General features: G+C 63.9%; 123 protein-coding genes and 3 tRNA genes (2 of these 126 cut by a window edge). 70 read left to right on the top strand and 56 right to left on the bottom strand.

From position 1 onward, the window contains the following. Window positions 1-227, top strand: partial view of a metallophosphoesterase gene (locus AV929_RS11150; RefSeq protein ID WP_064288398.1) — the 3' end only. The gene continues 454 nt to the left of window position 1, outside the view; only the last 227 of its 681 coding nucleotides appear in the window; its start codon lies off the left edge, out of view; its stop codon occupies window positions 225-227. 37 nt (window positions 228-264) lie between these two features. Continuing rightward, window positions 265-420, top strand: coding sequence for a hypothetical protein (locus AV929_RS22345; RefSeq protein ID WP_008310556.1), 156 nt, complete (start codon window positions 265-267; stop codon window positions 418-420). A 38-nt stretch (window positions 421-458) separates the two neighbouring features. On the opposite strand, the gene AV929_RS11155 is transcribed toward AV929_RS22345, so the two are convergent. Beyond that, window positions 459-1,712 (bottom strand): NAD(P)/FAD-dependent oxidoreductase, encoded by a 1,254-nt coding sequence (locus AV929_RS11155; RefSeq protein WP_044952161.1) that lies wholly within the window; start codon window positions 1,710-1,712, stop codon window positions 459-461. A gap of 83 nt (window positions 1,713-1,795) precedes the next feature. Between AV929_RS11155 and AV929_RS11160 the strand changes: the two genes are divergently transcribed. Next, complete coding sequence (locus AV929_RS11160) at window positions 1,796-2,968, top strand: pyridoxal-phosphate dependent enzyme (RefSeq protein WP_064288276.1); 1,173 nt, start codon at window positions 1,796-1,798, stop codon at window positions 2,966-2,968. An 88-nt stretch (window positions 2,969-3,056) separates the two neighbouring features. Continuing rightward, complete coding sequence (locus AV929_RS11165) at window positions 3,057-4,070, top strand: alcohol dehydrogenase catalytic domain-containing protein (RefSeq protein ID WP_064288277.1); 1,014 nt, start codon at window positions 3,057-3,059, stop codon at window positions 4,068-4,070. A gap of 95 nt (window positions 4,071-4,165) precedes the next feature. Here the strand turns inward: AV929_RS11165 and AV929_RS11170 are convergent, their stop codons facing one another. Further along, window positions 4,166-4,585, bottom strand: coding sequence for a universal stress protein (locus tag AV929_RS11170; protein WP_014039673.1), 420 nt, complete (start codon window positions 4,583-4,585; stop codon window positions 4,166-4,168). A gap of 321 nt (window positions 4,586-4,906) precedes the next feature. Between AV929_RS11170 and AV929_RS11175 the strand changes: the two genes are divergently transcribed. Beyond that, window positions 4,907-5,797, top strand: coding sequence for a universal stress protein (locus AV929_RS11175; protein WP_014039674.1), 891 nt, complete (start codon window positions 4,907-4,909; stop codon window positions 5,795-5,797). 18 nt (window positions 5,798-5,815) lie between these two features. Here AV929_RS11175 and AV929_RS11180 read toward each other — a convergent pair whose 3' ends face one another. The 7 genes from AV929_RS11180 to AV929_RS11210 form a co-directional block, all read right to left on the bottom strand. Continuing rightward, entirely contained in the window at window positions 5,816-6,439 is a 624-nt protein-coding gene (locus AV929_RS11180; protein ID WP_014039675.1) for a J domain-containing protein, read from the bottom strand. A 97-nt stretch (window positions 6,440-6,536) separates the two neighbouring features. Next, complete coding sequence (locus AV929_RS11185) at window positions 6,537-7,295, bottom strand: proteasome assembly chaperone family protein (protein WP_064288278.1); 759 nt, start codon at window positions 7,293-7,295, stop codon at window positions 6,537-6,539. Between the two features lie 5 nt (window positions 7,296-7,300). Continuing rightward, a complete protein-coding gene (locus tag AV929_RS11190) occupies window positions 7,301-7,483 on the bottom strand; it encodes an RNA-protein complex protein Nop10 (protein WP_064288279.1) in 183 nt (60 codons plus the stop codon). A 29-nt stretch (window positions 7,484-7,512) separates the two neighbouring features. Continuing rightward, window positions 7,513-8,313 (bottom strand): translation initiation factor IF-2 subunit alpha, encoded by an 801-nt coding sequence (locus AV929_RS11195; protein WP_064288280.1) that lies wholly within the window; start codon window positions 8,311-8,313, stop codon window positions 7,513-7,515. A gap of 1 nt (window position 8,314) precedes the next feature. After that, window positions 8,315-8,488, bottom strand: a complete 174-nt coding sequence (locus tag AV929_RS11200) for a 30S ribosomal protein S27e (RefSeq protein ID WP_004518703.1) — start codon at window positions 8,486-8,488, stop codon at window positions 8,315-8,317. Window positions 8,489-8,490: 2 nt separating this feature from the next. Further along, window positions 8,491-8,769, bottom strand: a complete 279-nt coding sequence (locus tag AV929_RS11205; protein WP_004593654.1) for a 50S ribosomal protein L44e — start codon at window positions 8,767-8,769, stop codon at window positions 8,491-8,493. Between the two features lie 111 nt (window positions 8,770-8,880). Then, the gene (locus AV929_RS11210) at window positions 8,881-9,147 is read right to left on the bottom strand and encodes a hypothetical protein (RefSeq protein WP_064288281.1); all 267 of its coding nucleotides are present in this window, start codon (window positions 9,145-9,147) and stop codon (window positions 8,881-8,883) included. Window positions 9,148-9,333: 186 nt separating this feature from the next. On the opposite strand from AV929_RS11210, the gene AV929_RS11215 reads away from it, so the two are divergent. Further along, window positions 9,334-9,606 (top strand): HAH_0734 family protein, encoded by a 273-nt coding sequence (locus tag AV929_RS11215; protein WP_064288282.1) that lies wholly within the window; start codon window positions 9,334-9,336, stop codon window positions 9,604-9,606. A 60-nt stretch (window positions 9,607-9,666) separates the two neighbouring features. Here AV929_RS11215 and AV929_RS11220 read toward each other — a convergent pair whose 3' ends face one another. Continuing rightward, complete coding sequence (locus AV929_RS11220) at window positions 9,667-11,985, bottom strand: DUF2298 domain-containing protein (protein WP_064288283.1); 2,319 nt, start codon at window positions 11,983-11,985, stop codon at window positions 9,667-9,669. A 117-nt stretch (window positions 11,986-12,102) separates the two neighbouring features. Between AV929_RS11220 and AV929_RS11225 the strand changes: the two genes are divergently transcribed. The 3 genes from AV929_RS11225 (at window position 12,103) to AV929_RS11235 (ending at window position 13,501) form a co-directional block, all read left to right on the top strand. Further along, the gene (locus AV929_RS11225; RefSeq protein ID WP_064288284.1) at window positions 12,103-12,870 is read left to right on the top strand and encodes a glycosyltransferase; all 768 of its coding nucleotides are present in this window, start codon (window positions 12,103-12,105) and stop codon (window positions 12,868-12,870) included. Beyond that, on the top strand, window positions 12,870-13,352 hold the full coding sequence (locus AV929_RS11230) for a GtrA family protein (protein ID WP_014039682.1): 483 nt from the start codon (window positions 12,870-12,872) through the stop codon (window positions 13,350-13,352). The genes AV929_RS11225 and AV929_RS11230 overlap by 1 nt, the downstream gene beginning before the upstream one ends. A gap of 74 nt (window positions 13,353-13,426) precedes the next feature. Next, window positions 13,427-13,501 (top strand) — tRNA-Met (locus AV929_RS11235). Window positions 13,502-13,647: 146 nt separating this feature from the next. Here the strand turns inward: AV929_RS11235 and AV929_RS11240 are convergent. The 21 genes from AV929_RS11240 to AV929_RS11340 form a co-directional block, all read right to left on the bottom strand. Further along, a complete protein-coding gene (locus AV929_RS11240) occupies window positions 13,648-14,112 on the bottom strand; it encodes a hypothetical protein (RefSeq protein WP_050007425.1) in 465 nt (154 codons plus the stop codon). A 93-nt stretch (window positions 14,113-14,205) separates the two neighbouring features. After that, the gene (gene hpt, locus AV929_RS11245; protein ID WP_004518711.1) at window positions 14,206-14,775 is read right to left on the bottom strand and encodes a hypoxanthine/guanine phosphoribosyltransferase; all 570 of its coding nucleotides are present in this window, start codon (window positions 14,773-14,775) and stop codon (window positions 14,206-14,208) included. Window positions 14,776-14,819: 44 nt separating this feature from the next. Next, entirely contained in the window at window positions 14,820-16,715 is a 1,896-nt protein-coding gene (locus tag AV929_RS11250) for a hypothetical protein (protein WP_064288285.1), read from the bottom strand. Next, window positions 16,712-17,200, bottom strand: coding sequence for a hypothetical protein (locus tag AV929_RS11255; RefSeq protein WP_064288286.1), 489 nt, complete (start codon window positions 17,198-17,200; stop codon window positions 16,712-16,714). The genes AV929_RS11250 and AV929_RS11255 overlap by 4 nt, the downstream gene beginning before the upstream one ends. 90 nt (window positions 17,201-17,290) lie before the next feature. Continuing rightward, a complete protein-coding gene (locus AV929_RS11260) occupies window positions 17,291-17,800 on the bottom strand; it encodes a type IV pilin (RefSeq protein ID WP_064288399.1) in 510 nt (169 codons plus the stop codon). 261 nt (window positions 17,801-18,061) lie between these two features. Beyond that, window positions 18,062-18,640, bottom strand: coding sequence for a hypothetical protein (locus tag AV929_RS11265; protein ID WP_064288287.1), 579 nt, complete (start codon window positions 18,638-18,640; stop codon window positions 18,062-18,064). Window positions 18,641-18,753: 113 nt separating this feature from the next. Further along, entirely contained in the window at window positions 18,754-19,218 is a 465-nt protein-coding gene (locus AV929_RS11270; protein ID WP_064288288.1) for a type IV pilin, read from the bottom strand. A gap of 194 nt (window positions 19,219-19,412) precedes the next feature. After that, complete coding sequence (locus AV929_RS11275; RefSeq protein ID WP_064288289.1) at window positions 19,413-21,197, bottom strand: Na(+)/H(+) antiporter subunit D; 1,785 nt, start codon at window positions 21,195-21,197, stop codon at window positions 19,413-19,415. Next, the gene (locus AV929_RS11280; protein ID WP_064288290.1) at window positions 21,197-22,888 is read right to left on the bottom strand and encodes a proton-conducting transporter membrane subunit; all 1,692 of its coding nucleotides are present in this window, start codon (window positions 22,886-22,888) and stop codon (window positions 21,197-21,199) included. The genes AV929_RS11275 and AV929_RS11280 overlap by 1 nt, the downstream gene beginning before the upstream one ends. After that, on the bottom strand, window positions 22,885-24,384 hold the full coding sequence (locus AV929_RS11285; RefSeq protein WP_058990880.1) for a monovalent cation/H+ antiporter subunit D family protein: 1,500 nt from the start codon (window positions 24,382-24,384) through the stop codon (window positions 22,885-22,887). The genes AV929_RS11280 and AV929_RS11285 overlap by 4 nt, the downstream gene beginning before the upstream one ends. Beyond that, a complete protein-coding gene (locus AV929_RS11290) occupies window positions 24,377-24,733 on the bottom strand; it encodes a cation:proton antiporter subunit C (RefSeq protein WP_014039689.1) in 357 nt (118 codons plus the stop codon). The genes AV929_RS11285 and AV929_RS11290 overlap by 8 nt, the downstream gene beginning before the upstream one ends. Beyond that, window positions 24,733-25,206 carry a Na(+)/H(+) antiporter subunit B gene (locus AV929_RS11295; RefSeq protein ID WP_008310507.1) on the bottom strand — a complete coding sequence of 158 codons (474 nt, stop codon included), beginning with the start codon at window positions 25,204-25,206 and terminating at the stop codon, window positions 24,733-24,735. Before AV929_RS11295 ends, AV929_RS11290 begins: the two co-directional genes overlap by 1 nt. Beyond that, window positions 25,203-25,748 carry a DUF4040 domain-containing protein gene (locus tag AV929_RS11300; RefSeq protein ID WP_014039691.1) on the bottom strand — a complete coding sequence of 182 codons (546 nt, stop codon included), beginning with the start codon at window positions 25,746-25,748 and terminating at the stop codon, window positions 25,203-25,205. The genes AV929_RS11295 and AV929_RS11300 overlap by 4 nt, the downstream gene beginning before the upstream one ends. Then, window positions 25,745-26,065, bottom strand: coding sequence for a monovalent cation/H(+) antiporter subunit G (gene mnhG / locus AV929_RS11305; protein WP_008310505.1), 321 nt, complete (start codon window positions 26,063-26,065; stop codon window positions 25,745-25,747). Before mnhG ends, AV929_RS11300 begins: the two co-directional genes overlap by 4 nt. Continuing rightward, the gene (locus AV929_RS11310; RefSeq protein WP_005535719.1) at window positions 26,062-26,337 is read right to left on the bottom strand and encodes a cation:proton antiporter; all 276 of its coding nucleotides are present in this window, start codon (window positions 26,335-26,337) and stop codon (window positions 26,062-26,064) included. The genes mnhG and AV929_RS11310 overlap by 4 nt, the downstream gene beginning before the upstream one ends. Further along, window positions 26,330-27,373: a monovalent cation/H+ antiporter subunit E gene (locus tag AV929_RS11315; protein WP_064288400.1), complete on the bottom strand. Its 1,044-nt coding sequence runs from the start codon at window positions 27,371-27,373 to the stop codon at window positions 26,330-26,332. Before AV929_RS11315 ends, AV929_RS11310 begins: the two co-directional genes overlap by 8 nt. 151 nt (window positions 27,374-27,524) lie before the next feature. Then, window positions 27,525-28,691 carry a bifunctional phosphopantothenoylcysteine decarboxylase/phosphopantothenate--cysteine ligase CoaBC gene (gene coaBC / locus AV929_RS11320; protein ID WP_064288291.1) on the bottom strand — a complete coding sequence of 389 codons (1,167 nt, stop codon included), beginning with the start codon at window positions 28,689-28,691 and terminating at the stop codon, window positions 27,525-27,527. A gap of 50 nt (window positions 28,692-28,741) precedes the next feature. Continuing rightward, window positions 28,742-30,307, bottom strand: a complete 1,566-nt coding sequence (locus AV929_RS11325; protein ID WP_064288292.1) for a hypothetical protein — start codon at window positions 30,305-30,307, stop codon at window positions 28,742-28,744. Further along, window positions 30,304-31,629, bottom strand: a complete 1,326-nt coding sequence (locus tag AV929_RS11330; RefSeq protein WP_064288293.1) for a DUF58 domain-containing protein — start codon at window positions 31,627-31,629, stop codon at window positions 30,304-30,306. Before AV929_RS11330 ends, AV929_RS11325 begins: the two co-directional genes overlap by 4 nt. Continuing rightward, entirely contained in the window at window positions 31,626-32,369 is a 744-nt protein-coding gene (locus tag AV929_RS11335) for a hypothetical protein (RefSeq protein WP_014039697.1), read from the bottom strand. The genes AV929_RS11330 and AV929_RS11335 overlap by 4 nt, the downstream gene beginning before the upstream one ends. Further along, entirely contained in the window at window positions 32,369-33,478 is a 1,110-nt protein-coding gene (locus tag AV929_RS11340; RefSeq protein ID WP_064288294.1) for a DUF4129 domain-containing protein, read from the bottom strand. Before AV929_RS11340 ends, AV929_RS11335 begins: the two co-directional genes overlap by 1 nt. Before the next feature lie 101 nt (window positions 33,479-33,579). Here AV929_RS11340 and AV929_RS11345 point away from each other — a divergent pair, with 101 nt between their 5' ends. Beyond that, complete coding sequence (locus AV929_RS11345; protein ID WP_050007422.1) at window positions 33,580-34,647, top strand: M48 family metalloprotease; 1,068 nt, start codon at window positions 33,580-33,582, stop codon at window positions 34,645-34,647. Here AV929_RS11345 and AV929_RS11350 read toward each other — a convergent pair. Then, on the bottom strand, window positions 34,639-35,379 hold the full coding sequence (locus AV929_RS11350; protein ID WP_064288295.1) for an NAD(P)/FAD-dependent oxidoreductase: 741 nt from the start codon (window positions 35,377-35,379) through the stop codon (window positions 34,639-34,641). The two genes, AV929_RS11345 and AV929_RS11350, sit on opposite strands and share 9 nt — an antisense overlap. Before the next feature lie 155 nt (window positions 35,380-35,534). Here AV929_RS11350 and AV929_RS11355 point away from each other — a divergent pair, with 155 nt between their 5' ends. The 6 genes from AV929_RS11355 (at window position 35,535) to AV929_RS11380 (ending at window position 40,839) form a co-directional block, all read left to right on the top strand. Then, window positions 35,535-36,749 (top strand): proteasome-activating nucleotidase, encoded by a 1,215-nt coding sequence (locus tag AV929_RS11355; RefSeq protein ID WP_014039701.1) that lies wholly within the window; start codon window positions 35,535-35,537, stop codon window positions 36,747-36,749. Window positions 36,750-36,877: 128 nt separating this feature from the next. Then, entirely contained in the window at window positions 36,878-37,459 is a 582-nt protein-coding gene (locus AV929_RS11360; protein ID WP_064288296.1) for a DUF420 domain-containing protein, read from the top strand. A gap of 65 nt (window positions 37,460-37,524) precedes the next feature. Continuing rightward, window positions 37,525-38,748 (top strand): HD domain-containing protein, encoded by a 1,224-nt coding sequence (locus AV929_RS11365; RefSeq protein ID WP_064288297.1) that lies wholly within the window; start codon window positions 37,525-37,527, stop codon window positions 38,746-38,748. A 21-nt stretch (window positions 38,749-38,769) separates the two neighbouring features. Then, window positions 38,770-39,795 carry an amidohydrolase family protein gene (locus tag AV929_RS11370; protein ID WP_064288298.1) on the top strand — a complete coding sequence of 342 codons (1,026 nt, stop codon included), beginning with the start codon at window positions 38,770-38,772 and terminating at the stop codon, window positions 39,793-39,795. Window positions 39,796-39,828: 33 nt separating this feature from the next. Next, window positions 39,829-40,287 (top strand): SHOCT domain-containing protein, encoded by a 459-nt coding sequence (locus tag AV929_RS11375; RefSeq protein ID WP_014039705.1) that lies wholly within the window; start codon window positions 39,829-39,831, stop codon window positions 40,285-40,287. A gap of 72 nt (window positions 40,288-40,359) precedes the next feature. Further along, window positions 40,360-40,839 carry a universal stress protein gene (locus AV929_RS11380; RefSeq protein ID WP_064288299.1) on the top strand — a complete coding sequence of 160 codons (480 nt, stop codon included), beginning with the start codon at window positions 40,360-40,362 and terminating at the stop codon, window positions 40,837-40,839. Window positions 40,840-40,859: 20 nt separating this feature from the next. Here AV929_RS11380 and AV929_RS11385 read toward each other — a convergent pair whose 3' ends face one another. From AV929_RS11385 to AV929_RS11400, 4 genes are all read right to left on the bottom strand, one after another. Beyond that, window positions 40,860-41,807, bottom strand: coding sequence for a biotin--[acetyl-CoA-carboxylase] ligase (locus tag AV929_RS11385; RefSeq protein ID WP_064288300.1), 948 nt, complete (start codon window positions 41,805-41,807; stop codon window positions 40,860-40,862). 63 nt (window positions 41,808-41,870) lie between these two features. After that, a complete protein-coding gene (locus tag AV929_RS11390; protein ID WP_064288301.1) occupies window positions 41,871-43,721 on the bottom strand; it encodes an acetyl-CoA carboxylase biotin carboxylase subunit in 1,851 nt (616 codons plus the stop codon). 219 nt (window positions 43,722-43,940) lie between these two features. Next, the gene (locus AV929_RS11395; protein ID WP_064288302.1) at window positions 43,941-44,246 is read right to left on the bottom strand and encodes a hypothetical protein; all 306 of its coding nucleotides are present in this window, start codon (window positions 44,244-44,246) and stop codon (window positions 43,941-43,943) included. A 2-nt stretch (window positions 44,247-44,248) separates the two neighbouring features. After that, window positions 44,249-45,799, bottom strand: a complete 1,551-nt coding sequence (locus AV929_RS11400) for an acyl-CoA carboxylase subunit beta (RefSeq protein ID WP_014039710.1) — start codon at window positions 45,797-45,799, stop codon at window positions 44,249-44,251. A gap of 141 nt (window positions 45,800-45,940) precedes the next feature. Between AV929_RS11400 and AV929_RS11405 the strand changes: the two genes are divergently transcribed. Further along, on the top strand, window positions 45,941-46,564 hold the full coding sequence (locus tag AV929_RS11405) for a uracil-DNA glycosylase family protein (RefSeq protein WP_064288303.1): 624 nt from the start codon (window positions 45,941-45,943) through the stop codon (window positions 46,562-46,564). A 46-nt stretch (window positions 46,565-46,610) separates the two neighbouring features. Here the strand turns inward: AV929_RS11405 and AV929_RS11410 are convergent, their stop codons facing one another. Further along, entirely contained in the window at window positions 46,611-47,402 is a 792-nt protein-coding gene (locus AV929_RS11410) for a winged helix-turn-helix domain-containing protein (protein WP_064288304.1), read from the bottom strand. A 224-nt stretch (window positions 47,403-47,626) separates the two neighbouring features. Between AV929_RS11410 and AV929_RS11415 the strand changes: the two genes are divergently transcribed. Then, complete coding sequence (locus AV929_RS11415; RefSeq protein WP_064288305.1) at window positions 47,627-48,607, top strand: DMT family transporter; 981 nt, start codon at window positions 47,627-47,629, stop codon at window positions 48,605-48,607. A gap of 515 nt (window positions 48,608-49,122) precedes the next feature. Here the strand turns inward: AV929_RS11415 and AV929_RS11420 are convergent. Continuing rightward, entirely contained in the window at window positions 49,123-50,460 is a 1,338-nt protein-coding gene (locus AV929_RS11420; protein ID WP_014039714.1) for a sodium-dependent transporter, read from the bottom strand. A gap of 315 nt (window positions 50,461-50,775) precedes the next feature. On the opposite strand from AV929_RS11420, the gene AV929_RS11425 reads away from it, so the two are divergent. Continuing rightward, a complete protein-coding gene (locus AV929_RS11425) occupies window positions 50,776-51,072 on the top strand; it encodes a hypothetical protein (RefSeq protein WP_064288306.1) in 297 nt (98 codons plus the stop codon). A gap of 155 nt (window positions 51,073-51,227) precedes the next feature. On the opposite strand, the gene AV929_RS11430 is transcribed toward AV929_RS11425, so the two are convergent. Next, the gene (locus AV929_RS11430; RefSeq protein WP_014039715.1) at window positions 51,228-51,938 is read right to left on the bottom strand and encodes an SDR family oxidoreductase; all 711 of its coding nucleotides are present in this window, start codon (window positions 51,936-51,938) and stop codon (window positions 51,228-51,230) included. A 94-nt stretch (window positions 51,939-52,032) separates the two neighbouring features. Further along, window positions 52,033-52,989, bottom strand: a complete 957-nt coding sequence (locus AV929_RS11435; protein ID WP_064288307.1) for an NADPH:quinone reductase — start codon at window positions 52,987-52,989, stop codon at window positions 52,033-52,035. A gap of 399 nt (window positions 52,990-53,388) precedes the next feature. On the opposite strand from AV929_RS11435, the gene AV929_RS11440 reads away from it, so the two are divergent. Together AV929_RS11440 and sop2 are read left to right on the top strand one after the other, a co-directional pair. Next, complete coding sequence (locus AV929_RS11440) at window positions 53,389-55,590, top strand: methyl-accepting chemotaxis protein (protein WP_064288308.1); 2,202 nt, start codon at window positions 53,389-53,391, stop codon at window positions 55,588-55,590. A 2-nt stretch (window positions 55,591-55,592) separates the two neighbouring features. Then, window positions 55,593-56,303, top strand: a complete 711-nt coding sequence (gene sop2 / locus AV929_RS11445) for a sensory rhodopsin II (RefSeq protein WP_014039718.1) — start codon at window positions 55,593-55,595, stop codon at window positions 56,301-56,303. 301 nt (window positions 56,304-56,604) lie between these two features. Here the strand turns inward: sop2 and AV929_RS11450 are convergent, their stop codons facing one another. Further along, window positions 56,605-56,937: a hypothetical protein gene (locus AV929_RS11450; protein WP_014039719.1), complete on the bottom strand. Its 333-nt coding sequence runs from the start codon at window positions 56,935-56,937 to the stop codon at window positions 56,605-56,607. Window positions 56,938-57,080: 143 nt separating this feature from the next. Further along, a complete protein-coding gene (locus AV929_RS11455; RefSeq protein WP_008310442.1) occupies window positions 57,081-58,040 on the bottom strand; it encodes a transcription initiation factor IIB family protein in 960 nt (319 codons plus the stop codon). Between the two features lie 265 nt (window positions 58,041-58,305). Between AV929_RS11455 and AV929_RS11460 the strand changes: the two genes are divergently transcribed. Together AV929_RS11460 and AV929_RS11465 are read left to right on the top strand one after the other, a co-directional pair. Continuing rightward, window positions 58,306-58,830 (top strand): hypothetical protein, encoded by a 525-nt coding sequence (locus tag AV929_RS11460; protein ID WP_014039720.1) that lies wholly within the window; start codon window positions 58,306-58,308, stop codon window positions 58,828-58,830. After that, window positions 58,827-59,552, top strand: a complete 726-nt coding sequence (locus AV929_RS11465; protein ID WP_064288309.1) for an RNA methyltransferase — start codon at window positions 58,827-58,829, stop codon at window positions 59,550-59,552. Before AV929_RS11460 ends, AV929_RS11465 begins: the two co-directional genes overlap by 4 nt. 3 nt (window positions 59,553-59,555) lie before the next feature. Here AV929_RS11465 and AV929_RS11470 read toward each other — a convergent pair whose 3' ends face one another. Then, the gene (locus AV929_RS11470; RefSeq protein ID WP_064288310.1) at window positions 59,556-62,030 is read right to left on the bottom strand and encodes a bacterio-opsin activator domain-containing protein; all 2,475 of its coding nucleotides are present in this window, start codon (window positions 62,028-62,030) and stop codon (window positions 59,556-59,558) included. Window positions 62,031-62,330: 300 nt separating this feature from the next. Between AV929_RS11470 and AV929_RS11475 the strand changes: the two genes are divergently transcribed. Continuing rightward, window positions 62,331-62,819, top strand: a complete 489-nt coding sequence (locus AV929_RS11475; RefSeq protein WP_050006915.1) for an HTH domain-containing protein — start codon at window positions 62,331-62,333, stop codon at window positions 62,817-62,819. A 61-nt stretch (window positions 62,820-62,880) separates the two neighbouring features. Further along, complete coding sequence (locus AV929_RS11480) at window positions 62,881-63,300, top strand: hypothetical protein (protein ID WP_014039724.1); 420 nt, start codon at window positions 62,881-62,883, stop codon at window positions 63,298-63,300. Here the strand turns inward: AV929_RS11480 and gatE are convergent. Beyond that, window positions 63,297-65,168, bottom strand: coding sequence for a Glu-tRNA(Gln) amidotransferase subunit GatE (gene gatE, locus AV929_RS11485; RefSeq protein WP_050037660.1), 1,872 nt, complete (start codon window positions 65,166-65,168; stop codon window positions 63,297-63,299). The two genes, AV929_RS11480 and gatE, sit on opposite strands and share 4 nt — an antisense overlap. An 88-nt stretch (window positions 65,169-65,256) precedes the next feature. Between gatE and AV929_RS11490 the strand changes: the two genes are divergently transcribed. Further along, window positions 65,257-66,051, top strand: coding sequence for a hypothetical protein (locus AV929_RS11490; protein ID WP_064288311.1), 795 nt, complete (start codon window positions 65,257-65,259; stop codon window positions 66,049-66,051). Between the two features lie 34 nt (window positions 66,052-66,085). Here the strand turns inward: AV929_RS11490 and AV929_RS11495 are convergent, their stop codons facing one another. Beyond that, window positions 66,086-66,382 (bottom strand): hypothetical protein, encoded by a 297-nt coding sequence (locus tag AV929_RS11495; protein ID WP_044951716.1) that lies wholly within the window; start codon window positions 66,380-66,382, stop codon window positions 66,086-66,088. 157 nt (window positions 66,383-66,539) lie between these two features. On the opposite strand from AV929_RS11495, the gene AV929_RS11500 reads away from it, so the two are divergent. Further along, complete coding sequence (locus AV929_RS11500; RefSeq protein ID WP_064288312.1) at window positions 66,540-67,040, top strand: GNAT family N-acetyltransferase; 501 nt, start codon at window positions 66,540-66,542, stop codon at window positions 67,038-67,040. Between the two features lie 343 nt (window positions 67,041-67,383). On the opposite strand, the gene AV929_RS11505 is transcribed toward AV929_RS11500, so the two are convergent. Further along, on the bottom strand, window positions 67,384-68,790 hold the full coding sequence (locus tag AV929_RS11505; protein WP_014039729.1) for a class II fumarate hydratase: 1,407 nt from the start codon (window positions 68,788-68,790) through the stop codon (window positions 67,384-67,386). Window positions 68,791-69,356: 566 nt separating this feature from the next. Between AV929_RS11505 and AV929_RS11510 the strand changes: the two genes are divergently transcribed. From AV929_RS11510 to AV929_RS11520, 3 genes are read left to right on the top strand one after another with little or no spacing between them, the layout of a single operon-like run. After that, complete coding sequence (locus AV929_RS11510) at window positions 69,357-70,421, top strand: carbohydrate ABC transporter permease (protein ID WP_014039730.1); 1,065 nt, start codon at window positions 69,357-69,359, stop codon at window positions 70,419-70,421. Next, complete coding sequence (locus AV929_RS11515; protein WP_014039731.1) at window positions 70,418-71,347, top strand: carbohydrate ABC transporter permease; 930 nt, start codon at window positions 70,418-70,420, stop codon at window positions 71,345-71,347. Before AV929_RS11510 ends, AV929_RS11515 begins: the two co-directional genes overlap by 4 nt. Before the next feature lie 17 nt (window positions 71,348-71,364). Continuing rightward, entirely contained in the window at window positions 71,365-72,504 is a 1,140-nt protein-coding gene (locus AV929_RS11520) for an ABC transporter ATP-binding protein (RefSeq protein WP_050006913.1), read from the top strand. 58 nt (window positions 72,505-72,562) lie between these two features. Here AV929_RS11520 and fen read toward each other — a convergent pair whose 3' ends face one another. Continuing rightward, window positions 72,563-73,543 carry a flap endonuclease-1 gene (gene fen, locus AV929_RS11525; RefSeq protein WP_014039733.1) on the bottom strand — a complete coding sequence of 327 codons (981 nt, stop codon included), beginning with the start codon at window positions 73,541-73,543 and terminating at the stop codon, window positions 72,563-72,565. 80 nt (window positions 73,544-73,623) lie between these two features. Then, window positions 73,624-74,181, bottom strand: coding sequence for a GNAT family N-acetyltransferase (locus tag AV929_RS11530; protein ID WP_064288313.1), 558 nt, complete (start codon window positions 74,179-74,181; stop codon window positions 73,624-73,626). 110 nt (window positions 74,182-74,291) lie between these two features. Here AV929_RS11530 and AV929_RS11535 point away from each other — a divergent pair, with 110 nt between their 5' ends. After that, window positions 74,292-74,705: a DUF3054 domain-containing protein gene (locus AV929_RS11535; RefSeq protein WP_064288314.1), complete on the top strand. Its 414-nt coding sequence runs from the start codon at window positions 74,292-74,294 to the stop codon at window positions 74,703-74,705. A gap of 35 nt (window positions 74,706-74,740) precedes the next feature. On the opposite strand, the gene AV929_RS22350 is transcribed toward AV929_RS11535, so the two are convergent. Then, complete coding sequence (locus AV929_RS22350; protein ID WP_014039736.1) at window positions 74,741-74,908, bottom strand: hypothetical protein; 168 nt, start codon at window positions 74,906-74,908, stop codon at window positions 74,741-74,743. A gap of 478 nt (window positions 74,909-75,386) precedes the next feature. Here AV929_RS22350 and AV929_RS11540 point away from each other — a divergent pair, with 478 nt between their 5' ends. Both AV929_RS11540 and AV929_RS11545 read left to right on the top strand, forming a co-directional pair. Then, a complete protein-coding gene (locus tag AV929_RS11540) occupies window positions 75,387-75,620 on the top strand; it encodes a hypothetical protein (protein ID WP_014039737.1) in 234 nt (77 codons plus the stop codon). Window positions 75,621-75,727: 107 nt separating this feature from the next. Next, entirely contained in the window at window positions 75,728-76,735 is a 1,008-nt protein-coding gene (locus AV929_RS11545; RefSeq protein WP_014039738.1) for an ornithine cyclodeaminase family protein, read from the top strand. Between the two features lie 14 nt (window positions 76,736-76,749). Here the strand turns inward: AV929_RS11545 and AV929_RS11550 are convergent, their stop codons facing one another. The 3 genes from AV929_RS11550 to srp19 form a co-directional block, all read right to left on the bottom strand. After that, window positions 76,750-77,862 carry a presenilin family intramembrane aspartyl protease PSH gene (locus AV929_RS11550; protein WP_064288315.1) on the bottom strand — a complete coding sequence of 371 codons (1,113 nt, stop codon included), beginning with the start codon at window positions 77,860-77,862 and terminating at the stop codon, window positions 76,750-76,752. 75 nt (window positions 77,863-77,937) lie between these two features. Beyond that, window positions 77,938-78,165, bottom strand: coding sequence for an H/ACA ribonucleoprotein complex subunit GAR1 (locus AV929_RS11555; RefSeq protein ID WP_050037665.1), 228 nt, complete (start codon window positions 78,163-78,165; stop codon window positions 77,938-77,940). Continuing rightward, a complete protein-coding gene (gene srp19 / locus AV929_RS11560; protein ID WP_004593581.1) occupies window positions 78,162-78,440 on the bottom strand; it encodes a signal recognition particle subunit SRP19 in 279 nt (92 codons plus the stop codon). The genes AV929_RS11555 and srp19 overlap by 4 nt, the downstream gene beginning before the upstream one ends. 122 nt (window positions 78,441-78,562) lie before the next feature. Between srp19 and AV929_RS11565 the strand changes: the two genes are divergently transcribed. Together AV929_RS11565 and AV929_RS22355 are read left to right on the top strand one after the other, a co-directional pair. Then, window positions 78,563-79,333: a CAP domain-containing protein gene (locus AV929_RS11565; RefSeq protein WP_014039742.1), complete on the top strand. Its 771-nt coding sequence runs from the start codon at window positions 78,563-78,565 to the stop codon at window positions 79,331-79,333. 288 nt (window positions 79,334-79,621) lie between these two features. Continuing rightward, on the top strand, window positions 79,622-80,080 hold the full coding sequence (locus tag AV929_RS22355; protein WP_196219989.1) for a hypothetical protein: 459 nt from the start codon (window positions 79,622-79,624) through the stop codon (window positions 80,078-80,080). Window positions 80,081-80,222: 142 nt separating this feature from the next. On the opposite strand, the gene coxB is transcribed toward AV929_RS22355, so the two are convergent. Beyond that, entirely contained in the window at window positions 80,223-80,987 is a 765-nt protein-coding gene (gene coxB, locus AV929_RS11570) for a cytochrome c oxidase subunit II (RefSeq protein WP_064288316.1), read from the bottom strand. 142 nt (window positions 80,988-81,129) lie between these two features. Between coxB and AV929_RS11575 the strand changes: the two genes are divergently transcribed. From AV929_RS11575 to AV929_RS11595, 5 genes are all read left to right on the top strand, one after another. After that, on the top strand, window positions 81,130-82,518 hold the full coding sequence (locus tag AV929_RS11575) for a heme o synthase (protein WP_050037667.1): 1,389 nt from the start codon (window positions 81,130-81,132) through the stop codon (window positions 82,516-82,518). Then, window positions 82,515-83,216: a hypothetical protein gene (locus AV929_RS11580; protein ID WP_064288317.1), complete on the top strand. Its 702-nt coding sequence runs from the start codon at window positions 82,515-82,517 to the stop codon at window positions 83,214-83,216. Before AV929_RS11575 ends, AV929_RS11580 begins: the two co-directional genes overlap by 4 nt. Window positions 83,217-83,247: 31 nt before the next feature. Beyond that, window positions 83,248-83,487 (top strand): SelT/SelW/SelH family protein, encoded by a 240-nt coding sequence (locus tag AV929_RS11585; RefSeq protein ID WP_050006922.1) that lies wholly within the window; start codon window positions 83,248-83,250, stop codon window positions 83,485-83,487. A 269-nt stretch (window positions 83,488-83,756) separates the two neighbouring features. After that, complete coding sequence (locus AV929_RS11590) at window positions 83,757-84,698, top strand: ABC transporter ATP-binding protein (protein WP_050006910.1); 942 nt, start codon at window positions 83,757-83,759, stop codon at window positions 84,696-84,698. Continuing rightward, complete coding sequence (locus AV929_RS11595) at window positions 84,695-85,435, top strand: ABC transporter permease (RefSeq protein ID WP_050037671.1); 741 nt, start codon at window positions 84,695-84,697, stop codon at window positions 85,433-85,435. The genes AV929_RS11590 and AV929_RS11595 overlap by 4 nt, the downstream gene beginning before the upstream one ends. A 16-nt stretch (window positions 85,436-85,451) precedes the next feature. On the opposite strand, the gene AV929_RS11600 is transcribed toward AV929_RS11595, so the two are convergent. Beyond that, window positions 85,452-85,991 carry a dual specificity protein phosphatase family protein gene (locus AV929_RS11600; protein ID WP_023843156.1) on the bottom strand — a complete coding sequence of 180 codons (540 nt, stop codon included), beginning with the start codon at window positions 85,989-85,991 and terminating at the stop codon, window positions 85,452-85,454. Window positions 85,992-86,152: 161 nt separating this feature from the next. Between AV929_RS11600 and cofD the strand changes: the two genes are divergently transcribed. The 5 genes from cofD to AV929_RS11625 all read left to right on the top strand — a co-directional run bounded on the left by cofD (window position 86,153) and on the right by AV929_RS11625 (window position 89,732). Continuing rightward, the gene (gene cofD, locus AV929_RS11605) at window positions 86,153-87,145 is read left to right on the top strand and encodes a 2-phospho-L-lactate transferase (RefSeq protein ID WP_064288318.1); all 993 of its coding nucleotides are present in this window, start codon (window positions 86,153-86,155) and stop codon (window positions 87,143-87,145) included. Then, a complete protein-coding gene (locus AV929_RS11610; protein WP_050006909.1) occupies window positions 87,145-87,891 on the top strand; it encodes a tRNA-dihydrouridine synthase in 747 nt (248 codons plus the stop codon). Before cofD ends, AV929_RS11610 begins: the two co-directional genes overlap by 1 nt. Further along, on the top strand, window positions 87,864-88,727 hold the full coding sequence (locus AV929_RS11615; protein WP_050006908.1) for a triphosphoribosyl-dephospho-CoA synthase: 864 nt from the start codon (window positions 87,864-87,866) through the stop codon (window positions 88,725-88,727). The genes AV929_RS11610 and AV929_RS11615 overlap by 28 nt, the downstream gene beginning before the upstream one ends. After that, on the top strand, window positions 88,724-89,350 hold the full coding sequence (locus AV929_RS11620; RefSeq protein WP_064288319.1) for a DUF447 domain-containing protein: 627 nt from the start codon (window positions 88,724-88,726) through the stop codon (window positions 89,348-89,350). Before AV929_RS11615 ends, AV929_RS11620 begins: the two co-directional genes overlap by 4 nt. A gap of 190 nt (window positions 89,351-89,540) precedes the next feature. Further along, window positions 89,541-89,732: a 30S ribosomal protein S17e gene (locus AV929_RS11625; RefSeq protein WP_004516807.1), complete on the top strand. Its 192-nt coding sequence runs from the start codon at window positions 89,541-89,543 to the stop codon at window positions 89,730-89,732. A gap of 62 nt (window positions 89,733-89,794) precedes the next feature. On the opposite strand, the gene AV929_RS11630 is transcribed toward AV929_RS11625, so the two are convergent. After that, a complete protein-coding gene (locus AV929_RS11630) occupies window positions 89,795-90,856 on the bottom strand; it encodes an Mrp/NBP35 family ATP-binding protein (protein WP_064288320.1) in 1,062 nt (353 codons plus the stop codon). A 131-nt stretch (window positions 90,857-90,987) separates the two neighbouring features. After that, entirely contained in the window at window positions 90,988-91,287 is a 300-nt protein-coding gene (locus AV929_RS11635) for a hypothetical protein (RefSeq protein WP_008310373.1), read from the bottom strand. A 218-nt stretch (window positions 91,288-91,505) separates the two neighbouring features. Here AV929_RS11635 and AV929_RS11640 point away from each other — a divergent pair. The 25 genes from AV929_RS11640 to AV929_RS11760 all read left to right on the top strand — a co-directional run. Next, window positions 91,506-91,590: transfer RNA gene (locus tag AV929_RS11640), tRNA-Ser, on the top strand. Between the two features lie 21 nt (window positions 91,591-91,611). Further along, the gene (locus AV929_RS11645) at window positions 91,612-92,145 is read left to right on the top strand and encodes a 30S ribosomal protein S13 (RefSeq protein WP_008310371.1); all 534 of its coding nucleotides are present in this window, start codon (window positions 91,612-91,614) and stop codon (window positions 92,143-92,145) included. Continuing rightward, window positions 92,145-92,660, top strand: a complete 516-nt coding sequence (locus AV929_RS11650; RefSeq protein WP_004593562.1) for a 30S ribosomal protein S4 — start codon at window positions 92,145-92,147, stop codon at window positions 92,658-92,660. Before AV929_RS11645 ends, AV929_RS11650 begins: the two co-directional genes overlap by 1 nt. Then, window positions 92,657-93,046: a 30S ribosomal protein S11 gene (locus AV929_RS11655; protein ID WP_004516802.1), complete on the top strand. Its 390-nt coding sequence runs from the start codon at window positions 92,657-92,659 to the stop codon at window positions 93,044-93,046. Before AV929_RS11650 ends, AV929_RS11655 begins: the two co-directional genes overlap by 4 nt. Before the next feature lie 3 nt (window positions 93,047-93,049). Beyond that, window positions 93,050-93,829: a DNA-directed RNA polymerase subunit D gene (locus tag AV929_RS11660; protein WP_064288321.1), complete on the top strand. Its 780-nt coding sequence runs from the start codon at window positions 93,050-93,052 to the stop codon at window positions 93,827-93,829. A 104-nt stretch (window positions 93,830-93,933) separates the two neighbouring features. Next, window positions 93,934-94,018: transfer RNA gene (locus tag AV929_RS11665), tRNA-Leu, on the top strand. Window positions 94,019-94,042: 24 nt separating this feature from the next. Further along, the gene (locus AV929_RS11670) at window positions 94,043-94,393 is read left to right on the top strand and encodes a 50S ribosomal protein L18e (RefSeq protein ID WP_004516800.1); all 351 of its coding nucleotides are present in this window, start codon (window positions 94,043-94,045) and stop codon (window positions 94,391-94,393) included. Next, entirely contained in the window at window positions 94,390-94,827 is a 438-nt protein-coding gene (locus tag AV929_RS11675) for a 50S ribosomal protein L13 (RefSeq protein WP_008310363.1), read from the top strand. The genes AV929_RS11670 and AV929_RS11675 overlap by 4 nt, the downstream gene beginning before the upstream one ends. Further along, entirely contained in the window at window positions 94,821-95,219 is a 399-nt protein-coding gene (locus AV929_RS11680) for a 30S ribosomal protein S9 (RefSeq protein WP_004516798.1), read from the top strand. Before AV929_RS11675 ends, AV929_RS11680 begins: the two co-directional genes overlap by 7 nt. 12 nt (window positions 95,220-95,231) lie before the next feature. Further along, complete coding sequence (locus AV929_RS11685) at window positions 95,232-95,432, top strand: DNA-directed RNA polymerase subunit N (protein ID WP_023843157.1); 201 nt, start codon at window positions 95,232-95,234, stop codon at window positions 95,430-95,432. Beyond that, a complete protein-coding gene (locus tag AV929_RS11690; RefSeq protein WP_004516796.1) occupies window positions 95,429-95,602 on the top strand; it encodes a DNA-directed RNA polymerase subunit K in 174 nt (57 codons plus the stop codon). Before AV929_RS11685 ends, AV929_RS11690 begins: the two co-directional genes overlap by 4 nt. A gap of 2 nt (window positions 95,603-95,604) precedes the next feature. Then, the gene (gene eno / locus AV929_RS11695; protein WP_050006905.1) at window positions 95,605-96,810 is read left to right on the top strand and encodes a phosphopyruvate hydratase; all 1,206 of its coding nucleotides are present in this window, start codon (window positions 95,605-95,607) and stop codon (window positions 96,808-96,810) included. Beyond that, window positions 96,807-97,628 carry a 30S ribosomal protein S2 gene (rpsB, locus tag AV929_RS11700; RefSeq protein WP_050037677.1) on the top strand — a complete coding sequence of 274 codons (822 nt, stop codon included), beginning with the start codon at window positions 96,807-96,809 and terminating at the stop codon, window positions 97,626-97,628. The genes eno and rpsB overlap by 4 nt, the downstream gene beginning before the upstream one ends. 100 nt (window positions 97,629-97,728) lie before the next feature. Then, entirely contained in the window at window positions 97,729-98,112 is a 384-nt protein-coding gene (locus AV929_RS11705; protein ID WP_050006903.1) for a DUF5518 domain-containing protein, read from the top strand. Between the two features lie 58 nt (window positions 98,113-98,170). Continuing rightward, complete coding sequence (locus AV929_RS11710; RefSeq protein ID WP_064288322.1) at window positions 98,171-98,551, top strand: DUF5518 domain-containing protein; 381 nt, start codon at window positions 98,171-98,173, stop codon at window positions 98,549-98,551. A 70-nt stretch (window positions 98,552-98,621) separates the two neighbouring features. Continuing rightward, a complete protein-coding gene (locus AV929_RS11715) occupies window positions 98,622-99,959 on the top strand; it encodes a cytochrome P450 (protein ID WP_064288323.1) in 1,338 nt (445 codons plus the stop codon). A 204-nt stretch (window positions 99,960-100,163) separates the two neighbouring features. Beyond that, a complete protein-coding gene (locus tag AV929_RS11720; protein ID WP_011222802.1) occupies window positions 100,164-100,337 on the top strand; it encodes a hypothetical protein in 174 nt (57 codons plus the stop codon). Then, window positions 100,334-102,514, top strand: coding sequence for a PAS domain S-box protein (locus AV929_RS11725; protein ID WP_064288325.1), 2,181 nt, complete (start codon window positions 100,334-100,336; stop codon window positions 102,512-102,514). The genes AV929_RS11720 and AV929_RS11725 overlap by 4 nt, the downstream gene beginning before the upstream one ends. Window positions 102,515-102,581: 67 nt before the next feature. Continuing rightward, window positions 102,582-103,565: a mevalonate kinase gene (gene mvk / locus AV929_RS11730; protein WP_064288326.1), complete on the top strand. Its 984-nt coding sequence runs from the start codon at window positions 102,582-102,584 to the stop codon at window positions 103,563-103,565. Next, window positions 103,562-104,317, top strand: a complete 756-nt coding sequence (locus AV929_RS11735) for an isopentenyl phosphate kinase (protein WP_064288327.1) — start codon at window positions 103,562-103,564, stop codon at window positions 104,315-104,317. The genes mvk and AV929_RS11735 overlap by 4 nt, the downstream gene beginning before the upstream one ends. Window positions 104,318-104,487: 170 nt before the next feature. Continuing rightward, entirely contained in the window at window positions 104,488-105,972 is a 1,485-nt protein-coding gene (locus AV929_RS11740) for a hypothetical protein (protein WP_064288328.1), read from the top strand. A gap of 264 nt (window positions 105,973-106,236) precedes the next feature. Further along, complete coding sequence (locus AV929_RS11745; RefSeq protein WP_064288329.1) at window positions 106,237-107,583, top strand: ribonuclease J; 1,347 nt, start codon at window positions 106,237-106,239, stop codon at window positions 107,581-107,583. 4 nt (window positions 107,584-107,587) lie between these two features. Beyond that, a complete protein-coding gene (gene idsA3, locus AV929_RS11750; RefSeq protein ID WP_064288330.1) occupies window positions 107,588-108,628 on the top strand; it encodes a geranylfarnesyl diphosphate synthase in 1,041 nt (346 codons plus the stop codon). An 89-nt stretch (window positions 108,629-108,717) separates the two neighbouring features. Continuing rightward, the gene (locus AV929_RS11755) at window positions 108,718-109,653 is read left to right on the top strand and encodes an ArsA family ATPase (protein WP_064288331.1); all 936 of its coding nucleotides are present in this window, start codon (window positions 108,718-108,720) and stop codon (window positions 109,651-109,653) included. A gap of 775 nt (window positions 109,654-110,428) precedes the next feature. After that, window positions 110,429-110,501 carry the start of a glutamate--tRNA ligase gene (locus AV929_RS11760; protein ID WP_064288332.1) on the top strand. 1,667 nt of this gene lie beyond the right edge of the window, so 73 of the gene's 1,740 nt are visible here — the first part of the coding sequence; its start codon is at window positions 110,429-110,431; its stop codon lies beyond the right edge, outside the window.

Raw genomic sequence — 110,501 nt, forward strand, 5'->3', positions numbered from 1 at the left:
GGCCCTGCTATCTCGTCGGGAGCGGCCAGTTCCGCGGTAGCGACGTGGTGATGCTCCCGTCGTTCAACAGGCTGAACGCTGGCGTGGAGGTCAACGAGATGCGGGCCAGCGACTTTCAGTCCCCGCTCGTTACTGATGCCGACCGATTAGAGCCGGTAGTCTGGGACGAGAGCGGGCGGGAGACCCTGTCGTTCCCGCCGCTGGGTGAGTTCCGTCGAATGTTATAACGGTAAATATTTGAGCTACGACGGTGGACGCTGGAACATGGTTCAGACAGAAATCGCGCTGGGTCTCATCGCGATTACGCTGCTTTCGCTACTGCTGCTGTACTTCGCGACGATAAAGTACGTCTCGGAAGTCCTCGAAGGGGAGGGACACGACCACGAGGGAAACACGAATAGCGGCGGTCCGGCCGCATAGGCCGCCGTTTCCTTCCTGAAGTCGTATCGGCGTTTTCCTTATCGAAGCAGATCAGCGGCGACCTTGCCGCTTTCCAGCGCGCCCTGTATCGACGACCAGCGGGTGTAGTCGCCGGCCAGCACCGCGTTTCCGTCCGGCGCTGTCGGGTCCGGGAGCGACTCCCGGTACCCCGGCGGCTGGGCGAACTGTGCGAACGGGACGCGGTCGGTCCGGAGCAGTTCCAGCGCCTCGAAGGTCGCGTTCGGGTACCACGACTGAAGCGCGTCACGGACCTCGGCGGCCAGCTGCTCGTCGCCCGCTTCGGGCGTCCCGAGGAACGTGGCGCTGTACAACTCCATCCCAGCGGGCGCGTACTCGCTGGCGACGGCCGACAGCGGCGCGACGGTGTTCGGTCGGTCGTCCGCCGCGTTGAGGATGATGCGCTGTCCGGTCGTCGGCGCGCGGTTTGTCGGGAGCGCGAAGTACTGGGTGACACAGCCGACGGGCTCGGTCGGGATGGCGTCGATGTCCGTCAACTCCGCCGCGGTCTGCGGGTCCGTCGCGACGACGGCGCTCTCGGCTGACACCGTCTCGTTGCCCACTTCGGCAGTGACCTCGCCTTCGTGGGTTTCCAGGTCCGTCACGGCCGCGTCGGTTTCGATGGTCGCGCCCGCCGAGCGAGCGCGGTCGGCGAGCTGTCGCGGCATCGCCTGCATCCCGTCGGCGGGGACGAATATCTCGCCCTCGCTCAGCATCTTGTAGGTGTACTCGAAGATGCTGCTGTCGGTTCCGAGCGAGCGGTCGAGCGTGATGCCACCGTAGAACGGCGCGGCGAACCGCTCGACGAACCGCTGTGAGAAGCCGTAGTCGGCGAGGTACTCCCGGATGGTCCGCCCGTCACGGGAGAGCAGTTCGACGGGCTCGACGTTGGCCAGCTCGCGCTGGAGCCGGAACAGCCGGAGCTTGTCGGCCGTGCGAACGTCGGTGTTGAGTAGCGTCTGTGGCGCAGCCGAGGGGTTCCGCAGGGGGTCCGACAGCACCGAACGGTGGTTCGGGCTGGCGATTGTCGCCCCCGGCGTGAACGTCCGCGGCGACAGCGCCTCGATGTCGAGTTCGCGCTTCGCCGCGGGGTAGGCGGTGAACATGACCTGAAACCCGCGGTCGAACGTGTAGCCGTCTTCGTGGGCCGTCCGGACGCGACCGCCCACGTCCGAGCGCTGCTCGAAGACTGTCACGTCTCGGCCCGACTCGGCCAGGTGCCGGGCGGCGACCAGTCCGGCGAGCCCGCCCCCAGCGACGACGACATCTGTCATACCTCCCAGTTCGGCCGCCCGGGACAAGAGCGTGCTGAAGCGGGACCGGACCACACTTGGTTGTCCCGTCCACAGAGAGAACCATGGAGACGACTGCGGCGTTTCGCGGCCTTATCTGCACGGCGTGTGGCGAGGAAACCGACAGCACGAGCGACCGCTGTCCCGACTGCGGCGGCGTTCTCGTCGGCGACTACGGCGTTCCGGACCTGACGCCTGCGGACCTGCCAGACACGACCGGACCCGGCCGCTACGAGCCGCTGCGGCCGTTCCCGCAAGACGCGACCGTGACGCTCGGCGAGGGGGCGACGCCGCTGGTCCCGGTTCCGGATCTGGCAGAGGAACTCGGCGTCGACTCGGTGTACGTCAAAGACGAGGGGCGCAATCCGACGGCCTCATTGGGCGACCGCAAGCTCTCGCTCTCAGTCACTGCCGCAGCGCAGCGCGGGGCCGAGCGCGTCGTGACGCCGTCGACCGGCAACGGCGCGCAGGCCAACGCCGCCTACGCGGCCCGCGCGGGAATCGAATCGAAGGGGTTTGTCCCCTCGCGGTGTCCGTTCCTCAACAAGGCGATGGTGAACGTTCACGGCGGCGACATGCGCGTCGTCGAGGGCCGGTACGACGACGCCGTCTCGGCCTTCGAAGAGGAACGAGCCGAGGCGTCTGACGGCTGGGTTACGGTCGCGCCCGGCCACCCCTTCCGAATCGAGGGAGCCAAATCCGTCGCGTTCGAGGTGATCGACGACCTCGAATGGACGGCCCCAGACGCGGTTGTCCACCCCACCGGCCACGGTGAGACCCTCGTCGGTCTCGAACGCGGCTTCCGGGCAGCGACCGACAGCGGGCTCACGGACTCAGTGCCACGAACCTACGCCGCACAGCCGGACTCGACGGCCGCCATCGCCGACGCCGCACGCGAGGGGGCGAGCGAACCGGCCACCATCGAGCACCCCGACACTATCGTCGGCCCGCTGGAGGTGCCCGACCCCGCCGCCGGCGCAGCGGCGCTGGACTCGCTCGACCGCTCGGGCGGCGACGGCGTCGCCGTCTCGGACAAGGACATCCTGGCCGGTGCCGTCGATGGCTGCGAGATGGGACCGGAGACCGGCGCGACCGGGGGGACGGCAATCGCCGGCGCGAGAGCGTTGGCTGACGAGGGAGCTTTCGACGATGACGACGTCGTCGTCCTCGTGAACCCCGTCGCCGGAAGCAAGGAGGCGGACCTGCTGCGCAGTCACCTCATGAGCCAGGGTATCTGAGGGCGCGGTCGGCCGGAACGCTGGCCGTCGTGGCACACCACTGCATACTTCGGTGTTGTTTAGCCCGTCGTGGCACTACCCAGACCCGATGCGCGTCGCAGCGTTCAGCGAACTCACTGGCCCGGACGGCGTCTCGATTGTGAACCAACCGACTCCCGAACCCGACCGTGGCGAGGCGGTGGTCTCCGTCGAAGCGTGTGCCATCAACCGCCACGACCTCTGGGTTCTGGAAGGGGATTCTGCGATGGTCGACACCGACGACTTGCCGTTCGTCAGCGGACTCGACGTTGCCGGAACCGTCGACGCCGTGGGCGAGGGCGTTACCGCTCTCGAACCCGGTGACCGAGTGGTACTCTGTCCGAACGAGACCTGCGGGACGTGTCGCTACTGCCGCGAGGGGCCGGAGAACCTCTGTGAGAACTTCTCGCTGTACCACGGTGGCCTCGCCGAGGCGGCCCGCGTCCAGGCCGACCGCCTCGTCAGGCTCCCCGACAGTGTGGAGACGGTCGACGCGGCTGCCCTCCCGACAGCCTACATGACAGCCTTCCATATGCTCCGCCGAGTTGACGCCGGACCGGGCGACCTAGTGTTCATCCCGGGCGTAACTGGCGGTGTCGGCGTCGCAGGCGTGCAACTCGCGTCCGTTCTCGGTGCTCACAGCGTCGGGACCTCGTCCTCACAGGCGAAACTGAACCGGGTCGAATCGCTCGGCCTGGACTACGCCATCGAGAGCACCGACCCGGACGAGATTCGAGCGTCGGTTACCGACATCGGAACCGTCGACGGCGTGCTCAATCACCTCGGTGGCGAGTACACGCAGCTCGGCCTGGACGTTCTCCGACGCGGCGGCCGGATGGCGGTCTGTGGACGGACGGCCGGTGGCACATCCGAGATCGATATTCCCGACCTGTTCCTCGGCCACAAACGTATCATCGGGAGTACGATGGGGACCCAGGGCGACCTGGAGCGACTCGTCGGCCTCGTCGCCGACGGCGAGCTCACCCCGGAAATTGATGCAACGTACCCGCTCGAAGAGACCGGTGCGGCGTTTGCGGCGATGCAGGACCGCGATGGCGTCGGGAAGCTCGTCGTGACGCCGTAGTCACCCCAGCGACCCGGGACGGTGTTTCTCCGGACCGATTCCGGTGGAAACGGGGCAAATGTGTGGCCGTCAGTTCATTTCTCAGTCTCCGCCGATCACCGAGCGACGATGACTGGAACGGGTGAGTTACGGAACACTTTCTGGGCGACGTTCCCGACGACCAGTCGATCGGCCAACGCGCCGCCGTGACTTCCGAGTACGACCGCATCGAAATCGTCGGCTCTATTCAGAATCGCCCGAGCCGGATGTCCCAGTTGTACCTCGGTGGTGATTTCGACATCGTACTCGGCAGCGATCTCCCGAGCGTCGTCGAATACCGCCTCCGAACGCTCCTCCGCGGCCGCTTCGATGTCGTCCGAAAGAGCCAGTGCCGTGGCCGCTCCCCCCAACGGTGACGGTCCGCCCACGACGTGTAAGACAGTAATCTCCGCCCCAGGGTGGTTCTCAAGGGCGTACTCGAGCGCCCGCTGGGCCATCTCCGAGTCGTCCATCGGAACGAGAATCTGTGAGATCATATCCCGACTACGATCAGGTGGCTGATAAAACGGTGGTGCGCTTGTCTCATACTGTTGGCTGTAACTATTTCAAGATATTCGCCACCCTGAGGTGGCGAAATTCTTCACAGATGTACAGCCGACAGTATCAGGATAAGCGACGTATTACTACTGTGGTGATCTTCTATCTCGCTACGGCTTTTGTCGGGTACTGTGTCGGTTGAACGAGGCGTGCGAGATGCAGCACGCGTACGCGGCATAAGATGATTCTCGAATGGACGACGCTACTTCGTGGTGAGAATCGAACGTAGTGTTAAATCAATAGCCTGTCAAACTGTGTCCATGAGCCGAACGATCGACTCGATTCTCGTGCCGACCGACGGCAGTGACGGCGCACGGATCGGTGCCCGGCGAGGTATCGATCTCGCTGCCACAATCGGTGCCGACCTCCACGTACTGTCAGCGGTTGACTCCCGTGACATCGAACCGGATCTGAATTCTGACGGGCAGACTGACCGGGAGCGTCTCCTCGAAGCGGAGGCAGAACGAGCGGTGGATTCCATCGCCAGACTCGCCCGGGCACATCTCTCTGGGCACATCACGACCGCTGTCGAGTCGGGCATCCCGTTTCAAGTGATCAACGACTACGTCGATACCCACGATATTGATCTCATCGTTATGGGGACACAGGGGCGGACAGGGTTCGAACGGGTTGTCCTCGGGAGTGTCGCAGAAAAGACGCTCCGGACCGCAGATGTCCCGATTGTCACGGTAACGCCGGACGGGGACATCGTCGAAATCGGCGACCAGCGGTACGACAACGTTCTGCTCCCGACTGACGGCAGCGAGGGCGCAGAACTCGCGATCGAGTGGGGAATCACGCTAGCTGAGGTGTTTGACGCAACGATACACACGATGTATTCCGTCGATACGAGTCGCTTCGGCGGCGTTGAGGGGGCAGCCGAGATTCACGACGCGCTTGAGCAGACCGGCCAGGAGGCACTCGAGACGGTCCATGAGCGTGCCAGAGATGCAGGCGTCAGTGTCGCGGGTAATATCGCAAGCGGCCCGGCTGCACGCGCTATCCTCTCCTACAGCGAGGAACACGATATCGACCTCATCGCGATGGGAACACACGGTCGATCCGGCCTCACGCGATATCTGACCGGAAGCGTCACTGAGACGGTTGTCCGTAATGCGGCTGTACCGGTCTGTTGTGTCCCGATGCAGTGACAGGTGTTCAGTCTCTCCCTACGATGCGCGCTGTCTCGACGCACCAGACGCGTGCTGTTTTGCAGTGGTGTACGCTTCCCGGACACGCTTGAACTCGTCCTCGTTGCCACCGTGGTCCGGGTGGACCTCCTTGACGCGCTCGCGGTAGGCCGATTTCACGTCGTCCAGCGACGCGCTCTGGGTCAGGCCCAGTTCGCTGAACGCCTGCACTGTCGGGTGTGGTTCCTCCTCAGGGTCCGGACCGAGGTTGACTTCGGGCGTCTCGAAGGGCAGGCGCGCGCCGAGGTAGACGCCGGGCATCTCGTGTTCGACCAGTACGGGAACAGTCGGCGACCGTTCGATGCGGTAGTACGCCCGGGCGTCGAACGTGATCGCCACGTCCCGTTTCGGCAGGTAGAAGGCGACGTGTTGCCCCTCGACGAAGTGGTTCTCGGCGAACTGCTCGTCGATGGCGGTGAGGTACTCCCGCAGCTCCGCCCGGCGTCGCATCTCTCCGCCGTCGGTCGCCTGCCGGTTCGGCCGCTCGGCCGGAAACACGCGGTTGGCGAGGACGAACAGCCCGGCGACGACGAGGGTTCCGGCGACACCGAGGACGAGCCCGAGGAGCAGCCACTCCGGTAGGACGCCCGGTTCTGTCTGCACGCCCCTCCGTTAGGCTCCAGTGGTAAAGAAATTCCCGCTCTCCGGTAGCAACGACTCCGAGGTCACCAATACCGAGCCACGGGAACGGCAATCTGGCTCAGCCGATATACCTGAGGTCCTCGTCGGCGGGCGACGGGGAGTTCTGCTGTTCCATCTCCTGAATTTTCCGGACGACCTCCTCCATCTCGTCGGCGCGGTCCTCAAGCGAACTGTAGTCGACCTCGAACCCGATGACGTCCTGAAGGATTTCGAGGACGGCCTGCGCGCTCTTGGGATCGACCAGGTAGCCCGACGTTTCGCCCATGAGACAACTGGCCGGCACGTCGCGGCGCTTGCTCAGGCCCAGCAGCAGGCCGGAGACGCCGACGATACCGCCCGCTGGTTCGTCCTCGCGGAAGGCCACGCCAGCGTCCTCCAGCGTTTCCTTGAAGTCTTCGGTCGTCGTCGCGCCGAGTACGTCGTACTCCTCGATGAGTTCACCGGTCGGGACGCCGCCGAGGGCGAACACCCGCTGGACGCCGAACTCGTCGGCGATGTCGAGGAACGTGTCGGTCAGGCCGTAGTGGCCCTGGTTGTCCTGCGCCTGGTGGTCCCCGGAGAGCACGAGCAGGTCCTGGCCCTCCTCTGGCGTGACAGCGTGGAACTCGGCGCAGGCGAGTTGTGCCTGGCCGTCGTCAATGCTGACCTGTGGCGGGAAATGTGTTGAGTAGACACGCCGAACGAGCTCGCTTTCGAGTTCCTCCAGTAGGTGTTCGGCGGCGAGTTTGCCGACGTGGCCGACGCCGGGCAGCCCCTCGACCAGTACCGGGTCGTCGAGGTCGGGGTCCGCTACAGTCTCGATGTCGAATTCGTCCATACGGCTTATTCGCGGCTGCGGCGCTTAAGAGAACGTCGATACTCGCCGTAGCTGTCTTCAGGCGAGAACGGCGCGGGTGCGCTGTTGACCGCTTCGGCCCCGCAGTCCGGACAGGTGTCGTCCAGCGTGTACACCGGCCGGGCGTGCTCGGACTTCCAGGCAGTGCAGACGCGGATATCCGATTTCATCGGTAGTGACTCACTGAACGACAACCGGCTTACTCGTCGTCTTCGCTGCGCTCACGGTGGAATTGTCCCGTTCCACCGTGTTGCTGGACGACCGCCGCGGCGCGGTCCGCGCTCTCTTCGAGCGCGTCCTCGGCGGTCTTGTAGTCGGGCGCTTGCACCTGGATGCGGTACTCAGGTGAGCCGACGTAGGTCACTTCGAGTTCGATTTCGTCGGGGACCTCGCCGTTGCCCTCGGCGGCCTGCAGTGCTTCCTTGATGATGTCGACGCCGTCGCTTTCGGGACAGGACAGGTCGACATAGCCGGTGACCTGAACGTACGGCACAGAGACGTTGTTCCGAGCCGTCTGCACGATGGCGTCGATTTCCTCCTCGGAGAGGTCGACCTCTTCGAGGGCGTCGTTGCCGTGGATTGCCGCTGATTCGAACCCGTCGTACATCGAGCCGAACTCAGCCAGCAGTTCGTTTGCGATGGCGGCGTAGGTCTCGTCGTCTAAGTCCTCGCCGAAGGCCAGTTCCATCCAGTTGTCGGCCTTCTGCTCGTTTTTCCACTCCTGAATCTTCTCCTTTCGCTGGTGGTCGTTGACGTCCTTGATCGAGAGGTCGATCTGCTGGGCGCTCTCGTCGACGTCAAGCACCTTGGCAACGACTGTCTGCCCTTCGTTGACGTGGTCGCGGACGTTCTTGATCCATCCGCTGGCGACCTCGGAGATGTGACAGAGGCCGCGCTTGCCCTCGTACTCGTCGAGGTCGACGAACACGCCGAAGTCCTCGATCTCGTCGATCTTGCCGACGACGAGTTCGCCCGGTTCGGGCCAGCCGCTGTATTTCATCCTATCGGGCCTCGACGACGGCGGTCACTTCGCCTTCGATGTCGGCCTTGCCGCCCGTCGGGCGGGCGATTGTGTGGCCACAGACGGCACACGAAACTTCGCTCGCGGCCTTCTCGAAGAGAGTCTGTTCGTTCTCGCAGTCGGGGCATTCGACGGTAATGAAGCTTCCTGCCATCGTTACTCCTGGAACTCCAGTCGGCCGGCGCGCCATCCCTCGCGGAGGTGGGCCTTCCCACACTCGCCACAGCGGTACTTGAGGTCCGTCTTCTTGGTGGGCTTGTCGCCACCCGGGACCTTCGAGAACTTCCCGTCGTTCCCGATGCCGGAGTTGCGTTCGCGCTGGCGGTCGATCCACTTCATGCCGGTCTGGCGGCCGCTCCGGACTTTCTCGACCTCGTGTTCCTGGTGCTCGTTACAGTGCGGACAGTACGTATTGAATCGTCGTGGCATCTGCATAGATATCGGCCTTACCGAGCGATTTGACGTGACCGCTTAAAACCCGTTTGGTTCGCACCTGCCGTTTGCCCCACTTCCCGCGTCTGTCCGCCCGACCCACCCCATGACAGCCTACTGGAACCGCGCGGCGGGACCGGTCGCTTTGATGCGGACCGCGCCGAACACGTCAGCGGCGTCCGTTCCACCCATGAGTTCGAGATTCACCGCTTCGCCAGCGGAGAGTGACCTCAGTTTCTTTGCCAGTTCGTCGTCGATGTAGTCCACGACCTCGTAGGTCTCGTCGGCTTCGACATCTCGGAGTTCCATCCGTCCGTCGTCGTCCATCGGGCTGACGACGACTGAGGCCCGCTCGCACGACCGCTGCTGTTGTTTCAACATACACGACTGTCATCTACTCGGATATATAAATCTCCGCTATCATGGTGTTAAGCATCCAACCACAATCGGCAAGAATATAAGGACATTCTAGTTACAGGCCGGTTCACGGTCGCTCTCTGTCGGTTGGTGCGCTGTGTCGCAATCGGCTTCGAAGTCACTAAGTACGCTGTTGGCAAAGGAACGCGCATGAAGAAGCTCATTATCCACGGCGACCCGGGGCTGCGCAAGGGCGGCCGCATCGAGTACGACGACGAGGAGTACGAGGTGTTCTCGGTCTCACGGCAGGGCGACTGGCACGGCCCGGACCGGCCACAGCTCTGGTGTACTATCGGCTCGGAGGACGAGGAAGAGACGTTCAAAACCCAGGAGTACATCCCGATGCACCTAGATACAGACGACATTGAGGCAGAAGCCGTCACCGTCCTCCGCGAGCGCGCACCGCCGAACGCCGAGTCCTGATCGGCCCGACACTGCGCGCTGAGTAACTGCCGTTCGCCCGCAGCAATCCGCTCTCCGTTTTCAGAAGTACTCCGGTCGCACCTGATAGATAGTGACGCCGTCGGCCTGTTCCGCCACGGTCACGCCCTGTAGCTGGTCGACAGTTACGTCGCCGTAGCGGGCCCGCTCTGCGGGGCCGACGTAGACATAGCGCACGTCGTAGGCTTCGAGGAGGCGGCGCTGCTCGGCCGGCTCGCCCGTGTAAATCGTCGCCACGTCGTCGACGCGGCGGTCATACACCGTGTCGTTGCGGTACTGGGCCTCGTGAGTCCAGCCCGCGACGGTCGGCAGCCCGGTCAGGCTCGACGGCGCGCTTGCGCCCTCACCGTCGTCAGCATCCCACTGGTAGCTCGCCGGTGCGGCCGTGACGATGGTCGGTCGGCCCTGAGTGTTGTCGTCAAGCCACCGAATCGCCTCGGCTTCCTCGGGATGGTCGTCGTCGAGATAGGCCAGCCCGTCCAGTGTCGGATCGCCCGCGGCCTCGACGTGGTTCGAGAGGGCGAACATGCCGTACAGCGACGCCGAACAGACCAGCAGGGCGACGAACGTACGGACGCCGATGCTGGTCCATGCTCGCGCGCGGTCGTCGGTCGGCCGCCAGCGGGTGAGCAGCCACGCTAGCACGGGGCCGGCGGCGACGCCCCAGAGCACCCACACCTGCATGTACGTCTTGAAGACGGTGTTCATCCGGCCGATGTTCTCCCTGACGAAGACGAACTCGACGAGGAGAACGAGGCCCGCACCGGCGAGAATCAGCACGGCTTCGAAGCCAACGGGCCGGTCGCCGCCGTCAGCGAGCGCCGGAACCGCGTCGACGGTACGGTCAAGTGTCGGCGAGCGCGCGAACAGCCACGCGCCGAGCAGTAGCGGGACGAGCAGCCCGACCGCTGCGATGTCAAGTGTGGCCGCAAGCGCCGCCGTTCCGACGGTGACGAGACCGACGATACGGGCCGTGCTCCGGCCAACGGCACGGCCGGTCTGGGCGTACAGGTACAGCCAGAACGGGGCGACGAACAGGCCGTGAACGGCCAGGAGCTCCAGCAGTGAGGTTCGGTCGGGCAGGACGGCAATCTCGCGTCCGCTCGCCGGGCCGAGCCAGAACGGGAGCGACCAGAGCAGTCCCAACGCGATCACGACAGCAGCGACGGCCAACCCCAGTCCGATTCGGACGCCTTCCTGGCTCGCTCCGTTCAGCCGGAGCCGCTGTCCGACATGCTTCGGGAGGAGCGCCGTCGGGTCGGCCGGCGCGACGGTGACCGTCAGCAGGGCCAGCCCGCCCATCGACGGGAACGACCAGGTGTTCGTCACGGCCATGATGCCGGCGACGGCCGGGAGCGCGCCGAAAAGCAACGCGAGCCGGCGTCGGCGTTCCGCGGCCGGCGTCTGGTAGTAGCTGAAACAGAGCGCGGCGGCTAGCAACAGGAAGCCCGTGCTCATCATGTGGGCGTGCATGTCGCCGTTGAGCCAGGCGAACAGCGGGAACTCGTCGATGACCAGCGCAGCGCCGGGCTCGTACGTTCCGAAATCGGCCGCGCTGTCCTCGATGACGCGGCTCGCATCCCAGTAGCTGAACGAGTCCGGCCCCGCCGCGAGCCCCTCCAGTTCGTAGCCGGCCCGCTCGGCGACGGTCTGACTCAGCTCACCGGGCAGAAGCCAGATGACGAACTTGGCGGGTGTCGACAGATTGCTTGCGATGCCGACACAGAACGCTGTGAGGCCGGCGGCCAGTCGTCGCGGGAGGCCACGTTCGCTCGCGACAGCGCCAGCCAGTCCGTACGCTACCGTGACCAACGTGGCGTAAAAGCCAGCCAGGGCGAGATTGTACGCGAACTGTCCCGCGGTTCCCGTTATTCTGGTGAGAATCGCCGCGACGAGGTGGCCGCCGTAGTAGTACGCGACCGGTTCGCCGGCGAACCACATGTCCTCTAGCGGGAGGCTGTCGGCCCGCACGAGCGACTGCAACAGGCCGAAATCGAGGAACTTCTCGCCGCCGATGGGGACGATTGCCGGGTCGAGCGCCCGGATGCCGACGAGAAACAGGAACGCGACTGTGAACACGCCGGCCGTCTCGGCGTACGAACGGGCGCTCGGTCCGCCGTCGGCCCGCCAGACAGCCAGCGTACTCACGGCGAGAACGGCGATGCCGAGCCAGACGCCCAGCGTCAACGAGAGGCGACCGACAAAATAGGTGATTATCCATAGTATCGAGACGGCGACCGGGACGCCGAATGCGAGTCCGCGGTCGGCGAAGCGAGGGAACAGCAGTCCAGCGACGGTCCCGCCAGCGTACAGTAACAGGAGGTAGAGGGCGAGCCAGGTGGCGAGGAGCCCGTATTCCATCAGTGAAGGGACCGGTTCGCTGGCCTATACGCTTTTTCGTTGCTCCCGGACTTATGACCTGATTAGGGACCGGTAGCTTCGAACTGTTTTTACTTCCGCCTGTCCGATTACTCGGCAATGTCGCCGACCGTTGGGGTTGTCCTCCCAGCCTACCGTCCCGACATGGACCAGCTCGGGACCTATATCGCCGCTATCAACGATGCCCTCAATCCGCGGACTATTGTCGTCGAACTCGATGCGCCACGAGACGGCGTCCCTGCACAGCTCCGTTCGCTCCCGGCAGCGGTCCACACTGTGCCCTACCGTCGCGGGAAGGGCGCAGCGATCACCGCCGGGTTCGAGCGACTGGAGACCGACGTGTTGGCCTTCGTCGACGCCGATGGGTCGACACCGGTCCGCTCGCTCGAACGGATACTGGACCCGGTCACCGACGGCCGAACGGACCTCGCTGTTGGCTCCCGCCGTCACCCAGACGCGACGGTCGCTACCCATCAAACGTTCGCCCGGCGGTTCCTCGGCGACGGCTTTGCGTGGCTCGCCGGCCGGTTGCTCGACGCGCGGCTGTACGACTATCAGTGCGGTGCGAAAGCCATCGACGCAGCCGCCTGGGAGCGCGTCCGTGACCATCTGTACGAGCCCGGCTTCGCGTGGGATGTCGAACTGATAGCTATCACCGCGGCGCTGGACCTGTCTATCGAAGAGGTCCCAATCGAGTGGGAGGACAAGCCCGGCTCGACGGTGTCTCCGATACGGACGTCGATAGACCTGCTTGAGGCACTGTTGACAGCCCGCCACCGGTCGAAGCAACTGCGCGATGATCGCTTCCACACGGCTCTGGCCGATCACCTCGACGAACCAACTGCCCTTGTCGAGAAAGACCGATGATGGACATCGAACAGCAGGTTCGCCGCGTCGTTCCCGACCGGTTCGAGTCACTCGTGTCGGGCGTCCGGTTCGGCCAGTTCGTCTCCGTCGGTGTCGTCGGCGCGATCAGCGACAACACGGTCCTCGCCGTACTTGGCCTGGCGTTCGGCGTCAGCGATATGTGGGCCAAAGCCGCCGGCGTCGAGACGGCCATTCTGGTGATGTTTCTCGTTAATGAACACTGGACGTTCGCCGGCCAGGGTGACACCGGCCGCCGTTCGTTCGCCAAACGGCTCGGGAAATCCCATCTGGTCCGGTCCGGCGGCGTCGCGGTACAGCTCGCCGTCTACTGGCTGCTTACGCAGTGGCTGACGGTTGAACTCGTCGTCGCCGGAACTGACCTGTGGTTTATCGCTGCGAGCCCGCTCGCGATTGGAGTCGCGATGCTGGTCAACTACGTCGCCGAGAGCATCTTCACCTGGCAGGTCCACGCGGACGAGTGAGAATAGCGCGTTACTAACTCACGGACGGCACTCGAATCACAACCCTTAATGAGGGGACCGGACTACGAGAAGGTAGCGGGATGGGATAGCCAGGAGATTCCGGCGGGCTCATAACCCGCAGATCGGTAGTTCAAATCTACCTCCCGCTATATTCTGTCGCTCACAAATCCGTGAGCGACTGGAGAAGTCCAGTAGATTTGACCGAGAGAACACCGAGCGATAGCGAGGTGGTCGCGTTGTTCAAATCTACCGTCCAATGTTCTCGCGCTGCAGACTGCTTTCAGCCTGTTCACCGCTATTGCTCCCTGCTGTACCCTTCTCCGGCCGCTGTGAGTGTTCGGTACAGCGTGGCGACCAACGCCGCGACGAGCAGCACGCCAAGGACCTGTGCAGCCGTGTTCTGCGTCTCGAATGCCCACGGGAGCGACAGCGCTACAAACCCGACAGAGACGATAAGTCCGGCGAGTGTCGTGACGGTGACTAACAGATACCGGGCAGCACGTTGAAGTGAACCGCCGCGGTCCAGCGTAGCGAGCCCGTGTCGCTGTACCATCGCCCCCTCCAGCGCCAGCCAGAGTGCCAGCAGTGCGGCCACGCTGAAGCCGATGGTTCCAATCGGGTCCGGAACCACGACTCCTGTTAGATGGGTGGTGATTCTGCTCGCGCCGACGAGCAATGCGAGCGCCAGTGGCCCAAGCAACACAAGCGAACTGAACAGGGCGGCGAAATCCCCTGCAAGGGATCGAATGGAGGGAGACACAACAGCTAGTGTCGGTCCAGCATTTTGTAAGGCTACTGGTAACTACTGGCGGCCCGCTTCCAAATCGCTACAGGAACCGTATTAACAGCCGCCCTAGTCGTCGCCGTGCTCGTCGACGATGGTGACCTCGCCGTCGATGACCTGAACGTTGATCAGCGTCTTGGCGTCGTACCCCGCCTCGTCGAGCTTGTTCGTCCCGTCGGCTTTCTTGATGACACAGACGATGTCGCGGATGTCCGCGCCGATGTCTTCGAGCGCGCCCGTGAGTCCGGCCAGCGTCCCACCGGTCGAGAGCACGTCGTCGAGGACGAGCACTTGGTCGCCCTCGTACACGTCGTTGACGTACATCTCGCTCTCGGAGTAGCCGGTCACCTGAGACAGCGATACCTCGCCGTCGAGTCCGTACTGGCGCTTGCGGACGACGACGAGTGGGATGTCGGTCATCAGCGAGACGGCTGTGGAGATGTGGATACCCATCGCCGCCGGTGTGACGATCTTGTCGACGTCGTCGAGTTCTGCCTTCCGAATGATCTTGATGACGATTTCGCGCAGAAGTTCCGGTCGAAGCATCGGGACCCCGTCGCTGATGGGGTGGACGAAGTAGTGATAGCCTTCCTTCTCGATAATTGGCGCTTCGAGTAGGGACTTCTTGAGTCGGTCCATGCCGTCGGTACTACAAGCCCGTACTAAAATTCTCCGTCACCGACTCAGTAGAGTGCCAGCAACTCACCGAGCGCTCGCATCATCGGCAGGAGGTGCGAATCACCCAGTGCGTAGTACTCGACGGTGGTCAGGAGTAGAAACACCGTCGCAACGCCCGTTGCGGCACCGAGAAGCACTGCTCCGGTCTGCCCGGCTCGGTCTTCGGAGCGACCACACAGTGCCCAGATACCGAGTGGAATAGCGATTCCAAGCGCGAGCAGCGCGTGCAACTGGAACGCTTCGCCGATGCCGTTCACCGTCAGCGCGACGAACACCACGGTCACCTGCCCGCCGATCAACACTGTCCCCGCAACTGTCCAGAGGAACACGTCCCAGTGATCCGCGAGGCTCTTGCGGACCGCTGGGAGCCGCACGAACAGATACACACCGAGTGGATAGAGCGGGAACAGATACCGGGCAGTCACCTGCGCGTGCAGCGGCAAGCGGCTGTTGTACAGCAGGACGACGCCGACGAACGCCGTTATGGCGAACGCGTCCACGACACGGTCGGCGCTGAGCGTTCGGTCGGCCATCGACGAGGGCAAACGCAGCCGTCGGAGGACTGGAAGCGCGCCGAGCATAGCAACGAGGACCGGTGCGGATTCGAGCAATGAGAGATTGACGGATTCCTCACCGGTGTTGTCGAGCGCACTGCCCGCGCTTCCCGACCGCACGAACGCGTGATACACGTCATCTGGTTGCTGCTGGAGTGTTTTGAATCCCGACACGAGTTCGCCGCCAAGCAGCAGCAGTGGCCGCACCCCGCTTTCCACAGTCCCGAGCAAGGGTGCCAGCGGCGTGAGCAATCCACCGGACCCGCTGTTGCTGCCACCGCCGCTCGTGCCGCCTGTTCCGTCTCCCCCGAGGGAGCCGCCACCGGAGATCAACCTCGGGGGTTTGATCGGCGACCCGGAGATGGCGATATTAGTGAGGATGAACGGCAGCAGGGAGAGGGCGAAGACGATGCCGATACGAGCAAGCGTTCGTGGGCTGTTGTCCGGGGCTGTCGGGATATCGACCAGTGCCAGGGCGACACAGAGCAGGAGCGCTTCCGGAGCGTGGACCCACGCGTACAGTCCCACAAGTGCGTAGGCCAGCGAACGGAACGTCTGTCGCTGCGTGATAACTGCCCCGTCTGCTGGCTCGCGGCTCCGATAGAGGCAGTACGCGATGCAGACGACCACCGTCCCGGTGACAGCGTGGCGCTTTGGCACCGTCGCCCAGAAGGCCAGCGGTGTCCCGGCTGTGAGCACCACGGCGCTCAGGAGCCCCAGCCGGCGTGTGTGCATCCGACTGAGAAGCCGATAGAAAACCACCGGCGTAAACGCCGCGATGAGGAGATGCGTCAGTTGCAGCGCGTACAGATGGGTTCGGCCGGCGTCGAGTGGCTGTGCCAGCGCGACGTTCAGTCCGAACAGTCCCAGCACGGCAACGGTACCGCTGTAGAGGACCCAGTCGCCGTCGGTGTAGTGACTGCACTGGACCACCAGTGCCAGCAGCGCGAGCGACCAGAGTGCGACCAGCGCAATGCGGAGTTCGACGACGGCGGCAAGCAGGTCAAGGACAAATACCAGCGGGAGCGAGAGGACAATGACGCCGTAGTTGCGCGCGTACCACTGACCGCCGTATCTGCTCGCCCCCGGCGTTTCTAGTCCGGGGCCGTAGGCCGCTTCAGTCATCGCTAGCTGTCCGTTCGAGAGGCTGTACAGCCCATTCGCCAGCGTGTATGAATCGTTTATCAGGAACGCTGTCCGCCACAGTAGCCCGAACAGCACGACCGTCGCGAGAAACACGCTCAGGCCGAGTCGGTCGCCAAACAGCACCGAATACGCCGTCTCGCGGGTGTTCGACAGCGCGGGTGTTCGCTGTCGGAGACGCCCGACGAACTCCGCCGCCGTCATTCGACCACCGATATCGTGACGTTGCGCGTCGCCACCACGCCGTGGCCCGCTCCGTCGCGCTTGCTCACAGTCACTGTTCCGTTGTACTGTTCGCGCTCTATCTCCCCGTCAGTGAACGTGTCCGACGCCAGCGTCAGGTCGTAGGTATCACCGGCTGAGTCGTCCAAGAAGTGATTCGTCGTCCGCGTGTACCCCAGTTCCTCGATTGTGAGTTCGTAGACGAGTGTCGGCCGCCCGGTCCGATTCGCGAACTGTATGCGGACCGGCGGTGCATCGAGGTAGTAGCTTGCCGCGCCGTAGGACCCTTTCTCAATCGTTACTTCGTCCGGCATTTCAACTGTGGAAACCGTGACATTGCCAGATTCGAGTGCGACCGACTCTGGCTCGGATGCCAGCGTGACGCCGGGGACCAGCGGGCCGGAAAGGAGTGTGACACCGAGTATAATGGCTATCACACTGGTGACAACAGCCCGCGTTCTTTCCATTGTTACCAGTCACTAGATATCTGGCAATAAAAGTATCGTGGAGAGAGTGCTGTTGCTCGTCGATTATAAAAATCAAAAAGTCGGAATAAATTACGCCTGCGGACCAGAGTCTTGTGCGAGTGTTGCAGAGGAGTCGCCTTCTGCAGTCTCGTAGACCACTCTTAGGTCATAAGCGTCCGTCACAGCGACATTCATTGAAGTTCCCGCTGAAACTTCGGTTGCACCTATGGTATTGCTGTTCCCGAAGGTTGGGTCGTTAGGAGTGTCCGCGTCAAGATCATATTTATCAGAGTCGGAGATGTCTGCTCCTGGTGAAGAGGCATCTGTGATTCCTTCTCCACGTACATAGAGTTCATCTCCATTGATCGTATCTCCTCCGTCATGAGTTATTGTCACAACACCGTAGCCATCGGCTCCTGTACTCTCATCAAAGTCCCACGAGAAGCTAGCCTGCGGCGTTGCCTGCTGTGCCTGGTCACCGAGACCAAGCACAAAGGAGGCGATTACTGCGGCCAGAATGACCGTGATTGCGACCATCAGGATGACCCCGATGACCGGCGACACTGCGTCGTCGTCGTGGATGAGTTGTTTGATATCCATGGTTTGTTCGACGCACACCGCGAGTGTGACCCGAGTAGGAACCCCCTATACATCGAAGGATTTCCTTACCGGCTCGCGGGGTGTGCTGACTCAATCACATGAGATGTGCCCACTTATACTCACAACACGTTTTAGCCGTTCAACGTCGCCTTGAAAGCCTTCAAGGCTGGCTGTACCGCCGAAATCGATATGGCGGTGCGCGGATAGTTCAGCGGTAACTGAGACAAACGAAACAGCGCAAGCCGTGAAACAAACAGGAGTTTAGTTGTCGGACTCGGCTTCCTGGGCCACATACTCGGTCAGTGTCATCTCACGACCGGCGTAGGTGTGATAGCCCGCGGAGACGCTGAGTACGACCGCGATCAGCGTGGCCCAGACCAGCGGCGGAATTGCCGTGAATGGATAGACGCCGACCCAGAGGATCGTCACGACTGCCAGACTGACCGCGCCGAGCGAGAGGTAGTACTCGCGCCAAGGGAACTCGCTTCCCGGCACGATTTCGAGATAGACGGTGAGTTCCTCCGTGTGTGCAGTCTTGGAGATCGTCCCGTTTTCATCGTCGTAGTCGATGATACCCGTCTCATCCATCCGCGGGAGATGAGACTGCTGTAACGTGGTGTAGACGCGCTTCCGTTGCGCGCTCGTGACTTCGGTGTTCGGGCAGTCGTACTCCTGTGCGGCGACGTGTGACGCGAGGTCACCGAGCTGTACTGGCCCGTCGTGTTCCCGTAGATACTGCAACGTGTAGCGACGCCGTTCGTTCTGCAGGACGTCGAATATCTCTCCTTTGGAAAGGTCATTATCTGTCGCAGACTCCGACCGTTCTACCTGCTTACTCATATCATATTCTCCAGTTCCCCACCACCCATCGCAGGGAATACAGCCAAACTCAGAGTGTTCATCAGTTATAAACTCACGGATTTCACTGCCGGAAAAAACGATATATCGCGAGCTTATGCGTCAGGTCCGGATGCAGTGGCGAGCGTTGCGGAGTTGTCGCCGGTAGCCGACTCGTAGACGACGCTGAAGTCGTAGCTATCGCCAGATACCATGACAGCGACTCTGTCTCCTGCAACAACTTTGCTGTTACTGCTGGCGTTGGCACTCGGCCACTGCTCGTTATTGCTATCGATTTCATTAGTAGCAGCAGCGCCGGAGTTGAACCCACTTCCTCTGAAGTAGAGATTGCTTGCCTTGATCGAATCACCACCGTCGTGGGTTACCGTAACTTCGCCCTTGTCTGAGTCGTAATCTGTACTAAAGCTAGCTTGCGGTGCCGTGTTGCTGACCTGATCGCCCAGACCGAGGACGAATGTTGCGATAACGGCCGCGAGGATGACCGTGATTGCGACCATCAGGATGACCCCGATGACCGGCGACACAGCATCGTCGTCGTTGAAGAATCGTTTGAGTTCCATGGTTATGTCCGCACGCATCAACAGGTTCCCCTGTTATGCCGTGCTTATCGAATCGTGGCTATGGAGATATATAAGTCTGCACCTGTATTATCAGAGACTGTAATCACTTCCTCTGCTAACAACTATTTTGGGGTGTTTGAACCCAGTTATTTCCGATTGAACCCGCAATTATCACAGAATATGTTTTTAGAACATCATGAAAGGGCCAGCAGTGCCACCGTAACGAAGACTGCGAGGATGAGGATGCTGAGTCCGATACCGGCCCGCATCGGATGTGCGAGGCTGTCGTCGTCACGAAGCCGTGCAACCACGTCGTTCGGGGAAGTCACTGTTCGCGTGATGATGCCCGTCGCACGGACCACTGCACGGTCGACGGCGGCGTACAGTTCGGTCACGCCGACGACGAGGCCGCGGGAGCCATAGAAGACGGCGGGGTTGTACAGCGAATCGACGTCCGGGACGCGGCCGAGCTTCGAGAGGGGCTTCTTTGTCACCGCGAAGCCGACCAGTCCGAGGACAGCGAGCGCGACTCCCTCAATGAGATGGGGAATGGTGTAGGTCTCGTAGACGTGGTCGACGACGGCCCCGCTCGTCACGTCGAACGGAAGAATGGTGAACAGGGCTGTGTCGTACACACCGTAGATGATACAGAGCGCGGCTACGGACACCATGGCGATGCTTTGGCCGCGGTTCGCGTCCGGCACGCTGCCGTCGTATTCGCCGTGGAAGAACGCGTAGTAGCCGAACTTGATGAACGACATGAACGTACCGACGCCGCCCAGCAGCAGCATCCACTCGAGCGTATAGAACTCTCCGAGCGGGAGCGGTCCCTTGCCGAAGGTGTAGTGGCTTCCAGAGATGATGATGCCCTTGCTGACGAACCCGTTGAAGCCGGGGAAGCCGGCGATAGACAGCGCAGCGACGGAGAACGCCCCAGCGGTGATGGGCATCTCTCGCCAGAGGCCGCCGAGTTTCTTCAGGCTCTCCGTACCGGTCCGGTAGATGACGACACCGGCGGTCATGAACAGCAGCCCCTTGTAGAGGATGTGGTTGAATACGTGCGCGAACGCACCGGCCTGAGCGAGCGGCGAGCCGATACCGACGCCGGCGACCATGTACCCGACCTGGGACTGGATGTGATAGGAGAGGAGCCGCCGCATGTCGTTCTGGAACAGTGCGAACAGCGCGCCGAAGATAGCCATCCCGCCGCCCATGTACGCGATGGCTTCGTGGCCGTTGGGGAACGCGCGGTACATCCCGTAGACGCCGGTCTTTGTCGTGAACACGCAAAGGAAGACGCTGGCGGCGATGTGCGGGCGCGGATAGGTGTCGGGTAGCCACGCATGCAGGCCGATGAAGCCGACGTTGACGCCGATACCGATCGCGGCCAGCGCGGCGGCCAGCCCGGACGTGATGCCGGCCGTCTCCGGGCCGCCCGGCACCGACGCGAACAGGAACGTCTCCACCTCGACGTAGTGCCGGAGGATGGCGGCCATCAACAGCGTGCCGCCCAGGCCGTGCAGCAGTGCGTACCGGAAGCCGGCCCGGACTGCCTTGCCGCCGTAGTGCCACACCAGCAGCGTGCTGGTGACGGCCATCAGCTCCCAGAAGAAGATGAGTGTGAGCCAGTCGCCGGCGAACACGGCCCCGAAGCTCGTCGCAACATACGAAAGCGCGAACGCCGTCTGTGTGGTGTCGGCCTCACTGGCGTAGGAGTAGAGCACGGCGACCGCGGCGATGAGGCCGAAGATGATGCCCATCAGCCGGGAGAACGGGTCGACGTTCAGGAGGACGGCCTCAAAGCCAAGGAAGCTGTCTACATGGAGGTGTGCACCCTCAGGGACCACGACTGCCCATGGCACCGCCAGCGCCGGGACGAGCGCACCGACGGCGTGCCCGGCCCGCCGCGGGAGTCGGGACACGACGATTGCCAGCGCGAGCAGTATGACCACCGGCGGAACCGTCGTCAGCATCGACATTAGACGACCACCCCCGGGAGATTCTCGACGATAGTATCGACGATTTGCAGGAAGATCGCCGTGTGTGGCACCGTCCCCAGCAGGAGCGACAGCGTGGCTGCGGTGAGTATCGGCCCGAGCATAAACCACGTACTCTCGCCGCCACGCCAGCCGCGGTCGTCCCAGCCGTCCGCGGGCGGGCCGCCGTGGTGTTCGTGTTCTTCGTGGTGCTTGCCGAGATGGTCGACGTGCTGTGGGTCCGGAACATCGCCCTCGTCGGAGTGACCGTCGGCAGCGCCCGATTCGTGGTCCTCACCGCCGTCGGCCCGAACCTCGTCTCGTCCGCCAAGTGGTCCCCCGATGAGCGGCTTCTCGTCGTGGCTCTCCGGCGACTCGAAGTACGCCTGGTAGACGATGGGCCAGAAGTACGCGATGTTGAGCACGCCGGAGACCAGCAACGCGGCGGCGAATACGAGCCCGCCATCGAGACTCAGCGCGCCGATGACGAGATACCACTTGCTGACGAACCCGGCGACCAGCGGAATCCCGGCCATCCCGGCCGCAGCGACGGCGAAGGCGGCCATCGTCAGCGGCATCCGCTTCCCGATGCCGGCCATGTCGCTGATGTCGTCGGTGTGGGTCTCGACGTGGATCGCGCCGGCACAGAAGAACAGGGTGAGCTTCATGAACGCGTGGGCGGGGATGTGGAGCAGGCCGCCGGTCAGCGCCTGTCCGTGGAGTAGACCCAGTCCCAGTACGATATAGGAGAGCTGGCTTATCGTCGAGTACGCCAGCCGCCGCTTGAGGTTGTCCTGTCTGAGCGCGATGATACTCGCTGTCAGGAGGGTAAAGGCCGCAATCGCGGCGAGCGGGAGGCCGACGCCGAGTTGCTCCATCGTTCCGGTTCCGTACACGTCGAGGACGACCCTGGCGATACCGAACACGCCGCTTTTGACGACGGCGACGGCGTGCAACAGTCCGGACACCGGCGTCGGCGCGACCATCGCATCCGGGAGCCAGGAGTGCATCGGCATCAGTGCGGCCTTGACGCCGAAACCGGCCGCAAGCAGGGCGAAGGCCGCCCGCGCTAACGTCGGGTCGGCCGTCGCGAGCGCTTCGATACCGCCGGGCGTGAATGCGGTCGTCCCGGCGAGGACGAACACGAGGACGGTCCCGCCTAGCACAGCGACGCCGCCGCCGAAGGTGTACGCGAGGTACTTCCGGCCGGCGGCGCGGGCCTCCTCCGTCTCGTCGTGGGTGACGAGCGGGTACGTCGACACCGTCAGCAGTTCGTAACAGACGAACAGCGTCAGCAGGTTCGACGCGAAGGCGACGCCGATAGCCGACGCGAGGCTGGCGGCGAAGGAGGCGAAGTATCGGGTCTGGGCGTGTTCGTTCAGCCCGCGCATGTAGCCGATGCTGTAGAAGCTCGTGACGATCCACAGCAGACTCGCGAGCAGGCCAAACAGCAACCCGAGCGGGTCGACGCTGAACGCCAGTTCGATTCCAGTGGCGAACTGTCCGATTGCGAACTCGTACTCTGTCCCGCTCAGGACGCCAGGGACCATGCTCGCAATGATCCCGAACTTCGCGAACGCGACGAATAGGGTCACCCCCTCCCGTACGTTTGGTCGGCCCTTGAGCGAGAGAATCGCGGGGATGGCCACCGCCGAGACGAGGATTGCCAGGATTGGGCGTAGCGAATCAGTCATTGGTTTAGAAGGGGTGGAAGTGTGTCCTCAAGCATTGCTTGTAACTCCGGTACGGCTGCGGTCAGCGCGACCGCGAGTGCGGCCGCGATGACGACGACGGCGATCATCCCGAACGAGACCGCCTGTCCGCTCCCGTCCGTCACGGGAGCCTCAGCAGGTGTCTCCTCCGAGTGGATGGTCGCCTCGGCGAAGTAGAGCCGCTCGACGAGGCGGGCGAAGTACGCGAGCGTCAGCAGGGTACTCGCGAGTAACACGGCCACGACGGGCCAGTTCTCGGCGTTGACCGCGCCGAGGACGATGTACCACTTGCCGACGAAACCGACCGCCGGCGGCACGCCGACCATCGCCAGCGAGAGCACGGCGAAGCAAAACGCCGAAATCGGGACGCGGCTCCCCATCCCGGCGTAGCCGTTCACCGTCGTCGCGCCCGTCTTACGCTCGATGACCCCCGTTGCCGCGAACAGCCCGCCTTTCATCACTGCGTGGCCGAGCAGGTGGACGGTCGCGCCGACGACGGCCAGCGGGGTCGCGATGGCGAATCCGGCGACGACGAGGCCGAACTGCGACACCGAAGAGTACGCGAGCATCCGCTGGACGCTGTCCTGTGAGACGGCGAGTGCGCTCCCCGCGATGATGCTCACGCAGGCCAGGCCGACCAGTGCCCAGCGAGCGACGGGCACGGCCGTCAGGAACTCAACGGTGAACACGGAAAACAGCAGGCGAGCGAGCGCGTACGCCGAAACCGTCGAGACGAGCGCCGAGATGAACGCGCTCACGGTGTCCGGCGCGTTCGCGTACGCGTCTGGCTGCCAGGTGTGCAGCGGGAACAGGGCGACTTTCACCGTCAGCCCGCCGATCATCAGCCCGAACGCGGTCAGGACGAGCGTCGAGTCGTAGGCCGCCATCTCCCCGAGTTTGCTCGCCAGATCGGCCATGTTGAGCGTCCCCGTCGCCGCGAGCAGGTAGCCAACGCCGAGCAGATACAGCGAGGCCCCGACGGTCCCGATGATGAGGTACTTCAGCGCCGCGACGGCGGCGCTCGCGTCCCGGCCACTGGCTACGAGGCCGTACGCTGCAAGCCCCGTGATTTCGAGGAACACGTAGAGATTGAACACGTCGCCGGTGACGGTCATCCCCGTCAGGCCGGCGACCAGCAGCAGGTACAGGCCGTAGAAGGCGTTCGAGTGCGGGCCGGCCTGTCGGGCGTACGCGAGCACGCCCAGTGACACGACGGCCACGAGCAGGGCGACGGCCCCCGAGAGCCCGTCGACGACGAGTTCGATGCCGTACGGGGCGGCGAAACCACCGACCGCGTAGGAAACGGTCCCGCTCGTACTGACGGTCCACGCCAGCAGGCCGGCCAGACCGGCCTGGCCGACGAGCGTCAGCGTCGCGACTGGCCACCCTGCCCGGTCGCTCACGAGGCTGGCGACCAGCGGCACCGCGCCGCCGATAATCGGCAGGACCACCAGTAACACAGGGAGTTGTTCAATCATAGTAGAGCTGTTTGAGTTTATCTTCGTCCAGCGTCCCGTACTCGGTGTAGATGCGGATGATAAGCGCCAGTGCCACGGCGGTCAGGCTCACCCCGACGACGATAGCGGTCAGGATGAGGACGTGTGGCAGCGGGCTCACGTAGGGGCCGCCACCCTCCTTGATTATCGGCGGATCCCCGCCGGCCCGGAACGCGAGCGTGATGAAAAACAGGAAGATGCCCGTCTGGAAGATGTTCATGCCGATGACCTTCTTCACGAGGTTCTGGGACTCGATGAGCATGTAGAGGCCGATACCCAGCAGGAGCATCACCGCGAAGTAGTTGTAGTGTGAGTTCAGCAGTTCAAACATTAGCTCTCATCCTCCGGTGAGTCGACGGCGTGGCCGAACCCGGCCGCGAGCAGGAAAAAGAGGCCGATGGCAACGCTGGCGACGATACCACCGATGGCCAGTTCGACGAGCTCGATGGCGTAGGCGACCACATGCGAGATGAACTGTTCGTACAGGTGGTATTCGAGGAAGTTCCCGCCCAGGAGCATCGTTCCCAGACCGATTGCTGCGAACGTGAGCACGCCGCCGGACGCGAGCGCGGCGACGACGCGGACGTCGAGCCAGTCCCGGGCCGCATCGATGCCGTAGGCGAAGGCGAGCATCATCACGACCGACCCGGCGATGACCCCGCCCTGGAATCCCCCGCCGGGGGAGTTCGCGCCGTGGAACATCACGAACAGCGCGAAGGTGAGGACGAATGGCGACACCACGCGGACCGTCGTCATGATGATCGTGCTCTCGACATAGAGCCCGGTTCGCTCGTCGCTACTCATGCGAACACCTCCTGTCTGAGGACGGTCAGTGCCGCCACGCCGGCGGAAAAGACTACGACCGCCTCACCAAGCGTGTCGAATCCACGGTAGGCCGCGAGCACGGCCGTTACCGCGTTGTGGACCTCCGTGTCCGCGTATGCGTTGTCGATGTAGTGCTGTGTTACCTCGCCGCTGACGACGGGGTTTGCCGCGCCCTCCGCCCCAACGGCAGGCAGCGACGGGACCGTCGCGATCATGACGACGACGAACGCACCGACCAGGACGACGGTCGGGACGCTGATCGACTCGAACAGGCCGTTCTCCTGTGGCCGAACGGTGTTTGCCAGCGCCAGGATGAACAGGATCGTCATGATGCCGGCCCCGACAGCCGCTTCGGTCAGCCCCACGTCAGGGGCCTCGAGCATCACCCAGATAATGGAGATGCCGAGGCTGTAGGCGGCAAACGCCATCAGCGACGCCAGCACGTCACGGAGTACGGCCGCGCCGATAGCACAGCACAGCACGAACACCAGTAACACTCCCTCGATAAGTGAGAGCGTCATGACTCGCCCTCCTCATCGCCGGCAGTCCACGGCTCGATACCCTGGTCCTGTGCCGCCCGGGCGACGGCGTGGGCGGCGGTGGGGTTCGTCAGAAACATAAACACCAGCAGGAAGACGGCTTTGATCGTCGCGAGGTCGGTCTGAATCGCGAGCGCGGCGGCCCCGATAGCGAGGACGGCACCCAGCGTATCGCTCTTCGAGGCCGCGTGCGTCCGAGTGTACACGTCCGGCAGTCTGACGATGCCGACCGAGGCGACGCCACCGAAGAACGCACCGACCAGTGCGAGTACGACGATCCCCCACTCCAGCGGCGTCATAGCACACCCCCGTGTTCGACGTTGAACTTCGAGAACGCTATCGAGAGCAGGAAGTTCAACAGGGCGTACACGAGCGCGATATCGAGGAACAGCGGCTTATCGAGCGCGCCGGAGACGAGCGCGATAGCGATGACGGTGTTCGTCCCCATCACGTTGACCGCGATGACTCTGTCGTGGTCCGTCGGCCCCGCGAACACGCGGTACAGCGACACGATAGCGAACAGGACGAACGCGCTGGCGATCGCCAGCAGCGCCGCCTCGAACTCAATCATCGTCTGCCACCTCCGGGTCGTCGATGTCGCTCTCGATTGTGCCGTCGCCGTCCCCCTGCCCCCGTTCGCGCGGCGAGGGAATCGCTGCGGCCTCCCGGCCGTAGAAGACGAACCGGACGGCCCGTTCGAGGCCGCCGTCGAACAGGTCTTCGCGCGCACTCCCTGTGAGCGAGTGGATATCGAACGCCTGTTCGGAGACGCTGACGGTGAGCGTCCCGGGCGTCAGCGTGATGCTGTTTGCCAGCGTCGTCACCGGTCCGTCTCCCCAGATGGCCGCCTCCAGTTCGACCATCTCGGGGTCGATTGGCAGCGACGGGTGCAAGACGACGTAGGCGATTTCGAGGTTCGCAACCGCGATCTCTTTGAGGAGGTACGGGATGTAGAGGGCCATCCGGGCGAACTGCCCCGGAACCCGTGTCAGCGACGGCTGGCGACTGAACGCGATCGGCGCAAGCAATGCAGTGACGATAGTCGCCGTTATCGCGCCAGTGAGGAAATCCAGCGGTTTGTACGAACTCAACAGCAGATAAAACAGGTAGGACGCCCCGAAAATGGTGAGATACTTCGGGAGTGTCGCGGCGCGAGCGAGCGCGGTCGACCGTGCCGGCCGCTCGACGGGTGCGGTCTCGACGTCGATATCGCCCCGGACGAGTTCGACTTCGAGCGGCCGGAGCATCGGCGTCGTGCCGCCCGGGTTGAACTCCGGATCGAGGACGACCCGTTCGATGCTGTGTTCGTCGGCGTAGGCCAGTATGACGTCGGCGTAATCGCCGGGGCTGAACAGGTAGCGGTCGGCACCGATGACGCCCAGTTCCACGTCGAGGTTCGACGGTGGGTCAGCACCCAGATCCTCGTCGAGCCAGACCTCGATGCGGTCGAGCAGGTCTTTGGCCTGGCCGAGTTCCGTCTGCGCGTCGGGGTCGACGGCGCGCGTGCTTGCGACGGCGACGAGATGCAGGGATACCTGTTGCTGTCCCTCTCTGGCCGCCGATTCGGCCTGTTCAATGGCGTAGGCGACGGTGTTACGGACCGTCACCGAATCGGCTACTGGCACGAGCAGGCGACGGGGTGGTAGTACAGTCACAGTATCTGTTTAGAAACTCCGAATAGCGGTTCGTCGGGCAGTACTGTCGTTATCGGACCGGAGCAACGGAACACGCAAAACTATTTCGTAATCGGTTACGCGGTCAGCCACGACTGGACAGATGGTCACCGATTTCGTCGGCGACACGAGCGCCGAGTCCCTCCTTGTCCCCGACGTACTCCGTGGCCGTGTCCGCGTCGACGAGCAGGGCGCGCGTCTCGTCGGCCCCCATCACGCTCGCGTCGTTGGCGACCACGAAAGTCAGCCCGGCCCGCTCGCGTATCTCGCGGGCGCGCTCGATCAGCGTCTCGTCGTCACCCTCCGTTTCGACCTTGAACCCGACGATAGGGAGGTCGGGGTGGGCCGACCGAACGGTGTCGATGAGCTTCGGCGTCGGTTGCAGCGTCAGCGTCAGTTCCGCCTGTCCGCTCTTGATTTTCTCCGGTGCCTGCTCGACGGTGTAATCCGAGATGGCGGCCGCCGAGACCAGCGCGTCGGCCGAGTCGGCGACCCGACGAACGGCCTCGGTCATCTCCGCGGCTGATTCGACCTGCTCGACGGTGGCGTACGGCACGTCTGGCCCGTCGTGGACGAGCGTCACGTCGGCCCCGCGGGCGTAACAGGCCCGTGCGACTGCCCGGCCGGTCCGCCCCGATGAGCGGTTCGAGAGCGTCCGCACCGGGTCGACTGACTCCGTGGTCGCACCTGCGGTCACGACGACGTGTTCGTCTGCAAGCGGCCGGTCGTCCGCGGCCCGTGCAGTCGCCGTGACGATGGCCTCCTCCGTTGCAATCTTGGCTTTCCCTTCCTCGATCCGCGGGTCCACGAAGTCGACCCCCCAGGACTCGACGCGGTCGATGGCGTCCAGCACGCCGGGGTGGTCGTACATCGGTTCGTGCATCGCCGGCGCGACGACGACCGGCACGTCCGCGCCGAGAGCGGTCGTCGCACACGTCGTCACAGGTGTGTCGTCGATGGCTCCCGCAACCTTCCCGACGGTGTTTGCCGTCGCCGGTGCGAGCAAGAGCACATCCCCCCAGCCCGAGCGCCCGCAGAGGTCGACGTGCTCGACACTGCCCGTGATTTCGGAAACAACCTCGTTGTCCGTGGCGAACTCGAGTGCCCACGGGTGGACGATGCCCGTCGCGCTGTCGGTCATCACGGCCCGGACGGACGCCCCCTGTCGTCGGAGTTCGTGTGCGAGCTCCACCGTCTTGACGGCCGCGATAGACCCCGACACCCCCAGGACGACGTTGACTCCGGTCAGCATACCTGCCGGTTCGCGGTGCGGGGGTAAAAGCCCCTGTCTCTCCGGCGGGCCTAGTCGCCGTCAGTAGCGGGCTGCTCGTTTCGCGTACCACTCCTGTCGCTGCTGGTACGTGGTCCCCCGTCGTGGGCGTTCAGCGCGAGAGTGAAGGCGGCTATCGCAAGCAGGACCAGTCCGAGCGCGACCACCGAGCTGAGCGAGAGCCCGGCCGACGTGGTCGGAACCGCGATCGGGATGAGCACGTACCTGACGAGCATCACGAGCAGGATAGCTCCGGCGAGGACGGCCGCAGTTCCGGTGACGTGGACGAACTCGCTGTCCGTCGTTTCGGCGTCCCGGCCCAGCTGGTGGCCAATACTGCTGGCGTGCGCGCCGGCATCCCAGACCAGCAGTGCCGCCGCGCTCCCGACGAGGACGAGTATCGGTGCGAGTCCGTGCTCCGCGCCGAGCAGCGTCATGACAAACAGGAGCCCGCTTCCGGCCGCGAATCCTGCCACACGTCGGGACAGCAACTCCGCACCGACCAGTTCGGTCAGCAGCGTGATGAGTCCGCGAAGGGCGACGACCGAAATCAAGACGCCGAGGAGGAGCACGGTCGCCGAGCCGTAGTGACCGCCTCCAGCATACGTAGGCGCTACTCGCCGGGTCACGCCAGCGGCTGTAAGGACCAGTGCGCCCAGCAGCAGCACCACAGGAACCACGATACTGCCGGCCTGCCGCGCCAGCAACCGTCCGGGGTTGTCCCCCAGCCACTGTAGCAGCCACTGCCGGAGCCGTTCGACGACGAGGATACTCAGTAACGTCAGCAGTCCGGCTACAAGGGGGAGGTGGAGCGGACCACTGAGAACGACCCTCAGGGCCGAGCCGAGCACCGGGAGGCTATCGAGGAAGCGGTCGAACAGTCCCTGTGCTGTCGGGACAAACGCCACGAGCAACTGCAGGCCCACAGCGGCTTTGACGTAGCGGTCGACGTCCCACCAGCTCGTCCCCAGCAGGTCCAGTCGCCCGAGCGTCCGGTCGGTCGTCGCCGTGGGTGCCGGAATCCACGATTCCAGCGTCTCCGTGACCCGGTCCAGCAACAACAGGGTGAGGAGGACACCAGCCTGTAGCGTCACGAAGCCCACGAGCGGCTGGACCGAGAAGCCGGCAACGACACGGACGAGCACCCAGGGCAGCCTGACGGCAGCGGCGACGGCACAGACGATTGTGGCGCAGATACCGACCACCAGTACCACGAAACTCTCGTCGAGCATCGCCGTGAGTTCGTCCGTCGCGTCGGTCGGCGGCACCAGTCCGCTACTCGCGTCGATGACGACGAGTGTGGCGGCCAGCGGGAACCCGAGCGCCACGACGAGCGACCAGTATTCAGTCGCCAACAGCGCGGTTCCACAGAACACGCCCGCGCCGATGACGACGGCAACGCTGCCGCCGGCGATGCGGTCGTGGGTATCGCTACGGAGCGCCCAGACCCCAGCTGCGATACAGAGCCCGCCGACGAAGCCGGTCAGGACTAGTATCGGGTCCACGACAGCGACGGCAAGGGCGAGCGAGACGAGCACCGCGACTGTTCCGGCCAGCGCCGCGCTCGATGCCGCCGGCCGACTGTCGAGTTCCGTCATGCCCACCGCTCCGTTGCGCGAATGAGGGCTTTGGCGAGCGGTTCCGCGGGCGTCCAGTCGACGACCCGAACCCTCCCTCGAAGGTTGTCGAGGCGGGCCGTTCGGTCGATTCGTTCGACGGTACTGCCCGGACTGTCCCCGGTCGTCATGTCCGGGCTGACGACCGTGACCGCGTGCCCGTACGCGGCGAGCCGTTTCGCCGCATCGGCCGCCCGGTCGTCGAGCAGGGGCGTACAGAACACGACCTGTGACTCGCTCGGTATCGAGCGGTCGAGCGTCGCCACCGCGTCGCCGCCGTCGGCGATGCCGTACCGGTCTGTCATCCCGGTCGGCGACTGCATCCGCCGGGTTCGGGTGCCGGTGTCGAGCAGCGATGAACCGCGGGCCCCCGACGACCCGGTGGCCGCCCCGTTCACAGTCCCCTCTAGAAACGCCTCCAATCGCTGTTCCTGTGCCCGATTGGCCGACGGCTGGAGCGTCTCACAACTGTCGTAGACCGCGGCACCCACCCGGTTGTCCATGTCCAGCAACGCCGAGCCGACCTGCTGGGCCGCGTAGGCACAGAACTGGACAGCCGTGGGCGTGCCCGTCTCGCCCGCAACGGGGTGTCGGGAATCCACGAGCGTGATGACGGTGGCCGCCCGCGTCTCCTTGAACTCGACTGTCGCCAGCTCGTTGGTCTTCGCGAGGCGGTTCCAGTCGACGCGGTTCATCGGGTCTGAGGACTGGTGCTCGCGGATGGCGTAGAAAGCGAGGCCGTTCCCGCCGGCGTCCGTCGGCACGCGCCCGGACTGGGAGAGTGTCTGTCCCGAAAGCGGGACGGTGTCCACGCTGGCACTGCACGAGAGTGTCGTCTCGACGGCGACCTGCTCGGCGAACTCGACGGTCCCGGTCAGGTTCCGGCAGACGACCGCTACGTCGGTGAACGCGTGGTCCCCGCGCCGGGCTTCGACGGTGTAGGTGACCGAACCCGACGCCTCGGCTTCGAGATGGGTGCCAAAGCGCGGGGAGCCGTCCACGACTTCGAGCCGCTCGGGGACGCCGTCGAGGACGCGAACGTCGGGCAGGGTCGCGTCCCCGTCGTTCGTGAGCGTCAGCGTCACTGTCACCTCCGACCTGGGGACCGGGTCGGCCGGTTCGACGTGACGCTCGACCGTGAGCGTCGGTTCAGGGTCGCCGATGGCCGCCTGATAGGCCGCGTACACCAGCGCCACTGCCGCGACCATGAAAACCGCCGGGTTCCCGGTGACGATTCCGGCCCCGCCGGCCACTAGCGCGGCCGAGACACCGACGTTGCGCTGTGTGGTCTCTCGGGTGCTCATGCACCCTCACCTCGCTGGAGCCGTCGTATCTCGGTCGCCGCCGCTTCGACTTTCCGGTCGAACCCCTCGCCGCTGGCCCAGTCACGTAGTTGCATCTCGATTGGCGGGTCGGGTGCGTCCGGGCCGCCGAGGAAGGCGGCCGCCCGGCGGTCGTCCGTCCACGAGCCAGTACGGACGTCCCGGGCCGCCGCCTCCGTCGACATGTCCGCCGTTTCGACCAGCACCTGTCTCGCGGCCTCGCGGAGCCTGTTCCTGACTTCGGACGCATAGCTCGCTTCGAGGCCGTTGTAGGGGTCGACACGTCCGTCGATCTTCGCGAGTAGCTCGTCGATATCATCGCCGACCATATCGCCGGATTTCGCCTGTGTCGCCTCGGGTTCCAGCAGTTCGTCGAGCAGTTCTGCCGGCTCGTCGTCTGTACCGTCGTCACGATACGGGTCACGCGGCTGGCTCCCTTTCACTGGCGGGAGGTCCGACTCCTGTGTCAACACGACAGTATACAGACCGAAGAGGCCGATTACGACGGCTCCGATACTTGCACCGAGCCGGAGCCGTCTAGCCGTCCCGCTGCCGACATCTGGGAGGACTGAGGGAAAAGTAACGACGAACACCGCCCCGGCAAGTGCGACGAGTCCCAACAGCGTGTGCCGGACGAACTTGCGCCCCGGCGTCGGGCGTTCGACGCTGACGTCGATGGTTGCGCTGGCGGTCTCACCTTGTCGTGACTCTGAATCGCTCATCAGTCGTCACCTCCGCCGAGGAGCTGTCTGAGGGCGTTCCGGGCCGATTCGGCTCGGGCACCGGTCGCCGACCGCCCGCCGTACTCGACCTCGCGGAAGAGGGTTGTTAGCCGTCGAACGGGCTCTGCCGGAAGTCCGCTGTCGATAGCCCGGCGGGCGTACTCGCCGGGCGTCGCCGTCTCGGGGTCCGACACGGAGACGCGGTCGGCCAGTAGTGCCCATGCCTCTTGGATAGACAGGCTATCGATGTCCGGGCCGTCGTCCGCCTCTGCCGTCGATTCGGTGGCCGTCGACTGCCGCTGCTCCGAGTCCGACGAACCAAACAGCGGCGGGCTATCGACGCCACTTCGGACTGAGGCGAGGAAGCCGCCGGTCCCACCGAAGCCCCTGAGGGCTCTGAACGGCGCGACCGAGAGCGACCCGAGCGTACTCGGCAGGCCGGCGACCCCTCGCAGTGACATCGTGCCGACCGACCCGATTCCCGTCGCCAATCCGGTCAGGACACCGCCGGAGACGGCGCTGATACCGGCCCCGACTCGTGAGAGCGCCGACGACCCCGAGAGCAGCGCGGCGGTCGTTACCTTCGGAATCCGGCCGATGGTCCGCCCAACCGCGCCGTTCGAAACCGCCGAGACGACTGTCCCGGCCAATCTGTCGAGGAGCGGGTGCAGGAGGAATCCGGCGTCTGTCGACCCGTCGCGTTCCGGGTCTGATGCCGCCCGGATGACACCGACCGCGACGGCGCCGAACCCGCCGATAAGCGCCAGCCCGATCAGTTTCACCAGAACTGGGGACCCGCTGTCTTCGCCTTCACCGGCTACCCGCGTCGCTGTCGCCGTCTCCGTCGGTGTTGGCGTCGCTGTCGCTGCCGGCTCGTCGCTCGTCCTCGGCGTCGTCTCTGCCCCATCGCTCGTCGCTACCGGCGTCGACCCACTGTCGACGTCGTCGGGTGCTGTTCCGTCGGGCGTGACCGGCTCGCTCGCTCGGCTGTCGAGGGGACCGCTCGACTCGAACTCGACGCCGAGCGCGCCGGGAAACAGCGCCGTGCCGAACAGGACAGCGACCGCACAGAGGAGGGCGAGGGCGGCACGAACCAGCTTTGTTGACACTGTAGCACCGTTTCCGGTGACAGGATAAATATTTTCCCTCACTGCTGGACTGTCCGAACAGAAAACCTTTCATCCGCTGTGGGTATAGCAGAACTACCTCTATGCGGACACTGACTCGCCGGATGCTGTGGACTCTCCTGCTCCTCCTCGCCGTCGACATCGCTGTGGTCGCGACCGCGGCGGTGCTCCTGACACCCTGGCTTGCGCCGGTGCGGGATGCTGTCGCGGCTCACCTCCCGTTCGGTGGGGCGTCGGCACGCATCGCCTGGTGGGTGGCCGTTCTCGCCCCCGCCCTCGTGGCGTTTGTCTGGGCACAACTCCGGTACACCAGAGCCCAGACAATGGCCGAGGTTGACGCTCGCATCGTCGGTCCCGAGGAGTACCCCGACCTCCACGAACGGGTGCAGCGGCTCGCGCAACTGGCCGACCTCACGCCGCCACGGATTGCCGTCGCAGACGCCGACGTGCCAAACAGCTTCGCCATCGGGACGCTCGGCGGCGCGACGGTGGTCGTCAGCGAGGGACTGCTGGCGACGCTCGGAGGTGACGAACTCGACGCGGTGCTGGCCCACGAACTCATGCACGTCGCCAACCGCGACGCGACCGTCATGACGCTGGCCAGTTTCCTCCCGTCGCTGACAAACGGCGAGTACGACCCGCTTGATGACCTCCTCCCCGGCGGGAGCGGGAGTCGCTATGCGCTCGGGCTGGTCGCGCTCGGCTTCGCGTACGTGTGCAGCGCCCGGGTGCTCGCGGCCCCCGTCGGAAGCCTCTCGTTCACGCTTGGTTTCCTGTTCCTGTTCGCGGTGACAGTCCTGTTCGGCGGCGTCGCGCTGGGCGTGTTCACTGCCCCCGTCGTCGTCCTCGGCCGGTCGCTGTCACGCGCTCGGGAGTTCGCCGCCGACCGGAGCGCGGCCCAGTTGACCGGCGACCCCGCCGCGCTCGCCGGGGCGTTAGAGACACTCGACGGCGGGGGCGACGACCGCCCGAGGACCGACAAGCGCTCCGCGTACGCGGGCGTCCGCGGACTATGCTTCCTCCCACACGGGTTCGACACGGCGGCGTCGAGCGATTCCCTGTCTATCGAAGCGCGGTCACACCCGCCGACAGCCGAGCGAATCGAACGGCTGCAGTCAGTTGCACGCTCGCTCGAAACGGGGTCAGTCTGAATCCTGGTCGACACTCGGGTGCATCGTCGGCTCGCCCGGCATCGGTTCTTCGAAGTACCGCCGCATGACCTCCAGTGACTCCTGTTCGCGTTCTTTGCGCTCTTCCTCGTCGATTTCCTCGCAGCCCGGCGGAACCGGGCGGTCGCGGCCGGTGAAATACCCCTCCGGCGCGGTCCAGTCGTGATAGAAGTCGATGTCTGAGTCCTCTAGCAGTGTCAGCCCGACCTGTGCGCCGTGGCCCGCGGCGACGATGGTCTGGTGATGCTGCTCGGCCAGCCGGCCGGCCGCGTACAGCCCCTCGATATCGGTCCGGCCCTGGTCGTCGGTCGAGATGAACTGCTTCGACCCGCGGTCGACGAGTGATAGCTCCAGCCCCTCTAGATACGACGGGTCCGACCAGGAGGCGGCGATGAGGTATGTCGCGTCGTAGGACTCACCGTCGGTACAGGTTACCTCGAAGCCCTCCGCAGTTTCCGTCACCTGCTCGGCTTCGCCGTCGATGAACCAGACGCCGGCGCGCCGCGCCTGTGCCCGCATGAGTTCGAGCAGGAGCCGTGGGTTGATTCCCGCCGGGAACCCCGGGTAGTTCTCCAGGTGAGCATTGCGGTTCAGTATCGACTCACCGGTCGAGATAATCCGGGTCGACAGGTCGGCGCGAGCGGTGTATATCGCCGCCGAAAGTCCGGCGACGCCCCCGCCCACGATGATGACTTCTTCGCGGTCGGTTGGCATAGACAGATGTTTTCGATGGGGGCCAAGAAACGTGCCGGTTTGAGACCTACGGACAGGAAGCGGCCAGTAGCGGCCCCCTCCGGACGAACGCCGGGCGATACAGTTTCTGGGACTACCCGAAGCCTCATAACGGTACACCTACTAAAGGCGTCGTAATGACCGACACCGTCGACGAGGTCGATATGCCGTACGACGATGACGCGTCTCAGCAACAGAAGATCGAGGCGCTGCAGGAGCGGCTAGAGGTGCTCGAATCGCAGAACGAGGAGATGCGCGACAAGCTGCTGGACGCGAACGCGGAAAACAACAAGTACCAGCAGAAGCTCGAACGGCTTACGCACGAGAACAAGAAGCTCAAGCAGTCACCGCTGTTTGTCGCGACCGTTCAGGAACTCTCCAGTGACGGCGTGATTATCAAACAGCACGGCAACAACCAGGAGGCCCTGACAGAGGTCACTGACGAGATGCGCGAGGACCTCGAACCCGACGACCGCGTCGCCGTCAACAACTCGCTCTCTATCGTCAAACAGCTCGACGACGAGACTGACGTTCGCGCTCGCGTGATGCAGGTCGACCAGTCGCCGGATGTCACATTCGCCGACATCGGCGGTATCGAAGAGCAGATGGAGGAGGTCCGCGAGACCGTCGAGATGCCGCTGAAGAGCCCCGAGATGTTCGAAGACGTCGGCATCGACCCGCCGAGCGGCGTCCTGCTGCACGGTCCGCCCGGCACCGGCAAGACGATGCTGGCGAAGGCCGTCGCCAACGAGACCGACGCGACGTTCATCAAGATGGCCGGCTCCGAGCTGGTCCACAAGTTCATCGGCGAGGGCGCAAAGCTCGTCCGCGACCTGTTCGAACTGGCCCGTCAGGAGGAGCCCGCCGTCGTCTTCATCGACGAGATCGACGCCATCGCGGCCAAGCGGACGGAGTCGAAGACCTCCGGCGACGCCGAGGTCCAGCGGACGATGATGCAACTGCTCTCGGAGATGGACGGCTTCGACGACCGCGGCGACATCCGTATCATCGCCGCGACGAACCGCTTCGACATGCTCGACCGCGCCATCCTCCGCCCCGGCCGCTTCGACCGCCTCATCGAAGTCCCGAACCCCGACGTTGAGGGCCGCAAGCAGATCTTCCAGATCCACACCCGCAGCATGAACGTCTCCGACGACGTGGAGTTCGAGGCACTGGCCGAGGAGATAACGGACGCCTCCGGTGCGGACGTGAAGGCCATCTGTACCGAGGCCGGGATGTTCGCCATCCGCGACGATCGCACCGAGGTCACGATGGCTGACTTCCACAACGCCTGGGAGAAGATCCAGCAGGAGGAGACCGACGACGAGGACGTCTCCCGGACCTTCGCCTGATTCGGCCACGCTTCTATCGGATTTCCCGCCGTTTTTCCGAGTCAGCAGCCACCGCTCCGGCTCGCAATCGCGCCGCTGTTCCCGCCCGTTTCAGAACACAGTTACCACTCCGGTCCTGAACTGTTGCTATGGCCGTCGCAGACACACTCCAGTCGCGTGCCCGCGCTCGTCCGCGGCTCGTCACTGCCGTCGTCTCGGTCGTTGGCTACGCGCTCGTGTTCGGCGCGTTCGGCGGTGTGTTGCCGCTCCCCGAGTTCTCGAACGACACCGTCATCCTGCTGGGTGACGCAATCGCCGTCGTCAACAGCATCGCCCTGCTCGCAATCATCGCTGGCGTCTACTTCATCAAGAACAATGAGGTCCAGAAACACCGCGCGGCGATGCTGACCGCGTTCACGCTCATCATGGTGTTTCTGGCGCTGTATATCCTCAAAGTCGGCGGCGGCTTCGAGAAGGAGATCGTCGCCGAAGGGTTCGTCTGGACCGCGTACATCGTGATGCTGGCTATCCACATCCTGCTGTCTGCGGTGTCCGTGCCCGTCGTCGTTCACGCCGTCGTCCTCGGACTGACCCACTCCCCTGCTGAACTCAGAGAGACAATCCACGCCCGTGTGGGCCGCATCGCCGTCTCCGCCTGGGGGTTGAGTCTGTTTCTCGGGCTCGTCACCTACGTCATGTTGAATCACATCTACGGCTGGGTCCCCCGGTAGGCGACGACCCTCCCGGTGCGTGCGGTGGCGAACGATTTTGCCGGCCGCCGTCGTAGGCCACAGCAATGACCACAATCAAGGACAGCGTTCACGACCACATCGAGGTCCAGGGCGTCGCGGCGGCATTGCTCGATACGCCGCCGGTCCAGCGGCTCCGGCACATCTCACAGCTCGGCACGGTGACGCTCGTCTACCCCTCGGCGAACCATACCAGATTCGAGCACTCGCTTGGCGTCTACCATCTCGCGGACCGTGCGCTCTCCCACCTCGGTATCGAGGGCCAGCAGGCCGAACGGGTCCGCGCCGCGGCACTGCTCCACGACGTGGGGCACTCACCGTACAGCCACAACGTCGAGGCGCTCATCCACCGTCGGACAGGCAAGTACCACGACGACGTGGACGAACTGCTCGGTGACGGTCCTGTCGCGCGGGTGCTCTCGGAACACGGCCTCAACCCGGACCGCGTGGCCGGCCTCGTCGCTGGGGAGGGCGAACTGGGCCAGCTCGTCTCCGGCGAACTGGACGTTGACCGGATGGATTATCTGGTTCGTGACGCCCACCACACGGGCGTCCCGTACGGGACCATCGACCACGAGCGGCTGGTCCGGGAGCTGTGTTTCGTCGACGGTGAACTCGTTCTCGACGAGGGGAACGTCCAGACGGCCGAGTCGCTCCTGCTCGCACGGGCGCTGATGAACCCCACCGTCTACCAGCACCACGTCGCCCGCATCGCCAAGTCGATGCTCAGGCGCGGGACGGAGGAGCTACTCGCCGTGACTGATACGACGGCCGAGACGCTGCGCCGGTGGGACGACAACGACCTGCTCGTAGGACTCAGACAGTGCGAGGCGACCGCGGCGTACGCGCGGCGGCTGACCCAGCGAGACCTGTACAAGCGGGCCGTCTGGGCAGAGTGGCAGGCCGTGCCTGACGAGGTTCTGGCAGCCGACCACGAAGCGGTCGGCGCGATGGAGCGGGCCATCGCCGAGGAAGCGAACGTCGACAGCGACGCCGTTGTCCTCGATATCCCGCCCGAACCGTCGATGACCGAGTCGAGCAGCCGCGTCCTCGTCAACGGCGACGTCCGCCGGCTCGGCGAGCAGTCGACGCTCGTCAACGCAATCCGCGCCGCCCAGCGCGACCAGTGGCGGCTTGGCGTCTACGCGCCGGAGGCCGAGAGCGAGCGAGTCGGCGCGGCGGCCATCCGCGAACTCGGACTCGACCTCGACGGGGCCAGAGTCCGGGACGTGCGGACGGGTATCCATGCCACCCTCGATGAGTTTAACTGAGAGAACGGGCGAACGGAGAGTATGATTCTCGAAGGGACGATTCTGACGGGACGGTCGTTCGAGGCTGTCGAGGGCCGCGTCGTGGTCGAAGACAGGGAGATAGCCGCCGTCGAGGAGACCGCGGTCGACAGCGACGACATCGTGGTCCCGGCGTTCGTCAACGCCCACACCCACATCGGCGATTCAATCGCCAAGGAGGCCGGAGAGGGGCTCTCGCTGGAAGAACTGGTCGCGCCGCCGGACGGCCTGAAACACCGGTTGCTCCGCGATGCGAGCCGGGACGAACTGGTGGCCGCGATGGCGCGGACGCTGTCGTTCATGGAGCAGTCCGGGACTGGCGCGTTCATCGAGTTCCGGGAGGGCGGCGTTGAGGGCGTCCGCGCGATACAGGACGCGCTGGCGGGTTCAGACCTCGACAGCGTGATTCTCGGACGCGAGACGACCGATGCAATGGAATTAGCCGACGGCTTTGGCGCGAGCGGGGCCAACGACAGCGAGTTCGGGGCGGACCGGCGCGCGACCCGACAGGCCGGGAAGCTGTTCGGCATCCACGCGGGCGAGGTCGATAGCTCCGATATCAACCCCGCACTCGACCTCGACCCGGACTTCCTCGTCCACATGGTTCACGCCAAGTCGCTGCATCTCGAACGGGTCGCCGACAGCGAAATCCCCGTCGTCGTCTGCCCCCGGTCGAACATCGTGACCGACGTTGGCCGCCCGCCGGTCGAGGAACTGGCCGAGCGGACGACAGTCGCGCTCGGGACGGACAACGTCATGCTCAACAGCCCGTCGATGTTCCGCGAGATGGAGTTTACCGCGAAGCTGTACGACATTTCCGCCCGTGAGGTACTGCGGATGGCCACAGTCAACGGGGCCGAAATCGCTGGGCTTGGCGGCGGTCTGGTCAAGCCCGGGCAGCCGGCACGCCTGCTCGTTCTCGACGGGGATTCGGACAACCTCTCCGGGGCGCGAAACCCGGTTCGGGCTGTCGTTCGCCGGGCGGAGACGGCCGACGTTCGGCGGGTCGTCCACCCCGGGACGGAATAATTCTTATCACTGCGGGAATAGTATCCTTGGGCGATGCCCTCCACCACCGACCGCGCCCTGAGCACACCACTGAAGATACTCCTGTATGGCCTGCTCGGAGTCGTGTCGCTGATTGTCGTTCTTGCCGCTGTGAGACTCGTGTTCGGACTGTTCTGGGGCCTTGTCGGCCTCGCATTCGGTATCGTCTCCCTGGCGGCTACTATCGGGGTGCTGGCGGCTATCGGCTACGCCGTGTACTGGTTTGCGTCGAGACTCATCGGTCAGGACGAGGCGACGGCGTCGACCACTGACGTGTCACAGACGCAGGCCACGCACACAGCAGGTGCGCCCAGTGCCGACGAGACAGACCCTGTCGAACGGCTGTCCGAGCGTTACGCCAACGGGGAGATAACCGAAGCCGAACTGGAACGACGGCTCGAACAGGCCCTCGACGAACCGGCGCTGGATGGCTCCGGGGCAACAGAGTACGAACGGGACCGAGAGCTGAACTGAGCTCTATCCTGCTCGATTGTTGTATGTTGCCTGTTACCAAACTATATCCCTTCAGCCAGACAATAGTACAGCATGTACGACAGGATACTGGTGCCGACAGACGGCTCGCCGGGGTCGGAAGCGGTACTCACACACGCTGAAACACTTGCGACGACCCACGACAGCGAGATTCACGCGCTGTACGTCGTCGACACCGGCCGGTTCTCGACGCTCCCGCACGAACCGACGTGGGAGAGCGTCACCGATTCGCTCCACCGCGAGGGCGAGATGGCCCTGGACATGGTGGAGCGTCTCGTTGCCGACGATGTGACTGTCACGCGAGCCACGGCCGAGGGAAGCCCGAGTCGAGAAATCGTCGACTACGCGAGCCAGAACGACTGCGACCTCATCGTGATGGGGACCCATGGACGCGGCGGCATCGACCGCCTGTTGCTGGGAAGCGTCGCCGAACGGGTCGTCCGGTCGGCCCACGTCCCGGTCGTCACTGTTCCGGTCGAGACGACGCCACAGGATATCTCGGAGGACGAACAGCCTACCGGCGTCCCACAGTGACGTGTCTCCTGTCGTCGCCCTCACTCCGTAACCGGACGGAGATGTTCGCAATCTCCCGCTGAAACGATTTTTGTCCCGGACTCTGTCTCGATGACGAGCGCGCCCGGGAACTGGATATCTACGGCTTCGCCCTCGATGGGGCCGCCCGGCGTCTCGACCCGGACCTGTTGTCCCAGCGTCGTCGCGTACTCCCGCCACGCCTCGACGACCTGCTCCGTGTCCTGGCGCAGCGAGTCGAACTCCTCCAGCAGTCGCTGGGTGAACAGCCGTCGGTCGACCGGCTCGCCGCGCTCGGCCGAGAGACTCGTCGGGTTCGCTTCGTCGGGCAAGTCCGCGGGGTCGACGTTCGCGTTGACGCCGATGCCCACGACGACCCACGAGACGCGGTCGGCCTCGCCTTCCATCTCGGTGAGGATGCCGACTAGCTTGCGTTCTTCCTCGCCGCGCCGGACGAGCACGTCGTTGGGCCACTTGATGCTGGCGTCGACGCCGGCCTCGCGGGCCGCCCGCGTCACCGCGACGGCCGCCGCGAGCGTGAACACCGGCGCGTGGGCCATCGGCACGTCGGGCCGGAACAGCACCGAGAGCCAGGCCCCGCCGCTCGGTGAGTGCCAATCGCGGTCGAGTCGCCCCCGGCCGCCGGTCTGTTCGTCGGCCAGCACTACGACGTCCGACGCCCCCTCCGCCGCGAGGTCGCGGGCACGAGCGTTCGTGCTGGGGATGCTGTCGTGGTACTCGACGGAGAACGGCGCGTCGAGGCCGTATTCGACCGCGCTCGCCCCGAACTCCGGTACCGAATCGAGGACGTAGCCCGCATCGTCGCTGCGGATCTCGAACCCCTCGTCACGCAGGGCTTCGACGTGCTTCCAGACCGCAGAGCGGGAGATGTCCAGTTCGTCGGCGAGAGTCGGCCCCGAAACAGGACCGTCGGCCAGTGCATCGAGCACCCGGTGGCGTGTGTCGTTCATATCCGGGGCTTCGACCGGCCGGAATAAAAGGCGTCTGCAGTGCGCGGCGGGCAGGCCGCTCGCTCACCCGATCACAAAGAGCAAGTCGCCCATGTCGACGGATTCGCCCTCGCTGACGGCTACGTCGTTGACAGTGCCGCCGCGTTCGGCGACAATGTCGTTTTCCATCTTCATCGCTTCGAGCACACAGAGAACGTCGCCGGCCTCGACTTCGTCGCCTTCCTCGACGTTGACCTCCAGAATCGTCCCCTGCATCTCAGCGGCAACCTCCTGACCCTCGGCGGTGGTGGCACTGCCGCCTCCGCTGTCAGAGCTACTGCCGCCCCGTGGCCGCTGTGGCTGGCTCCCGCCGTCGGCGTCCACGTCGCCGACGTTGATCGGGGGTGCGCCGCGCTCTTCGAGGTCGACTTGGAACCGCTTGCCGTTGACTTCGACGGTGAACTCGCGTTCGACGACTTCCTCGTCCTCGTCGCCTTCGCCGTCGGATTCGGTGACCGTGCCCCACTGCTCCTGCGCTTCTTCGATGCGCGTCCGGTCGAGGTGCTCGTCGAGGTACTTTGTGGTGTGTGTCCCGTTGACGAACTTCTCATCGGTGAGCATCAGGCGGTGGAACGGAACGACGGTCGGGATGCCTTCGATGTCGAAATCCTTGAGCGCCCGTTTCCCGCGCTCAATACACTCCTCACGGTCCCCGCCGTAGGTTATGAGCTTCGCGATCATCGAGTCATAGTCCGTGACGAGGTCGTCGCCCTGCCGGAGCGCGTCGTCGAGGCGGACGCCGATACCGCCCGGCGGGTCGTAGGTGTCGAGGCTGCCGCCGGTTGCGGGCGCGAAGTCGTCAGCGGCGTTCTCGGCGTTGATACGGAACTCCATCGCGTGGCCCTCGATTTCCACGTCGTCCTGGTCGAAGGTGATCTCCTCGTCCATCGCCACCCGCAGTTGCCACTTGACGATGTCGATGTCGGTGATCTCCTCGGTGACGCAGTGCTCGACCTGAATGCGGGTGTTAACCTCGAGGAAATAGAAGTTCGCCTCCTCACCGAGCAGTTCCCCTTGCTCGCGGTCGGTGTCCTCTTCGACGAGGAACTCGACAGTCCCGGCGTTGTAGTAGTCCGATTCGCGGACGCCGCGTCGGGCAGCGTCGCCGATCTTCTCGCGGAGCGCATCGTTCAGGGCCGGCGAGGGACCCTCCTCGATAACTTTCTGGTGGCGGCGCTGGAGCGAGCAGTCACGCTCGCCCAGATGCCGGACGTTGCCGTGGTGGTCGGCGATAATCTGGACCTCGATGTGGCGGGGGTTCTCAAGATACCGTTCGAGATACACCGAATCGTTCGAGAAGTACGCCTCTCCTTCCCGCTTTGCGCTTTCGAGTTGTTCCTCGGCTTCCTCAGGGTCGTGGACGATTTTCATCCCGCGGCCGCCACCGCCACCCTCGGCCTTGATGGCCACCGGGAAGCCGTTTTCCTCGCCGAACTCGACGACTTCCTCGGGGTCATCGACCGGGTCGGTCGTCCCGGGGACGATGGGCACGTCGGCCGACTGCATGATCTTGCGGGCCTTCGTCTTCTCGCCCAGTGCCTCCATCGACTCGCTCTCGGGGCCGACCCAGGTGACGCCGTCCGTCTCCTGGACGCGCTCCGCGAAGTCGGCGTTCTCCGCGAGGAAGCCGTACCCAGGATGGATGGCGTCCGCGTCGGCCTGCTTGGCAGCGTCGATAATCGCTTCCTGGTCGAGATAGGAGTCCGCAGCACGGGCCGGGCCGACGTTGTACGCCTCGTCAGCGTATCGGACGTGCCCGGCGTGCTTGTCGGCGTCAGAGTAGACGGCCACTGTGCCGATGCCCAACTCCTCGCATGCGCGCATCACGCGCACCGCTATCTCCCCGCGATTAGCGACGAGCACCTTATCGAACATACGCCCTCATACTGAGAGTCGGCCCATAAAACTATGCGCAGATAGCGGCCAAACTTACATATATAATCATGTTAGTATGGAACATGGACACAAATCCAGATAGGGCACCGCCAACTGATACGGATTGTTGTAGATCATTTCCGGATAGCTCCGATACCGGAGTCGGAGCATCCCACTAACTCTCCCTACCAATCCGTATGACAGAAGAGCTGTCCGCGGTCAGAACCGTTCGGTGCGGCCGGCGGCACTCCAGGGGTCGGTCGGAGCGTCCGAGCGGACCCGGACGGAGCGCTTTTGCGTGGCTTCGACGCGCCCGGAGAACGACCACTGCTTGCCGTCCCAGGAGTCCCCGTCGTCTGCCGCCGCAGCAGCCGCGGCCGCTGCCGCCGCGCGCTGTCGGTCGGTGAGGTGCGCGCCGACAGCGACGGCAATGGCGGCCGCCTCGTCCGTCGACGCGTCGTCGAGCTGTGCGGCGATCTCCGCGACCAGTTCGGCGTCGACAGCCGAGTCGGTGTCGGCCGCCATCGTTACAGCGGGATGTTGCCGTGCTTGCGGTCAGGCTGGTCCTTGCGTTTCCCCCGGAGGAGGTCAAGGTCGTCGATGAGCCGCGGGCGGGTTTCCTGGGGTTCGATGACATCGTCGACGAAGCCGCGCTTGGCCGCCGTATAGGGGTTTGCGAAGGCGTCGCGGTACTCGTCGATGAGTTGTTGCCGGCGGGCCTCCACGTCGTCGGCGTCTTCCAGTTCGTCGTCGTAGAGGACGTTGACCGCGCCCTTCGGCCCCATCACGGCGATTTCGGCGGTTGGCCAGGCGTAGTTCATGTCTGCGCCGATGTGTTTCGACGCCATCACGTCGTAGGCCCCGCCGTAGGCCTTCCGCGTGATGACGGTCACCAGTGGGACGGTGGCCTCGGAGTAGGCGTACAGGAGCTTCGCGCCGTGGTTGATGATGGCGTTGCGTTCCTGGTCCTTGCCGGGCATGAACCCGGGCACGTCGACGAACGTGAGAATCGGGATGTTGAACGCGTCACAGAACCGAACAAAGCGAGCGCCCTTCCGCGAGGCATTGATGTCGAGCGTGCCGGCGTTGACTCGCGGCTGGTTGCCAACGACACCGACGCTGTGGCCGTCCATGCGGGCGAACCCGATGACGATATTGCGCGCGAAGTCCTCGGCCACCTCGAAGAAGGAGTCTTCGTCGACGATGCGTCCAACGACATCCGTCATGTCGTAGGGTTTCTGTGGTGCGTCGGGAACAGCCGTCTTCAGTGCCTCGTCCCGCCGTTCAGGGTCGTCCCAGGGTTTGACCCGCGGCGGGTCCTCGACGTTGTTCTGGGGGAGATACGAGAGGAGGTACCGGATGTCGTCCATCGCCTCTTTCTCGTCGGCGGCCGTGAAGTGAGCCACCCCGGACTCGGAGGCGTGGGTCTTCGCGCCGCCGAGTTCGTCGAAGCCGACCTCCTCGCCGGTCACCGTCTCGATGACGTCGGGCCCGGTGATGAACATGTGGCTGGTCTCCTCGACCATGTAGACGAAGTCCGTAATGGACGGGGAGTACACTGCACCGCCGGCACACGGCCCCATGATGGCCGAAATCTGTGGCACGACACCGCTAGCTTGCTGATTGCGGTGGAAGATATCGGCGTAGCCCGCCAGCGAGTCGATCCCTTCCTGAATCCGCGCGCCGGCGGAGTCGTTCAGCCCGATAATGGGTGCGCCCGTTTCGATGGCCTTGTCCATCACCTTACAGACTTTCTGTGCGAACGCCTCGCCCAGCGACCCGCCGAAGACGGTGAAGTCGTGGGCGAAGACGTACACCCGGCGGCCGTCGACTTTGCCGTAGCCGACGACGACGCCGTCTCCCGGTACTTTCTTGTCGGCCATGTCGAAGTTCGTCGAGCGGTGTTCACGGAGCGAGTCGATCTCGACGAAGGTGCCGTCGTCGAGGAAGTAATCGATGCGCTCACGCGCGGTGAGTTTCCCGCGGTCGTGTTGCGCCTCGATTCGTTCCTCGCCACCACCTCGTTCGGCCTCGGCTTTTCGTTCCCGAAGGTCCTCGACACGGTCATCGTGGCTCACGCGATATCACTTCTCCCGGACCGGAGCATATCCGACTCCTTGCGGGCATCCGAGAAAAGCGTTATCAAACTTCACCATTATTTCTCGTATTCGATAACGGAAACCGGCGGAGTTTTGAGCGATGGCCCGTTGCTTTCGCGCGTGAAGAACGTCACGGCCCGCCAGCACAACCCCTTCGGCTTCGACGCACCGTGTGAGCCGTTCGTGCCCGGGTACGGCGACGCCAACGCCCACTTTCACGTCATCGGCGACCATCCGGGTGTCCACGGTGGCGAAACGTCCGGCATCCCCTTTACCGACAGCGCTGCGGGCGAACGCCTCCAGCGGGCGCTTGTCGAGGCCGGACTGCTGGCCGAAGCCGGCACGCCGCCAACCGTCGAGAAGACCTACCTGTCGTACCTGTATATGTGCGGCGGTGACCCACCGACAGACGCGGATTACGAAGCTCTGGAGCCGCTGTTCGACACGGAACTCCGGGCCATCACTGCCCACGTCCTCCTGCCTGTCGGCGAGCGGGCCACGCGACACGTGTTCGCGAACACGACCTCGGAGCCGACCGAATCGATCGACATGGACGCGCTGCACGCAACCGAGGTGCCCGGCAGCGGCTGGCTCGTCTACCCGATCAAAGAGCCCGCGGAGTGGAGCGACGACGACGAAGACGCCCTTGTCGACGTCCTGACTGCGCTACTGAAGACCGACTATCGCCGCGAGGCGGACCTCGGGCGGTTCCTGCCGAACGACGACCCGTATCTGGTCCGGTAGCGGTTCTATTGATTCTTACAGCGGCTCCGACGATCAGAAACAGTGGCTACAGCGCCCACTCGTCCGAGAGCGGTTCCGCGGACGCCCAGTACGCGTCGAACGCCTCGATAGCCCACTCGCGGACGGCCGGCGCGGTCGTATCGATCGACGCCTGTAGAACGCCGTTGTCGTCCCGCAACAGCAGATGGACCACGTCGTCGGCGATCATCACCGCAAGTGGAACACCGTCGGTTCGCACCCGGACTGACGCGTCCGGTTCGGCACGCAGCGATTCGAGTCGTTTCCGGAGTCGGTCGTCCGCCGCCAGTGCGTCTATCGCGCCGGGCGAGAACACGCCCGAGAACCGCTGTTCGCCGGCGGTGACCCGTTCCTGAACGACTCGAATCGCCTGGTCGTTGAACGCGTGTGAGAAGGTCCGGACCTCCTCGGCGTCTCGAAGCAGGTCGAGCAATCGCTGGACCGGCGCGTTCGGGCGCGTCTGACTTGGAACGGTTATCGTGGCGTCGGCCAGATGTTGCAGGTCGAAGTCTATCGCGTCGGTGGGAAGGTACTGGACGATGTTGCGCAGCCGGCGCTCGGTTTCGAGGCTGTCGAGCAGGTCGGTGAACCCGTCGGCGACGATGCGGCCCGTCGCCGTTGCGACGTACTCGCCGCCCGTTCGGCGTATCCACGACCGCTCTTCGAAGTCCGCGATGATACGCCCGAGCGTCGCCTGTGACGCACCGGTTTCGGCCGCGAGTTCCCCGCGCGAGTGGGGGTCCGCCGCCAGAAGCCGTAACACCTCGACCCGGTTCGACGAGAGCGCGAGGAACTCGATCTCTTCGAGCGCCGATTCCATACCGCCGCGTTGGGGAGTCCGTCCTAAAGCGCTTTCGCAGTGTGAAATAATTTCACACCGTGAATATCCGCCACGGGTGTTCGGCCGTTTCGCGTTATGTAAGATTTTCTAAACGGCCCTATAAGCCTCGATCCCGTACCGTAGAGTACGATGACTCAGGTTTCTCCACGCCCTCTCTCTGTCGGCTGTGCAGATATTTCAGAAATTAAATACGAGGTGGCGGCATGATTTCGCGCCGCACGCTCGCCCTCGCTGCGGTTGCCAGCGTCCTGCTCGGTGGGACCTTCGTCGGAGCGAAGGCAGGCCTCTCGTACCTCCCACCGCTTCTGTTCGTCGCCCTTCGGTTCGACATCGCCGCCGTCGTGCTCCTCGGCTACGTCGTCGTGACCCGGTCCCGGGACGAACTGCTCCCGCGAACCCGTGGCGACGTGCTGGCGATTCTCTCGACGGGTCTATTCGCGCTCGGCCTCGCGAACGCGCTGATATTCGTGGGCCAGCAGTCCGCCACCAGCGCGGTCGCGGCCATCGTGTTCAGTCTCAACCCGATACTGACGCCGGTGTTCGCCGCCATTCTGCTCTCCGACGAGCGGCTCTCGGCCCGCGGCGGCCTCGGGATGGTCATCGGCCTGCTCGGCGTCGGCCTCGTCGTCAGCCCCGACCCGGCGATGCTCCTGAGCGGGGGCATCGGCAAGCTCATTCTGTTCGCTGGCGCGACCAGCGCCGCGCTGGGCAGCGTCCTCATCCGGTGGTCCGGCGGCGACCTGTCAAGTACGGTCCGGACCGCGTGGGCGCTCCCCGTCGCCGCCGCGCTCTCTCACGCGCTGAGCATCGGCATGGGCGAATCGGCGGCCACGGCGGTCTGGTCTCCGACCGCGATAGCGGCCCTGCTGTACGTCGGTATCTTCGCCGGGGCAATCGCCTACATCGCCTACTTCGGCCTGCTCGATGTCACCGGTGCGATCCAGGCTAACCTCATCTTCTACGTGGTCCCCGTCGTGTCGACGCTCGGCGGGTGGGCCGTGCTCGGCGAGGCTATCACCCCGACTGCAGTGGCCGGCTTTCTGACCATCTTCACCGGGTTCGCGGTGCTTGGCAGCGAGTCGGTCGATATCCACGCACTGCTCCCGGGTACCGCCGACGAGGGTGACACTGCCCCCGAGAGTCTCGGGATTGCGGAGGAACCGCGCGGGTTCGAATCCGACTGAAATCGGCTAGTAGGGTGTCGTATAGCTGCTGTCTAGTTTAAATCGTTAGTACACCGAGTCCACCAGTCATAGAAATTCAGCAACGCATTCATACCGCCATCATGTGTCTACAATGGTGTGAATTTCAACGAAAACGGACGCATTCGACAGCTCTTGATACCGATAGGCGGATTGGCTCTGGTCATTCAGTCGATAGCGTTTGAATCTACGTTTGAAATCGTAGAAAGTCCCGGTGTTTCCGGGACCCTCAGAGACGTGCTGAGCGGTGGTCTGTTGCTGGTGGCAACGGTCTGCCTCTTCGGTGGCGTGTATCTACGTCTACGCAATGCGTGACAGAGACACTGCCCTATGGTACAGTCGACTCAGACTCCTGCGGCCGAAAAAATACTACTCTGGAAAAACTGTCTGGACCCGCGTCGGACCACTGCGACTGTTTTTCGCAGCAACCGCACACACTGGGCGGTCACCGCGAACTGCGGAAAAGAAGGTCCGTCGGAAACCGATACGTACGTCGGTTATATCGGCGGGATGATCGCCGGGTCCTCGGCGAGGAACAGCGTCTGCAGGCCGAGCGCCAGCGTCAGGATGACGCCGAGGATGACCACCGTTCGGACCATCCAGAGCCAGGTCGGGCCGAACGCCCGGAGCCCACCCGTTCCCTGTCGGAGCTCGGCAACTGCGCTGGAGGAGAGCACCCAGCCGACGAACACCAGAACGAGCAGCACCGACAGCGGGAGGAACAGCTTGTATGCGAGCGTGTCGAACCAGCCGAACCACGCCAGGTCCCAGGCTGACGGCAGACCCAGAGCGAACAGCCCAACTCCGAGAATTGCCGACAGCTGCACTCGCGAGTACGGCGTGTTGTCGACACCGTAGGAGACTGCAACTTCGAGCAGGCTGATCGCGGAGGAGATCGCGGCGATGAGGACAACGCCGAAGAACACGATACCGAGGAGTCGACCCCCGGGGAGCTGTGGGAACGCCGACGCCATCGCGACGAAGATGGCGGACGGGCCGCTGGTGTCGGGACTGATGTTGATGGCGAAGAGAATCGGGAACACGACGAGACCCGCCAGCACACCGACGAGCGTGTTCGTCACGACGATGATGCCACCATCGACCGGGAGGCTCTCGTCGTCACCGATGTACGAGGAGTAGGTGATCATGGCTGCCATCCCCAGCGAGAGGGTGAAAAACGCCTGTCCAACCGCGAACGGGATCAGGTCGCCGGCGTTCGCCGCCAGCGTGGAGAAGTCCGGCGAGAGGAAGTAGCTGTAGCCAGCGCCTGCTCCCTCGAGTGTGGTGACCCAGGCCGCCATCCCGATCATGAGGATGACGATGCTGGGGACCATCACCTTCGTCGCCTTCTCGATACCGTCCTCGACACCCACTGCGACGATGCCGACACAGATTAGCAGGAACAGCGCCTGCCCGGCGACAGCTTCTGGCCCACTTGAGATAGCGCCGAAGTACTCCGCGGAGTTTCCGAAGTATGCGCCCGTCGCGCTACCGAGGATATACCGCATGACCCACCCGCCGACGACGTTGTAATACGAGAGGATCCAGAATCCCGTAAAGACGCCCAGGCCACCGACGACCCGCCACTGCTTGAACCCGAGTTCTGCGAACGCGTCGACGGCATTACGGTTCGTTCGCCGACCGATGATGAACTCCGCCAGCATTGCCGGGAAGCCGATGAGCAACACGGCGGCGAGGTAAAAGACGAGGAACACTGCGCCGCCGTTTGTCGCGGTCTTGAACGGGAACTGCCAGATGTTTCCGAGACCGACTGCGCTACCGATCGCTGCGAGAAGGAACCCGAGCCGTGAGGCCCACGTTTCTCTGTCACTCATTGTGATGCGGCATATTCTTTTGGGGTATAAAAACCACCGTGATTCCGGTTCGCAATACCATCCGATAGTATGACCAGTCTGACATCATTTGCGACGGCGAACAGCAGCAGCCGAGAGGTCCACACTGACACCTCCTTGCTGGTCATTTCTCGACAGCGTGGATATGTGACTTCGAATCTACCTATATGACCACGTCCAGAATCTGTACCTCAAATAATCAAAAACAAGTCCACGGTGAAAATTGTTGGGTTTGATTCATGTTCGCCGCGTACTGTGGAACGTAGGGACCGAACCCCCGGTTCTCGGACAACAGACATGGACTATTCAGATACAGAGCGGATTGTTGATGAATCGCTCGAGTTCCCAGTGACGCATACGGCTGTGATTGAACAGATCGGTGCCATTGAAATAACGTCTCCCTCCGGTAACTCGGTGACTATTCAGGAGACGTTAGACCCGGTCGAAGAGGAGAGTTATCTGACCGCGGATGCGCTTTACACCTCGATTATCGGCAATCTCGACGAGACATTCATTGGACGCAAGTACTATGATGATCGCGGGGGGATTGCAATCGGAACTGAGATCAGAGACGAATCTACCGTCTCCTTCTGACGATTGCTCCCGCTCATCCAGACCCCCGGTCGTCGTTCTGGACACGATATCGGTGGGTGACCAGGCAATCGCACCGATACCCTAAATAGTCAAACGTGAGTGGAGTGGTTCGTGCTGTCGGTGGAAGACGCTGTCCGACGGTCTAGCTAACAGTATCAGACCTCGCCGTACACCGGCACCGCTGCGCCGCTGGTCACGGTGGCGGCGTCCGAACAGAGGAACAACATCACGTCCGCGATGTCTTTCGGGTCGACCCACGTTTCGAAGTCGGAGTCGGGCATCATCTCGCGGTTCATCGGGGTGTCGATGACGCTCGGCATCACGGCGTTGGCTCGCACGGCCCCGAGGTTCTCCGCCGCGATGGTCTCGGTCAGTAGTCGGACACCGGCTTTCGATGCGCGGTAGATACCGTCGCCGTCACCGCCCTCCAGTGACGACCGCGCGGAAACTGAGACGATTGCGCCCTTGGTCTCCCGCAAGTGTGGAACCGCGTGTTTCGACGCCAGAAACATCGTCTTCAGGTTCACGTCGAACAGGAAGTCGAACGTGTCCACGTCCGTCTCGTGGATCGGTGTGCCACCCCGCCACGTTCCGGCGATGTTCAGCAAGTAGTCCAGTCGCCCGTGTTCGTCGACGACTGCGTCGACAGTCTCGGCGACAGCCTCCTCGTCGCTGAAGTCTGCCTGGTAGAAATCCACGCTGTCGGGATCGGACAACAGGAAGTCCTCGGTATTCGGTTCGATGATGTCGCTTCCACAGACGGTCGTCCCGGCTTCGAGGAACGCGTTTGCGACCGCGCTGCCCAGCGCCCCGCCGACACCCGTAACCAGTGCTATCTCACCGCCGAAATCAAATTCGACTGACATACATCTGTCAACGGATAGCAAGGGGATAAATGCCAATCCCCGGAAACGCGAGGACCGGGCCGGTAAACCGACGACGGGGTCCGCAGTAGCCGGTCTACGGCATGACGACGAGTTTGCCGAGGAAGCTGTCGTTCAGTACGTCGTTGTGAGCGGCCGGGACGTCGTCGAGGTCGTACCGGCGGGCGACGACCGGCGTTAGGTCGTCGTCGGCCATGAGCGTCGCCAGTCGGGAAAGCACCGCGCCGAACTCCGGTGTGTTGAACATCGAGACGTGGTGAACGCTGAGGGCTTTGGCCCGGCAGCGCGGGACGTTCTCGAACGTCGCCGCGAGGTCGGTGTTCCCGATAGCGGCGATTCGAGCGCCCTGGGCGGCCACCTCGGCATCGAATGCGAGGTAGTCGTCGAGTCGGTGGTCGAGAATCACGTCCGGCGCGCCGGCGTTGACCACCGCGTCGGCGAGGTCGTCCCGGCTGTAGTCGAACACGTCGTCCGCGCCGAGGTCGGCCAGATGGTTGTGGTAGGCCGGCGATGCTGTCGTCGTCACCTGCGCGCCGTTCGCCGCAGCCAACTGGACTGCAACGTGGCCTACGCCGCCGCTCCCGCCGTGAATCAGCGCCCGCTCGGCCGGCTCCAGCGAGCAGGCGTCGACGAGCGTCTGCCAGGCGGTGACGCCGACGAGCGCGACGGCCGCCCCCGCCTCGGCGGACACCCCGTCGGGGAGCCGCGCCAGATGCGATTCGGGAACAGTGACGTACTCCGCGCAGGTCCCCTGGAGCCAGTTCCCCAGCCCGGTCGCGAACGCCCGGTCGCCCTCGGTGACGGTGGCCACGCGCTCGCCGGTCGCGGCGACGGTCCCGGCACAGTCGGAGCCGGGTATCCAGGGCAGTTCGCCCGGCTCGTAGTCGCCGGCCCGGAAGTACGTATCGACCGGATTGATCGCCGCTGCCTCGACTTCGAGCAGGACCTCCTCCGGACCTGGTGTGGGTCGTTCGATGTCGTCGACGCGGAGCACGTCCGTCCCGCCGTATTCGTGGAATCGTACAGCACGCATTGGGGTATGCGTCAGGTGGTATCGGGAAAACCTTTCCCCACGGACTGAGCGGCCCCGAATACGCTTCTCAACATATCGCGGTACGTTGAGTGACAGCGCCGACAGCGAACGAGTTGGGTCAGGACTCATATCGGCGACTGCGGATGATATTATCAGAAAAACACAACTACCCAACGTTAGCCGTACCGGGGCTATGAATTTCCACAGTGGCCACAGCGTTTATCATCGGTGAAAATTGCGCACCAACGCTTTATTAGCACGTTTGCGTAGCACTGGATGATGGAATCAGATAGGGACTCGCCGCTCCCGAGTTTTATTGCTGGCAGTTACGCTGCTAGACTCGGGTTGGCGCTTTCATTCGCGATAATTGTTATTATCGCCGCCGGGGTCCTGACAAGCGTGCAGGCGTCCGCCACTCTCGAGGAAGACGTTGCGGACGACATCACGGCGCTGTCAGAGACACAGGCCGCACAGTTGGACGAATGGTTGACGACATCGCAGCGGGATGTCCGATCAACGTCGCGACTCCCCGTGTTCACTGACGGGACGAACACGGAGAAACAGCAACGACTGGAGGAGTTACGGTCCAACGAGGAACTCCCGCCCGGTGTCGTCGCAGTGCACTACTTCGACACCGAGACAAACGAGATCCGTGCCAGTTCGAATCAGGACTTCATCGGGGTCAACGCTGCCGAGCAGGGGGCACCGTTCGCTACGGACCCGCCACAGTTCGACGGTCCCGACGACACGCATGTGACGGAGCCGTTCTCCGTCTCGGTCGTCGACCATCCGATAGTGGCCGTCGTTTCGCCGGTCCCCGGTGACGAAGACAGAGCGCTCGTGTACATGATCGACCTCCGGGAGAAGGCCGACCAGATATCGAACCAGCGCGATGGGTCGTTTACCACGGTCGTCAACACTGACGGCGAGTTCGTCTCCCACCCAAACACCTCGATGATCGGGTCGACAGCACCGATCTCGGAGATGGAGTCGAACCCGCTGGGGACGCTCGAACCCGGCGAGGGCGCCTTCCACGAAACGGACAGTATGCTGATGGGACTGAACCGACTCGAATCACAGGACTGGGTCGTTATGGTCCACGCTGATCGCCAGAACGCGTACGCCCTGAGCGACCAGATCAACTCTGACCTCATCGGGCTCATTTTGCTTGCCGTCGTCAACCTCGGACTCATCGGAGTCACGATCGGCGGAAACACGATCGCTTCGCTGCGACGGCTTTCGGTGAAGGCCGAAGCGATGGCCGAGGGGGAACTCGACGTCGACCTCAGCACGTCACGCGAGGACGAGTTCGGAACGCTGTACGCCGCCTTCGACAATATGCGGGCGAACCTCCGGACGCAGATATCCGAAGCCGAAACCGCACGGCAGGAAGCCGAGGAGGCCAAAGAGCAGGCACAGACGGCCCGTGAGGACGTCGAATCCGAACGCAACGAGATGGAGGCGCTGACCGGCCACCTCGAACTCAAGGCACAGCAGTACAGCGACGCGCTCGCCGCCGCCGCTAACGGTGACCTCACCGCACGGGTAGATACGGACAGTATGAACGAGGCGATGGCGGAGGTCGGCGAGGACATCAACACGACGCTGGATGCGCTCGAAGACACCATTGCCGACATGAAGGCGTTCGCGGCCAACGTCATCCAGTCCAGCGACCGCGTCAACTCGAACGCGGAGCGGGTCGACCAGGCCAGCAAGCAAGTGTCGAAGTCGATAAACGAGATTTTCGAAGGCACGACCGAGCAAAACGAGGGGCTGGAATCGGCGGCCGCCGAGATGCAGAACCTCTCGGCGACTGCACAGCAGGTCGCCTCCTCCGCTCAGCAGGTTGCCGACACGTCCCAGTCGGCCGCCGAAGTCGGTGAGGACGGCCGCGAAGCCGCCCAGGAGGCCATCGCGGAGATGAGCGCCATCGAGGACGAGACCGGCGAGACCGTCGAAGAGATCAACGCGCTCGACGACGAACTCGACGAGATCGGCGAGATCGTCGGCGTCATCACGAGCATCGTCGAGCAGACGAACATGCTCGCACTGAACGCCTCCATCGAGGCCGCCCACGCTGACGGTGACGGCGAAGGGTTCGCCGTCGTCGCGGACGAGATCAAGGGCCTCGCAGAGGAGACCAAAGAGGCCGCCGCCGACATCGAGCAGCGCATTGCGGGCATCCAAGAGCAGGCCGGCGACACGGTCGAGACGATGGAGTCGACCAGTAACCGGATTACTGAAGGCGTCTCGACGGTCGAGGAGACCGTCGACGCGCTGGAGACCATCGTCGAGTACACGGAAGAGGTCGACACCGGCATCCAGGAGATCGACCGGGCGACCGAGGAACAGGCCCGGACCGCACAGGACGTGATGGGGACCATCGACGACCTGACGACGATCAGTCAGCAGACGGCGACGGAGGCAGATACTGTGGCTGGCGCGGCACAGGACCAGTCCGCGTCCATCGACGAAGTGTCGGACTCCGCGACAGAACTCAGGCAGCGGGCTGACGACCTCGAATCGCTACTGGACCGCTTTACCGTCGAAAACTCGGCCGGGACGGACACCGACAGCACGGCTGTGGTGGGGGACGACTAACAATGGCAACCATAACGACCTGGTTCACGCTGGGACTACTGGGTGAACTGCTCGGGACGGCCGTGCTGGCATACGGCTACACGCTCGTCCCCGAAGAGACGCGGAAGCGCTACCTCCTGTTGATAGCGATTCCCGGTATCGCCATCGTCGCCTACGCCCTGATGGCGCTCGGCTTCGGAGCGATGCAGAGCCAGGGCCACACGGTGTACGTGATCCGTTACGTTGACTGGCTGTTGACGACGCCGCTCAACGTCTGGTTCCTGGCGCTCCTTGCCGGTGCAAGCCGGGAGGACACGGTGAAACTCGTCGTCCTGCAGGCGTTGACTATCGTCTTCGGGTTCGCCGGCGCGGTCACGCCATCGCCGGTCAGCTACGTGCTGTTCGCGGTCGGCGCGGCGCTGTTCGGCGGCGTCATCTATCTCCTCTACGGGAACATTGCGGCGGCTGCGAAGTCGACCCTGTCCGACATAGAGATCAGCCTGTACCGCACGCTCCGGAACTTCGTCGTCGTCCTCTGGATGGTGTATCCGGTCGTGTGGCTGCTCGGTGCGGCAGGAGTGGGCCTCATGGACGTCGAGACTGCGACACTCGTGATCGTGTACCTCGACGTGGTCACGAAAGTCGGCTTCGGCGTCATTGCCTTGCTGGCAATGATGGACCTCGGCTCAGTCGGCGAGAGTGCCGAGGAGCCGACGGCGGTTGCAGGGGACTAGCGAGGGGCGCGAACGAAGCGAGGGGCGCGAACGAAGCGAGGGGCGCGAACAGAGTGAGCGGCCCTCGTTGTCGCGAGCGGGGAGGAACGATCCGCGAGCAGTGAGCGGCCCTCGTTGTTGCGAGCGGCGACGGAAGGAGCCGTGAGCACTGAGTCGCCCTCGAAAATGCGAGCGGGGAGAGCGACCCGCAAGCACTGGGTCGGCCTCGTTGACGCGGTCGGCGGCGGAAAACCCGCGAGCGGTCCCGACTTTGCGAGAAACTCACGGCACGTCGTTGTGTCGCCTCAGCAGTGCCGGTCTTTCAGGACCGGTCCTCATTGACGCCACCAGACGGTTCTGCTTCGTCAGTCGCGTCGGTTGCCTCGGTCTCGTCTACGCTATCGAGTGCCTCCGGAAGCTGGTTCTCAATCAGCCAGAACGTCAACCGGTAGACGCCGTAGCCGAGCAGGACGAACAGCACTAAGTCGATGAGATACAGTTCGACGAACTCGAGGAGCGAGATTTCGCTGAGCGCGAGGTCACCGGACAGGATAAGAAACTCCAGCGTGGCGACGACGAACAGCGCGGGTGCAAAGAGGATCACGAGTCCGATAACGAGAATTGCGAGCCGTTTCTGTGCGGGCGAGACAGGCATACCTACGGTATTGGCGTCCAGACAGATAGTTCTGCACGCCTACCCAGCCAGTACCGGGCGGCTACGTTACACGACAGCTGTCAGCGCAGCGAATAAACGGCGACCAGAGAACGACGCTACTGCACAACAGGGAACGCGCCCGGTCAGTGGATGCCCATCGCTTCGATCTGCTCCTGATACCGGTTCCGGATGGTGACCTCTGTCACCTGGGCCACATCGGCGACCTCACGCTGGGTCTTCTTTTCGTTACACAGCAGCGAGGCGGCGTAGATGGCCGCGGCGGCGTAGCCGGTGGGTGATTTCCCCGAGAGCAGGCCCTGCTCGGCGGTGGTGTCGATGATCTCGTTGGCCTTGGACTGGACTTCCTCGGAGAGTTCCAGTTCGGATGCAAAGCGGGGCACGTACTGCTTGGGGTCGACCGGCTCCATCTTCAGTTCGAGTTCCTGGGCGACGTACCGATACGTCCGCCCGATCTCCTTCTGCTCGACCCGGGAGACGTCCGAGACCTCCTCCAGGCTCCGTGGGATACCTTCCTGTCGACAGGCCGCGTACAGACAGGCCGTGGCGACGCCCTCGATGGAGCGACCGCGGATGAGGTCCTCGTTGAGCGCGCGTCGGTAGATGACCGACGCGACCTCTCGAACCGACCGTGGCACACCGAGCGCGCTGGCCATGCGGTCGATCTCCGACAGCGCGAACTGCAGGTTCCGCTCGCCGGCGTCTTTGGTTCGGATGCGTTCCTGCCACTTTCGGAGGCGGTGCATCTGGCTTCGCTTCTCCGAGGAGAGTGACCGACCGTAGGCGTCCTTGTCCTTCCAGTCGATCTGTGTGGTCAGCCCCTTGTCGTGCATCGTCTGGGTCGTGGGGGCTCCGACGCGTGACTTGGACTGGCGTTCAGAGTGATTGAACGCCCGCCACTCCGGCCCGCGGTCGATGTTCTCGTCCTCGATGACGAGGCCACAGTCCTCGCAGACGAGTTCACCACCGCCGTCGCTAGATATGGACTCCGACTCACACTCGGGGCAGGTCTGCTGGCCCGTGCTCTCGGACTCCTCCTCGCGTTCCTCCTGGTCAGAATCCCGCTGGCGCGTCGGCCGTTCCATGTGTTCTTTTACGGAGAAAAGCCAATCACGTATAAATGTTTGGGCGAGACCAACAGTTTTGCCTGATCTGGATGCTGGCCGCGGATGCTAGCTGGAATAATCATGTTAAATTTAGCTAGAACTGTCTATGTTTCGAACGAGCGGTGGGTGTAACCGGCTGACACACCCCGTTCACACTCCGCGATGATGCTGGAGCGCGGACGGATCGGTAGCGGTCGACCGGCATATCGCGCTCTTTTAGTCCGGGACTCTCCCACTCTGACGTATGAGCAAGGTCAATATCGGGCTTCGTGGCTGGCGCTTCGACGAGGACGTACTCGGGCCGGACGGACGGGTCCGGCCGCTCAAGACGATGGAGCCGGAAACCCGGCAGCGGCTGCTGGTGCTCGCAGAGCGGGTCGTCGACCCCTGTGACGCCTGCTGGCTGATTCACGGCGACGAAGACATCGAGCAGTGCAACGTCGCGGATGCTATTTACGGGGAGCCGATGGGCGAGGTGGTTGTCTGTTCGGACCACGAGACGGATTTCATCTACTGGTTCCGCGAGGAGGGCGGCGAGGCCCACGCTGGAGAGACGGACCTGGCCTCGGCCTTCCACGAGTGGTTCCTCGACGGGAACCGCGCCCCCGAGGGATATGTCGGCCTCGAACACGTCGAGGAGGACCCGACAGCGCTGCCGGAGGCCCCCGACAGGGACGAAGCGATTCCGGGACTCGAAGAGGAAGTCGAGCAGATGGACGAGGAAGACCTCGACACAATTGATATGGACCTGAGCGACCTGGACGTATGATTTCGGTCGCCGTCGTCGACGCGGAGACGCCGGGCAACGTCGGCACCATCGCCCGGTCGATGAAGAACTTCGGCCTGTCGGAGCTGTTACTTGTCGACCCGCCGGAACTGGACCCCGATGGCGAAGCGTACGGCTTCGCCGGACAGGCCCGCGACGACATCCTCCCGAACGCCCGGACGGTGACGTTCGACGAGATCGTCGAGAACTACCACACCGTCGCCTGCACGGCGACGACGAACGAGGACCCCGCCAACCACGTCCGGTATCCGGCGACGACGCCGGCCGACCTTGCCGACTCGCTTCAGGATGTCGAGGGCGACATCTGCGTCGTCTTCGGCCGCGAACGGGTCGGGCTCTCGAACGACGAACTCGCACGGCTGGACGTCGTCTGCTCTATCCCGGCCAGCGCGTCGTACCCGGTGTTGAACCTCGGTCAGGCGGCCACCATCGTGCTCTACGAACTCCGCGAGCTAACTGTCGACGAGACCCAGCACCCCGAACAGCTGCACACGCTCGCCGCGACGCCGGCCGTCGAGGGGCTACACGAGGAGTTCGACCGCTTCCTCGGCGCTATCGGTCACCCCGAAGAGAAACAGCACAAGGCCCGGCGGCTGTTCCGCCGGGTGCTCGGGCGTGCACAACCCACTGGCCGGGAGACAAAGACCCTCCGCGGCCTGTTCCGGCAGGCCCGACAGCGAATCGAGCGTGCCGAAGACGAGTGAGGTTCAGTCGTGTTTCCCGGGACCGGTTCCGGAGTCGAACAGCGCGCCGATGACGGCGTCGTGAGCCTTCCGCAACCGGTAGTGCAAGGTCGGCGCGGAAATGTCGAGTGTCGCAGCCAGTTCCTCCGCGGAACTCCCTCGCGGCCAGTCGTAGTAGCCGCGTGCGTAGGCAGTCTTGAGTGCGGCGGCCTGTTTCGGCGTCAGCCGGTCGCGTATCCGCGTCTGGAAATCCGTGGCCGTCGAGACTGGCTGGTCGACGTACTGCTTGCTCCGCAGTTCTGTCCCGGGCGCGATCTCTTGAATCGCCTCGACGACGGCGCGGACGTTGATGTCCGGTGCCATCTCCGCTGTGAACCGCAGGTCGCCGTCCGCTGCGACGGCCCGCCGCACGGCCCCGCCGTAATCTGCGAGCGTGTCGAGCGGCGATGCGGATATCTCGTCGAGCGCGACTTCGAGCAGGGGCGCTCGGTTCTCCGCCGCCGTTTCCACGACGGTACAGGACTCGACCGAGGGCGTCTCAGTGAGCGCCTGACACACCCGGTCAGTGTCCACACCGCTGATGCGAACGTAGTGGAGGCAGTTCCCGGAACTGGTCGGGACGCGCCGTTCGAGCGTAAACGAACAGTCGAGCATCGCTGAGAGGCCGGCGAAGGCGTCGTCGGAGTCCGGCGTCAGGAATTCGAGTTCGACCGTTGTCGCCGCCAGCAGTGACTGCTGACTGTGGACTCGCTGGATAGAAAGCGCGATAAGTCGCCCTAGATCGGCCAGGATACTCGACTCACGACAGCCAATCGTGGCTTCTGTCGATGCATACACCATCAGGACGCCGTACGTGGTCTCGCCAGTTGTCAGGGGAACAGCCGCGACGGAGCAGCGGTCTGCGAGTAGTGGGCGGTCCATCCCGGTGTCCGAGGGCGTCGACACGTCGGAGATATCCTCGACGACCTGTACCTCGCCGGTGTCGATGGCATCGATGGCGAGACTGTGCTCGCCGGGCGAAATATGCTCCGGCGTTGCCGTGTCGATCCCAGCGGCGGCACTCAGTGTTATCCTCGTGGCACTCCCGCGGCTCCCGGCCCACACGGCCTGGTACAGGTCCGGTTCAGTGAGATGCGTACACACTGCCGATTCGATTTCCTCACGCGTCTGTGTGTCCTGTAGCGCCTTCGCGATCTCTCTGCCCAGCACGTTGAGCCGCTGTGTCTGTTCGAGTTCGTCACGCTGTCGTTCGAGTTCGGCCTGCCGGTCTTTGTGCGCAGTGATGTCTCGGGCGACGAAAATGACGGTATCGAGGTCGTACGTGCGGCTTTCCAGCGGCGCGACCCGCGCCTCGAACCACCGCTTGCCACCGGGAAGCTGCAGTTTGTACTCCACAGATTGGAACGACCCGGTCCGCAGGGCTGCACGAACGGTCGCCAGTAGCGAATCAGCGGTGTCGTGGGGAAGAAACTCGTGTAGCGTCTGACCGACAAGCGTGTCCGTATCGTCGACTGTCACCATCGTCTCGGGATCGGTCGGACAGTCGAGAAATCGCCCTTCCGCATCAATGATGAAACTGGGGTCTGGGAGGGCAGTATTCAACGCGCTTCGCTGTTCCGTGTGGCGCTGTCGTTCGAGTTCGTAGCCCGCCCAGTCCGAGAGCAACCGGACGAACGTCAGATCCCACTGCGTGAACACTGTCTCGCGTGGTTCCAGCCCGTAGAAGCAGAACGTCCCGTACACGGCCCCGTCGACGACGACGGGCGCGCCGATGTAGTTCGCGATTCCCCACTCCGGGTCAGCGAGGTCCGGCGCGTCCGCAGCAACGTCACTGATCGCGAGCGGTTCGCGGTGTTCGACGACGTGTCTGCAGTTCGGGAGGTCCTCGATGCTGGTCGTGCTGCCGGCTTCGAGGTCGGCAGTCGCCGGTGCAGTGACTGCCTCGAACACGTACTCGTCACCGTGGACCCGGGAGAGCGTCCCAAACGACGTATCGAGCGTCTCACAGCCGAGTTCTAGCAGCGCGTCGAGTTGTTCTGTGAATGTCCGGTTCGCGTCGGTACAGATATCGTAGGCCGCTTCGAGCACTGACTCCCGTTGCTTGCGGGCCGTGATGTCGATATGTGCGATGGACGCATACGTCTCCCCGTCGATAGTGAACGGGGCGGCGTACAACCGGAACCACCGTTGCGATGACGGGGCGTGACATGGATATTCAAGTTCGAACGTGGGTTGTTCGCCAGCGAGGACGGTTCTGATCCCGTCGGCTGCCTGTTGCCCGGTCGCGTCGTCAGCCATGTCAGCGACGTCGAAGTAGTTCACGCCCAGCGTATTCGGTGTCAGCTCTGTTCCGTTTGCCCGGCCGAACTCGCTCCACGTCTCGTTCGTCGAGAGGATCACCCCGGACTCGTCTACGATCGCAAACATGAGTGGTAGTGTATCCATGGCTGGCCCATACAGGGCTGGGATATCATGGCCATCCATGACACTTGGGACCATGAGTCAAAGTGTGGCGGCGAGCTACTTAACGCCCGGTGTCTAGTTAGAATAGTAATATTTTCTCGTGGAACACGTCTGTGGTGAATACTATGCAGAAATCGAACTCCAGAGCTCTATTCGGGCTGATTTGAACACAAACTTGGCAAAACAACTACCAGATATTCACATACTAACCAATTACCGATTGACCCAGATATATCACCCATGAATCCGATTCGTCCCGATTTATTCTAGGGGCCTAGAGAGAGTGCTTAGGACAGTTACCGCTGTATCGAGGCACAGGATACTCAACATCTCACTATGGATTCCACTGCCAATCCGGTTCGCGTCGAACTGTTCGTCCGGTCCCTCTGTCCGGGAGATGCAACGCAACAACAGAACTACCTGATTGACCGGTTACAGGCTCTCGAGGACGCGGGCTATATCGAGGATCTGTCGATATTAATCTGGGGGCGCCGGATCGAACCGCGGCTCGCACAGCGGACTGCGGAGGGACGACACCTGTTGGAGCGGCTTTCCATGTTCGAACAGTGGGAGCGCGACGCCGATGCCTCGCTTGCCGCCTTCGACTGGGAGCACCCGCTGACGAACATGGTTTCTGACGAATCGGTCAGCGTGATCACGCTGCCGACGCTTGCCCTCGCCGAATACGTTGATGATGACCTCACGCACGTCGCCCCCTGTACGCGGGATGGAACGGTCCACCGCGTCACCGACCGTGTCAACCGTCTCGCGGATGCCGCAGACCTAGCCGACGAACTCGAGCACGAGCGTACCGTGGTACAATAGCGTTCGAACCGCCCCAAACCTGCCACGATAGCTGTCCCCATCCAGCACCATACCAATCAAAATGAATACGAAACAAACTGAGATCCCCGACTCGCTTCCGCTGGACGACCGACTGTCGCTCCTGTCGTCGCACTACCGGCGGTACCTCCTGTACGGGCTTTCACAGTACACGACGCCGGTTTCACTAGCCGTACTCACGGATACGGTGACCGAATTCGAACACGGGACACCGGCCGAACAGCACCGCGACGAGCGACTCAAGATTTACACGGCCCTCTATCACAACCACCTTCCGCGGCTGGTCGATGCCGGTGTCGTCCAGTACAACCAGTCGGAAGATATGGTCGATATCGGGCCGAACGCGCCGGCCCTCGTCCCGCTGCTCGAGTCGACGATCGAACACGACCTGTCCGCGAGCGGTAATGGCCTGTCATCGAACGCCGTCGATATCGACTCTTTACGCCCCGAACGGAGCAATTAAGCCCGCTTCTGTATCTCCGAGCGCAACACGTCGCTAACTGTATCGCCGTCAGCTTTGCCACGGAGTGCGCCCATGCACTCGCCCATCAGCGCCGAGAACGCCCCCATCCCCTCTTCGGCGATCTGGTCCTCGTGGCGCTCGACGACCTCGACAACGGCGTCCCGGACCTCCGACTCGTCGACGCCGCCCAGTCCTTCCTGCTCGACGGCTTCCTGGGCCGTCAGCGACGGGTTCTCTGCGAGGGCTGTCAGGAGGTCCTCGATCCCCTCACGCGGCACGTCTCCGCCATCGACCAGCAGGATTGCGCCCCACAGGTGCTCGTCGGTGAGGTTCCCGACGGGCACGTCGTCGCGGCGGAGTTCGGTCAGCGTCGACTCCAGCGTCCCGGCGGCCAGCGTCGGGTCGACGCCCTCGCCTTCCACAAGCGCCTCGAACAGCGGCCACCGCTGGCCGTAGGCGACCTGTTCGGCGAGGCCGGAGCCGAGGTCGAACTCGCTCTCGTACCGGTCGACCTTCTGGGTGAGTAGCTCCGGAGTCTCGACTTCGGTCACGTCGGGTTCGACCGGTGGCACGTCCGTCTCGGGGTACATCCGGGCCGCGCCGGGGAGCGGTCGGAGGTACCGCGACGTGGCGTCCTCGTTCGCGTCCCGCGTCTCCTCGGGGACGCCTTCGAGCGCGGTCTCGGCCCGTTCGGCAACGGCGTCGATAGCCAGTTCGGCGGTCTCCGGGTCGTCGGCGACGATGGCGACAGCGTCCTCGGGACCTGCGCCGACGGCGTCCCGAAGTGCCTCGACTTCCGCCTCGGTGACGCCGTAGGCCGGGAGTTCGTCGGTGTGGAAGATGCCGCCCGCGCCGTGGCGCTTGGCGTGGTCGGACAGCTCCGTCCCGAGCCGGCGGTCGGGCTGAATCTCGCGGCCGACCAGGCCGTCGAAGCCCGAAAGCAGGAGGCCCTGTACCTCGCCGCCCGAGGAGAGCGCGCCTTCGATGACGCCCGACTCCGTGTCTTCGAACACCCCGGTCACGTCCTGTGGCTCGCCGACGGCGGCGTCGCGTCCGGCGAGTTCGTCGGCGATGTCCAGCAGTTCGACCTGCCGGCGGACCTCGTTGCGGACGAGGTCGTCGATGTCGTCGAGGCTCTGGACGCCCTTCAGTTCGATTCGTGCGCCCTCCTCGATGGAGACGTTCACGTCCTGTCGGATGGTCCCGAGGCCGCGCTTGACCTTCCCGGTCGAACGGAGGAGCATCCCGATTCGCTCGGCGGCCTCGCGGGCCTGCTCGGGCGAACTGATGTCCGGCTTCGTGCCGATTTCGACCAGCGGGATGCCGAGCCGGTCGAGCGAGAACCGGACACCGTCGGCGGTCTCCTCGACGCGCTGGCAGGACTCCTCCTCCAGTAGCATGTCCTCGATACCGACCGGGCCGGCGCTCGTCTCGATGGCCCCGTCGTTAGCGACCAGCATCGACCGCTGGAACCCCGTGGTGTTCGACCCGTCGACGACGATTTTTCGCATGACGTTCACCTGGTCGACGACGGACATATCCAGTAGCTGGGCGATTTCCAGCGTCGTCTCCATCGCCTCGCGGTCGACGCGGTGGGGTGGCTCGTCGTCCTCCTCGACGAGGCAGGTCGTGTCGTAGGCCAGGTACTCGAACTCCCGGTCGACCATGCTCTCCTCTAAGGCCGCCTGGTCGATCTCCCCGAGCTCGCTCTTTGTCGGGTGCAGATAGCGGGTAAAGGAGCGCTCGCTCTCCTCGGGTTCGCGGATCGTCGTCGGACAGTCACAGAACAGCTTCGTCGCGGTGTCGAGTTGCTGGTGGATCTCCAGCCCGGCGACGAGCCCCAGCTCCTCGTAGTCGTACTCGGTCATTGTCGAGGTGTCCGGGACCGGGGGCCAAAAAACGCACCCTTCCCGCGCTCGCCGCCGTGCTTTTGACGCTCTCTCCCTCACTGTCAGTATGCGCTGGCTGTCGACAGCCGCGGTGGCCGTCCTGCTCCTGACAGCCGGCTGTAACGCCTTCGTCGGCGCTGAGGCCGCAAATCAGGGTACCGTCACGCCGGCCCCGGTCCCGACAGCAGCGGAGTCGGACACGGCAACGACGCTGGACTCGCCGCCCGGCGTTACCACGGAGCGCCTCGAAAACGTCGCGCTCCTGTCCGCCGCCCACCGGCAGGCACTCAACGGCACTACCTACACTCTGAACGAACGCTACACCGAGCTCACAATCGGGAACGACAGCAGCTCCGTCCGGCGCACCGAGACTGTCGCCGTCGAATCACCGACGCGGTATCGCGACGAGATGGTCAGACTGACGACTGACTCGAACGGGACCGTCGGGCGGTACGAGCAGTCGACCTACGCCGACGGCACCAACTGGTACGAGCGGCGGGACGACGGCACCGTCGAGCGCCAGCGCGGCGAGGTCCGCTTCAGCCGCGACAAGTACGCTTACCGGACGGCGTTCTACCTGAATCGCTACGCCGTGGTCAACCAGAGTTCTACGACCGTCGTCACCAGTGACGGCAGCCAGGCCTACCGGATTCGCGGTTCGGGCGGTGAGATTCCGACTACAGAACGGCTGGAGGAACTCCGAATTGAACTGCTGGTCGAACCCGCGGGCCTTGTCCGCCGATTCAGCGTTTGGTATCGCACCGAAGACCGCATCGTCGAATACAGCTTCTGGTACGAGGACATCGGCGAGACGACGGCGGAGCGGCCGGCGTGGCTCAACGAATCAACGCCGATGAACTGAGTCGGGCCAGCACGCGGCACCGCGCATCCAGCGGCTAGAGACGGTCCGTTTCCGTTCGAACTTCGTCGGTTCCGGACGTGCTCCCGGCCCGGTCGTCGTAGTACTTCCGGCCGATGAAATCGTCGTCGAGGTTCCCGACGAGGGAGTTATACAGCCCCTCTGCGGACTGGTACGTGGCTTCGCTGGTCCGAGCCAGCACCTCACTCATTTCGACGGAGTCGCCGTTCTGGGCGACCAGCTCGACGTCGCCGAGCTGGTGGACGATAGTGGTGTGGTCGGCGGGGAACTCACAGGCCTGGTCGAACAACTGCAACGTTTCCGAGTAACGCATCTGTATCACATACTCCGTTTCATAATTAAAAAACATTATGAATTTGGATTGTCCGGTGATCATCCTCGCCGACCAGATCCGGTTGTTGAGGCGAGACCTGATATTTCGATCCACTTGCGCGGGAAAACATATCACACACCGTGACATACGTTTCCATATGACAGTCAGACCGGCAACTCCGGATGATGTGACGGCAATCAACCAGGTTGCGACGGCTGCCTGGGAGACGGATTACCCGTTGCTCACCCAGGAAACAGTCGAAGACGGCGTTGGCGACTGGTATTCGCCCGAGCAGATCGAATCGGAACTGGTCGAATCGCAGACGCTCTTGTTCGTCGCCGAGCGCGAGGGACGCGTTGTCGGGTTCGCACACGCGACGTGGCACGAAACCGACCGCGTGGGGTACATTCTCCGGCTGTACGTCCATCCCGACTACAGGCGCGAGGGAATCGGCCGGACCCTGCTAGAACGGACCTGCGAGGAACTGTTCGAGCACGACATCGACCGGATCAACGCGATGGTCCTTTCGGCGAACGAGCCCGGAGCCGAGTTCTACAAGGGGTTCGGGTTCGAGTTCGCCGACGAGAGCGAAACCGAAATCGGCGGCGAGCGCTACCCCGAGAGCCGCTACGTCCTTGCGGACGAGTCGCGGGTCTAGAAGCATCAGCCGTGGTGGCCCAATGCTGTTTCCCGCGGTGACGGCTGTCCGTCGGCACAGAACCGACCAGAAAACAGAGACACAACAGGGGACACTGCTGTTCGCGGCTCCCGCTGTCGTCGCTCGCATTTCTGAAGGCTCCGCTTCGCCCAGCCATTGCCACTCCTTCACGGCGCCGTTCCGATACGAGAGCCCTCACTCCGTTCGGCTCTCGCTGCTCACGGGTCGTTCCTCCCCGCTCGCCTATCCGAAGGCTTCGCTTCGCTCAGCCTTCGCTACTCCATCACGGCTCCTCACGTCGCCGTTCCGGTACGAGGGCCGCTCACTCCGTTCGCGCCCCTCGCTACTCGTCGCCGAGGATACCACGCTTCGTCATCTTCTCGGGGTCGAGCACGTCGTCGACCTCGTCCTCGTCGAGGTAGCCCTCTTCGAGGACCACCTCGCGGATGGTCTTCTCCTCGGCGAGCGCCTTCTTCGCGACCTTGCTCGCCTTGTCGTAGCCGATGGCGGGGTTGAGCGCCGTCGCCAGCGCCATGCTCTGCTCGACGCGTTCGGCGCAGTGCTCGGCGTCGGCCTCCAGTTTGGCGACGAACTTCTCGCCGAACACCGCGCTGCTGTTGGCGATGAGCTTGGCCGACTGCAGGAAGTTCGAAGCCAGCACGGGCTTGTAGAGGTTCAGGTCGATCTGGCCCTCGGCAGCGCCGGCCGAGACGGCGGCGTCGTTGCCGACGACCTGCTTGTGGACCTGATTGACCGCCTCGGCGACAACGGGGTTGATCTTCCCGGGCATGATCGAGGAGCCGGGCTGGTTCTCCGGCTGGTCGATCTCGCCGAGGCCGTTGCGGGGCCCGGACGCGAGCAGTCGGAGGTCGTTGGCGATCTTGTTCAGCGAGCCGGCGACCGTCCGGAGCGCACCGTGGGCCTCGGACATCGCGTCGTGGGCGGCCTGGGCCTCGAAGTGGTTGTCGGCCTCGCGGAACTCCAGGCCGGTTTCCTCGCTGATGTACGCCGCCGCTTTCGCCGGGAACTCGGGATGAGTGTTCAGGCCGGTCCCGACCGCGGTTCCGCCGAGGGCGAGTTCGGCGAGGCGACCGTGCGTGTCCTGCACCCGGGAGATTCCCTTCTCGACCTGCGTGCGGTAGCCGCCGAACTCCTGGCCCAGCGTCACCGGGGTCGCGTCCTGGAGGTGGGTTCGACCGGTCTTGACGACGTTCTCGAACTCGTCTTCCTTGGCTTCGAGTTCGTCGCGAAGCGTCTTCAGGCCGGGAATCACGTCCTTCTCGACGGCCTCCAGCGAGGCGACGTGCATCGCCGTCGGAATCACGTCGTTGCTGGACTGACCGAAGTTGACGTGGTCGTTCGGGTGGATCTCGCGGGTCCCGATGTCGCCGCCGTACAGCTCCGTGGCGCGGTTGGAGATGACCTCGTTGGCGTTCATGTTCGAGGACGTGCCTGACCCGGTCTGGAACACGTCGACGGGGAACTGGTCGTCGTGTTCGCCAGCGATGACCTCGTCGGCGGCCTCGACGATACAATCCGCCTTATCTTCCGGTATCGTTCCGAGGTCGCGGTTCGCCTGCGCGGCCGCCTTCTTGACGACGCCGAGCGCTCGGATGAACCGCCGCCCGAAAGTCACGTCGCTGATCGGGAAGTTCTCGACGGCGCGTTGCGTCTGTGCGCCCCAGTACGCGTCGGCTGGCACCTGCATTTCACCCAGACTGTCCTGCTCTGTCCGGTACTCGTCGGTCATACGTCCGGGGGGTGGTCCGCCCGGTCGTAAAACCCACCGGTACGAGTCGGGACACCACTCGGCACAGGCCTGGGGCTGCCGGGACAGTCGCTCACTGCGCACCACGGGTCCCCGGTCGGACAGCGGAGACCGTAGGGCTCAGAACCCGTGACCTGGATAAACGTGTATTATCATTCGGAAATATTAAGTAGAATCTCTCTCCACTTACCATGAGTTCGACGCCACAGAGACGTTCATGACTGATGCCCCCACAATGTCCGGTGACGGCGGTGTGTCGCTGCCGTCGTCGGCTGTCGGGGCCCGATGGGACACCGACGGACGTGACACATCGCGAACGCTCGCAGCCGGTGTACCCGCCGCGTTGCAACCGCTCGCCCGCTCGGCACGACGACGGGATGGCACACCCGTCACCGTGCGTTCCCACGCCGCCTGCCAGCCTGTGTTGGTGCGACAGGCTGGCCGGGTCGCGTGGTTACGCGCGTGCTGGCTGGCGAGACTGTGTGACTGACGACACATCCGTCGGGACGATGGACGGCGAACTCACGTCGGCGAACCACTGAACAACCATGCGCGAGATACTCAGTAGACTCCTCGCCACCGGGGGTAGGCTCCGGTCGGCGGTATCGAGAGACGAATCGGACGGCGACCAACTGGCAACAGACGGGGGGGCGACCGTGAAGACGACCCGGGGCGACTCGCTCCGGAACTCACTGCCGGTCGAGTGGGAACTCGTCGAATCCGCCCCGTTCTGGCTCCCACCAGTCCTGTTTGCGGGCTTTTTCGTCTACGGCGCTATCGCCTGGAACTTCCTCCTGTCGCTGACCGATTACAACGGCCTCGGCGGTGCACAGTACGAGACCTTCGACCTCAGTATGTACAGCCGTATGCTGAACGACGGGGCGTTCTGGCAGGCAGCACAGAACACGGTGGTGTTACTCGTCGTGTTCACCGTTCTCTGTCTGGCGCTTGGCCTGTTCGTGGCCATCCTCATCGACCAGCAGATACGCTTCGAGAACACGTTCCGAACGATATACCTGCTCCCAATGAGCCTCTCGTTCGTCGTCACAGCGACGATGTGGGCGTGGGTGTACAACGCCCGCAACGGCGTGCTCAATCAGCTCCTCCGAGTGTTCAATCTCGAAGGTGCCATCGTGGGACTACTCCGCCCGGCCGGGGTCAACGCCGAGGTCATTCAGTGGCTCTCCTGGAACACGACCGCCTTGGCGGCGGTCATCTTCGCGCTCATCTGGCAGTTCAGCGGCTACGCGATGGTCGTCTTCCTCGCCGGCCTTCGAGCAATTCCGACCGAACACTACGAGGCCGCGCGGGTCGACGGTGCGTCGACGGTTCGGATGTATGCGCGGGTAATCATCCCGCAACTCCGTGCCTCCGCGGTGTCCGCGTCGGTGGTGCTGATGGTGTTCGCGCTGAAGGCGTTCGACTTCATCTACGCGCTCCGTGGCTCACAGCCGGGGGCGAACATGGACATTCTGGCGACGATGATGTATCGGGTCGCGTTCGACAGCCTCCAGTGGGCGTACGGGTCAGCCGTCGCTATCGTGCTGTTTGCCCTCGCGCTGCTGGTCATCGGCCCGTACCTCTACAGCGAATACCGACGGGGTGAACTATGAGTATCAGAGGCGGCAATTTCATCGACGAACTCCGCAGTACAGAGAACAGTCGTATCGGCCTGTATGCCCTCCTGCTGGCGGGTATCGCCTTCTACCTCTTCCCGGTAGAGACGGCCGTGATGACGATGTTCAAGACCGAGAGCGCGTTCGCCCGGACGCTCCCGTTCGCGCCGCCGGGCACTGACGGCTTCACGCTTGAAGCGCTCAGCACCGCCTGGAACACGCTCCGGCCGGGACTTATAAACTCGCTGTTGATGGCGATCCCGGCGACGATTATGTCTGCGCTGCTTGGAAGCCTGACCGCGTACGGACTGACGACGATTAGCTGGCGCGGCCAGGTCGGCGTGGTCGTTCTCATCATCGCGGGCATCTTCATCCCCTACCAGGCCGTGCTGGTCCCGCTGGCACAGTTCTGGTTCCAGGTGTTCCCCGGACTAGTCGAGGGTTTCGTCAACACTCTCTTCGGCTTTATTACGGGCGGCAGTTGGCAGTATCCGAGCCGTAACGGCTACGTGCAGTTGCTGCAGCTGTCGGTGACCCACGCTGCGTACGGGATTCCGATCTGTACGTTGCTGTTCCGGTCGTACTACCAGAGCATCTCCGAGGAGATGATCGAGGCCGCTCGCCTCGACGGCGCGAGCGCGTTCAGCATCTACCGCAACATCATCCTCCCGCTGTCGCTGCCGATGTTCGCGGTGACGCTCATCTACCAGTTCACGCAGGTGTACAACGACCTGCTGTTTGCGCTGGTGCTCATCAACGAGCCGGCCTCGCAGGTGGCGACCCAGCGCCTCGCGGCGCTCACTGGCGGGGTCGTCCAGTCGTTCAACACCACGATGGCGGGCGCCATCGTCGCAGCACTGCCGACGCTGCTCGTCTACATCGTGTTCGGCGAACAGTTCGCGAAAGGCGTCGCTGGAGAGTAATTACGGAGGTATTCACAATGGCACAACTCACACTGGACGAGGTAACGAAGACGTTCCAAGACGACGACGGCGAAATCATCGCAGTTGACGAGGTATCGGTCGACATCGAGGACGGCGAGTTCCTCTGTGTCGTCGGCCCATCGGGCTGTGGGAAATCGACGACCCTGCGGATGATCGCCGGGCTCGAAGACATCACGCGCGGCGAGATCCGGCTGGACGGCCAGATAATCAACGACCAGCCGCCGGCCCGCCGGAACGTGGCGATGGTGTTCCAGTCCTACGCCCTGTACCCGCACATGACCGTGCGGGAGAACATGGCGTTCGGGCTGGAGGAATCGACGGACATGCCCGACGACGAGATCAACGAGCGCGTCGAGAAGGCGTGCAAGGACATGGACATCTTCGAACTCATCGACCGCAAGCCCGGCGAACTCTCCGGCGGCCAGCAACAGCGCGTGGCGCTCGGCCGCGCTATCGTCCGGGACCCCGAAGTGTTCCTGATGGACGAGCCGCTGGCGAACCTTGACGCGAAGCTCAAAGCGGAGATGCGGACGGAACTCCAGGAGCTCCAGCAGGATCTCGACGTCACCACTGTCTACGTCACCCACGACCAGACGGAGGCGATGACGATGAGCGACCGTATCGCCATTCTCAACGACGGCGTCCTCCAGCAGTGTGCGACGCCGCTCGAGTGTTACCACGAGCCGAACAACCTCTTCGTCGCCGGCTTCATCGGCGAGCCGTCGATGAACTTCTTCCCGACGACTCTGGAGGGGTCGACGCTACGGGGCGAGTGGTTCGAGTACGAACTCAGCGACGAGACGGTCGCCGAAGTCGAGGGGACGACCGACATCACGCTCGGCATCAGACCCGAAGACATCGAGTTCGTCCAGACTGACACCGGCCCGAACGTGTTCGATTCCACGGTCAACGTCGTCGAGCCACGCGGGAACGAGAACACGGCCCACCTGCAGTTCGACGAGTCGATGGACGACCAGTTCATCGCGACGGTCGGCGGCATGAAACAGCTCAAGGCCGGACAGCGCGTCAAAGTCCGGTTCCCCGAGAACGCGATTCACCTCTTCGACACGGCCAGCGGTGAAGCCATCCGGAACCGCACGCTCGACGAGATCGAAACGGTCGAGTCGGTCGTCTGAGCTGAAATCGTCCGCGGTCGTTTTTAGTGCGCTATTGGTCAGTCGTGGGTTTTCGCTGTCACGCCCAGCGGTCTAGCCCCGTCTGGACGACCGACTCGTCGATGCGCTCGAACCCGCGAGCGACCTCGTCGGCGTCGACCTCCCACTTATCGGTGACGAACGCGCGGGCGGCGTCGACGTCCGGCTCGATGCTGTCCGGAATCTCGTAGTCGTCGGTGACTTCGGGGTCGAGAAACAGGTTCCGGATGCGGTCGGCGTGGTCGATGTGTTCGTCCCGGGCTTCGAGAACGGCGTAGAGGTCGCCATGCTCGTGGAGTTCCGTCACGGCGGTCTTGGGACCGATGCCGGAGATCCCCTCGTTGAAGTCCGTCCCCATCAGGATGGCGGCGTCGACCAGTTGCTCCCAGGTGAGGTCGTGCTGTTCGAGTGTCGCCTCGAAGTCCATCAGCTCGGGGTCACCCTTCGACGTAATCTGGCGGAGCGTCATCGGCGCACCGAACAGGAGCGCGTCATAGTCCTCCGTCCCGACGTAGTCCACGTCGCCCCGCCGGGCCATCACCGACGCCTGCCCCTCGCCTTCAGCGGGGGCGTCGACGATAGGCACGTCGAGCAGTTCCAGCAGGTCCCGCGTCGTGTCGACGATGGTATCGGTCAGCCGCTGCGTGCGGGAGTCAAGCTTGGCGACGCGGGTGCTGTCACCCGCTTCCCGGGCTGCCTCCAGTTCGGACTCGTACTTCTCGCGTTGCTCGCGGCGTTTCTCGACCTCGTCGTCTTTGAGGTCCGTGACCGCGCCGTCGAAGACGAACACCGGCGTGAGGTCGTGTTCAAAGAACTTCGGTAGCCCCTGGATGACGCCGATGAGGTTCGCCACTTCCTCGCCGTCACTGGTGGTGTACTTCGACTCGCTGGTGAACTTCACCGTCGTCGTCAGATAGCGATAGAGCCAGTTGTGGGCGTCTACGGCGACGACGCTCCCGCCGAGGTCGCCGAACGACACGTCCGACAGCGCCGCGAGCGACCGTAAATCAGCGTTTCCCATTGGCAGGCCTTTGGCCGACAGCCGCTTGAATCTCTCGGAGATGGGACGACTCTACAGGCCAGTCGACTCGATCGGGCCGATCAGCCTGATGTGGTTGTCCGTCCGGACGGCGGTTCGGCCCAGTCGTCGAGGACCGACGGCGGGTCGGCGTCGGCCTTCGCCGCGAGAAACGACTCCTCCTCTGGCGAGAGATCGCGCTCCCGAAACAGGTCCAGACCGGCCTGATACCGTTCGGTACTGCGGTCGCCCGGCCAGACGAGGTCGAGTTCGGCCATCCCCGACTCCGCGCCGCTGAAGCAAAACCCGGCCCGGTAGGCGGCCTGGTAGGAAAACGGATTGTTGACGCCGATGGACACGCGCTCGAAGTCCCGCTCCGTAGCGCGGTCCCGAACGAACCGGAGGAGGCGGGCACCGAGCCGGTCGCCCTGCCGGTCCTGCCGAACGGTGATATACCGGACACAGAGCGTGTCGGGGTCGGTCCGGTCGGCGTCGAACGCGGCCGCGGCCACCACGCCATCGTCCCCGACGACGGCCTTCCCGGTCGAGGTCATCACGAACTTGCCCGCGTACGCGAACTGCTCGTGATCTAGCCGGAGCCGGTGGCCGTCCTCGGGCCAGCCGAGCAGCGTGAACTCCATACACCGACACTGGGGCCGCCCACTGTAATCAGTGCTGGTCCCTGTTTTAAGGCATCAACCGCCGTCGTCGAATCCGGGAGAGCGAAGTGCCCGGAGCCGGAACTACCTGTATGAGCGTCTCGACGGTGGGGAACGGTCGTATCGAACTGTCCGCCCGGACGGCGCTGGTGGCCGTCGGCGACCTGCTGGCGATTGCCCTGTTCGTCGGTATCGGTGAGCTGACCCACGGCATCAATCCGATACTGAGCCCGGCTCGATTCGCTGGGACGCTGACGCCATTTTACGTCGGCTGGCTCCTCGTCGCCGGACTCGGGGGGCTGTACACCGCCGCGGCGACCGGAACGGTGCGGGCGGCTCTCGGCCGCACTATCGTGGGGTGGGTACTGGCAGTCGGTATCGCGCAGGGGCTCCGTTCGACGTCGGTGTTCCCCGGCAATGCGGCAGTGACGTTCGCGCTCGTCTCCGTGCTCGTCGGTGGCACACTGTTGCTGTGCTGGCGCGGTACGATTGCAGTCGCAAAATAAGCGGCCTGTAACAGAGCTGCGGTGTCGCTGACGGACTATCGCAGGTCGGCGACTTCGAGCGATTCTGTCGACTGAATCCATGCCTGGTGGTTCTCCCGGTCGTAGATTACGAACTCTTCGTCGCCGATGTTCAGTTCTGCGTATCGTCGTTCTTGCTCGTCGGTCGCGGCGTCCGTCGTGTTGTCCGTTGCGTTCGTGCTCATTGTCTCGTTTGGGAATCGGCGTTCCGTTTTTCTCCGATTCAACGTATCTTGGCGTACCTAATAAGCACATGGACCCAGTTATCATCGGAGAAAATAGGGGGCATTACCACACCATGAATCACCTAATCCAGTTCTCAAATTCTGAAAACAGGTGAGTCGGTGGGCTCTATCCCGAGAAACAGATAACCGTCACAGCAGACATCGCATCCCGGCCGGCAAACACCGCATTCCAGCTTTGGGGTGAAATATCATATCCTGCGTACGGCTGCGGGCCAGCAACAACAGGTCGTCCCCGCCCTTATATTGTGAACCGTCCACAAGAATAGGCATATATTAATCTTTCCCCAAAATCCAACTCATAACTTATGAGTTTGTTACTCAGCGGGTACTGAATAAATTCTCAGGGGCCATTGAGTGTATTATCCCGTATTTTAGGGAAACATTCATATACTCCGCTATCGTAGACTGATTCATACTTATGACGGGATATTACGACATCATTCTTGGACTCATTCCGCTCGCCATGGCCGGCATCACCGCCTCTCTGTTCGTTGTCGGCTTCGAACTGACGACGGCGATTCCGCTGGCCTCTGTCGTAACAGTCGGCCTCATCGGCCACGCGATGTTCGTCCGTGCCCCCGTCGACCCGGTTCCAAACGACACGTCGACCCAACAGAGCCCGCAGTCGGACCCGCTACAGACTGCGGACTAGGCGCTTTCCTGTCCGTCTACTCTCCCGTTTTCGATAGATATCCGTAACCGGTCGTACAGATTGGCACCGCCGGGCAGTATAAGAGTCGGTCGCCCAAACGACGGAGTATGACGACAGATGCGACAGCGCTGTTCCTGCAGAGCGACGAAGTAGCTGACCTCGCTGAACCCACCGAGTACGTCGACGCCGTCAGAGAGGGGTATCGCCAGCGTGGCGAAGGTGCCCCGGCGACTCCCAGAACAACGCTGTTCTCGGACGAGCCCGCGGGAATGTTGACGGGCTATCTCGCGATTCTCCCCGACACCGGTGCGATGGGCGGGTACACCTACGCAGCCGGTTTCAGCGGGCAAGATGCACACTTCACGCTCCCGATTTTCGACGCCGACAGCGGTGACCCGCTTGCTGTCCTCGACGGTGCGAGCATGAACCCCCACAAGACTGGCGCGGCCGGGGCGGTCGGTGTCGACGCACTGGCCCGTCGGGACGCCAGCGACCTCGCAGTCATCGGCAGTGGCGCACAGGCTCGCGGCCAGGTCCGTGCGACGGCGACAGTCCGAGATTTCGACCGCATCGAGGTGTACTCCCCGACGGCCAGTAGCCGCGAGTCCTTCGCCGCGGAGATGAACGACGCGCTGGACCCGACAGTGGCTGCTGTCGCGTCCCCGGCCGCAGCAATCGAGGGGGCCGATGTCGTTATCACGGCGACCAGCGCGAGCGAACCGGTGTTCGACGGCGATCTACTCGAGCCGGGAACTCACGTAACCGCGATGGGCCAGTACCACCCCGAGAAGAACGAACTGGACGCGACGACGATCGAACGCGCCACGTACGTTCCGGACTTGCGCGAGCGGGTGACACAGGACGCCGGGTCGTTCATTAACGCCCTCGATGCGGGCGTCATTGACGAGGACCACGTCCACGCCGAGCTAGGTGATATCGTCGCCGGCAACGCGCCCGGGCGGCAGTCACCCGAGGAGATTACAGTCTTCGACTCCGGCGGCACAGCCATCGAAACCGTCGCCGCGGGCCACATGCTGTACGAGCGGGCGAAGGCAGAAGGCCGGGGTGAGGAGATCGATTTCGCGCCCGCGAGCAAGGCCCTGACCGGACGGTAGCGGCTGCAGGAGAATTAGAGGTACGGGCCGAGACCGAGGGCGTCTATCAGACTAATACCGGCGGCGAGTGCGCCGACGATGTAGCCGGCGATGGTTCCACCGTTCAAGAGTGGGAGTCCTGCGTGTGCGCGCCCCTTCAGCACCATCCACAGCAGTATCGCCAGGCCGACGTAGGACCCGAGCATCGCGGTCAGCGCCGGCAACGGGACGCCGAACACTGACAGTACGTCCGACGAGGCAAAAAAGGCGGCGCTGGCGACGAGTATCGACGGGATGATGGCGTCACCGAGCCCGATAAACAGCGCGTCGCGCTCTAGCGGGTCGGCGTGAACGTCAGCAGTTTCGTCTGCTTTGCCAGTCTCTGTCGCTTCGTCGGGACGCTCCGCCGGCTGGCTCCCATCCGCAACCGCCGGACCGTCCGCGTCGGCTCCGTGTTCTGTGGTCGCCGGCTCCTCGGCCGCGTCGTCCGCCGCCGTTGCGTCGTCGTCAGTCTCGTCTTCTGCTACCGAATCCGCCGCCGTTGCGTCGAGATAGGAGTACGACAGCGTCATCGGGATCACGAGGACGACGGGGACCTTGAGGTCCATGACGCCCGAGGCCAGCGTGAGCATGTGCTCAGTCCCGTAGACGCTGATCGCATCGTACACGGCGAGTACAGTCAGCAGGACGAGCGCTGGCAACACCCCGAAACTGATGCCAAACAGGCCGGCTGCGGCAGCACCCATCACCGCACCGGCGGCGTCGATGACGTACCACTCGGGATAGACCAGCAGTGCCGTCCCCAGGCCCAGCGCCAACAGGACGGCAACGACGTTGAGGCCGGCGTACGTGAGCACCGGCGGGACCAGCACCTGAAACACGTACAGGGAGAGCCAGGCCGACGAGAAGACGATGAGCCCGCGAATGAGCTGGTCAACGTCGTAGCGGAAGGCAAGCAACATAACTGCCGTTGCGACCAGAATCGCCCCGACGTACATGAGGCTGTTCGTGGGGTCAGACGGGTCTTCGACGGCCTGGTACCCAGCCGATTCGAAGGGCTGGACCAGCGCCAGCGCGCCGAGTTGGACGAACAGGAAGATACCAGCGATAAGGCCACAACCGCCGAGGATTCGCCACCGTCGCTCCATGCACACACGTCCTGCAGGAACCGGTTTGAGCGTTACGAAGCAGATGTTGACAGACGTCGGCGGTTCGGAGGGCTCTTACCGCGCGTACAGGACTGTGCCGACCAGCGCTGGGAGATGCACGCTGTCGTTCGGCGAGACAGCGAGATACGGGCGCTCGACCGGACCGAACACGTCGACGACGGAGCCAACCGTCTGGAGTTCCTCGTTGACCACGTCGGTTCCCACGGACGCGTACTCGTCGTCGGGTGCCCGGACGACGGCCAGTCCCTGTGCGACCCGCGAGACAGTGCCGATGCGTTTCATTCACGTAGCGCCTGCATGTAGGCCGCCACAGCCCCGAGCAGGTCGCTTTTCGTCGCGTCGTCCGCGTCCTTGACGACGACTCGCCCGCGGGCTTCGTACTCGCGTGGATACGTCTTGTCCCGCTCGATGACCGCGTCGTAACCGACCTGCTGGACGGCTTTAGCGATCTCGTCGACAGTCGGGTCCTCGACGGCCAGATCCAGTGACACGCGACGCCCGTCGCTGCGCGAACGGTTGGCGTCGAGTGCCGCCGGCCAGATAACGTTCTCGACCATACCGGCAGTGGCCGCCCGTGGCATATATGGGTTATCGTCACCGGCGACAGTAGACGAAATGAAAATCAGATGAAGTATATGAAGAATCAAGCTTACATACCTCTGTAATCTATCCGTCGTATATGGTAAAGAAAGGGTTACTCGCTATCGCCGCCGTGGTGCTCCTCGTGGTCTTGGGGACGGGAGTGCTTGTCGGAGCACAGTTCGCGGGCGGGACAGCGGATACGACGACACAGACAACTGACTCACAGAGCGACGACGGTAGCGGTGGCTCAACGACGACGGCGACGGCGGGCAATAGCACTACGCCAACACCGACGCCAGGAGCAAACGGGACGGCGACACCGGCCGAGACTGCGACCCCGAAACAGGAGTCGATCCCGGCACGGAAGTTCAATGAACAGAACGTCTCCGACTACGTCCGGCAGTTCCTCAACGAGGAACGCAAGGCTGCAGGTGTCCCAGCGTTCGAGTCGGGACTCCGGACTGAAGAGGATCTGAACGAGATGGCAAAGGGCCACAGCGAGCAGATGGCCGTCGAAGGGCAGGCGATCCACAAGATCGACGGTGTCTCCAGCAAAGACCGATACGAAAACACCGGGCTCTATGACCGGTGTACGTTCGACTCTGCGGAGGGTGAGTACATAGAGCAACCGGACCGAAACCGGTTCGAGGCGGTTGAGCAGACAGTCGCCGGACAAACGTACGAAGAGGACGGCAAAGAGCGGTTCCACGCCACCGACAAGGAAGTCGCCAGAAAGATCGTCGACGACTGGATGGCGTGGCCGGACTACCGCGAACGGCTCACGCTCCGCAACGCTAATCTCGTCGGCATCGGCGTGGAGATAACCGATACCGGCAACGTGTACGCGACTGCCAACATCTGCGGATAGCGGTCGGACTGGACGACCGACGCGGCAATTGTTCTGACCACCGGGCTGCTCGTGAGTGCTGTCTTGCTGCCACCGTCCTCTCTCTGTTCAGATTCTACGCTTTTCGTCCAAATGCAAGCAGCGCCGTCGCTGTCTCGTTGTTCTCTGTGGTCGGGGAATCGCTGGTGGCAGTACTCAATCCGTCTATAGCGTTCCCCGGCATGCTGCTGCCCCTCATAGCGTGGCTAAACCAGTGGCTGTTCTCCTGCCCCTCACAAGACCCTTACACAACCGGTCTCACCAGCTATCATGCATCGCCGACAGTTCCTCTCAATCTCAGCACTTTCCAGCTCTCTCTCCGGTTGTGTTGAGTGGAATTTTGACGGTACTACCGAAAACAACTCTTCAGCACCGAAGGCGACAGAAACGCCGAACGACACTGCCACTGAAACCGGGACGCCGCCTTCCGATGTATCGACACCGGAATGTTGGCCGTCGATGTGTGCCGGATCGAAACTCGTGGCAGTCCAAGTCGCAGGTGATTTTTCGGGCGACGTTGTGCTAACTGCCACCTGTCAGAACAAGGAGTTTTCAGTTCAACCAGGCGAATCAGTCCGGATCAACCGCGAGGCGGACGCTGAGGTCTGTGGAATCAGATTATATATCGACGGCAAGCACGCATTCAGTGATAGGGTTAGCAGCCACCAAAGCCTGAACCTGACAGTTGATTCGAGTGGCGAAGTGACTGAAAGATGGGTCGTTCAGTAACGGACTGACAGGCCGCTTCAGCGCGGTACTTCAATCTGACCGTGACTCCCATTCACCCTGCCGGAAATTCGTGATCTGCTGGCTGAGAATAATCTTCCGTAACCCGGCAGTTCTCGAAGGGAAAAGACGCCCAGTTACCGCGCTACTTGTCGCTGCCTTCGGAGTCGTCGCCGCCGCTCTTTTGCTCTGCCAGCCAGTCCTCGTACTCGTCCTGCGGGACGACCTCAACGGTCCCGAGCATCTGTGAGTGACCAGAGCCACAGTACTCGGCACAGTAGAGCTGGTACGTGCCGGTGTTACCCGCGTTGGTTCGGAGACGGTTGTACTGGCCGGGGAACGCGTCGGATTTCAGTCCAAGTCCGGGAACGTGGAACGCGTGTAGCCAGTCAGTCGACGTAACCCGCAAGGATACGTCCTGATTAGCCGGTATCTTCATGTTCGTCGTGGTGGTCACCTCCGCCTCGCCATCCCAACTCGATTCGTTGTAGTAGAACGTCCAGCCGTACCGCTGGGCTTCGACGGTAATGAGTTCAGTGTCCTGTTCCTGTAGTTCGGCCTGGTCACCGGCCTCGGCGGTGACGTACGGGCTCGCCATCACCTGGTAGGAGGCGACCCCGACGAACAGGAGAATGATCGCCGTCGCGATGGTCCAGGTGACTTCGAGTCGGCGGTTCTCCTGCGTGGGAAGCGCCTCTTCCCGATTACGGAACCGCCAGACAGTGTAGATCAGAATCCCTTCGACGAGGACCGTAATCGGGAGAGCGACGTACAGGAGGTTCATGTTCAGCCCCCAGATGAGGCTATCCGTCGTCGAGTCCTGAATCTGTGCGGCGGCGGCCGGCTCGGCGGCGAGCGCGAGCAACGCAGCACCGAACAGAGCGACCAGACCGGCGCGTTTCCGGGTCATGGATGCGGCTTAGGATTTCGGGGATAAATAACTGCTGTCTTCGCCGCAGGCTCCCGATTTGTAGCGATAGGGCAGCGGAACGGCTCCGGACGGAGACAGCGGAATCGCGAGGTCTAAGTGGCCAGCATCGAAGGATACAATAATGGCAGAGAGCCGGACCTTCACCGGGCTGCTCGCCGCGACCGCCGTCGGCGTGTACTTGCTAGTTCTCGCCGGCGCGACGACAACGCTCACCGATGCGGCAGCAGCCTGTACTACATGGCCGCTGTGTGACGGACCGGTCGACGTGACGAACACGGCCCTGCTGGTCGCCTGGGGACACCGACTCGTCGCAGCCGCCGTCGGACTCTTCGTGGTGGCTGTGGCCGTTATCGGGCTCCGATCCAGCTGTCGCGGCCGCGTCAAGGCAGCTATCCTCCTCGGCACCGCGCTGTACCCGGTCCAGATAGCGCTCGGTGCCGTCGTCGCGACGAGCACCGAGACGGCGCTCCCCGGCGCCCACCTCGCTCTGGGGATGGGTATCTTCGGCTCGTTCGTGCTGGCTCTGGCGTGGCACCTCGAAGCTGAGACGGGCAGTGATGACGAGACCCCCGTGAAGAACCCGACACTCGCGCCGGAGCCAGCCGACGACGGTCCGGCACGGTCGCCGACGCTCTCCACCCGCGAGCGCATCGTCGAGACCGCATCGGCGTACTTCCGCCTGATGAAGCCCCGGCTGATGTGGCTCCTGTGTCTGGTCGCCGCGGCCGGAATGGCACTCGCCGCCGGGCAGACGCTCACTGTTCGGACGGTGTTGCTCACGCTCGGGGGTGGCGTCCTCTCTATCGGCGCGTCGGGGACGTTCAACCACGTTCTCGAACGGGACATCGACAAGCGCATGGACCGGACCTCGGACCGTCCCATCGCGACCCATCAGGTTCCGGTCCGGAACGCACTGACTTTCGGCCTGCTCCTGTCGCTCGCCTCGCTGTGGCTGTTCTGGCAGGTGAACGCACTCGTAGCGGTCCTCGGATTGACCGCGATTGTGTTCTACAGCGTCATCTACACGCTCGTACTGAAGCCCAACACCGTCCAGAACACCGTCATCGGCGGGGCCGCCGGCGCGCTGCCGGCGCTCATCGGCTGGGTCGCCGCTGACGGGTCGGTCGGCCTCCCGGGAATCGTCCTCGCCGTCGTCATCTTCCTCTGGACGCCAGCGCACTTCTACAATCTCGCGCTCGCGTACAAGGATGACTACGAGGCGGGCGGCTTCCCGATGATGCCGGTCGTCCGCGGCGAGACCGAGACGCGCAAGCACATCGTCTACTATCTCGGGGCGACGCTCATCGCAGCAGGTGTTCTGGGCGTGCTCACACCGCTTGGCTGGCTGTACGCCGTCACATCGGTGTTGCTGGGTGCAGTGTTCCTCTGGGCCGTCATCTTGCTCCACCGCGAGCAGACCGAAGCGGCGGCATTCCGGGCGTTCCACGCGTCGAACGCCTACCTCGGGGCGGTCCTGATTGCCATCGTCGTCGACGCACTCGCACTATGAGTACCACGACAGCAACCTTCAGAGATGTAATCCCGGACACGCGCTCGCTGGTGACCTGGGCAGCCGTGTTGAACGCGGAATTCATCCTCATTCTGGGCTACGTCGTCAATACGTCCCAGCCCGCAACGGACCCGTTCCTGCTGCTGTTCCCGTTCATCTGGCTCAACGTCGCCGGTCTCGTTGTCCTGCGAGTGCGCCCGGAACTGACCAGTCGCCGGCGGACGCTCGGCAGTGCGGTCGTCGCCCTGGGCTACCTGCTCGTGCTGGGGTACGTCGGCGGCGTGTACGGCACAGGCGGTCAGGGAACTGGCCTCCGGCTGGTCACACAAGCCCCGCCCGGGTTCTCGCCGACGGTCGTGTTCAGCGGCGCAACCCTGAGCGTGGTGCTCATCCCGTGGAAGATCGCCGGCTATCTGGCGCTTTCGTACCTGGTGTTCGTGACTGCTGTCGATGCAAGTGGCGGCGCAGTGGGCGGCATCGTCGGCCTCTTTTCGTGTGTCTCCTGTGTCCTCCCGATTATCGCGTCGATACTGGGCGGGTTCGTCGGCGTCGGGGCGACGCTGTCACAGGCGGCACTGTCCCAGTCGTACGGCCTCTCGACGGTAGTGTTCATCACCTCGGTCGGACTGCTGTACGGCGTCCACCGCTTTGACGTGACGCTCGTCGGTCGGCTCCGAACGCTGGTCGACCGACCATAGAGCTTTCACGCAGACAGCCGTGAAAGCCGGTATGAGCTCTGTCGAAATCGAATACTGCGTCCCGTGTGGGTTCCGCGAGCGAGCAGTAGATGTTCAGCAGGCGATTTTATCCGGACTGGAGCGGGAACTCGACAGCGTTCGGCTCGTCATGGGCGACCACGGCGTGTTCAGAATCAGTGTCGACGACGAGACCGTCTACGACAAAGCCGAGGCCAGTGAGGAGTTCGACGTGGACGCTATCGTACGCGAGGTCCGGTCGCACGTCATGTAACAGGGTATCGTGATGTCAGTGGAATCCCGTGCCGGAGCTGCCATCGGTTTGCGAAGATCTACCGCACAACAACCTATTTATTGTTCTGCCGTGACATATTCGGCAAATGGCGACGAAAACTGAGTTCTGTGATCACTGCGAAGACACCCAACCAGTCGTCACGGACAAGCCGTGGCTTCCGGCCGTCTGTCTGAGATGTGGCCGTAACGTGTAGCCGATAGTCGCGCGAGAACGGAACTGCTTTCGGCCACCCGACCGGACGAGGGCGCATGGACGAGGTACTGGTCGCGTCGGATGTCGGGCGGCGCTACGGCGATACGGTTGCACTCGACAGCGTTTCGCTGACGGCAACCACCGGAGAGGTGCTCGCGCTGGTCGGTCCCAACGGGGCTGGCAAGACAACGCTGGTACGGGCGTTGACCGGAACGACAGACGCGACCGGCGAGGTTCGGCTGTTCGGCCAGTCGCCCAGAACGGTCGCCCGCGACCGAATCGGTCTGCTGCCACAGTCGTTTTCGCCCCACGAGCGGCTGACCGCGCGGGAGCTGCTGGAATACTACGCCGGTCTGTACGATGACACTCGCGATGTCGAAGCCGTCCTTGACGATGTCGGTCTGACCGACACTGCCAGCACGACATACGAGAACCTCTCGGGTGGCCAGCAGCGACGGGCCTGCGTCGCGACGGCGCTCATCAACGACCCGGACCTCCTTGTGCTGGACGAACCGACCACCGGCATCGACCCGGCCGGTCGGCGTGACCTCTGGCGACTGCTGGAGGGGCTTGCCGACCGCGGCGTGACGATACTCGTCACGACCCACTACATGGAGGAGGCCCAGCGGCTCGCGGACCGCGTCGGCCTCCTCGCCGACGGGACACTCATCGCACTCGACTCGCCGGACCAGCTCGTGGCCGAACACGGCGGCGACAGCCAACTCATCGTCGACGGAACTTTCGACGAGGCCGCCGTTTCAGCCATCGACTACCCGGCGGAGACAGCGATCCGGAACGGCCGGCTGGTCGTCTACGGCATCCGCCCGGAGTCCATCGGCAACATCACCGAGCAACTGGGCCAGGCGGGCATCGAGTACGACAGCCTCACCTGGAAACAGCCTGACTTAGAGGACGTGTACCTCGAACTCACCGGAACGGCTGTCGGCCAGCGCGGTGAACCGCGCCGGACAGAGCCGGCGGCAGGTGGTGTCCAATGAGCCGACTGGGGCGACTCGCATCGGAGACGCGCGCGGCGTCGCTGGCTTTCCTCCGGCGACGGACAGCCGTCTTCTTCACCTTCTTCTTCCCGGTCATCATTGTCGTCATCTTCGGCGTGCTAGTCCAGACCCAGCCGGGCGGCGGCGGGCTGTTCACAGAGCCGCCGAGCTTCTACGCGCCGGGCTATCTGGCCGTCGTCGTCCTGTTTACGCCACTCTCCCGCGTCGGTAGCGAGGTGGCGCGGCATCGGGACGGCAACCGCTTCGAGAAACTGGCAACGACGCCGCTGACCCGAACCGAGTGGCTACTGGCACAGACGTTTGTCAACGTCGTCATCATCGGCATCGCCGGCCTCATCATACTCGGCATGATGGTGTGGCTGACCGGCGCGACCATCCGCCCCTCTGTGCTCCTACTCCCCTTTGTCGGCCTCGGCGTCGCGCTGTTCTGTGCCGTCGGTGCGATGCTGGGCAGCCTTGCGGACTCACAGGACGGCGTCATCGCGGCGAGCAACGGCCTCGCGCTCCCGCTGCTCTTCCTCTCGGAGACGTTCGTCCCACAGACCCTCCTGCCCGCGTGGCTCCCGACCTGGCTCTCGCCGCTGACGTACTTCTCGCGTGGCGTCCGTGCGGCGACAACCGGAACCGGTGAAGCACTCGCCCCACTCGCCGTTCTCACAGTCTGTGCCGTCGTCGGCTTTGCCGTCGGCGCGCGGCTCCTCCCGCGGACGGACTGAGCACCGACGGGGCCTTTTACAAGCGTGCGACCGACGACAGCAGACTGGACAGCTCCGCTTCAGTCGCGTTCCCCGATTCGATAGCGTCTTGCGGGTCACGGCCCATCTCTTGGACAGTTTCGATGGCGCGGTCGGGGCCGTAGTCGTAATGATACACCAGCCACGCGGCGAGTACCTGTCCGGTGCGGCCGATGCCGGCCAGGCAATGAACGACGACCCGCTCTTCTGTCTCACAGGCGTCAACCAGGAACGGCAGAATATCGTCGTGGAGGCGGTCTTGGGGGATGAGTTGGTGGTCGGGAACCGGTACGTGGCGGACTGATGACGCTCCGAAGGCCTCCCGATAGCGCTGGATGTTGGCCCCAGCGTCGTCGAGCTGTTGTCCGGGAAGCAGACAGCAGACCCGCTCGATGTCGTGTGCCTGCATATGTGCGATCCAATCGTCGAGAGCGTCCTGATGCGTGGCGGCCGAATGCCAGCCCGGCGCACAGGACCCGTAGACGTACTCTTCGTTGGAGGCTGCAGGCGCGAAGCGGTGTGGATTCACGATGGGCATAGCACCCGTTACCCTGCCTATCCTACCGATACCCTTCACTCTACCCACCCAATTCTCAGCTGTGATTCTCTGAATAGAACACTGTCTCCGCCAGACTGCTTTCCAGCTCCGACCAGTTTCAGTGGCCACGTTTATACTGTCAGTTCCCCCTACGTCGAGACATGGTGACGTTTCTCGCCGGCGGGACGGGAACGCCGAAGCTCCTCGCCGGTGCCGACGACGTGTTTTCGCCGGCGGCGACGACTGTCGTCGCCAACACCGGCGACGATATCGAACTGGGAGGCCATCTCGTGTGCCCGGACCTCGATACCGTCCTGTTTCTCGACGGTGAGGTCCTCGACCGGGAGACCTGGTGGGGTATCGCCGACGACACCGCCGAGACACACAGTGAACTGACGCGGCTCGCCGACGCCGCGGGGCTGGATAGTGGTCCTCGATACCTCCCCGACGACGCGCAGACTGAGGGCCGAAGTATTGCCCGCTGGCGCCGCTTCTCCGGCGTTGCGGAGTTCATGCACATCGGCGACCGGGACCGCGCGGTCCACGTCACGCGCACCTCGCTCCTAGACGAGGGCCAATCACTCACAGCCGTGACGCGGACGCTCGCCGACGCGTTCGGGTTGGACCGGACACTGTTACCGATGAGCGACGACCCGGTCGCTTCCATCATCCACACGCCGAGCGGTCCGATGCACTTTCAGGAGTGGTGGGTCGGTCGGAACGGGGTGCCGCCGGTCGAAGATGTTGAGTTCAGGGGCGCAGAACGGGCCAGCGCGACGGATGCCGTCCTGACCGCACTTGACGATACGGTTGTCATCGGCCCGTCGAACCCCGTGACCTCGCTCGGGCCGATGCTCGCCATCGATGAGTTCGAGCAGGCGCTACACGAGACAACGGTCGTCGCCGTCTCGCCGTTTATCGAGGACACGGTGTTTTCCGGGCCGGCGGCGGACCTGATGGCCGGCGTCGGGCTGGAGCCCAGCACTGGCGGCGTGGCCGAGGCGTACCCCTTCGCTGACGCGTTCGTACTGGACGACGACGATTCCACGCTGCTCGACGTGCCGGTCGTCAGAACCGATACGACCCTCGACGACGCGGCCGACGCTGAACGGGTGAACCGTGCCGTCGAAACAGCTCTCTCGGAGGTGGCCTGATGTTCGAGCCGCGACTCGCCCTCGCGAGTCTGAGCGGCGAGGCCGACGCGTCGTGGGCCCGCACGGTCGAGTCCCACGTCGGGTGTGCGTTCCTCGGCGGTATCGCGCTCGACGACCGGACCCGCGAGGCCGCCCGAGCGATGACGGACCGCGACCGCTCCGAGTTCCTGCCCGATGACCCGGTCGCGTTCGTCGACGACCAGCTCGGCGCGCTTGCGGACGCACCACTGCGCCCGGCGTTCAACGTCCGGAGCGCGACGCTTGGCCCCGTCGAGCGTGTCGCCGCCGTCTGTCAGCGCCACGACGCCATCATCGAGATCAACGCCCACTGTCGGCAGGACGAGATGTGCGCCGCGGGTGCCGGCGAGGCGCTGCTCCGGGAGCCGGAACGACTGGCGGCGTTCGTGGAAACAGCAGCGTCGACAGGGGCGACGGTGTCGGTGAAGGGCCGTGCCGAACTTGATGGCGTCTCGCTCCCAGCTGTCGCTCAAGCCATCGAAGACGCTGGTGGAGACCTGTTCCACGTCGACGCGATGGACTCCGAGTCGGTCGTCGCCGACGTGGCCGACGCCACCGACCTGTTCGTCGTCGCGAACAACGGCGTTCGAGGGAGAGAGACGGCACGGGAGTACCTTTCGTACGGCGCTGACGCCGTCAGCGTCGGTCGCGCGAGCGACAAGCCGGAGACGCTCGACGAGATCCGAGCGACGACAGCGGAGTGGTTCGCGTTGGAGGTGCCACTGTGAGCGAACGGTCGGTTGCACAGAACGCCCAGCTTGCACTGCTGCTGGAGGTCTCCGGGACGCCGAAGCCCGGCAACGTCGACCGCGAGCGGGAGTACGACGACCTGCGGTTCGAGCATTTCATGGCCGGGGCTGTGGGGGCGCGTCCGGGGCTTGACCGCGCGGCTGCGGGCGACCCGGTTGGTCCCGCGTTCGAGGCCGCCGTCGACGGGATGGCGGACCAGTCCGGCGGGAACACCCAGTTCGGGGCCCTGCTGGTACTCACGCCCCTTGCCGCCGCGGCCGCGGACGGGCGACTGTCACCATCCGATGTCGATGCTGTGGTTCATGAGACGACCGTCGAGGACGCGGCGGCGTTCTACCGCGCCTTCGAACATGTCGACGTGGCCGTCGACGACCCGCCCGACGGGCTGGAGCCGCTCGACGTTCGCCGCGGACGCGACGCGATTCCGGAACTCCGCGCGCGTGAGATGACGCTGTTCGACGTGATGCAGTCCAGCGCGGATGTCGATGGCGTGGCCGCCGAGTGGGTGTCCGGTTTCGAGCGCGTGTTCGAGGCCAGCGAGTGGCTACTGGACGGATCCGGTCCGGTCGCCGACCGCGCATCGGACGTGTTCATCGAACTGCTCGCGGCGGAACCGGACACCTTCATCGTCACGCGGCAGGACCGCGAAACCGCTGAGGAGGTCCAGCGACGGGCACAGGCTGTCCTCGAGGGTGCGGAAACCGCGACCGGCCTCGCCGAGGAGTTCGTCGAGCGGGACATCAACCCCGGAACGACTGCTGATCTCGTTGCGGGCGCGCTGTTCGTCGCGCTCGAACGGGGGCTCGAAGTGTGACCAGGGATTCCTCTGGAGATGGCGGCCCGGACTCCGGTGGCTCCGGGACGGAGTGGCCGGTCGCCCTTTCCGGCGTCTCCGAGACCGTCGTCACTACGCTTGGACCAAACGACCGCTGGAACGTCGCCGCACTGGGTGTCCATGCGCCGGACGGCGACGGACCAGCCACGGCGACGACGTGGGGCCGGACCCGGACCTGGCGGAACTTCCGGGAGCGTGGGGGCGGCTACGTCCAGTTCACGCGCGACCCGGTCGACTTCGCCGAGGCGGCGCTGTCGGTCCGCGAGGAAGACGTCCCTGTCCTCGATAGCGTGGACGCGTGGGTCGAAGTCGATGTGGAGCGGCGTGACTCTGGCTCGAAGGGGGACACCCAGTGGGTCGAATGGGCGCTACACCCCGTCGACAGCGCCGTCACGCGGCGGGTCGTGCCGACGACGAACCGCGGCCACGCCGCCGTCGTCGAGGCGACCGTCGCGGCCTCGCGACTTGACGTGCCCAGCTACGACAGCGAGACGCTGCTAGACCGTCTCGCGTACTTCGAGTCCGTGGTCGAAACGGCCGGCGGCGAACGCGAGCGAGCGGCTTTCGAGCGCGTACGCGACCTGGTCGACGCCGAGTGGTAGGGACGCCGCACGGAATGAGGGGCACACAGGCGACACACGACGACTCGTGACAGACTGTGTCGCACTCTCGCGGACCCTGCCACGGCGACGTTCAGCGCACGGTAACGGGTCGTTCCACCCCTACTGATAAACGTTCGCGTGCGTGGTCCGTTCCGAACCCTTTTTGAGTGCGACCAAGCAAGTAGCGCGCATGGCAATCAAACCCGCCTACGTCAAGAAGACCGGGACGCTCCTCATGGAGCGATACCCTGACGCCTTCGGTGCAGACTTCGAACACAACAAAGACGTCGTCGAGGAACTGACCAACATCGAATCCAAGGGTGTCCGCAACCGCATCGCCGGCTACGTCACCCGGAAGATGAACAACCCGGTCGAAGCGTAATTCGGTTCTTTCTCTCTGTTTCTTGCCGGTGACTGAGCCGCTGCTGTATCGGCTCTGAACCCTTACTGCTCTGGCTGGGCGCGCTGGCTGTCGCTCTGGCGCTTTCGGTGGATAATGCCCTGCATGTTGGCGGTGCGGGCGGCGATGTCGCGGAACGACTCGCCGACGTCGCTGTCCTCGTCGAGGACGAGCGGTTCCCCGGTCGCGCCCCCTTCCCTGACTTCGGGGTCGAGCGGGATCTCCCCGAGGAACGGCATCTCCGTCTCGTCGGCGAACTCGCGGCCGCCGCCGCTGCCGAAGATGTCGTGTGTGCCGCCACAGTCCGGACAGACGAACGAGGACATGTTCTCGACGATACCCAGGACCGGCGTCTCGTGGCGGCCGAACATCCGGAGCCCTTTCCGGGCGTCGTCGAGCGCGACTTCCTCCGGGGTCGTGACGATGACGGCTCCGGAGACGGGCACCTGCTGGAGCATCGTCAGTTGCGTGTCGCCGGTTCCCGGCGGCAGGTCCACGACCATGTAGTCGAGTTCGCCCCACAGCACGTCGTCCCAGAGCTGTGTGAGCACGTTGTCGACCATCGGGCCGCGGAAGATAACCGGGTCGTCCTTGCCGACGAGGAAGTCCATGCTCATCAGCTTCATCCCGTGTTTCTCGACGGGAATTATCTCCTCGTCCTCGGTCGCGCGCGGCGATTCGTCGGCGTCGAGCATCCGCGGGACGTTCGGGCCGTACACGTCGGCGTCGAACAGGCCGACGCGGGCGCCGAGCCGCGAGAGGCCGGCGGCGAGGTTCACCGCGACGGTGGACTTGCCGACCCCACCCTTCCCCGAGGCGACCGCGATGACGTTCTTGACCTTCGGGAGCGGGTCCTCGGCCTCTGGGACGCCGCGGTCGACGCTCGCCGAGAGGTCTATCTCCTGATCGGTGTCACCCAGCGCCTCGCGGACCTCGTTCGCGATGCTCGTCTCCGTCGGCGAGTACGGCGCACCGAGCGCCAGGTCGATGCTGACCTCGTCGTCGGTCACGTCGATACTGTTTATCAGCCCGAGTGAGACGATGTCAGCTCCGAGGTCCGGGTCCTCGACCGTTCGCAGGCGCTCGCGTACGTCGTCTGTATTCATGCACAGGAGTAGGTCTCGGAGGTGCGATAAGGATTGTGACCCGTCGAATGCGGGCAGTCTGCTGCCCCGGCCCCGCAACAGCGGATAAGTTCTAATGTGTCACTCTCGCGTGCGCGAAGAACACTATTTCTCTATGGACGTCGAAACACGTAGACGCTCTCCCCGTCCAACTCGGCGCGCAACTCGCCGCTGTCGTGGTCGAACACGAGTCGCTCCGGCGTCCCGGCAAACGAGTGCAGCGGCATGCCGGTGTCTAATGTCCCGTCGGGGGCCACTGCGACGTGGGTTCGGCCGCTGAAGTCGGCCCGGAGGGTGCCGTCGTCCGTTTCGGTAACCGTGCCGGACCCTGAGAACCGTTCCAGATGGTCACGGACCGCTGTTCGGTCGGTCGGGTCGACGCTGTTGCCGCCGTCGGTAACGCGCCGGCGCATACGTCGACATGGGCGCCTATCGATGAATGTGTTGTGCTGGCACCTGACAAGTGCAGCGATGCTTGCGATTCCATGTCTCTGTGGGTATGTCCCGAAGTCACGCTGTCGGGCCCCTTCGTTGCGTTTAAATACAACCCCGGAATAGAATCGGATAGACTCGTGTAGGGGGACCAGCCCCCGAGTCCGCGTGCTGCGGGCGCGAGTGTCATAGAACGCGTGTCGTGGTAGCCAAGCCTGGCCCAAGGCGCAGGGTTGCTAACTCTGTGGCGTACAGCCTCCGGGGTTCGAATCCCCGCCACGACGCTCACCCATCAGTACCTACATATGAGTGCAGAAGACCCCAACGCGGGCGAGGACGCGGATGCCGAAGAGGAGGAGGACATCCGCTATTTCGTCCGTATCGGACAGACAGACCTCGACGGGACGAAATCCGTCGAGCGAGCACTGACAGAACTGAACGGTATCGGCCACCGGGCCGCCCGAATCATCACCCAGAAGGCGGACGTGGACCGGCGCGCGGTCTTCGGCAAGCTCGACGACGACGTCATCGAGCGCGTCGTCGACCACGTCGAGAACTTCGCTGACGAGGTGCCCGAGTGGATGGCCAATCACCAGAAGGACTACTTCACCGGTGAGACCACCCACGAGACCGGCAACGACCTCCAGCTCACCCGCCGGCAGGACATCAACCGCATGAAGATGATCGACTCCTACCGCGGTGTCCGCCACAAACGCGGCCAGAAGGTCCGTGGACAGCGTACCAAGTCCACCGGCCGGACGGAGGGAACCATCGGCGTCAACGTCGAGGCGATCAAAGAAGAGCAGGCTGAGGAAGCCGCCGCGGAGGATGACGAATAATGGCGCTTGGTTCGAACACGAAGTTCTACGAGACGCCGAATCATCCCTTCCAGGGCGAACGCATCGCCGACGAGGCCAACCTCATCGGCCGCTACGGCCTGAAGAACAAAGAAGAGCTCTGGCGCGCACAGTCCGAGCTCCGCGGCTACCGCCGCGAGGCCCGGAAGCTGCTGGGCAGCGCCGGCGAGCACGAGACCGAGTCCGAGGAGTTCCTCGCTCGGCTCAAGCGCTACGGCATCCTCAACGAGCAGGACCAGCTCGACGACGTGCTGTCGCTCGACGTGACCGACGTGCTGGAACGTCGCCTGCAGACGGTCGTCTACCGCAAGGGCTACGCGAACACGCCCGAGCAGGCCCGCCAGTTCATCGTCCACGGACACATCGTGCTGGACGACGCTCGCGTCACTCGACCCGGCATGACGGTGGAGACCGCCGTCGAGAGCTCGGTCGGCTTCGACGAGCACAGCTCGCTGTCGGACGAACTCCATCCTGAGCGCGCGGAGGCCCAAGAATGAGCGAAGAAACCGAAGACATCTGGGGCATCGCCCACGTACACGCATCGTTCAACAACACGATCATCACCATCACCGACCAGACCGGCGCTGAGACGCTCGCGAAGAGCTCCGGCGGGACGGTCGTCAAACAGAACCGCGACGAAGCGTCGCCGTACGCGGCGATGCAGATGGCCGAGGTCGTTGCGGAGAAAGCCCTCGACCGCGGTGTCGAGGGCGTCGACGTCCGGGTCCGCGGTCCCGGCGGCAACCTCCAGACCTCGCCCGGTCCGGGTGCGCAGGCGACGATCCGCGCACTCGCCCGAGCAGGTCTGGAGATCGGTCGCATCGAGGACGTCACGCCGACCCCGCACGACGGTACTCGTGCACCCAAGAACTCCGGATTCTAACCAATGACACAGGACTACGAGGTTGAGTTCGTCGAACGCGGCGAGCGCGAGGCACGGATCCTCGTGCGCGGCATCACGCCGGCTTTCGCCAACGGCGTCCGGCGAGCGATGGTCGCGGACGTACCGACGTTCAGTATCGATACCGTCCGCGTCATCGAGAACACCAGCGTGATGTTCAACGAGCAGATCGGTCTCCGACTGGGACTGGTCCCGCTGACGACCGACCTCGACGACTTCGAGATCGGCGACGAGGTGACGCTGTCGCTGTCCGTCGACGGGCCGAGCACGGCCTACTCCAGCGACCTCGTCTCCTCGGACCCGATGGTCGAGGCGGCCGACGACAACATCCCGATCATCGACCTCAAGGAGGGCCAACGTCTCGAAGTCGAGGCAGATGCCGTCCTCGATACCGGTCGGGAACACGCCAAACATCAGGGCGGCGTGGCCGTCGGCTACCGACACCTCCAGCAGGTGGAGGTCGTCGGCGACCTCGGCGAGTTCGAGGACGACGACCCGAACATCCTGCGTGGCGTCATCGAAGAGCAGGCGGCCGAACACGCCGCCGGCGACGCCACAAACGGCGAGCTCGTCGCGACAGACGAGTTCGACAACGACCTCCGGAACCGCTACCCCGGCAAAGACGTCGAGGTCTCGGACGTGCCGAACGCGTTCGTGTTCCACGTCGAGACGGACGGGTCGTTCACCACCGAGGAACTGGTCCTGCGCGCGGTCGAGACGCTGCGTGACCGCGCGACCGAACTGAAAGACGCAGTCCAACTGTAACGACACAATGCCCCGACACACCCCACCACTACCGATGACCGCCCGCTCCCCGAGCGCGAGGACCGAAAGGGGTTTTACGGGGCACGCAAAACGAACAATCGCGCGCAGGGATAGCCAAGTTTGGCCAACGGCGCAGCGTTCAGGGCGCTGTCCCGTAGGGGTCCGCAGGTTCAAATCCTGCTCCCTGCACTTTTCCCACAACGGAGGAATCATATGAGTAAGACGAACCCGAGACTCAGTAGTCTCATCGCCGACCTGAAGTCAGCCGCCCGCAGTTCGGGCGGTGCTGTCTGGGGCGACGTCGCCGAGCGCTTAGAAAAGCCACGGCGCACACACGCGGAAGTCAACCTCGGCCGTATCGAACGATACGCCCAGGAAGACGAAACCGTCGTTGTGCCCGGCAAGGTGCTTGGCTCCGGTGTCCTGCAGAAGGACGTCACCGTCGCCGCTGTCGACTTCTCCGGAACCGCCGAGACGAAGATCGACCAGGTTGGAGAGGCTGTATCACTCGAACAGGCAATCGAAAACAACCCAGAAGGCTCCCACGTCCGGGTGATCCGATGAGCGTCGCAGAATTCGACGCGGATGTCATCGTTGACGCCCGCGACTGTATCATGGGCCGCGTCGCATCACAGGTCGCCGAACAGGCTCTCGATGGCGAGACGGTCGCCGTCGTCAACGCCGAGCGCGCTGTGATCACCGGCCGAGAGGAGCAGATCACAGAGAAGTACAAGAAACGTGTCGACATCGGTAACGACAACGGGTACTTCTACCCCAAGCGACCGGACGGCATCTTCAAGCGCACCATCCGTGGCATGCTGCCCCACAAGAAGCAGCGTGGCCGCGAGGCGTTCGAGAACGTTCGTGTCTACCTCGGCAACCCGTACGACGAGGACGGCGAGGTCCTAGACGGCACGTCGCTTGACCGACTGTCGAACATCAAGTTCGTCACGCTGGGCGAGATCAGCGAAACGCTTGGAGCGAACAAGACATGGTAACGAACACGTCTGGCAAGAAGAAGACCGCCGTCGCCCGCGCGACCGTTCGCGAGGGCGAGGGCCGCGTGCGTATCGACTCGCAGCCGGTCGAACTCGTCGACCCCGAGCTGGCGCAGCTCAAGATGCTGGAACCGTTCCGCATCGCCGAGGACGACCTCCGCGGCGAGGTCGACGTCGAAGTGTCCGTCGAAGGTGGCGGCGTCATGGGGCAGGCAGACGCCGCCCGAACCGCCATCGCTCGCGGGCTCGTCGACCACACCAACGACGCCGAACTCCGTGACGCGTTCATGGAGTTCGACCGCTCGCTGCTGGTCAACGACGTTCGCCAGTCCGAACCCAAGAAGTGGGGCGGCCCCGGTGCGCGGGCCCGCTACCAGAAATCGTACCGCTAAGGTGATACAGGTATGATGGTACCGGTTCGGTGTTTCACGTGCGGTAACGTCGTCGGCGAGCACTGGGAAGAGTTCAAAGCACGCACCCGCGAGGCCGAGGAGCCCGAGAACCCGGAGAAGGTCCTCGACGAACTCGGCGTCGAGCGGCACTGCTGTCGCCGGATGCTCGTCTCGCACAAGGACCTCGTCGACATCGTCTCACCCTACCAATGAACGCACAGGAAAGCCGCTACGAGAAGGCCCGCAAACTCGGCGCACGAGCGCTGCAGTTGGCCCACGGTGCTCCCGTGCTCATCGAGACGGAACACACCCAGCCGATACTCATCGCCGCCGAGGAGTACGACGCTGGCGTCCTACCGTTCACGGTCAACAGGAGTGATTAACGATGACGCTCATCACTGACATCCGACTCCGCCGCGTCCTCGACTCCCGCGGGAACGCGACCGTCGAGGCCGACGTTCTCACTGAGAGTGGGGGCTTCGGTCGTGGCAAGGCACCGAGCGGCGCAAGCACGGGCGAGTACGAGGCCATCGAACTCCCCGCCAACGAGGCCATCGCCAAGGCCCGCGAGGAGGCACTCCCGCGACTCATCGGTGAGGTCCACGCCGGGAACCAGCGTGACGTCGACGCGGCGCTGCACGCCGCCGACGGCACCGACGACTTCTCCGGCATCGGAGCCAACAGCGCCGTCGCCATCTCGATGGCGGCCGCAAAGGCCGGTGCTGACGTGCTGGGCGCACCGCTGTACCAGCATCTCGGCGGCACGTTCCGGGGCAACGAGTACCCGACGCCGCTGGGCAACATCATCGGCGGCGGCGAACACGCCGCGGATGCCACGAACATCCAGGAGTTCCTCGCGGCCCCCGTCGGCGCGCCGAGCGTCGAAGAGGCCGTCTTCGCCAACGCCGCGGTCCACCAGGAGGTCCACGACATCCTGGCCGACCGCGACCTGCCAGCGGGCAAGGGCGACGAAGGAGCCTGGGCACCGTCCGTTTCGGACGACGAAGCGTTCGAGATTATGGACGAGGCTGTTGAGACCGTCGCCGACGACTTCGGCTTCGCTATCTCTTTCGGCCTCGATGTTGCTGGCGCGGAACTCTACGATGACGAGGCGGACGGCTACGTCTACGACGACGGCGTCAAGTCCACCGAAGAGCAGATAGAGTACATCGCCGGGAAGGTCGAGGAGTACGACCTCGTCTACGTCGAGGACCCACTCGACGAGAACGATTACGAGGCCTTCGCGGACCTGACCACACAGGTCGGTGACCAGACGCTCGTCTGCGGCGACGACCTGTTCGTCACCAACGTCGAGCGCCTGCAGGCCGGTATCAACGCCGACGCCGGGAACTCCATCCTGATCAAGCCGAACCAGATCGGGACGCTCACCGACGCTGTCGACGCCATCGAACTGGCGACGGCAAGCGGCTACGAGTCCGTCGTCTCCCACCGCAGCGGCGAGACGGAAGACACGACGATCGCACACCTCGCTGTCGCCACTGACGCACCGTTCATCAAGACCGGCGCGGTCGGCGGCGAGCGCACAGCCAAGCTGAACGAACTAATCCGTATCGAGGACAACGCAGTATGAGCGGCAACGAAAAAGAAGGTCTCGACGCGTCCGATTCCGACTTCGACCCGTCCGACGAGGACGACGAAGCGGTCGACGCGGAGACCGAAACGGAAGCCGAACAGCCCGCCGACGACGCCGCAGAGGCGACAGAGGCCGAACCAACCGATGCCGACACGGAGGCCGACGAAGCGGCCGACGCCGACGAGGCCGCCGGCCCACAGCTGGACGAGGACGTCATGCCCGACGAGCAGTCGGAGGCCGACCTCCTCATCCCCGTCGAGGACTACCTCGGCGCCGGTGTCCACATCGGGACCCAGCAGAAGACCCAGGACATGGAGCGGTTCATCCACCGCGTCCGGACTGACGGGCTCTACGTGCTGGACGTCTCGATGACCGACGAGCGCATCCGCACAGCCGCGGACTTCCTGGCCAACTACGAGCCGGAGCAGATCCTGGCCGCGTCGTCGCGCCAGTACGGCCGGTTCCCGGCCGAGAAGTTCGCCGAAGCGATCGGCGCGCGCGTCCGCACCGGCCGGTTCATCCCCGGCACGCTGACCAACCCCGACTACGACGGCTACATCGAGCCTGACATCGTGGTCGTCACCGACCCGATCGGTGACGCCCAGGCTGTCAAGGAGGCCATCACGGTCGGCATCCCGGTCATCGCGATGTGTGACTCCAACAACACCACGTCGAACGTCGACCTGGTCGTCCCGACGAACAACAAGGGGCGCAAGGCGCTGTCGGTCGTCTACTGGCTGCTGGCCAACGAGACGCTCGACCGCCGCGGTGCCGAGCCGACGTACGGACTCGACGACTTCGAGTCCGACATCTAACGTCGCTGAACTGTTTCGTTTTCTCGCTGTCGAAGTGCGAGTGGCGATGCCAGTATCGCCAACACAAGACCTACCACAAGCCCCGGAGTAGGGCTGGCAAATGGCAGAGGGAGACACACTCGTTAACGCGATTATCGGTGCCGTCGCAACCGCTCTGCTGAGTGGATTCGTCCCGCTTGCGCCGCTACTCGGTGGTGGCATCGCCGGCTATCTCGAAGGCGGCGAGCGAGACGACGGCGTCCGTGTCGGATTGCTGTCCGGCGTCGTCGGGCTGGCGATATCGCTGGTCTTCTTCGTGGTCGTGTTCGTCTTTCTGGCCGCATTTCTGGCATTTGTGCCCGAAGCACTGGGCGTGTTCGGCGCGGTGGGACTGCTCGTGCTCGTCCTCGGAACAGTCATGACGGCCGCGTATTTCCTCGGCTTGAGCGCGCTCGGCGGCTGGCTGGGTAACTACGTCAAGCACGACACGACCATCGGCGACTGACTGGCCAGCCGCGCTGTCGGTAACTACATCACGGGGGACGCCACTACCGAGAACGCATATGCGTGAGTCGGTGACCAACGCCGGTATCGGGGCGCTCGTCACGGTTGCGCTGTCGTTCGTTCCCTTTTCGTCGGTGGCTGGGGGTGCCGTGGCCGCGGCGAACCACGGCGGCAGCTACCGGACGGGGCTCTGGCTGGGAACGCTGGCCGGCGTCTGCGCGATGGTTCCCTTGCTTGCCCTCTTTCTCCCAGCGCTGTACATCGCCGGCCTCCTCGGGTTTGGGATTCCGCCCGGAGCGCCCGGGTACGACCTGTTTCTGACGCTCGTGTTTGCGTTCTTTCTGTTGTACACTGTCGGTCTCAGCGCTCTCGGTGGTCTCGGCGGCGTCTGGATATCGGCACACACCGACTGGGACCTAGACGCCAACCGCTGGCTCTGAATGCACGTGAACCGCCCGCTGCCCGACATTTGGCATACCATTCAAGCGTGTCCGACACTAACGTCAGCCGATGTCAAAGACGCCGCCCGGACCGAAGGGCGAACCGCTGTTCGGCAGTAGTCGCACGTACGCTCGGGACCCGTTCCGGTTCATCTCGGCACTGGAACGGGCCTACGGCGACGTCGCTCGATTCGATATGGGGCCGATGGACACGGTCATGCTGTGTGACCCGACAGCAATCGAGCGCGTGCTGGTCTCGGAGGCAGACCGGTTCCGCAAGCCCGACTTTCAGGGAGATGCGCTCGGGGATCTGCTGGGTGACGGACTGCTGTTGAGCGAAGGCGAGACGTGGGAGCAGCAGCGAAAGCTCGCAAACCCTGCGTTCTCGATGGCGCGACTGTCGGGGATGGCCGACCGCATCACCGGCCACGCGGAGGACCGCATCGCCGACTGGTCCCACGGCGATGTCATCGACGCCGAGCAGTCGATGACCCGGGTCACGCTGGACGTGATTCTGGACCTGATGATGGGTGTCGAACTCTCAGAGCAGCGAGTCCAGACCATCGAGGAGCAACTGCTGCCGCTGGGCCAGCGGTTCGAACCGGACCCGATCCGGTTTGCTATGCCACAGTGGATGCCGATGCCGGACGACGCCGAGTTCAACCGCGCCGTGCGGACGCTGGACGAGGTGCTGGACGACATTATCGAGGTCCGCGAGGACTCGCTCGGGACGGATGAGGACGGTCCGATGGACTTCCTGTCGGTACTCTTGCGTGCCCGTGACGATGGGGACCAGTCGCCCGAGCAACTGCGTGATGAGATGATGACGATGCTGCTTGCGGGCCACGACACGACGGCGTTGACGCTGACCTACACCTGGTTCCTGCTGTCGGAACACCCCGAGGTCGAACAGCGAGTCCACGAGGAACTGGACGACGTCATTGGCGACGACCGGCCGGGGATGGAACACGTCCGTGAACTGGACTACCTCGAATGGGTGATTCAGGAAGCGATGCGGCTCTACCCGCCGGTGTACACCATCTTCCGGGAGCCGACCGAAGACGTGACGCTGTCAGGCTACGAGGTCGAGGCGGGAACGACGCTGATGGTCCCACAGTGGGGTGTTCACCGCTCCGAGCGGTTCTACGACGACCCCGAGACGTTCGACCCGGAGCGCTGGAAGCCCGAGCGAGCGAGCGAGCGGCCCCGGTTCGCCTACTTCCCGTTCGGGGGTGGCCCGCGCCACTGTATCGGGAAGCATCTTGCCATGCTTGAGGCGCAACTCATCACTGCAACGACGGCCAGCCAGTACCGACTGGAGTTCCAGGGAGAGACGCCACTGGAGCTGTTGCCGTCGTTGACCGCCCATCCCCGACAGAAAATATCCATGCGCGTGCAGGAACGGTAACACGCACGCCGACACGATCGCTCCGGCGTCGTTGCCGGTTGCTACAGAGTAGGTTCGGCGTGCCAGTTGATTTGGTCACCAGCTATTTACTGCAGAGTCCCGTGTAAGCGTGCAAGAACAGCGGCCCTGCACGTCGCACTGGTGACCGATTTCGGCCTCAGTCACTACGGGAAGACCACGACCGCGACTAATTACCTACCCATCATGACACTGCTGCAGACCATCTCTGGCGACAACCGTCACACGCTGTTTGCAGTCGTCCTGCGCCCGGCCCTGTCTATAGACCGTTCACAGAGCTACATCGCTCCGGTAATCCTTGGTCGGTGGAGTGACATCTATCCCGGCGCAACCACCGGACTTGAACGGGATGCCGAATGACGCCTGAAACCGCTGGCGTCGGGGACGCCAGGGTCCGGGTCCTCTACGTTGGCACCGATTCGGACGACACCGAGACGCTGTCGACGGCTCTCGAACGCGAGAACAACCGTTTCACCGTCGAAACGGCTCGCACCGTCGACGAGGCTATGGCAAGGTTGGCTGCCGAGCCTGTCGACTGTCTCGTTTCCGACTACCGCCTGTCCAATGGGAACGGCATCGAGCTTCTGGAAACGGTCCGCGACGAGTACCCGGCCCTGCCGTTTATTATTTACACCGCACAGGGGAGCGAGGCAGTCGCCAGCGAGGCAATTTCGGCCGGTGTGACGGACTACCTCAGGAAAGAGCCGGGTGCCAAACAGTATGCCGGGCTGGCGAACCGAATCAGTGACGCCGTCGACCACTCCCGCTCACAGCAGGCGGTCAGCGAGCGGAACCGAGCGCTCCAGAGCTACGAGCGGATGGTCAATTCCATGCAGGAGGCTGCCTGTATTTACGATGCCGAAGACCGGTTCGAAATCGTCAACGAGACCATCGCAGAGTGGTACGACACGACGCGCAATGAGCTCGAAGGACAGACCAGTAGACTCGTTCCGCGTATTCGAGCCGAGGGTGAGACAGACTGTTACCAGGAACTGCTCGACGGAACGCGGGAGAAACTTAGCGGCGAAATCGAAACGGAATTCCCCGGCCACGGACACGCGGTGGTCGCGTACCAGCTAACGCCGCTGGTCGTCGATGGTGTTATCGACGGCATCGTCGGCGTCGCTCGGGACGTCACCGACCGGAAAGAGCGCGAACAGAAGCTCCTCCGGAACAAACGCGCGATAGACGAGGCCCCGGTCGGTGTCGTTATCACCGACCCTGGCCAGACGGACAATCCGCTGATCTACGCCAACGACCACTACCGCGACCTGACTGGCTATTCGCTTCCGGAGTTACTCGGGAAGAACTGCCGAATGCTACAGGGCGAGAACACCGATCCGGAGTCCGTCGCTACAATGCGGGACGCGATTGACGCAGAGGAGCGGGTGACGGTCGAACTCAGGAACTACCGGAAGAACGGGACCGAGTTCTGGAACAGGGTTCGGATCGCGCCGGTTCGCGATGACGACGGGGCAGTCGTCAACTACGTCGGGTTCCAGCAGGACATCACGGAGCGGAAACGACGCGAGCAACGGTTAGAGGAAACATCGTCACGCCTCGAAGCCCTCTTCGAGAACTCACCGGACATGATCGACGTGCTCGACGCCGATGGGACGATCCGCGACGTGAACCAGCGGTTCTGTGCGGAACTGGGGTACGACGAGAGCGAGGTGCTCGGGCGGTCGATCTGGGAGTTCGACCTGACGTTCGACGCCGAGGACGTGCAGACACAGCTTTCGGGGTTCAGTGTCAACGAGCGCCGCAAGTTCGAGGGCCTGTACGAACGCCGCGACGGGTCGACGATGCCGGTCGAAGTACATCTGCTCCGACTCAGCCTCGACGGCGAGGACCGGTTCCTGGCGATCAGCCGTGATCTCACGGAGCGCAAGGAGCGCGAGCAGGAACTCGAACAGCAAAACGAACAGCTCGAACAGTTCGCCAGCGTCGTCAGTCACGACCTCCGGAACCCGTTGACTGTCGCCCGCGGACGCCTCGAACTATTGCGTGAGGAGTCCGATAGCGAGCACATCGACGCTATCGACGGCGCACACCAGCGAATGGATACGCTCATCGACGACCTGCTCACGCTCGCACGCGACGGTACGTCACCCGCGTCGCCCGTCGTAGTTGACCTCGAACCGTTCGTCCAGACGTGCTGGCAAAACGTCGACACGAAAGCCGCGACGCTCCGCACTGACATAGACCGGCCCATCCGCGCCGACGAGAGCCGCCTCAGACAACTGTTCGAGAATCTCGTCCGCAACGCGGTTGAGCACGGCGGTGACGGCGTGACTGTGACCGTGGGCGAACTGGCCGACGGCTTCTACGTCGCGGACGACGGTCCCGGTATCCCTGTGGCCGACCGCGGGGACGTGTTCGATGCCGGCTACTCGACGGCGGTCGAAGGGACCGGCTTCGGCCTGAGCATCGTGAAACAGGTCGCTGACGCCCACAGCTGGGCGGTCCGCGTCGGCAGCGGCAGCGACGGCGGAGCCCGGTTTGAGTTCACCGACGTCGACACTGTCTCTGAGTAGTATCCCGAGGGTCGTCCTGACCATCGACTCCGAAAACGCCTAACGCCCTGGGTGCACACGAGCGGGTATGGTCACGTCGAGCGCTCCCGGGAAGGTGTACCTGTTCGGGGAGCACGCGGTCGTCTACGGTGAGCCGGCGGTGCCCTGCGCCATCGAGCGGCGAGTGCATGTGACGGCAACCGAGATCGACGAGGGGTTGCGAATCCACGCGAACGACTTGCAACTGGACGGCTTTACCGTCGAGTACACCGGTGACGGGGAGAGCCATCCGGACGTGGACGTCGCCGAATCGCTCGTCGAAGCCGGCATGGGGTACGTCAACGAGGCAGTGGCACAGGCCCGTGACGCGGCCGACGCGCCGGAAGCGGGCTTCGAGATATCCGTCGAGGGCGACATCCCGCTCGGGGCGGGGCTGGGGTCGTCTGCCGCGCTCGTCGTCGCGGCGATAGACGCGGCGACCCGGGAACTCGGCGTCGAACTGCCGGCGAGCGAAATCGCCGACCGCGCTTATCAGGTCGAACACGAGGTACAGGACGGGCAGGCCTCGCGGGCGGACACGTTCTGCTCGGCGATGGGCGGGGCAGTCCGCGTGGAGGGCAACGACTGCCGGCGGCTGGACGGCATCGACACCCTCCCCTTCGTCATCGGCTACGACGGCGGGGCCGGCGACACCGGGGCGCTGGTTGCCGGCGTCCGAGACCTCCGCGAGGAGTACGACTTCGCCGCCGACACCGTCGCGACAATCGGCGATATCGTCCGCGAGGGCGAGGCGGTGCTGGGAACGGGCGACTACGAACGGCTCGGGGAGCTGATGGATTTCAACCACGGCTTGCTTTCGGCGCTGGGCGTCTCCTCGCGGTCGCTGGACTCGATGGTGTGGGCGGCCCGCGACGCTGACGCACACGGCGCGAAACTCACCGGGGCCGGCGGCGGCGGCTGTATCGTCGCACTGGACGAGACGGACGACGCACTCACGGCGCTGAAGTACACGCCGGGGTGTGAGGATGTCTTCCGGGCCGAACTGGACACCGACGGGGTCCGGCAGGAATGACGGTCGTCCTCAAACTCGGGGGGAGTGTCATCACACAAAAAGACGAGCCCGAGACGGTCGACCGGGCCGCCCTGTCGGACGCGGTGTCTGCCATCGCCGAGTCGGCGGTCGGCGACGACATCGTCGTCGTTCACGGCGGCGGGAGCTTCGGTCACCATCACGCCGCCGAATACGGCGTCAGCACGACCGAAGGGACCCACGACGGTGACGGTGTCCGGGCTATCCACGGGGCGATGTGTCGGCTCAACGCCGCTGTCGTTGAAGCACTCACTGGGCAGGGAGTTCCGGCTGTCCCGATCCACCCGTTCTCGGCGGCCACACGCGACGCCGACAGTGACCTTTCGCTGCCGACGGCGCAGGTCACGACGCTGCTCGACGAGGGGTTTGTCCCGGTCCTCCACGGCGACCTCGTCGCACACGCCGGTGCGGGCGCGACGGTTCTGAGCGGCGACGAACTGGTCGTCGAACTCGCGCCCGCCGTCGACGCGGACCGCGTCGGCGTCTGCTCGACTGTTCCCGGCGTTCTCGATGACGACGGGACCGTCATCGACCGCATCGAGACATTCGAGGCCGTCGCATCGGCACTGGGCGGGAGCGACGCGACGGACGTGTCGGGTGGGATGGCCGGCAAGGTCCGTGCGCTGCTCGCCCTCTCGGCCCCCGCCGTCGTGTTCGGGCCCGACGCACTCCCCGCGTTTCTCGCCGGTGAGAGCCCGGGAACGACTATCGCTGGTGATGACGACGACTGGTGAGACTGCTACTACTGTCGTCGACTGGCCCGTCCCAGAAAGCGATTTAGTCCATAGTGTGCCCAGGCTGGCTGATGCAGGGTATCTCTGCCCAGGTCTGGCAGACTGGTAGCTTAAATATCACTTCTTCGGCTGTCGTAACATATTTGTCCTCTGTTATCAATTATGCGACTATGTCTGCAGTAGGTCTGACCGACGTCTATCGATACGGAACGAGGTTTCTCGGGACATTGCTTGTCGTCGCCGGCGTCGGTGGCGGCCTCATCGCTGCAGGGTACGTGCTGATACAGAACGGCTCTCTCGACTCGTTCTCGGGGACGCAAGGCTATCGCGCGGTACTCGGCGTCGTCGTCGGTGCGCTCGGTGGGCTCCTGTTGCTCTCCGGCCTGCTCGGCCTGAGCCACAAGCTCATCGCCGACGCGACGATGGCGGGCACGCTCGCGGCCCAGACAGCACAGCGTGGTGCGAGCGATGTGGCAGCCGCCAGTCCTCCAGCGAGCGACCAGGCAGCAACTGAAACTGCCGATGATAGCGCCGCAGCGGCGACCGAATCGGCCACGGAATCGGAAGAACCGACGCCGGAGCCGGCCGGGACTGAACCGGCGGTTTCTCAGGAGACGGAACCGGCCGCCGACTCAGCGACTGTCGAGCCGGCAACGGCCGAACCCGAGGTATCGGAGCCGGTCGCTGACTCCGAGCCGGACGCGGACTCGTCCGGAGACTCGGAGATCCACGCGTCCGCACAGGAACCCTCCGACCCATCCGACGGGGCAGCGGCGTCCGCTACGTCCGACGCTGCGGCGGCCGGGACTGATGACGCACCGGCGACGGCAGCCGACGAAGATCTGCTGGCGGATGCTGACCCGGCGACAGCTGATGACCCGGTGGCAGGCGATGTCCCAGTGACAGACAAGGACCTTCTGGACACCGACGACACTTCAGAACCACCGTCGACCGACGACACGATGGCCGCGGCGACGGACGGAGACGCAGTGGAGACGGCCCAGAACGAACAGCTATCGAACCAACAGCCGGCGGAAAACGTTGCTGGACCGGAATCCGAAGCAGTGGACGACACTACTGCGGAGCCATCCCCGACGAATCTCGCCGGTGAGCCGGAAACGATGGAACCCCAGTCCGAAGCCAGCGAGCAGTCGGACCGCGACCTGCTCGCTGAGGACGCCGCCGAGGAACCAGAATCGAGCACGGAACCACAGGAGTGGACTCCGCCGGACCCCGCGGAGTTCGACACGCAGAGCGAGGAACCCGCTGCGGCTGACGACTGGGGAGCGGACGAACCAGCACCAGCCGACGACTGGGAAACCGAACCTGAAGCCGACACCGAACCCACTGCTGTCGGCTCACCAGATGCCGCCGAGGCGGACCAGCACGACGCCGTAACCGAGGACACCCGACTACTTGACGAATCCGGTAGGCCAGACACGTCCAGTGGCCCGCGGACGACGGACGACCTGTTCGGTGGTGCTGACGATGACTCACCCGAGGCCGAGGATGACGAGAGCGTGCAGAGCGAGGCGGAGTCTCAGGACGCGGACGCGACTGACGACGAGGACGCAACGCTCGCGGACGACGGTGTCACTGGTTTCGACGTCTCCAGTGACGACGACCCGCTCTCGGACCCCTTAGACGACGAGTAGCGACGAACCCACACCGTTTTAAGAAGCGCCGTTGTAGTCCGGAGTAACCGAGCGCACGGCCGCCCGCGGACCGCGGTTCGGCGGCCGGCAGACGGCGGATGTAAGTTGCGGGACGGAAGTCCCTCTCACTGCGGTTGCCCAGGCTACGGGCGTACCCGACTGGCCTGGAGCGCCGACGCGGACGAAGTCGCCTACATTGCAGATACCGTCGTTGCCGTGCCCCACCGGATGCCCGCGGCCGGCTTTCCACTCGGAGCTACAACTATGGAAGTCGAAATTGCGACAATTGGCGGTTACGAGGCTGTAGGCCGACAGATGACGGCCGTCCGTGCAGGGGACGACGTCGTCATCTTCGACATGGGCCTGAACCTCTCGAAGGTACTGATTCACGACAACGTCGAGACGGAACGGATGCACTCGCTGGACCTCATCGACATGGGTGCCATCCCGGACGACCGGGTCATGTCCGACCTGGAAGGCGACGTGAAGGCTATCGTGCCGACACACGGTCACCTCGACCACATCGGCGCGATTTCCAAGCTCGCCCACCGCTACGACGCACCCATCGTCGCGACGCCGTTCACCATCGAACTCGTCAAACAGCAGATCAAGAGCGAGGAGAAGTTCGGCGTCCAGAACGACCTCGTCAAGATGGACGCCGGCGAGACGATGTCCATCGGCGAGCGCAACGAACTGGAGTTCGTCAACGTCACACACTCCATCATCGACGCCATCAACCCCGTGCTTCACACGCCGGAAGGCGCAGTCGTCTACGGGCTCGACAAGCGGATGGACCACACGCCGGTCATCGGCGACCCCATCGACATGAAGCGGTTCCGCGAGATCGGCCGCGAGGGCGAGGGTGTCCTCTGTTATATCGAGGACTGTACGAACGCGGGCAAGAAGGGCCGCACGCCCTCCGAATCCGTCGCGCGTCGCCACCTCAAAGACGTGATGGACAGCGTCGCCGACTACGACGGCGGCATCGTCGCCACGACGTTCTCCTCACACATCGCTCGTGTCAAGAGCCTCGTCGAGTTCGCTGACGACATCGGCCGCCAGCCGGTGCTACTCGGTCGCTCGATGGAGAAGTACTCCGGCACCGCCGAACGGCTCGACTTCGTGGACTTCCCGGAAGACCTGGGCATGTACGGCCACCGCAAGTCCGTCGACCGGACGTTCAAGCGGATCATGAACGAGGGCAAGGAGAACTTCCTCCCCATCGTCACCGGCCATCAGGGCGAGCCGCGCGCGATGCTCACCCGGATGGGCCGCGGCGAGACGCCCTACGAGCTAGACGACGGCGACAAGGTCATCTTCTCGGCCCGGGTCATTCCGGAGCCGACCAACGAGGGCCAGCGGTACCAGTCCGAGAAGCTCTTGGGCATGCAGGGTGCGCGCATCTACGACGACATCCACGTTTCGGGCCACCTCCGCGAGGAGGGCCACTACGAGATGATCGACGCGCTCCAGCCGAAGAACATCATTCCGGCCCACCAGAGTCTGGAAGGGTTCGCACCGTACGTCGACCTCGCGGAAAACATGGGCTACAAAGCCGGGCGGGACCTCCACATCACCCGCAACGGCAACATGATCCAGCTCACCGAGTAAATCGATGTCCGAACGCCATCAGCAGGTCGAAGACGCGATTGTCGCCCGACGAGACCGGGTCAACGACGCCCTCCCCGAGGACCTTCCGGTGCAGAAGCCGGACCACCTCTACGAGGCGTCGCGTTACCTGCTGGACGCGGGCGGGAAACGGCTCCGCCCGACGGTCCTGCTGCTGGTCGCGGAGTCGCTGCTCGACGTCGACCCGCTGACGGCAGACTACCGTGACTTCCCGACGCTCGAAGGCGGGCGGGCCGACGTGATGTCGGCCGCCCTCGCTATCGAGGTCATCCAGACGTTCACGCTTATCCACGACGACATCATGGACGACGACGCGCTCCGACGCGGGGTGCCCGCCGTCCACAAGGAGTACGACCTCTCGACGGCGATTCTGGCCGGCGACACGCTGTACTCGAAAGCGTTCGAGTTCCTGCTCGATACGGGCGCGGCCCCCGAGCAGACCGTCGAGGCGAACAAGCGACTCGCGACGACGTGTACCCGCATCTGCGAGGGCCAGTCCCTCGACATCGAGTTCGAGCAACGCGACGTCGTCACGCCCGAGGAGTACCTGGAGATGGTCGAACTCAAGACGGCCGTGCTGTACGGCGCGGCCGCCTCGATCCCGGCCACGCTGCTCGGGGCCGACGCGGAGACCGTCGACGCCCTGTACAACTATGGGCTCGACGTGGGGCGTGCGTTCCAGATTCAGGACGACCTGCTGGACCTGACGACGCCCTCTGAGAAACTCGGCAAGCAGCGCGGGTCCGACCTCGTCGAGAACAAGCAGACGCTGGTGACGCTGCACGCTCGCCAGCAGGGCGTCGACGTGGGCGACCTCGTCGACACGGACTCTGTCGAGGCCGTTTCGGAAGCCGAAATCGACGACGCCGTCGAGCGTCTGCGAGAGGTAGGGTCAATCGAGTACGCCCGCCAGACCGGGCAGGACCTCATCGCGAGCGGCAAGCAGAACCTCGAAGTCCTGCCGGACAACGAGTCCCGGTATCTGCTCGAAGGCATCGCGAACTACCTCGTCGAGCGCGACTACTGAGCGCGGTCCGCCGGCCCGTTTTTCCGCGCTTCTTCGACCCTGATAGCTGCTGGTCAGCAACTAAGACCTGTCAGACCATAGCCAGTCGTGTGACTCGGTACCTCCTCTACGGCGGCAAGGGCGGCGTGGGCAAGACCACAGTTGCGGCGGCGACCGGTCACCGGCTGGCAACAGCGGGCCACGAGACACTGGTCGTCTCCACCGACCCCGCACACTCGCTGGCCGACGCCGTCGAAACCGACGTCGGCGGCGACCCGACGGAAATCAAGTCGGGGCTATGGGGTGTCGAGATCGACCCACAGACCGGTATCGACCGCTACCGGTCGCTGTTCGAGGCGCTGGCGTCGGAGTTTGCTGACGCCGGCATTCGGATGGACGAGGACGAAATCGCCGACCTGTTCACGACCGGCGTGATGCCCGGCAGCGACGAACTGGCGGCCATCGAGGGCATGGCGACGTACATCGAGAGCGACCGCTGGGACCGCGTGGTGTTCGACACTGCGCCGACCGGCCACACGCTCCGCCTGCTCGACCTCCCGTCCGTGATGGACCGCGGCGTCGCGACGGCGATGGACCTCCGGGATCAGGTCCGCCGGAAGGTCAACACCGCCCGGACCATGATGTTCGGCCCGATGGCGAACCGGCGCGACGATGGCCCGGACGACTTCACAGCGATGCGCGAGCGGATGGAGCGGGTCGGGATGGTCCTGCGGGACCCCGAACAGACGGCGTTCCGGGTCGTCACGATTCCGGAGACGATGGCCGTCCGCGAGACGGAGCGCTTGGTCGGGAAGCTCCGGGAGTTCGAGGTGCCGGTGACGACGCTGGTCGTGAACAAGGTCATCGAGGACGCCGGCGACTGCCAGCGCTGTCAGGGCAAACAGGCGGTGCAGGAGGAGGCGATAGCACAACTCCGGGAGTCGCTGCCCGACCTTGACGTGTGGACGATTCCCGACCAGTCCGGCGAGGTGACTGGTCTTAGCGCGCTGGAACGGGTCGCGGACTCGTTAAGTGCTGTGGAGTGACCACTCTCCGTTTGCGGGTGACCCGTCGTGCGTAGAATACACGACTCGTCTGCAAACTTAACAACCGGAAAACACATACCGCCATAGATGAGTTGCTTGCGTGATGAATATTCGTCCGTTTCTTGCGGTGTTTCTCATCATCACTGTCGGTATCGTAGCTTCACTACTCCTGTTTCCCACCCTCTCTGCCCACAGCGGCCCGCCCGATGTAACGACGACTGACAAGCCGACGCTTGATCCATCTGTTCCAGCCCCATACCAAGGAACAAAAGCCGAACCCTCTGTCGTCATCCAGGTCGGTGAAACTGGGAATGGCTTGCCGATTCAGGTTTGGAATGCTAGCCCGATGAATCGAACCGTATCCGTCGAGATAATACACAATGACAGTGATTCCTCAGTCGTAACCCGGACAGAAACACTCCCACCGAACGGGACACTTTGGTTGGAAATCCCGTCTCCAGGGTACCTCCTCACAGTGACGGACGAATCAACACAGACGACTGGAACGTACCCAGTAACAACTGACCATTTCGACTGTAATTCCCGGTTTGCAGAAGTCCGTATCGATAGCAACGGAACAGTTGGTTCTCGGACTATCTCCACAAGTATGGGCTGTTGACGGTGCTCGCTGTACTAATCAGTGTGTCTGCACCCTGTACTGAATGAAGCGAATCGTTGCAGACCAAGGAGCTATGTGAACCGTTTGCTGACACCCTGCCCCAATAGCTAGCCGAACCCGACGGCGTTTTGACCCTCCCAGTCGCAGGTCCCGGTAATGGACGACGAGCTGCGAGACCGAATCACGGAGGCGGCGGAGACGAACGCGCTCCTCAACGCGGTCAAACACG

This window comes from Haloarcula sp. K1, from assembly GCF_001647155.1.
GTDB classification, from domain to species: Archaea; Halobacteriota; Halobacteria; order Halobacteriales; family Haloarculaceae; genus Haloarcula; species Haloarcula hispanica.

Excerpts from the sequence above, each read along its gene's own strand:
- AV929_RS22345 (WP_008310556.1), top strand. The coding sequence starts at position 265 with ATGGTTCAGACAGAAATCGCGCTGGGTCTCATCGCGATTACGCTGCTT.
- AV929_RS11155 (WP_044952161.1), bottom strand. The coding sequence starts at position 1,712 with ATGACAGATGTCGTCGTCGCTGGGGGCGGGCTCGCCGGACTGGTCGCC.
- AV929_RS11160 (WP_064288276.1), top strand. The coding sequence starts at position 1,796 with ATGGAGACGACTGCGGCGTTTCGCGGCCTTATCTGCACGGCGTGTGGC.
- AV929_RS11165 (WP_064288277.1), top strand. The coding sequence starts at position 3,057 with ATGCGCGTCGCAGCGTTCAGCGAACTCACTGGCCCGGACGGCGTCTCG.
- AV929_RS11170 (WP_014039673.1), bottom strand. The coding sequence starts at position 4,585 with ATGATCTCACAGATTCTCGTTCCGATGGACGACTCGGAGATGGCCCAG.
- AV929_RS11175 (WP_014039674.1), top strand. The coding sequence starts at position 4,907 with ATGAGCCGAACGATCGACTCGATTCTCGTGCCGACCGACGGCAGTGAC.
- AV929_RS11185 (WP_064288278.1), bottom strand. The coding sequence starts at position 7,295 with ATGGACGAATTCGACATCGAGACTGTAGCGGACCCCGACCTCGACGAC.
- AV929_RS11190 (WP_064288279.1), bottom strand. The coding sequence starts at position 7,483 with ATGAAATCGGATATCCGCGTCTGCACTGCCTGGAAGTCCGAGCACGCC.
- AV929_RS11195 (WP_064288280.1), bottom strand. The coding sequence starts at position 8,313 with ATGAAATACAGCGGCTGGCCCGAACCGGGCGAACTCGTCGTCGGCAAG.
- AV929_RS11200 (WP_004518703.1), bottom strand. The coding sequence starts at position 8,488 with ATGGCAGGAAGCTTCATTACCGTCGAATGCCCCGACTGCGAGAACGAA.
- AV929_RS11205 (WP_004593654.1), bottom strand. The coding sequence starts at position 8,769 with ATGCAGATGCCACGACGATTCAATACGTACTGTCCGCACTGTAACGAG.
- AV929_RS11210 (WP_064288281.1), bottom strand. The coding sequence starts at position 9,147 with ATGTTGAAACAACAGCAGCGGTCGTGCGAGCGGGCCTCAGTCGTCGTC.
- AV929_RS11215 (WP_064288282.1), top strand. The coding sequence starts at position 9,334 with ATGAAGAAGCTCATTATCCACGGCGACCCGGGGCTGCGCAAGGGCGGC.
- AV929_RS11220 (WP_064288283.1), bottom strand. The coding sequence starts at position 11,985 with ATGGAATACGGGCTCCTCGCCACCTGGCTCGCCCTCTACCTCCTGTTA.
- AV929_RS11225 (WP_064288284.1), top strand. The coding sequence starts at position 12,103 with ATGTCGCCGACCGTTGGGGTTGTCCTCCCAGCCTACCGTCCCGACATG.
- AV929_RS11230 (WP_014039682.1), top strand. The coding sequence starts at position 12,870 with ATGGACATCGAACAGCAGGTTCGCCGCGTCGTTCCCGACCGGTTCGAG.
- hpt (WP_004518711.1), bottom strand. The coding sequence starts at position 14,775 with ATGGACCGACTCAAGAAGTCCCTACTCGAAGCGCCAATTATCGAGAAG.
- AV929_RS11250 (WP_064288285.1), bottom strand. The coding sequence starts at position 16,715 with ATGACGGCGGCGGAGTTCGTCGGGCGTCTCCGACAGCGAACACCCGCG.
- AV929_RS11255 (WP_064288286.1), bottom strand. The coding sequence starts at position 17,200 with ATGGAAAGAACGCGGGCTGTTGTCACCAGTGTGATAGCCATTATACTC.
- AV929_RS11260 (WP_064288399.1), bottom strand. The coding sequence starts at position 17,800 with ATGGATATCAAACAACTCATCCACGACGACGACGCAGTGTCGCCGGTC.
- AV929_RS11265 (WP_064288287.1), bottom strand. The coding sequence starts at position 18,640 with ATGAGTAAGCAGGTAGAACGGTCGGAGTCTGCGACAGATAATGACCTT.
- AV929_RS11270 (WP_064288288.1), bottom strand. The coding sequence starts at position 19,218 with ATGGAACTCAAACGATTCTTCAACGACGACGATGCTGTGTCGCCGGTC.
- AV929_RS11275 (WP_064288289.1), bottom strand. The coding sequence starts at position 21,197 with ATGTCGATGCTGACGACGGTTCCGCCGGTGGTCATACTGCTCGCGCTG.
- AV929_RS11280 (WP_064288290.1), bottom strand. The coding sequence starts at position 22,888 with ATGACTGATTCGCTACGCCCAATCCTGGCAATCCTCGTCTCGGCGGTG.
- AV929_RS11285 (WP_058990880.1), bottom strand. The coding sequence starts at position 24,384 with ATGATTGAACAACTCCCTGTGTTACTGGTGGTCCTGCCGATTATCGGC.
- AV929_RS11290 (WP_014039689.1), bottom strand. The coding sequence starts at position 24,733 with ATGTTTGAACTGCTGAACTCACACTACAACTACTTCGCGGTGATGCTC.
- AV929_RS11295 (WP_008310507.1), bottom strand. The coding sequence starts at position 25,206 with ATGAGTAGCGACGAGCGAACCGGGCTCTATGTCGAGAGCACGATCATC.
- AV929_RS11300 (WP_014039691.1), bottom strand. The coding sequence starts at position 25,748 with ATGACGCTCTCACTTATCGAGGGAGTGTTACTGGTGTTCGTGCTGTGC.
- mnhG (WP_008310505.1), bottom strand. The coding sequence starts at position 26,065 with ATGACGCCGCTGGAGTGGGGGATCGTCGTACTCGCACTGGTCGGTGCG.
- AV929_RS11310 (WP_005535719.1), bottom strand. The coding sequence starts at position 26,337 with ATGATTGAGTTCGAGGCGGCGCTGCTGGCGATCGCCAGCGCGTTCGTC.
- coaBC (WP_064288291.1), bottom strand. The coding sequence starts at position 28,691 with ATGCTGACCGGAGTCAACGTCGTCCTGGGGGTGTCGGGGTCTATCGCG.
- AV929_RS11325 (WP_064288292.1), bottom strand. The coding sequence starts at position 30,307 with ATGACGGAACTCGACAGTCGGCCGGCGGCATCGAGCGCGGCGCTGGCC.
- AV929_RS11330 (WP_064288293.1), bottom strand. The coding sequence starts at position 31,629 with ATGAGCACCCGAGAGACCACACAGCGCAACGTCGGTGTCTCGGCCGCG.
- AV929_RS11335 (WP_014039697.1), bottom strand. The coding sequence starts at position 32,369 with ATGAGCGATTCAGAGTCACGACAAGGTGAGACCGCCAGCGCAACCATC.
- AV929_RS11345 (WP_050007422.1), top strand. The coding sequence starts at position 33,580 with ATGCGGACACTGACTCGCCGGATGCTGTGGACTCTCCTGCTCCTCCTC.
- AV929_RS11350 (WP_064288295.1), bottom strand. The coding sequence starts at position 35,379 with ATGCCAACCGACCGCGAAGAAGTCATCATCGTGGGCGGGGGCGTCGCC.
- AV929_RS11355 (WP_014039701.1), top strand. The coding sequence starts at position 35,535 with ATGACCGACACCGTCGACGAGGTCGATATGCCGTACGACGATGACGCG.
- AV929_RS11360 (WP_064288296.1), top strand. The coding sequence starts at position 36,878 with ATGGCCGTCGCAGACACACTCCAGTCGCGTGCCCGCGCTCGTCCGCGG.
- AV929_RS11365 (WP_064288297.1), top strand. The coding sequence starts at position 37,525 with ATGACCACAATCAAGGACAGCGTTCACGACCACATCGAGGTCCAGGGC.
- AV929_RS11370 (WP_064288298.1), top strand. The coding sequence starts at position 38,770 with ATGATTCTCGAAGGGACGATTCTGACGGGACGGTCGTTCGAGGCTGTC.
- AV929_RS11375 (WP_014039705.1), top strand. The coding sequence starts at position 39,829 with ATGCCCTCCACCACCGACCGCGCCCTGAGCACACCACTGAAGATACTC.
- AV929_RS11380 (WP_064288299.1), top strand. The coding sequence starts at position 40,360 with ATGTACGACAGGATACTGGTGCCGACAGACGGCTCGCCGGGGTCGGAA.
- AV929_RS11385 (WP_064288300.1), bottom strand. The coding sequence starts at position 41,807 with ATGAACGACACACGCCACCGGGTGCTCGATGCACTGGCCGACGGTCCT.
- AV929_RS11390 (WP_064288301.1), bottom strand. The coding sequence starts at position 43,721 with ATGTTCGATAAGGTGCTCGTCGCTAATCGCGGGGAGATAGCGGTGCGC.
- AV929_RS11395 (WP_064288302.1), bottom strand. The coding sequence starts at position 44,246 with ATGGCGGCCGACACCGACTCGGCTGTCGACGCCGAACTGGTCGCGGAG.
- AV929_RS11410 (WP_064288304.1), bottom strand. The coding sequence starts at position 47,402 with ATGGAATCGGCGCTCGAAGAGATCGAGTTCCTCGCGCTCTCGTCGAAC.
- AV929_RS11415 (WP_064288305.1), top strand. The coding sequence starts at position 47,627 with ATGATTTCGCGCCGCACGCTCGCCCTCGCTGCGGTTGCCAGCGTCCTG.
- AV929_RS11420 (WP_014039714.1), bottom strand. The coding sequence starts at position 50,460 with ATGAGTGACAGAGAAACGTGGGCCTCACGGCTCGGGTTCCTTCTCGCA.
- AV929_RS11425 (WP_064288306.1), top strand. The coding sequence starts at position 50,776 with ATGGACTATTCAGATACAGAGCGGATTGTTGATGAATCGCTCGAGTTC.
- AV929_RS11430 (WP_014039715.1), bottom strand. The coding sequence starts at position 51,938 with ATGTCAGTCGAATTTGATTTCGGCGGTGAGATAGCACTGGTTACGGGT.
- AV929_RS11435 (WP_064288307.1), bottom strand. The coding sequence starts at position 52,989 with ATGCGTGCTGTACGATTCCACGAATACGGCGGGACGGACGTGCTCCGC.
- sop2 (WP_014039718.1), top strand. The coding sequence starts at position 55,593 with ATGGCAACCATAACGACCTGGTTCACGCTGGGACTACTGGGTGAACTG.
- AV929_RS11450 (WP_014039719.1), bottom strand. The coding sequence starts at position 56,937 with ATGCCTGTCTCGCCCGCACAGAAACGGCTCGCAATTCTCGTTATCGGA.
- AV929_RS11455 (WP_008310442.1), bottom strand. The coding sequence starts at position 58,040 with ATGGAACGGCCGACGCGCCAGCGGGATTCTGACCAGGAGGAACGCGAG.
- AV929_RS11460 (WP_014039720.1), top strand. The coding sequence starts at position 58,306 with ATGAGCAAGGTCAATATCGGGCTTCGTGGCTGGCGCTTCGACGAGGAC.
- AV929_RS11465 (WP_064288309.1), top strand. The coding sequence starts at position 58,827 with ATGATTTCGGTCGCCGTCGTCGACGCGGAGACGCCGGGCAACGTCGGC.
- AV929_RS11470 (WP_064288310.1), bottom strand. The coding sequence starts at position 62,030 with ATGGTCCCAAGTGTCATGGATGGCCATGATATCCCAGCCCTGTATGGG.
- AV929_RS11475 (WP_050006915.1), top strand. The coding sequence starts at position 62,331 with ATGGATTCCACTGCCAATCCGGTTCGCGTCGAACTGTTCGTCCGGTCC.
- AV929_RS11480 (WP_014039724.1), top strand. The coding sequence starts at position 62,881 with ATGAATACGAAACAAACTGAGATCCCCGACTCGCTTCCGCTGGACGAC.
- gatE (WP_050037660.1), bottom strand. The coding sequence starts at position 65,168 with ATGACCGAGTACGACTACGAGGAGCTGGGGCTCGTCGCCGGGCTGGAG.
- AV929_RS11490 (WP_064288311.1), top strand. The coding sequence starts at position 65,257 with ATGCGCTGGCTGTCGACAGCCGCGGTGGCCGTCCTGCTCCTGACAGCC.
- AV929_RS11495 (WP_044951716.1), bottom strand. The coding sequence starts at position 66,382 with ATGCGTTACTCGGAAACGTTGCAGTTGTTCGACCAGGCCTGTGAGTTC.
- AV929_RS11500 (WP_064288312.1), top strand. The coding sequence starts at position 66,540 with ATGACAGTCAGACCGGCAACTCCGGATGATGTGACGGCAATCAACCAG.
- AV929_RS11505 (WP_014039729.1), bottom strand. The coding sequence starts at position 68,790 with ATGACCGACGAGTACCGGACAGAGCAGGACAGTCTGGGTGAAATGCAG.
- AV929_RS11510 (WP_014039730.1), top strand. The coding sequence starts at position 69,357 with ATGCGCGAGATACTCAGTAGACTCCTCGCCACCGGGGGTAGGCTCCGG.
- AV929_RS11515 (WP_014039731.1), top strand. The coding sequence starts at position 70,418 with ATGAGTATCAGAGGCGGCAATTTCATCGACGAACTCCGCAGTACAGAG.
- AV929_RS11520 (WP_050006913.1), top strand. The coding sequence starts at position 71,365 with ATGGCACAACTCACACTGGACGAGGTAACGAAGACGTTCCAAGACGAC.
- fen (WP_014039733.1), bottom strand. The coding sequence starts at position 73,543 with ATGGGAAACGCTGATTTACGGTCGCTCGCGGCGCTGTCGGACGTGTCG.
- AV929_RS11530 (WP_064288313.1), bottom strand. The coding sequence starts at position 74,181 with ATGGAGTTCACGCTGCTCGGCTGGCCCGAGGACGGCCACCGGCTCCGG.
- AV929_RS11535 (WP_064288314.1), top strand. The coding sequence starts at position 74,292 with ATGAGCGTCTCGACGGTGGGGAACGGTCGTATCGAACTGTCCGCCCGG.
- AV929_RS22350 (WP_014039736.1), bottom strand. The coding sequence starts at position 74,908 with ATGAGCACGAACGCAACGGACAACACGACGGACGCCGCGACCGACGAG.
- AV929_RS11540 (WP_014039737.1), top strand. The coding sequence starts at position 75,387 with ATGACGGGATATTACGACATCATTCTTGGACTCATTCCGCTCGCCATG.
- AV929_RS11545 (WP_014039738.1), top strand. The coding sequence starts at position 75,728 with ATGACGACAGATGCGACAGCGCTGTTCCTGCAGAGCGACGAAGTAGCT.
- AV929_RS11550 (WP_064288315.1), bottom strand. The coding sequence starts at position 77,862 with ATGGAGCGACGGTGGCGAATCCTCGGCGGTTGTGGCCTTATCGCTGGT.
- AV929_RS11555 (WP_050037665.1), bottom strand. The coding sequence starts at position 78,165 with ATGAAACGCATCGGCACTGTCTCGCGGGTCGCACAGGGACTGGCCGTC.
- srp19 (WP_004593581.1), bottom strand. The coding sequence starts at position 78,440 with ATGGTCGAGAACGTTATCTGGCCGGCGGCACTCGACGCCAACCGTTCG.
- AV929_RS11565 (WP_014039742.1), top strand. The coding sequence starts at position 78,563 with ATGGTAAAGAAAGGGTTACTCGCTATCGCCGCCGTGGTGCTCCTCGTG.
- AV929_RS22355 (WP_196219989.1), top strand. The coding sequence starts at position 79,622 with ATGCATCGCCGACAGTTCCTCTCAATCTCAGCACTTTCCAGCTCTCTC.
- coxB (WP_064288316.1), bottom strand. The coding sequence starts at position 80,987 with ATGACCCGGAAACGCGCCGGTCTGGTCGCTCTGTTCGGTGCTGCGTTG.
- AV929_RS11575 (WP_050037667.1), top strand. The coding sequence starts at position 81,130 with ATGGCAGAGAGCCGGACCTTCACCGGGCTGCTCGCCGCGACCGCCGTC.
- AV929_RS11580 (WP_064288317.1), top strand. The coding sequence starts at position 82,515 with ATGAGTACCACGACAGCAACCTTCAGAGATGTAATCCCGGACACGCGC.
- AV929_RS11585 (WP_050006922.1), top strand. The coding sequence starts at position 83,248 with ATGAGCTCTGTCGAAATCGAATACTGCGTCCCGTGTGGGTTCCGCGAG.
- AV929_RS11590 (WP_050006910.1), top strand. The coding sequence starts at position 83,757 with ATGGACGAGGTACTGGTCGCGTCGGATGTCGGGCGGCGCTACGGCGAT.
- AV929_RS11595 (WP_050037671.1), top strand. The coding sequence starts at position 84,695 with ATGAGCCGACTGGGGCGACTCGCATCGGAGACGCGCGCGGCGTCGCTG.
- AV929_RS11600 (WP_023843156.1), bottom strand. The coding sequence starts at position 85,991 with ATGCCCATCGTGAATCCACACCGCTTCGCGCCTGCAGCCTCCAACGAA.
- cofD (WP_064288318.1), top strand. The coding sequence starts at position 86,153 with ATGGTGACGTTTCTCGCCGGCGGGACGGGAACGCCGAAGCTCCTCGCC.
- AV929_RS11610 (WP_050006909.1), top strand. The coding sequence starts at position 87,145 with ATGTTCGAGCCGCGACTCGCCCTCGCGAGTCTGAGCGGCGAGGCCGAC.
- AV929_RS11625 (WP_004516807.1), top strand. The coding sequence starts at position 89,541 with ATGGCAATCAAACCCGCCTACGTCAAGAAGACCGGGACGCTCCTCATG.
- AV929_RS11630 (WP_064288320.1), bottom strand. The coding sequence starts at position 90,856 with ATGAATACAGACGACGTACGCGAGCGCCTGCGAACGGTCGAGGACCCG.
- AV929_RS11635 (WP_008310373.1), bottom strand. The coding sequence starts at position 91,287 with ATGCGCCGGCGCGTTACCGACGGCGGCAACAGCGTCGACCCGACCGAC.
- AV929_RS11645 (WP_008310371.1), top strand. The coding sequence starts at position 91,612 with ATGAGTGCAGAAGACCCCAACGCGGGCGAGGACGCGGATGCCGAAGAG.
- AV929_RS11650 (WP_004593562.1), top strand. The coding sequence starts at position 92,145 with ATGGCGCTTGGTTCGAACACGAAGTTCTACGAGACGCCGAATCATCCC.
- AV929_RS11655 (WP_004516802.1), top strand. The coding sequence starts at position 92,657 with ATGAGCGAAGAAACCGAAGACATCTGGGGCATCGCCCACGTACACGCA.
- AV929_RS11660 (WP_064288321.1), top strand. The coding sequence starts at position 93,050 with ATGACACAGGACTACGAGGTTGAGTTCGTCGAACGCGGCGAGCGCGAG.
- AV929_RS11670 (WP_004516800.1), top strand. The coding sequence starts at position 94,043 with ATGAGTAAGACGAACCCGAGACTCAGTAGTCTCATCGCCGACCTGAAG.
- AV929_RS11675 (WP_008310363.1), top strand. The coding sequence starts at position 94,390 with ATGAGCGTCGCAGAATTCGACGCGGATGTCATCGTTGACGCCCGCGAC.
- AV929_RS11680 (WP_004516798.1), top strand. The coding sequence starts at position 94,821 with ATGGTAACGAACACGTCTGGCAAGAAGAAGACCGCCGTCGCCCGCGCG.
- AV929_RS11685 (WP_023843157.1), top strand. The coding sequence starts at position 95,232 with ATGATGGTACCGGTTCGGTGTTTCACGTGCGGTAACGTCGTCGGCGAG.
- AV929_RS11690 (WP_004516796.1), top strand. The coding sequence starts at position 95,429 with ATGAACGCACAGGAAAGCCGCTACGAGAAGGCCCGCAAACTCGGCGCA.
- eno (WP_050006905.1), top strand. The coding sequence starts at position 95,605 with ATGACGCTCATCACTGACATCCGACTCCGCCGCGTCCTCGACTCCCGC.
- rpsB (WP_050037677.1), top strand. The coding sequence starts at position 96,807 with ATGAGCGGCAACGAAAAAGAAGGTCTCGACGCGTCCGATTCCGACTTC.
- AV929_RS11705 (WP_050006903.1), top strand. The coding sequence starts at position 97,729 with ATGGCAGAGGGAGACACACTCGTTAACGCGATTATCGGTGCCGTCGCA.
- AV929_RS11710 (WP_064288322.1), top strand. The coding sequence starts at position 98,171 with ATGCGTGAGTCGGTGACCAACGCCGGTATCGGGGCGCTCGTCACGGTT.
- AV929_RS11715 (WP_064288323.1), top strand. The coding sequence starts at position 98,622 with ATGTCAAAGACGCCGCCCGGACCGAAGGGCGAACCGCTGTTCGGCAGT.
- AV929_RS11720 (WP_011222802.1), top strand. The coding sequence starts at position 100,164 with ATGACACTGCTGCAGACCATCTCTGGCGACAACCGTCACACGCTGTTT.
- AV929_RS11725 (WP_064288325.1), top strand. The coding sequence starts at position 100,334 with ATGACGCCTGAAACCGCTGGCGTCGGGGACGCCAGGGTCCGGGTCCTC.
- mvk (WP_064288326.1), top strand. The coding sequence starts at position 102,582 with ATGGTCACGTCGAGCGCTCCCGGGAAGGTGTACCTGTTCGGGGAGCAC.
- AV929_RS11735 (WP_064288327.1), top strand. The coding sequence starts at position 103,562 with ATGACGGTCGTCCTCAAACTCGGGGGGAGTGTCATCACACAAAAAGAC.
- AV929_RS11740 (WP_064288328.1), top strand. The coding sequence starts at position 104,488 with ATGTCTGCAGTAGGTCTGACCGACGTCTATCGATACGGAACGAGGTTT.
- AV929_RS11745 (WP_064288329.1), top strand. The coding sequence starts at position 106,237 with ATGGAAGTCGAAATTGCGACAATTGGCGGTTACGAGGCTGTAGGCCGA.
- idsA3 (WP_064288330.1), top strand. The coding sequence starts at position 107,588 with ATGTCCGAACGCCATCAGCAGGTCGAAGACGCGATTGTCGCCCGACGA.